Source organism: Sphingomonas sp. PWP1-2 (assembly GCF_049898305.1).
Classification (GTDB): domain Bacteria; phylum Pseudomonadota; class Alphaproteobacteria; order Sphingomonadales; family Sphingomonadaceae; genus Sphingomonas; species Sphingomonas glacialis.
Genome location: NZ_JAFCXM010000001.1, coordinates 221,302 through 335,234, shown reverse-complemented (window position 1 = coordinate 335,234; position 113,933 = coordinate 221,302). Strand labels below are relative to the sequence as shown.

Annotated in this window: 105 protein-coding genes and 1 tRNA gene (2 of these 106 only partly in view); 68 read left to right on the top strand and 38 right to left on the bottom strand. The window is 66.9% G+C overall.

Going from position 1 to position 113,933, the window contains the following annotated elements:
- Nucleotides 1-445, bottom strand: partial view of a crotonase/enoyl-CoA hydratase family protein gene (locus ACP7C5_RS01650; protein WP_426262961.1) — the 5' portion only. 344 nt of this gene lie to the left of the window's left edge; the window shows 445 of its 789 coding nt (coding positions 1-445); the start codon lies at nt 443-445; its stop codon lies beyond the left edge, outside the window.
- A gap of 17 nt (nt 446-462) precedes the next feature.
- Entirely contained in the window at nt 463-1,998 is a 1,536-nt protein-coding gene (locus tag ACP7C5_RS01645; RefSeq protein WP_426262960.1) for an acyl-CoA synthetase, read from the bottom strand.
- Nucleotides 1,999-2,150: 152 nt separating this feature from the next.
- Here ACP7C5_RS01645 and ACP7C5_RS01640 point away from each other — a divergent pair, with 152 nt between their 5' ends.
- Together ACP7C5_RS01640 and ACP7C5_RS01635 are read left to right on the top strand one after the other, a co-directional pair.
- On the top strand, nt 2,151-2,588 hold the full coding sequence (locus tag ACP7C5_RS01640) for a PaaI family thioesterase (RefSeq protein WP_426262959.1): 438 nt from the start codon (nt 2,151-2,153) through the stop codon (nt 2,586-2,588).
- On the top strand, nt 2,588-2,965 hold the full coding sequence (locus ACP7C5_RS01635) for a PaaI family thioesterase (RefSeq protein ID WP_426262958.1): 378 nt from the start codon (nt 2,588-2,590) through the stop codon (nt 2,963-2,965). The genes ACP7C5_RS01640 and ACP7C5_RS01635 overlap by 1 nt, the downstream gene beginning before the upstream one ends.
- A gap of 116 nt (nt 2,966-3,081) precedes the next feature.
- On the opposite strand, the gene ACP7C5_RS01630 is transcribed toward ACP7C5_RS01635, so the two are convergent.
- Nucleotides 3,082-4,314, bottom strand: coding sequence for a PQQ-dependent sugar dehydrogenase (locus tag ACP7C5_RS01630; protein WP_426262957.1), 1,233 nt, complete (start codon nt 4,312-4,314; stop codon nt 3,082-3,084).
- Nucleotides 4,315-4,577: 263 nt separating this feature from the next.
- On the opposite strand from ACP7C5_RS01630, the gene rimP reads away from it, so the two are divergent.
- The 13 genes from rimP to ACP7C5_RS01565 all read left to right on the top strand — a co-directional run bounded on the left by rimP (nt 4,578) and on the right by ACP7C5_RS01565 (nt 19,962).
- A complete protein-coding gene (gene rimP / locus ACP7C5_RS01625) occupies nt 4,578-5,156 on the top strand; it encodes a ribosome maturation protein RimP (protein ID WP_426262956.1) in 579 nt (192 codons plus the stop codon).
- Entirely contained in the window at nt 5,156-6,787 is a 1,632-nt protein-coding gene (nusA, locus tag ACP7C5_RS01620) for a transcription termination factor NusA (protein ID WP_189675528.1), read from the top strand. The genes rimP and nusA overlap by 1 nt, the downstream gene beginning before the upstream one ends.
- Entirely contained in the window at nt 6,787-7,023 is a 237-nt protein-coding gene (locus tag ACP7C5_RS01615) for a tautomerase family protein (RefSeq protein ID WP_426262955.1), read from the top strand. Before nusA ends, ACP7C5_RS01615 begins: the two co-directional genes overlap by 1 nt.
- Nucleotides 7,024-7,210: 187 nt before the next feature.
- Nucleotides 7,211-7,924, top strand: a complete 714-nt coding sequence (locus ACP7C5_RS01610; RefSeq protein ID WP_426262954.1) for a DUF448 domain-containing protein — start codon at nt 7,211-7,213, stop codon at nt 7,922-7,924.
- Nucleotides 7,921-10,725 (top strand): translation initiation factor IF-2, encoded by a 2,805-nt coding sequence (gene infB, locus ACP7C5_RS01605; protein ID WP_426262953.1) that lies wholly within the window; start codon nt 7,921-7,923, stop codon nt 10,723-10,725. Before ACP7C5_RS01610 ends, infB begins: the two co-directional genes overlap by 4 nt.
- Before the next feature lie 155 nt (nt 10,726-10,880).
- Nucleotides 10,881-11,282: a 30S ribosome-binding factor RbfA gene (gene rbfA, locus ACP7C5_RS01600; RefSeq protein ID WP_426262952.1), complete on the top strand. Its 402-nt coding sequence runs from the start codon at nt 10,881-10,883 to the stop codon at nt 11,280-11,282.
- Nucleotides 11,283-11,662: 380 nt separating this feature from the next.
- Entirely contained in the window at nt 11,663-12,241 is a 579-nt protein-coding gene (locus ACP7C5_RS01595; RefSeq protein WP_426262951.1) for a thymidine kinase, read from the top strand.
- A gap of 15 nt (nt 12,242-12,256) precedes the next feature.
- Nucleotides 12,257-12,958 (top strand): site-2 protease family protein, encoded by a 702-nt coding sequence (locus ACP7C5_RS01590; protein WP_426262950.1) that lies wholly within the window; start codon nt 12,257-12,259, stop codon nt 12,956-12,958.
- A 5-nt stretch (nt 12,959-12,963) separates the two neighbouring features.
- Nucleotides 12,964-13,956: a tRNA pseudouridine(55) synthase TruB gene (gene truB, locus ACP7C5_RS01585; RefSeq protein ID WP_426262949.1), complete on the top strand. Its 993-nt coding sequence runs from the start codon at nt 12,964-12,966 to the stop codon at nt 13,954-13,956.
- A gap of 20 nt (nt 13,957-13,976) precedes the next feature.
- On the top strand, nt 13,977-14,246 hold the full coding sequence (gene rpsO / locus ACP7C5_RS01580) for a 30S ribosomal protein S15 (RefSeq protein WP_010183700.1): 270 nt from the start codon (nt 13,977-13,979) through the stop codon (nt 14,244-14,246).
- A gap of 173 nt (nt 14,247-14,419) precedes the next feature.
- A complete protein-coding gene (pnp, locus tag ACP7C5_RS01575) occupies nt 14,420-16,798 on the top strand; it encodes a polyribonucleotide nucleotidyltransferase (RefSeq protein WP_426262948.1) in 2,379 nt (792 codons plus the stop codon).
- Between the two features lie 142 nt (nt 16,799-16,940).
- Nucleotides 16,941-18,692: a DUF885 domain-containing protein gene (locus ACP7C5_RS01570; protein WP_426262947.1), complete on the top strand. Its 1,752-nt coding sequence runs from the start codon at nt 16,941-16,943 to the stop codon at nt 18,690-18,692.
- Nucleotides 18,693-18,744: 52 nt separating this feature from the next.
- The gene (locus ACP7C5_RS01565) at nt 18,745-19,962 is read left to right on the top strand and encodes a histidine-type phosphatase (RefSeq protein ID WP_426262946.1); all 1,218 of its coding nucleotides are present in this window, start codon (nt 18,745-18,747) and stop codon (nt 19,960-19,962) included.
- A 147-nt stretch (nt 19,963-20,109) separates the two neighbouring features.
- On the opposite strand, the gene ACP7C5_RS01560 is transcribed toward ACP7C5_RS01565, so the two are convergent.
- Complete coding sequence (locus tag ACP7C5_RS01560) at nt 20,110-20,889, bottom strand: MerR family transcriptional regulator (protein ID WP_426262945.1); 780 nt, start codon at nt 20,887-20,889, stop codon at nt 20,110-20,112.
- A gap of 71 nt (nt 20,890-20,960) precedes the next feature.
- A complete protein-coding gene (locus ACP7C5_RS01555; protein WP_426262944.1) occupies nt 20,961-21,803 on the bottom strand; it encodes an oxidoreductase in 843 nt (280 codons plus the stop codon).
- A gap of 190 nt (nt 21,804-21,993) precedes the next feature.
- Here ACP7C5_RS01555 and ACP7C5_RS01550 point away from each other — a divergent pair, with 190 nt between their 5' ends.
- From ACP7C5_RS01550 to ACP7C5_RS01535, 4 genes are all read left to right on the top strand, one after another.
- Nucleotides 21,994-22,674, top strand: a complete 681-nt coding sequence (locus tag ACP7C5_RS01550; protein ID WP_133190154.1) for a response regulator transcription factor — start codon at nt 21,994-21,996, stop codon at nt 22,672-22,674.
- Nucleotides 22,655-23,998 carry a sensor histidine kinase gene (locus ACP7C5_RS01545; RefSeq protein ID WP_426262943.1) on the top strand — a complete coding sequence of 448 codons (1,344 nt, stop codon included), beginning with the start codon at nt 22,655-22,657 and terminating at the stop codon, nt 23,996-23,998. Before ACP7C5_RS01550 ends, ACP7C5_RS01545 begins: the two co-directional genes overlap by 20 nt.
- Nucleotides 23,999-24,191: 193 nt before the next feature.
- The gene (locus ACP7C5_RS01540) at nt 24,192-26,657 is read left to right on the top strand and encodes a TonB-dependent receptor (protein ID WP_426262942.1); all 2,466 of its coding nucleotides are present in this window, start codon (nt 24,192-24,194) and stop codon (nt 26,655-26,657) included.
- A gap of 23 nt (nt 26,658-26,680) precedes the next feature.
- Complete coding sequence (locus ACP7C5_RS01535; RefSeq protein WP_426262941.1) at nt 26,681-27,394, top strand: phosphatase PAP2 family protein; 714 nt, start codon at nt 26,681-26,683, stop codon at nt 27,392-27,394.
- A gap of 37 nt (nt 27,395-27,431) precedes the next feature.
- Here the strand turns inward: ACP7C5_RS01535 and ACP7C5_RS01530 are convergent, their stop codons facing one another.
- Complete coding sequence (locus tag ACP7C5_RS01530; RefSeq protein ID WP_133190162.1) at nt 27,432-28,163, bottom strand: VIT1/CCC1 transporter family protein; 732 nt, start codon at nt 28,161-28,163, stop codon at nt 27,432-27,434.
- Nucleotides 28,164-28,369: 206 nt separating this feature from the next.
- On the opposite strand from ACP7C5_RS01530, the gene ACP7C5_RS01525 reads away from it, so the two are divergent.
- The 3 genes from ACP7C5_RS01525 to ACP7C5_RS01515 all read left to right on the top strand — a co-directional run bounded on the left by ACP7C5_RS01525 (nt 28,370) and on the right by ACP7C5_RS01515 (nt 31,025).
- Nucleotides 28,370-29,047, top strand: coding sequence for a response regulator transcription factor (locus ACP7C5_RS01525; protein ID WP_133190164.1), 678 nt, complete (start codon nt 28,370-28,372; stop codon nt 29,045-29,047).
- On the top strand, nt 29,034-30,395 hold the full coding sequence (locus ACP7C5_RS01520; protein WP_426262940.1) for a sensor histidine kinase: 1,362 nt from the start codon (nt 29,034-29,036) through the stop codon (nt 30,393-30,395). Before ACP7C5_RS01525 ends, ACP7C5_RS01520 begins: the two co-directional genes overlap by 14 nt.
- A gap of 90 nt (nt 30,396-30,485) precedes the next feature.
- Entirely contained in the window at nt 30,486-31,025 is a 540-nt protein-coding gene (locus ACP7C5_RS01515; protein ID WP_426262939.1) for a DUF3833 family protein, read from the top strand.
- Nucleotides 31,026-31,124: 99 nt separating this feature from the next.
- Here ACP7C5_RS01515 and ACP7C5_RS01510 read toward each other — a convergent pair whose 3' ends face one another.
- Entirely contained in the window at nt 31,125-31,379 is a 255-nt protein-coding gene (locus ACP7C5_RS01510; RefSeq protein ID WP_426262938.1) for a hypothetical protein, read from the bottom strand.
- Between the two features lie 174 nt (nt 31,380-31,553).
- On the opposite strand from ACP7C5_RS01510, the gene ACP7C5_RS01505 reads away from it, so the two are divergent.
- The 7 genes from ACP7C5_RS01505 to ACP7C5_RS01475 all read left to right on the top strand — a co-directional run bounded on the left by ACP7C5_RS01505 (nt 31,554) and on the right by ACP7C5_RS01475 (nt 41,476).
- The gene (locus ACP7C5_RS01505) at nt 31,554-32,258 is read left to right on the top strand and encodes a response regulator transcription factor (RefSeq protein ID WP_133190172.1); all 705 of its coding nucleotides are present in this window, start codon (nt 31,554-31,556) and stop codon (nt 32,256-32,258) included.
- Nucleotides 32,255-33,589, top strand: coding sequence for an ATP-binding protein (locus ACP7C5_RS01500; protein ID WP_426262937.1), 1,335 nt, complete (start codon nt 32,255-32,257; stop codon nt 33,587-33,589). Before ACP7C5_RS01505 ends, ACP7C5_RS01500 begins: the two co-directional genes overlap by 4 nt.
- Nucleotides 33,590-33,814: 225 nt before the next feature.
- The gene (locus ACP7C5_RS01495) at nt 33,815-34,510 is read left to right on the top strand and encodes a carbonic anhydrase (protein WP_133190174.1); all 696 of its coding nucleotides are present in this window, start codon (nt 33,815-33,817) and stop codon (nt 34,508-34,510) included.
- A gap of 17 nt (nt 34,511-34,527) precedes the next feature.
- Nucleotides 34,528-36,006 carry a SulP family inorganic anion transporter gene (locus tag ACP7C5_RS01490; RefSeq protein ID WP_426263375.1) on the top strand — a complete coding sequence of 493 codons (1,479 nt, stop codon included), beginning with the start codon at nt 34,528-34,530 and terminating at the stop codon, nt 36,004-36,006.
- A gap of 303 nt (nt 36,007-36,309) precedes the next feature.
- On the top strand, nt 36,310-37,128 hold the full coding sequence (locus ACP7C5_RS01485) for a TorF family putative porin (RefSeq protein WP_426262936.1): 819 nt from the start codon (nt 36,310-36,312) through the stop codon (nt 37,126-37,128).
- A gap of 67 nt (nt 37,129-37,195) precedes the next feature.
- Nucleotides 37,196-38,791, top strand: coding sequence for a sulfotransferase (locus ACP7C5_RS01480; protein ID WP_426262935.1), 1,596 nt, complete (start codon nt 37,196-37,198; stop codon nt 38,789-38,791).
- A 102-nt stretch (nt 38,792-38,893) separates the two neighbouring features.
- Nucleotides 38,894-41,476 carry a TonB-dependent receptor gene (locus ACP7C5_RS01475; RefSeq protein ID WP_426262934.1) on the top strand — a complete coding sequence of 861 codons (2,583 nt, stop codon included), beginning with the start codon at nt 38,894-38,896 and terminating at the stop codon, nt 41,474-41,476.
- An 81-nt stretch (nt 41,477-41,557) separates the two neighbouring features.
- Here ACP7C5_RS01475 and ACP7C5_RS01470 read toward each other — a convergent pair whose 3' ends face one another.
- The 4 genes from ACP7C5_RS01470 to cpdR form a co-directional block, all read right to left on the bottom strand.
- Nucleotides 41,558-42,205 (bottom strand): outer membrane protein, encoded by a 648-nt coding sequence (locus ACP7C5_RS01470; RefSeq protein ID WP_133190182.1) that lies wholly within the window; start codon nt 42,203-42,205, stop codon nt 41,558-41,560.
- 555 nt (nt 42,206-42,760) lie between these two features.
- Nucleotides 42,761-43,612 (bottom strand): archaetidylserine decarboxylase, encoded by an 852-nt coding sequence (gene asd / locus ACP7C5_RS01465; RefSeq protein ID WP_426262933.1) that lies wholly within the window; start codon nt 43,610-43,612, stop codon nt 42,761-42,763.
- 832 nt (nt 43,613-44,444) lie between these two features.
- Nucleotides 44,445-44,519: transfer RNA gene (locus ACP7C5_RS01460), tRNA-Val, on the bottom strand.
- Between the two features lie 81 nt (nt 44,520-44,600).
- Nucleotides 44,601-44,978: a cell cycle two-component system response regulator CpdR gene (gene cpdR / locus ACP7C5_RS01455; RefSeq protein WP_133190186.1), complete on the bottom strand. Its 378-nt coding sequence runs from the start codon at nt 44,976-44,978 to the stop codon at nt 44,601-44,603.
- Nucleotides 44,979-45,089: 111 nt separating this feature from the next.
- On the opposite strand from cpdR, the gene ACP7C5_RS01450 reads away from it, so the two are divergent.
- Nucleotides 45,090-45,938: an N-formylglutamate amidohydrolase gene (locus ACP7C5_RS01450; protein WP_426262932.1), complete on the top strand. Its 849-nt coding sequence runs from the start codon at nt 45,090-45,092 to the stop codon at nt 45,936-45,938.
- Between the two features lie 169 nt (nt 45,939-46,107).
- On the opposite strand, the gene ACP7C5_RS01445 is transcribed toward ACP7C5_RS01450, so the two are convergent.
- The 3 genes from ACP7C5_RS01445 to ACP7C5_RS01435 are packed head-to-tail and all read right to left on the bottom strand — an operon-like array spanning nt 46,108 to nt 48,970.
- Nucleotides 46,108-46,683 (bottom strand): cytochrome b, encoded by a 576-nt coding sequence (locus ACP7C5_RS01445; protein ID WP_426262931.1) that lies wholly within the window; start codon nt 46,681-46,683, stop codon nt 46,108-46,110.
- Nucleotides 46,683-47,453, bottom strand: a complete 771-nt coding sequence (locus ACP7C5_RS01440) for a SapC family protein (protein WP_133190192.1) — start codon at nt 47,451-47,453, stop codon at nt 46,683-46,685. Before ACP7C5_RS01440 ends, ACP7C5_RS01445 begins: the two co-directional genes overlap by 1 nt.
- A gap of 59 nt (nt 47,454-47,512) precedes the next feature.
- Nucleotides 47,513-48,970: an FAD-binding oxidoreductase gene (locus ACP7C5_RS01435; protein ID WP_426263374.1), complete on the bottom strand. Its 1,458-nt coding sequence runs from the start codon at nt 48,968-48,970 to the stop codon at nt 47,513-47,515.
- An 85-nt stretch (nt 48,971-49,055) separates the two neighbouring features.
- On the opposite strand from ACP7C5_RS01435, the gene ACP7C5_RS01430 reads away from it, so the two are divergent.
- Nucleotides 49,056-49,511 (top strand): hypothetical protein, encoded by a 456-nt coding sequence (locus ACP7C5_RS01430; protein ID WP_426262930.1) that lies wholly within the window; start codon nt 49,056-49,058, stop codon nt 49,509-49,511.
- A gap of 99 nt (nt 49,512-49,610) precedes the next feature.
- Nucleotides 49,611-51,245: a DEAD/DEAH box helicase gene (locus tag ACP7C5_RS01425; RefSeq protein WP_426262929.1), complete on the top strand. Its 1,635-nt coding sequence runs from the start codon at nt 49,611-49,613 to the stop codon at nt 51,243-51,245.
- 247 nt (nt 51,246-51,492) lie between these two features.
- On the opposite strand, the gene ACP7C5_RS01420 is transcribed toward ACP7C5_RS01425, so the two are convergent.
- The 10 genes from ACP7C5_RS01420 to ACP7C5_RS01375 form a co-directional block, all read right to left on the bottom strand.
- Nucleotides 51,493-52,116, bottom strand: a complete 624-nt coding sequence (locus ACP7C5_RS01420; RefSeq protein ID WP_133190198.1) for a glutathione S-transferase family protein — start codon at nt 52,114-52,116, stop codon at nt 51,493-51,495.
- 64 nt (nt 52,117-52,180) lie between these two features.
- Nucleotides 52,181-53,053, bottom strand: coding sequence for a dienelactone hydrolase family protein (locus ACP7C5_RS01415; RefSeq protein WP_426262928.1), 873 nt, complete (start codon nt 53,051-53,053; stop codon nt 52,181-52,183).
- Between the two features lie 99 nt (nt 53,054-53,152).
- Nucleotides 53,153-54,220, bottom strand: a complete 1,068-nt coding sequence (locus ACP7C5_RS01410; protein WP_426262927.1) for an MBL fold metallo-hydrolase — start codon at nt 54,218-54,220, stop codon at nt 53,153-53,155.
- Between the two features lie 44 nt (nt 54,221-54,264).
- Nucleotides 54,265-54,921, bottom strand: coding sequence for an HAD hydrolase-like protein (locus ACP7C5_RS01405; protein WP_426262926.1), 657 nt, complete (start codon nt 54,919-54,921; stop codon nt 54,265-54,267).
- Nucleotides 54,922-54,930: 9 nt separating this feature from the next.
- Nucleotides 54,931-55,401: an EF-hand domain-containing protein gene (locus ACP7C5_RS01400; RefSeq protein WP_426262925.1), complete on the bottom strand. Its 471-nt coding sequence runs from the start codon at nt 55,399-55,401 to the stop codon at nt 54,931-54,933.
- Entirely contained in the window at nt 55,398-56,441 is a 1,044-nt protein-coding gene (gene queA / locus ACP7C5_RS01395) for a tRNA preQ1(34) S-adenosylmethionine ribosyltransferase-isomerase QueA (protein WP_426263373.1), read from the bottom strand. Before queA ends, ACP7C5_RS01400 begins: the two co-directional genes overlap by 4 nt.
- Before the next feature lie 32 nt (nt 56,442-56,473).
- On the bottom strand, nt 56,474-57,238 hold the full coding sequence (locus ACP7C5_RS01390) for a peptidylprolyl isomerase (protein WP_133190235.1): 765 nt from the start codon (nt 57,236-57,238) through the stop codon (nt 56,474-56,476).
- A 92-nt stretch (nt 57,239-57,330) separates the two neighbouring features.
- Entirely contained in the window at nt 57,331-57,840 is a 510-nt protein-coding gene (gene coaD / locus ACP7C5_RS01385) for a pantetheine-phosphate adenylyltransferase (protein WP_426262924.1), read from the bottom strand.
- Nucleotides 57,837-58,736: a polyprenyl synthetase family protein gene (locus ACP7C5_RS01380; protein ID WP_133190245.1), complete on the bottom strand. Its 900-nt coding sequence runs from the start codon at nt 58,734-58,736 to the stop codon at nt 57,837-57,839. Before ACP7C5_RS01380 ends, coaD begins: the two co-directional genes overlap by 4 nt.
- Nucleotides 58,737-58,740: 4 nt before the next feature.
- Nucleotides 58,741-58,980, bottom strand: a complete 240-nt coding sequence (locus ACP7C5_RS01375) for an exodeoxyribonuclease VII small subunit (protein ID WP_010185119.1) — start codon at nt 58,978-58,980, stop codon at nt 58,741-58,743.
- 9 nt (nt 58,981-58,989) lie between these two features.
- On the opposite strand from ACP7C5_RS01375, the gene ACP7C5_RS01370 reads away from it, so the two are divergent.
- The gene (locus tag ACP7C5_RS01370) at nt 58,990-60,417 is read left to right on the top strand and encodes an NAD-dependent succinate-semialdehyde dehydrogenase (protein ID WP_426262923.1); all 1,428 of its coding nucleotides are present in this window, start codon (nt 58,990-58,992) and stop codon (nt 60,415-60,417) included.
- Between the two features lie 183 nt (nt 60,418-60,600).
- Here ACP7C5_RS01370 and ACP7C5_RS01365 read toward each other — a convergent pair whose 3' ends face one another.
- Nucleotides 60,601-61,581 (bottom strand): NAD(P)H-quinone oxidoreductase, encoded by a 981-nt coding sequence (locus ACP7C5_RS01365; RefSeq protein ID WP_322160638.1) that lies wholly within the window; start codon nt 61,579-61,581, stop codon nt 60,601-60,603.
- A gap of 89 nt (nt 61,582-61,670) precedes the next feature.
- On the opposite strand from ACP7C5_RS01365, the gene ACP7C5_RS01360 reads away from it, so the two are divergent.
- From ACP7C5_RS01360 to ACP7C5_RS01295, 14 genes are all read left to right on the top strand, one after another.
- The gene (locus tag ACP7C5_RS01360; protein ID WP_133190251.1) at nt 61,671-61,868 is read left to right on the top strand and encodes a DUF1192 domain-containing protein; all 198 of its coding nucleotides are present in this window, start codon (nt 61,671-61,673) and stop codon (nt 61,866-61,868) included.
- Nucleotides 61,869-62,009: 141 nt separating this feature from the next.
- Nucleotides 62,010-64,337, top strand: coding sequence for an ATP-dependent Clp protease ATP-binding subunit ClpA (gene clpA / locus ACP7C5_RS01355; protein ID WP_133190253.1), 2,328 nt, complete (start codon nt 62,010-62,012; stop codon nt 64,335-64,337).
- A 182-nt stretch (nt 64,338-64,519) separates the two neighbouring features.
- A complete protein-coding gene (locus ACP7C5_RS01350) occupies nt 64,520-66,205 on the top strand; it encodes a diguanylate cyclase domain-containing protein (protein ID WP_426262922.1) in 1,686 nt (561 codons plus the stop codon).
- Between the two features lie 56 nt (nt 66,206-66,261).
- Nucleotides 66,262-66,456 (top strand): hypothetical protein, encoded by a 195-nt coding sequence (locus tag ACP7C5_RS01345; protein ID WP_133190257.1) that lies wholly within the window; start codon nt 66,262-66,264, stop codon nt 66,454-66,456.
- 68 nt (nt 66,457-66,524) lie between these two features.
- On the top strand, nt 66,525-68,219 hold the full coding sequence (locus ACP7C5_RS01340; protein WP_426262921.1) for an AMP-binding protein: 1,695 nt from the start codon (nt 66,525-66,527) through the stop codon (nt 68,217-68,219).
- Nucleotides 68,220-68,381: 162 nt separating this feature from the next.
- Nucleotides 68,382-69,281, top strand: a complete 900-nt coding sequence (locus ACP7C5_RS01335; protein WP_426262920.1) for a UDP-2,3-diacylglucosamine diphosphatase — start codon at nt 68,382-68,384, stop codon at nt 69,279-69,281.
- A 5-nt stretch (nt 69,282-69,286) separates the two neighbouring features.
- Nucleotides 69,287-70,324 carry a glycosyltransferase family 4 protein gene (locus ACP7C5_RS01330; RefSeq protein ID WP_426262919.1) on the top strand — a complete coding sequence of 346 codons (1,038 nt, stop codon included), beginning with the start codon at nt 69,287-69,289 and terminating at the stop codon, nt 70,322-70,324.
- Between the two features lie 51 nt (nt 70,325-70,375).
- Nucleotides 70,376-70,621 carry a type II toxin-antitoxin system ParD family antitoxin gene (locus tag ACP7C5_RS01325; RefSeq protein ID WP_189677149.1) on the top strand — a complete coding sequence of 82 codons (246 nt, stop codon included), beginning with the start codon at nt 70,376-70,378 and terminating at the stop codon, nt 70,619-70,621.
- A 95-nt stretch (nt 70,622-70,716) separates the two neighbouring features.
- Nucleotides 70,717-70,935 (top strand): type II toxin-antitoxin system RelE/ParE family toxin, encoded by a 219-nt coding sequence (locus ACP7C5_RS01320; protein WP_426262918.1) that lies wholly within the window; start codon nt 70,717-70,719, stop codon nt 70,933-70,935.
- Nucleotides 70,936-71,042: 107 nt separating this feature from the next.
- The gene (locus ACP7C5_RS01315) at nt 71,043-71,726 is read left to right on the top strand and encodes a DUF1013 domain-containing protein (protein WP_133190267.1); all 684 of its coding nucleotides are present in this window, start codon (nt 71,043-71,045) and stop codon (nt 71,724-71,726) included.
- A 112-nt stretch (nt 71,727-71,838) separates the two neighbouring features.
- Nucleotides 71,839-72,996, top strand: a complete 1,158-nt coding sequence (gene tgt, locus ACP7C5_RS01310; protein WP_426262917.1) for a tRNA guanosine(34) transglycosylase Tgt — start codon at nt 71,839-71,841, stop codon at nt 72,994-72,996.
- Nucleotides 72,996-73,178 (top strand): hypothetical protein, encoded by a 183-nt coding sequence (locus ACP7C5_RS01305; protein ID WP_133190271.1) that lies wholly within the window; start codon nt 72,996-72,998, stop codon nt 73,176-73,178. Before tgt ends, ACP7C5_RS01305 begins: the two co-directional genes overlap by 1 nt.
- Nucleotides 73,179-73,380: 202 nt before the next feature.
- Nucleotides 73,381-76,212, top strand: coding sequence for a M16 family metallopeptidase (locus tag ACP7C5_RS01300; protein WP_426262916.1), 2,832 nt, complete (start codon nt 73,381-73,383; stop codon nt 76,210-76,212).
- A 131-nt stretch (nt 76,213-76,343) separates the two neighbouring features.
- Nucleotides 76,344-77,375 carry a cell wall hydrolase gene (locus ACP7C5_RS01295; RefSeq protein WP_426262915.1) on the top strand — a complete coding sequence of 344 codons (1,032 nt, stop codon included), beginning with the start codon at nt 76,344-76,346 and terminating at the stop codon, nt 77,373-77,375.
- Between the two features lie 155 nt (nt 77,376-77,530).
- On the opposite strand, the gene ACP7C5_RS01290 is transcribed toward ACP7C5_RS01295, so the two are convergent.
- Both ACP7C5_RS01290 and ACP7C5_RS01285 read right to left on the bottom strand, forming a co-directional pair.
- Nucleotides 77,531-79,429, bottom strand: a complete 1,899-nt coding sequence (locus ACP7C5_RS01290; RefSeq protein ID WP_426262914.1) for a prolyl oligopeptidase family serine peptidase — start codon at nt 79,427-79,429, stop codon at nt 77,531-77,533.
- Between the two features lie 78 nt (nt 79,430-79,507).
- Complete coding sequence (locus ACP7C5_RS01285; RefSeq protein WP_426262913.1) at nt 79,508-82,753, bottom strand: S41 family peptidase; 3,246 nt, start codon at nt 82,751-82,753, stop codon at nt 79,508-79,510.
- Between the two features lie 131 nt (nt 82,754-82,884).
- On the opposite strand from ACP7C5_RS01285, the gene ACP7C5_RS01280 reads away from it, so the two are divergent.
- Both ACP7C5_RS01280 and ACP7C5_RS01275 read left to right on the top strand, forming a co-directional pair.
- Nucleotides 82,885-84,264, top strand: a complete 1,380-nt coding sequence (locus ACP7C5_RS01280) for a hypothetical protein (protein WP_426262912.1) — start codon at nt 82,885-82,887, stop codon at nt 84,262-84,264.
- Between the two features lie 49 nt (nt 84,265-84,313).
- A complete protein-coding gene (locus tag ACP7C5_RS01275) occupies nt 84,314-84,997 on the top strand; it encodes an ATP12 family chaperone protein (RefSeq protein ID WP_426262911.1) in 684 nt (227 codons plus the stop codon).
- Between the two features lie 135 nt (nt 84,998-85,132).
- Here ACP7C5_RS01275 and gmk read toward each other — a convergent pair whose 3' ends face one another.
- The 4 genes from gmk to ACP7C5_RS01255 all read right to left on the bottom strand — a co-directional run bounded on the left by gmk (nt 85,133) and on the right by ACP7C5_RS01255 (nt 88,222).
- Nucleotides 85,133-85,789, bottom strand: coding sequence for a guanylate kinase (gene gmk, locus ACP7C5_RS01270; protein WP_322160664.1), 657 nt, complete (start codon nt 85,787-85,789; stop codon nt 85,133-85,135).
- 48 nt (nt 85,790-85,837) lie between these two features.
- On the bottom strand, nt 85,838-86,059 hold the full coding sequence (locus ACP7C5_RS01265) for a hypothetical protein (RefSeq protein WP_426262910.1): 222 nt from the start codon (nt 86,057-86,059) through the stop codon (nt 85,838-85,840).
- Between the two features lie 57 nt (nt 86,060-86,116).
- Nucleotides 86,117-87,505, bottom strand: coding sequence for a class II fumarate hydratase (fumC, locus tag ACP7C5_RS01260; protein WP_426262909.1), 1,389 nt, complete (start codon nt 87,503-87,505; stop codon nt 86,117-86,119).
- 234 nt (nt 87,506-87,739) lie between these two features.
- Nucleotides 87,740-88,222 carry an SspB family protein gene (locus ACP7C5_RS01255; RefSeq protein ID WP_133190285.1) on the bottom strand — a complete coding sequence of 161 codons (483 nt, stop codon included), beginning with the start codon at nt 88,220-88,222 and terminating at the stop codon, nt 87,740-87,742.
- 71 nt (nt 88,223-88,293) lie between these two features.
- Between ACP7C5_RS01255 and hisB the strand changes: the two genes are divergently transcribed.
- From hisB to ACP7C5_RS01215, 8 genes are all read left to right on the top strand, one after another.
- Nucleotides 88,294-88,881 (top strand): imidazoleglycerol-phosphate dehydratase HisB, encoded by a 588-nt coding sequence (gene hisB / locus ACP7C5_RS01250; protein ID WP_426262908.1) that lies wholly within the window; start codon nt 88,294-88,296, stop codon nt 88,879-88,881.
- A gap of 109 nt (nt 88,882-88,990) precedes the next feature.
- Entirely contained in the window at nt 88,991-89,596 is a 606-nt protein-coding gene (gene hisH, locus ACP7C5_RS01245) for an imidazole glycerol phosphate synthase subunit HisH (protein ID WP_354288291.1), read from the top strand.
- The gene (gene hisA / locus ACP7C5_RS01240) at nt 89,584-90,321 is read left to right on the top strand and encodes a 1-(5-phosphoribosyl)-5-[(5-phosphoribosylamino)methylideneamino]imidazole-4-carboxamide isomerase (RefSeq protein WP_133190291.1); all 738 of its coding nucleotides are present in this window, start codon (nt 89,584-89,586) and stop codon (nt 90,319-90,321) included. The genes hisH and hisA overlap by 13 nt, the downstream gene beginning before the upstream one ends.
- Before the next feature lie 190 nt (nt 90,322-90,511).
- Nucleotides 90,512-91,279, top strand: a complete 768-nt coding sequence (hisF, locus tag ACP7C5_RS01235; protein ID WP_426262907.1) for an imidazole glycerol phosphate synthase subunit HisF — start codon at nt 90,512-90,514, stop codon at nt 91,277-91,279.
- Nucleotides 91,280-91,418: 139 nt separating this feature from the next.
- Nucleotides 91,419-91,607 carry a hypothetical protein gene (locus ACP7C5_RS01230; RefSeq protein WP_426262906.1) on the top strand — a complete coding sequence of 63 codons (189 nt, stop codon included), beginning with the start codon at nt 91,419-91,421 and terminating at the stop codon, nt 91,605-91,607.
- 31 nt (nt 91,608-91,638) lie between these two features.
- On the top strand, nt 91,639-91,962 hold the full coding sequence (locus tag ACP7C5_RS01225) for a phosphoribosyl-ATP diphosphatase (protein ID WP_426262905.1): 324 nt from the start codon (nt 91,639-91,641) through the stop codon (nt 91,960-91,962).
- 124 nt (nt 91,963-92,086) lie between these two features.
- Nucleotides 92,087-92,464 carry an HIT domain-containing protein gene (locus ACP7C5_RS01220; RefSeq protein ID WP_426262904.1) on the top strand — a complete coding sequence of 126 codons (378 nt, stop codon included), beginning with the start codon at nt 92,087-92,089 and terminating at the stop codon, nt 92,462-92,464.
- A 124-nt stretch (nt 92,465-92,588) separates the two neighbouring features.
- A complete protein-coding gene (locus ACP7C5_RS01215) occupies nt 92,589-94,127 on the top strand; it encodes an amino acid permease (RefSeq protein ID WP_133190301.1) in 1,539 nt (512 codons plus the stop codon).
- Nucleotides 94,128-94,309: 182 nt separating this feature from the next.
- Here ACP7C5_RS01215 and ACP7C5_RS01210 read toward each other — a convergent pair whose 3' ends face one another.
- Nucleotides 94,310-95,308 carry an adenosine kinase gene (locus ACP7C5_RS01210; RefSeq protein ID WP_426262903.1) on the bottom strand — a complete coding sequence of 333 codons (999 nt, stop codon included), beginning with the start codon at nt 95,306-95,308 and terminating at the stop codon, nt 94,310-94,312.
- A 127-nt stretch (nt 95,309-95,435) separates the two neighbouring features.
- Between ACP7C5_RS01210 and ACP7C5_RS01205 the strand changes: the two genes are divergently transcribed.
- Both ACP7C5_RS01205 and ACP7C5_RS01200 read left to right on the top strand, forming a co-directional pair.
- The gene (locus tag ACP7C5_RS01205) at nt 95,436-96,116 is read left to right on the top strand and encodes an EI24 domain-containing protein (RefSeq protein ID WP_133190305.1); all 681 of its coding nucleotides are present in this window, start codon (nt 95,436-95,438) and stop codon (nt 96,114-96,116) included.
- Nucleotides 96,113-96,478: a hypothetical protein gene (locus ACP7C5_RS01200; RefSeq protein ID WP_322160683.1), complete on the top strand. Its 366-nt coding sequence runs from the start codon at nt 96,113-96,115 to the stop codon at nt 96,476-96,478. Before ACP7C5_RS01205 ends, ACP7C5_RS01200 begins: the two co-directional genes overlap by 4 nt.
- Before the next feature lie 203 nt (nt 96,479-96,681).
- On the opposite strand, the gene queG is transcribed toward ACP7C5_RS01200, so the two are convergent.
- A complete protein-coding gene (gene queG / locus ACP7C5_RS01195; RefSeq protein WP_426262902.1) occupies nt 96,682-97,746 on the bottom strand; it encodes a tRNA epoxyqueuosine(34) reductase QueG in 1,065 nt (354 codons plus the stop codon).
- A gap of 104 nt (nt 97,747-97,850) precedes the next feature.
- On the opposite strand from queG, the gene ACP7C5_RS01190 reads away from it, so the two are divergent.
- From ACP7C5_RS01190 to ACP7C5_RS01180, 3 genes are read left to right on the top strand one after another with little or no spacing between them, the layout of a single operon-like run.
- Nucleotides 97,851-98,786, top strand: a complete 936-nt coding sequence (locus ACP7C5_RS01190) for an ABC transporter ATP-binding protein (protein ID WP_133190311.1) — start codon at nt 97,851-97,853, stop codon at nt 98,784-98,786.
- Complete coding sequence (locus ACP7C5_RS01185; RefSeq protein WP_426262901.1) at nt 98,783-100,039, top strand: ABC transporter permease; 1,257 nt, start codon at nt 98,783-98,785, stop codon at nt 100,037-100,039. Before ACP7C5_RS01190 ends, ACP7C5_RS01185 begins: the two co-directional genes overlap by 4 nt.
- A 29-nt stretch (nt 100,040-100,068) precedes the next feature.
- Nucleotides 100,069-101,298, top strand: coding sequence for a cytochrome P450 (locus ACP7C5_RS01180; RefSeq protein ID WP_426262900.1), 1,230 nt, complete (start codon nt 100,069-100,071; stop codon nt 101,296-101,298).
- 65 nt (nt 101,299-101,363) lie between these two features.
- Here ACP7C5_RS01180 and ACP7C5_RS01175 read toward each other — a convergent pair whose 3' ends face one another.
- On the bottom strand, nt 101,364-101,648 hold the full coding sequence (locus ACP7C5_RS01175) for a hypothetical protein (RefSeq protein WP_133190315.1): 285 nt from the start codon (nt 101,646-101,648) through the stop codon (nt 101,364-101,366).
- A 134-nt stretch (nt 101,649-101,782) separates the two neighbouring features.
- Here ACP7C5_RS01175 and msrB point away from each other — a divergent pair, with 134 nt between their 5' ends.
- Entirely contained in the window at nt 101,783-102,274 is a 492-nt protein-coding gene (msrB, locus tag ACP7C5_RS01170; protein WP_426262899.1) for a peptide-methionine (R)-S-oxide reductase MsrB, read from the top strand.
- A 33-nt stretch (nt 102,275-102,307) separates the two neighbouring features.
- Here msrB and ACP7C5_RS01165 read toward each other — a convergent pair whose 3' ends face one another.
- Nucleotides 102,308-102,835: a CHAP domain-containing protein gene (locus ACP7C5_RS01165; RefSeq protein WP_322160692.1), complete on the bottom strand. Its 528-nt coding sequence runs from the start codon at nt 102,833-102,835 to the stop codon at nt 102,308-102,310.
- Between the two features lie 204 nt (nt 102,836-103,039).
- On the opposite strand from ACP7C5_RS01165, the gene ACP7C5_RS01160 reads away from it, so the two are divergent.
- From ACP7C5_RS01160 to ACP7C5_RS01150, 3 genes are all read left to right on the top strand, one after another.
- The gene (locus ACP7C5_RS01160; protein ID WP_426262898.1) at nt 103,040-103,519 is read left to right on the top strand and encodes a hypothetical protein; all 480 of its coding nucleotides are present in this window, start codon (nt 103,040-103,042) and stop codon (nt 103,517-103,519) included.
- Nucleotides 103,520-103,661: 142 nt separating this feature from the next.
- Nucleotides 103,662-104,807, top strand: coding sequence for an acyl-CoA dehydrogenase family protein (locus tag ACP7C5_RS01155; RefSeq protein ID WP_133190323.1), 1,146 nt, complete (start codon nt 103,662-103,664; stop codon nt 104,805-104,807).
- Nucleotides 104,808-104,974: 167 nt separating this feature from the next.
- Complete coding sequence (locus ACP7C5_RS01150; protein WP_354288275.1) at nt 104,975-105,763, top strand: SDR family NAD(P)-dependent oxidoreductase; 789 nt, start codon at nt 104,975-104,977, stop codon at nt 105,761-105,763.
- A 117-nt stretch (nt 105,764-105,880) separates the two neighbouring features.
- Here the strand turns inward: ACP7C5_RS01150 and ACP7C5_RS01145 are convergent, their stop codons facing one another.
- A complete protein-coding gene (locus ACP7C5_RS01145; RefSeq protein ID WP_133190327.1) occupies nt 105,881-106,504 on the bottom strand; it encodes a retropepsin-like aspartic protease family protein in 624 nt (207 codons plus the stop codon).
- 63 nt (nt 106,505-106,567) lie between these two features.
- Nucleotides 106,568-107,863, bottom strand: a complete 1,296-nt coding sequence (locus tag ACP7C5_RS01140; RefSeq protein ID WP_426262897.1) for a glycoside hydrolase family 130 protein — start codon at nt 107,861-107,863, stop codon at nt 106,568-106,570.
- Nucleotides 107,864-108,064: 201 nt separating this feature from the next.
- Here ACP7C5_RS01140 and ACP7C5_RS01135 point away from each other — a divergent pair, with 201 nt between their 5' ends.
- Nucleotides 108,065-109,624: a hypothetical protein gene (locus tag ACP7C5_RS01135; RefSeq protein ID WP_426262896.1), complete on the top strand. Its 1,560-nt coding sequence runs from the start codon at nt 108,065-108,067 to the stop codon at nt 109,622-109,624.
- A 9-nt stretch (nt 109,625-109,633) separates the two neighbouring features.
- Here the strand turns inward: ACP7C5_RS01135 and ACP7C5_RS01130 are convergent, their stop codons facing one another.
- Nucleotides 109,634-111,901 carry an NADP-dependent malic enzyme gene (locus tag ACP7C5_RS01130; RefSeq protein ID WP_133190331.1) on the bottom strand — a complete coding sequence of 756 codons (2,268 nt, stop codon included), beginning with the start codon at nt 111,899-111,901 and terminating at the stop codon, nt 109,634-109,636.
- Nucleotides 111,902-112,056: 155 nt separating this feature from the next.
- Between ACP7C5_RS01130 and mutS the strand changes: the two genes are divergently transcribed.
- Nucleotides 112,057-113,933, top strand: the 5' portion of a protein-coding gene (gene mutS, locus ACP7C5_RS01125; RefSeq protein ID WP_426263372.1) for a DNA mismatch repair protein MutS. 697 nt of this gene lie beyond the right edge of the window; only the first 1,877 of its 2,574 coding nucleotides appear in the window; the start codon lies at nt 112,057-112,059; its stop codon lies off the right edge, out of view.

The window sequence follows — 113,933 nt, the reverse complement described above, 5'->3', positions numbered from 1 at the left end:
AGCCCGCCATGTCGGGCACCAGCCCCCAATAGCTTTCGCGGATCGCAAAGCGCGTGTCGGGCGCGGCGATGCGAATGTCGGCGCCCGACATGATCTGGAAGCCGCCGCCGAACGCCACGCCGTGGACCGCGGCGATCACCGGCATCGGCAGATTGCGCCAGCCCCAGGTGACGTGCTGCGGCAGGATCGCGCCCTGGTCGTTACGCTCGTTGCGCGACAGCCCCGAGCCGCCGCCCGCCATGCTCGTCATGTCGAGCCCGGCGCAGAACGCGCGCCCCTCGCCCGACAGCACGACGCAGCGCACGTCCTTGCGCGGATGCAGCGCATCGATCGCCGCGCCGATACCTTCGAACATCGCCGGGTCGATCGCGTTCATCTTGTCGGCGCGCGCGAGGCGGACGTCGGCGATATGATCGGTGATCGTGGTCGATACGCGGTCGTTCATCTGTCTCTCCATCGGCGTCACACGCTCTGCGCGCCGGTCTCTGCCCAATATTGGTCGCGCAGCAAGCGCTTGTACAATTTGCCCGTCGCGTGGCGCGGCAGTTCCGCCGCAAAATCGATCTGGCGCGGTGTCTTCACCCCCGACAGCTCGGCGCGGCACCACGCGGTGAGCTCGGAGGCGAACGCCGGCCCCGCTTCCGCCATATCGACCGGCTGGACCACCGCGACGACCCGCTCGCCCATTTCGGGGCACGGCGCGCCGATCACCGCGACATCGGCGACGCGCGGGTGGGTGATCAGGCGGTTCTCGATTTCCTGCGGATAGATGTTCACCCCGCCCGAGATGATCATGAAGCTCTTGCGATCGGTGAGGTAGAGGTAGCCGTCCTCGTCGATCCGCCCGATATCGCCGAGCGTCGTCCAGCCATGCGCGTTGCGCGCCTCCGCGGTCTTGGCCGGGTCGTTGTGATATTCGAACGGCGTACCGCCCTCGAAATAGACCAGCCCCTGCTCGCCCGGCGGCAGTTCGGCGCCATCCTCGCCGCAAATGTGGAGCACGCCGTACGCCGCCTTGCCGACCGAGCCCTTGTGCGCCAGCCATTCGGGTGAGGCGATCGTCGTTAGGCCGTTGCCCTCCGACCCGGCATAATATTCGTAGAGCACCGGCCCCCACCAGTCGATCATCGCCTCTTTTACAGGGATGGGACACGGCGCGGCGGCGTGGATCGCGACCTTGAGGCTCGACAGATCGTGGCGCGCACGCGTCGCTTCGTCGAGCTTGAGCATCCGCACGAAATGCGTCGGCACCCATTGGCTCGCATTAACGTGATAGCGTTCGATCGCGGCGAGCGCGGCTTCGGGGTCGAAATGCTCCATCATCACGACGGTGCCGCCGAGCCTTTGCACCGTCATCGACCAGCGCAGCGGCGCGGCGTGATAGAGCGGCGCCGGGCTGAGATAGATACTGTCGGGCCCGAGCCCGTACAGCCCGCGCGCGAGCATCTCGAGCACGGTGCCAGCAGCGATATCGGGATCCTCTGGCAGCGCGACGCGCACGCCCTTGGGGCGTCCTGTCGTTCCCGACGAATAGAGCATGTCGACGCCCGCACGTTCGTCGGCGATGGGCGTATCCGGCATCGCGGCGACCGCGTCTTCCCACGCGGCCCATCCCGCCACCGGTCCGCCGACCGAAAAGCGCGCGAGCTCGGTGCCCAGCGCGGCGGTCACTCCGGCGAGGCTGGCCGAGACGATGACGAGTCGCGCGCCCGAATCCTTGAAGATGTAATCGACTTCGGGGGCGGTCAGCTTGGTCGATATGCAGACGAAGAACAGCCCCGCACGCTGCGCGCCCCAAGCGATGTCGTAGAAGGCCGGGCTGTTCTCGAGGCACAGCGCGATCGTGTCGCCGGCCTTCAGCCCCTTCGCGCGGAACAGATGCGCCGCCCGGTTCGAACGTGCGTCGAGCTCCGCGAAGCTGACGCGCTCGCCGGTTTCGGCGACGATCAGCGCGGGTTTGCCGGGATCGGTGCGCGCGTGCACGCTCGGATGCGACATTTCAGACCCTCCTGAACGGCCGCTTGCGGGCCGTTTCGTTTTCTTTTGCAACGCGATGCTATACCGGCCTGCCGAACGCCGCAAGCGGCTCGCCAATGCCACGGCGCTCGCCCCTTGCACGCACGCGGCTTTGCGATACAGCGCCCGGCATCATGGCCGCCGACACCCCCTCCGCCTTCGACCCGCAACGCTTCAGCCGGCTTGGCGTCGGCGGGCATGGCGGCCTGCTCAAGCTGAGCTATCACAGCCATGGGCCCGACTGGGTCGAGCTGCAACTGCCCTATCAGACCGACCTGATCGGCGACCCGTCGAGCGGCGTGCTCGCCTCGGGGCCGATCCTGACGATGATGGACATGGCGACGAGCCTTGCGGTGTGGACCAAGCTCGGCACCTTCCGACCGCACGCGACGCTCGATCTGCGGATCGACTACCTCCGCCCAGCGACGCCGGGCAAGACGGTGTACGGGCGCGGCGAATGCTACCGTATCACGCGCTCGATCTCGTTCGTGCGCGGTCAGGCGCATGACGGCGACCCGGCCGATCCGCTCGCGCATGTCGCGGGCACCTTCATGTTCACGGATGCCGCCTGATGTTGCCGCCTTATGCCGACTTGCTGGGGATCGCCGTTGCCGGGGGCGACGATCCGACGCTGTTGACGATGCCGAGCGCGACCAGCTTGCTCGGGCGGCCGGGCTATCTGCACGGCGGCGCGATCGGCGGGATGCTCGAAATGGCCGCGATCGTCGCGCTACGATATGCCCTCGCCGAGGATGGCGGCGGGCAGATCAAGCCGATCAACGTCACGGTCGATTACATGCGCGGCGGGCGCGAGAAACCGACCTTCGCGCGCGGGGTCGTGACGCGGCTCGGCGGGCGCGTCGCCAATGTCGAGGCGACGGCGTGGCAGGATGATCCGGCCAAGCCCATTGCCGCCGCGCGGATGAACTATCTGATCGTGCGGGGGTAATCACCCGCTACCCGTCACCCCGGCCTTGTGCCGGGGGCCACCGGGACGCGAGAGCATCGGCCGGGGCGGGTGCGGCACGGTGGGCCCCGGCACAAGGCCGGGGTGACGGAAAGGGGTTATGGTTTTGGCGACAACCGAACCAATTTCCCGTCATCCTGCAGCAACCAGATCGCCCCATCGGGCGCCTGCGCGACGTCGCGGATTCGCGCGCCCATGTCCCACTGGTCGGCGACCGTCGCACTGTCCCCGTTGAGCGCAACGCGGATCAGCGACTCGCCCGACAGCGCGCCGATCAGCAGAGAACCGCGATACGCCGGGAACATCTCGCCCGAATAATAGGCCATCCCGCCCGGCGAGATCGACGGGTTCCACCACAGTTTGGGCGCTTCGAGATCGGGGCGGCTGGGATGATCGGGGATCGGCTTGCCCGAATAATTGTCGCCGTTGGAAACGATCGGCCACCCGTAATTCTTGCCCGGCAGGATCAGGTTGAGCTCGTCGCCACCCTTGGGCCCCATCTCCTCTTCCCACAGCCGGCCATCGGGCGTGAACACCAGGCCGTATGGGTTGCGATGCCCGCTGCTCCACGTCTCCGCGCGCACCCCGCCCGCTGCCGCCATCGGATTGCCCGGCGCCGCCTCGCCGTCGAGCGTCAGGTGCAGGATCTTGCCAAGCGCCTGCTCTGGGTCCTGCGCCGGCGTGAAACGCTGCCGCTCGCCCGAGGAGAGGAAGAGCGACTTGCCGTCGGGCGCGAAGGCGATGTTCGCACCGAACTGCCCACCGACACCATCCGACCCCGCGCGCCACAGCACTTGCAGATTGACCAGAGCCGTTCCGGTGAACTGCCCGCGCGCCAGCGCCAGACTGCTGCCGCCCGGGCGCGGTTCGGAATAGCTGATATAGACGAGCTTGCTCTTGGCGAAATCGGGCGCTGGCGCGATGTCGAGCAGGCCGCCCTGATTGTCGTTGAGCACCTTGGGCGCGCCGGTGATATCGGCGATCGACCCGTCGGCGCGGCGCAGCTTGATCTTGCCCGCCTTCTCGGTGACGAGCGCGCTGCCGTCGGGCAGCACCGCGATCGCGAACGGCTCGCTGAAGGTCGCGAGCGTCGCTTGCGCAAACGGCGGCTTGGTCGCGGCGCGGTTTGCGCGGCCCGTCGTCGCGGGGACGTTTCGGATCGTCGCGGCGGGCGCGTCGTCGGGCAAGCTGGTGACAGGCGCGCGGTTCGGCCGAGCCGTCGGGGTCGGTGCCGCAGCGGCCGCGGCGGCGTTCGATTGCTGCGGCTGCGCGGAGCAGGCCGTCGCGGCCAGCACCAGAGCAACGAAAGGCGTGCGGGACGACGACAACATGGAGTTCTCCTGTAAGTGTTTCGAAAACCGCCATCACCCCGGACTTGTTCCGGGGTCCACCGTGCGACACAGACAGCGGGCGTGGGCGTACGCTGCACCGTGGACCCCGGAACAGGTCCGGGGTGACGCGCTCGCGAGAACGGCTTGCCAGCCCCCGCGCTTGCGCCTATATCGCGATCACTCTCTACATCGTCAGGTGAAGAGGCTGGAGCCCCCCGGTTCCGGCGCCGAGCCCCTTTGCCTAACCGACTCGAGGATTTCCATTGGCCGAAACGCCCGATCTGACCGCCCTGATTGCTCCCGAAGCTGCGGCTTTGGGTTTCGATCTGGTGCGCGTGAAGCTGTTCGGCGGCAAGGGCGACCTCACGCTGCAGGTGATGGCCGAGCGCCCCGATACGCGCCAGCTGACGATCGAGGATTGCGCCGAACTGTCGCGCCGCATCTCCGACGTGCTCGACACGCTCGAGGCCGAGGGCCGCGACCCGATCACCGACGAATATCGCCTCGAAGTGTCGTCACCCGGGATCGACCGGCCGCTGACGCGCCTCAAGGACTTCGCCGATTGGACGGGGCATGAGGCGCGCATCGTGCTTGCGGCGCCGATCGAGGGCCGCAAGGTGCTCACCGGGTTGCTCAAGGGCGTCGAGGATGATCGCATCACCATCTATCTCCCCAAGCATGGCGAGATGGAAATCGGGTACGACCAGGTCGGCACCGCCAAGCTGGTGCTGACCGACGCGCTGATCGCGGCCACCCGGCCGCTTTCGATCGAGGGCGTCGAAGAAGAAGAAATCGAAGACGAAGCGCTGCCCGAGGGCATTGAAGACGAAGGACACAAGTGATGGCCACCGCAGGAACTTCAGGCGTTACCGCCAACCGCGCCGAGCTGATCGCCATTGCGAACGCCGTCGCCACTGAGAAGATGATCGACAAGGGCATCGTCATCGAGGCAATGGAAGACGCGATCCAGCGCGCCGCCAAGGCGCGCTACGGCGCCGAGAACGACATTCGCGCCAAGCTCGATCCCAACACCGGTGACCTCCGCTTGTGGCGCGTCGTCGAAGTGGTCGAGGCGGTCGACGATTACTTCAAGCAGGTGAACCTCAAGGAAGCGCAGAAGCTCCAGAAGGACTCGGTCGTCGGCGATTACATCGTCGATCCGCTGCCCCCGATCGAATTCGGCCGCATCGCCGCGCAGGCCGCCAAGCAGGTCATCTTCCAGAAGGTCCGCGACGCCGAGCGCGAGCGCCAGCATGAAGAGTTCAAGGACCGGATGGGTGAGATCATCACCGGCGTCGTCAAGCGCGTCGAGTTCGGCCATGTCGTCGTCGATCTCGGCCGCGCCGAGGGCGTGATCCGTCGCGACCAGCAGATCCCGCGCGAAGTCGTCCGCGTCAACGACCGCATCCGCTCGCTGATCCTCAACGTCCGCCGCGAAAACCGCGGGCCCCAGATCTTCCTCAGCCGCGCGCACCCCGACTTCATGAAGAAGCTGTTCGCGCAGGAAGTGCCCGAAATCTACGACGGCATCATCGAGATCAAGGCCGCTGCCCGCGACCCGGGTTCGCGCGCGAAGATCGGCGTGATCAGCCATGATTCGTCGATCGATCCGGTCGGCGCGTGCGTCGGTATGAAGGGCAGCCGCGTTCAGGCGGTCGTCCAGGAAATGCAGGGCGAGAAGATCGACATCATTCCGTGGTCGCCCGACACCGCGACCTTCGTCGTCAACGCGCTGCAGCCGGCCTCGGTCAGCCGCGTCGTGATCGACGAGGAAGAGGATCGCATCGAAGTCGTCGTTCCGGACGACCAGCTGTCGCTCGCGATCGGCCGTCGTGGCCAGAACGTGCGTTTGGCGTCGCAGCTCACCGGCAAGGCGATCGACATCCTGACCGAGCAGGATGCGTCCGAGAAGCGCCAGAAGGAATTCGCCGAGCGCACCGAGATGTTCCAGACCGAATTGGACGTCGACGAGACGCTCGCGCAGCTGCTCGTCGCCGAGGGCTTCGGCGCGCTCGAGGAAGTCGCCTATGTCGAGGTCGAGGAAATCGCCTCGATCGAAGGCTTCGACGACGATCTCGCCGCCGAGCTGCAGAGCCGCGCGGCCGAGGCGCTCGAGCGTCGCGAAGGTGCGAACCGCGAGGAACGCCGCGCGATGGGCGTCGAGGACGCGCTTGCCGAGCTGCCGCATCTCAACGAGGCGATGCTCGTCACGCTCGGCAAGGCCGGGATCAAGACGCTCGACGACCTCGCAGATCTCGCGACCGACGAGCTGATCCAGAAGAAGCGCCAGGAACAGCGCCGCCGCGCCGAGGGCGCCGACGCCAACAAGCGCCCCGAGGACAAGGGCGGTGTGCTCGGTGAGTATGGCCTGAGCGAAGCGCAGGGCAACGAGATCATCATGGCCGCGCGTGCGCACTGGTTCGACGAAGAGCCGGCAGCGGCAGCGACTGCCTCGGAGGAGAGCGAAGCCTGATGCCGTTCGTCAGCATCCGCATTTCGGGCAGCGCGACCAAGGACCAGAAGTCCGCAATCGTCGCCGATGTCACCCGGTCGCTCGTCGAGCGGCTGGGCAAGGACCCGGCTGCGGTGCAGATCGTGATCGAAGAAGTGCGCCTCGAGAATTACGGCGCGGGCGGGATTCTGCTTGCTGACCGTGATGCGCCCACCCCCAAGCCGCAGGAGGACGCTCATGCGGAATCCTCGCAATGACACGCTAGGCGCTACCGAAACTCCCCTCCCGCTTGCGGGAGGGGCTGGGGGAGGGCCTGACGAGGGCGCGTCCCCTGCTGACAGCCCCTCCCCTAACCCAGTTTCAGGTCGGTCAGGCTTCCAGCCTGACCTGAACGATGCGGGGCATCGTTCACCTGAAACTCGCAAGCGGGAGGGGGAGGAAGCGGTGCGACGTTGCATCCTGCTCGGCGAACGCGCGCCGCGCGAAGCGCTGGTGCGACTCGCGCTGTCGCCGGACGGCCACGTCCTCCCCGACGTGCGCGCCAAGGCCCCCGGCCGCGGTGCCTGGATCGGCGTGACGCGCGCAGAGCTCGAAACCGCGATCGCCAAGGGCAAGCTCAAGGGCGCGTTTGCCCGCGCGTTCAAGACCGGCCCGGTGATGATCCCCGACGACCTGCCGCAGATGATCGCGACCGCGCTCGAACGCGCCGTGCTCGACCGACTCGGCCTCGAGGCCCGCACTGGCCATCTGCTCACCGGCTCGGACAAGATCGAGACCGCGGCACGCTCGGGCAAGCTCACCATGCTGCTCCACGCGTCCGACGCAGGCACCGACGGCAACCGCAAGCTCGACCAGGCGTGGCGAATCGGCAACGATGAAGAAGGCAGCGCTTTGCGGGGGTTGGCACTGCCGGTGTCACGCACCATATTGGCCGTGGCGCTAGGTCGGCAGAATGTGGTACATATCGGCCTGACAGAACGCGATGCTGCAAAGCGGGTGGGCGAAACGCTCAACCGCTGGCTGCATTTCATCGGCCCCGAATCCGCCCTCGTGGCTTGCGAAACACCGTCGCAAGGCGCATCGGCGCACATATCCAACCCGGCGGGAAGTGGCATCCCTGCTGCGGCTGACGACGACACATGCGAGGAATTTGAGTGAGCGATACCGACAACGAAAAGCCGAAACTCGGAATGCGTCAGCCGCTCGGGCTGAAGCGCACGATCGAGACCGGCCAGGTCAAGCAGAGCTTCAGCCATGGACGGCAGAACACCGTCCAGGTCGAAGTGAAGCGCCGTCGCGTGCTCGGGCCCGGCGGCGCGCCGGTCGCGGCACCCGTCGAGCAGGCCGCTCCGGCACCGGCGCCCGTCGCCGCGCCGCGTCCGGTCGCGCCGACCCCGCCGCCGCCGCCGCCCGTCTCGCCCGGCAATTCGCTGCTCTCGCGCCAGGAGCTCCAGGCCAAGCTGCTGCGCGAAGCCGACGAAGCGCGGATGAACGCGCTCGAGGAAACGCGTCGCCGCGAGGAACGTCTGCGGATCGAGGCGCAAGCCGAAGAGCGCCGCCGCGCCGAGGAAAATCGCCGTGCCGGTGATGCCCCCGACAGCGCCGCCGCGCCCGACCCCGTGCCGCAGCCGGCGCCCGAGCCTGTCGCGGCCCCGGTTGCCGAAGCTGCTGAGCCCGTCGCCGCATCAGCCCCGGCCGTCGAAGCCGCACCCGCGCCCGCCCCTGCGGCGGCTGCCCCGGTCGCTGCTCCGGCTGCGCCTGCGCCCGTCGCTGCTGCGCCGGCCCCTGCTCCCGCGCCAGCCGCACCGCCCGCCCCGGCGCTGCGTCCGCTGAGCCTCGAGCGCGATCCGTCGATGCCGGCACCGCGCCTGTTCACGCCAGTGCCGCGTCCCGAGCGTCCGCGTCCGGCACCGCCTGCCCCGGCGCCCGAGCCAGCGCCTGCTGCCGCCACGCCGGCTGCAGGTGCTGCCGGTGCCGCCAAGCGTCCCGCCATCGGCGTTGCCGCGCCGGTTGCGCCGAACGAACCCGCGCGTCCCGGCCAGCGTGACCGCAAGGGCGACGAGCGTCGCGGCGGCAAGCTGACCGTCAACCGTGCGCTCGACGGCGGCGACGGCGCCCGCGCCCGTTCGCTCGCCGCGCTCAAGCGTGCGCGCGAAAAGGAACATCGCCGCATGGGTGGCCCGCGCGAAGTGCAGGCCAAGCAAGTCCGCGACGTCGTCGTGCCCGAAGCGATCACCGTCCAGGAACTCGCCAACCGCATGGCCGAGAAGGGCGCCGACCTCGTCAAGATGCTGTTCAAGATGGGCTCGCCCGTCACGATGACGCAGACGATCGACCAGGATACGGCCGAGCTGCTGGTGACCGAATTCGGCCACAACATCGTCCGCGTCAGCGATTCGGACATCGACATCGCGATCGAGACCGATGCCGATCCCGAGGACACGCTGCTGCCGCGTCCGCCGGTGGTCACGATCATGGGCCATGTCGATCACGGCAAGACCTCGCTGCTCGACGCTTTGCGCGGCACCGACGTCGTGCGCGGTGAGGCCGGTGGCATCACCCAGCATATCGGCGCCTATCAGGTCACGCTGAAGGACAAGTCGAAGGTCACCTTCCTCGACACGCCGGGCCACGAAGCCTTCACCGAAATGCGCCAGCGCGGCGCCAACGTGACCGACATCGTCGTGCTCGTTGTCGCAGCCGACGACGCGATCAAGCCGCAGACGGTCGAGGCGATCAACCACACCAAGGCCGCTGGCGTCCCGATGATCGTCGCGATCAACAAGGTCGACAAGCACGACGCCAATCCGCAGAAGGTCCGCGAGGCGCTGCTGCAGTATGAAGTCGTGGTCGAGGAAATGTCGGGCGACGTCCAGGACGTCGAAGTCTCGGCGCTCAAGAAGACCGGGCTCGACGAGCTGATCGAGAAGATCCAGCTCCAGGCCGAACTGCTCGAACTGAAGGCCAACCCGAACCGCGCGGCCGAAGGCACCGTGATCGAAGCCAAGCTCGACAAGGGCCGTGGTCCCGTCGCGACGGTGCTCGTCAACCGCGGCACGCTCAAGGTCGGCGACATCTTCGTCGTCGGCGCCGAGAGCGGCAAGGTCCGCGCGATGACCAACGACAAGGGCCAGCACATCAAGGAAGCCGGCCCGTCGATGCCGGTCGAGGTCCTCGGTCTCTCGGGTGTCCCGCGTGCGGGCGATCCGCTGTCGGTGGTCGAGAACGAAGCGCGTGCGAGGGAGGTTGCAGAGTACCGTCAGAGCGTCATTACTTCGAAGCGCACTGGCGGTGGTCCGGCGAGCCTCGAGTCGATGTTCTCGGCTCTCAAGGAAAAGCAGGCGATCGAATATCCGCTGGTGGTCAAGGCCGACACGCAAGGGTCGGTCGAGGCGATCGTCGGGGCGATCAACAAGATCTCGACCGATCTCATCAAGGCGCGCGTGCTGCATTCGGGCGTCGGTGGTATCACCGAGAGCGACGTTACGCTGGCGGGTGCATCGGGCGCGCCGATCATCGGCTTCAACGTTCGTCCGAACGCCAAGGCGCGTGAGATCGCCGAGCGTCACAAGGTTGCGTTCAAGTACTACGACGTGATCTACGACCTCACCGACGAGATCCGCGCCGGCATGGCGGGCGAGCTCGGGCCGGAAGCGTTCGAAACGGTCGTCGGCCGCGCCGAAATCCGCGAGGTCTTCTCGGCGGGCAAGCACGGCAAGGCAGCGGGTCTGCTCGTTACCGAGGGCAACATCCGCAAGGCGCTCAAGGCGCGTATCACCCGGGCGGATGTCATCATCTACCAGGGCGAGATCGCCTCGCTGCGCCGCTTCAAGGACGATGTGGCCGAAGTGCGGGCGGGTCTGGAGTGCGGCGTGACCTTCACGTCGAACTTCGTCGACATCAAGCCGGGCGACTTCCTCGAAACGTTCGAAGTCGAACTGCGCGAACGCACACTGTAATCGTGTTCCCCTCTCCCGCTTTCGCGGGAGAGGTAGGGGCCTGCGCAGCGGGAGGGTGAGGGTTTTCTTCTTCCTCCTGCTCGTCACGCCTCGACGAAGAAGACCCTCACCCAACCCTCTCCCGCCAAGGCGGGCGAGGGCTTTAGGCTTTAGCCATGCGCCCCAACGAAACCGCCGAATCCCGCAACGTCCGCCTGCTCCGCGTCGGCGAGCAGATGCGCCACACGTTGAGCGACATCCTCGCGCGCGGCGACGTGCATGACGAGACGCTCGCCAAGCATTCCGTGACGATCACCGAAGTCCGCATGTCGCCCGACCTGCGCCATGCGACCGTGTTCATGAAGCCGCTGCTCGGCCGCGACGAGGAAGCCGTGTTGAAGGCGTTGCGCACCAACACCGCCTACCTCCAGCGCGAGGTCGCGGCGCGCGTCCACATGAAATATGCCGCCAAGCTCAAGTTCCTCGCGGACGACAGCTTCGACGAAGGCAGCCACATCGACACATTGCTCCGCGATCCCAAGGTGGCTCGGGATTTAGAGAACCCTACAGAAAGCTAATAGCGATGGCGCGCTCAGCCGCCGCATAGGTGGTTCCTATTGTAGGGATCGCCTTCAAATGGCGGCGGGCTCCACGGTTTGTCGATATCCGCCGCTTGACCGAGCAGCTTTGTAACAGCCAGATCCGGTGTCGCACCCGATGCGATCCAAGCTGGCGGATGCGTCCAAAACAAACTGGCGGTCACGTCATCGCGCCCCGGGCCCTTCTCTATGACCCAAGCCGCGCGCATCACGCCGTCAACTAACCGATCGGCGCACGCGACAGCGAACCAAGCGCCGCAACTATAGACACCCTGGTACCGGTCTCCAACGACCCCGACAGGGTAAAAACTGGCAGGAATGACACTGGACATCCGTCGATCTTCCCGCTTCTTGTCCTGATGGCCAAGCTCTATTTCTACTATGCGTCGATGAACGCGGGCAAATCGACCAACCTGCTGCAGGCCGATTTCAACTATCGCGAGCGCGGGATGCGCACGGTGCTGCTCACCGCAGGCGTCGACGATCGTTTTGCCGCGGGGACGATCACCTCGCGGATCGGCTTGGCCGCCGATGCGATCGCGTTCGATCGCGACACCGATCTCATCGCGGTCGTGACGCGCGAGGGCGAGGCTCCGCCCGCCTGCGTGCTGGTCGACGAAGCGCAATTCCTCACCGCCACCCAGGTCGATCACCTTGCTACCCTTGCGGACTTCCACGGCATTCCCGTGCTCGCCTACGGGCTGCGCACCGACTTCCTCGGCGCCTTGTTCGAGGGTTCGGCACGACTGCTGGCGATCGCCGACTCGCTGATCGAGATCAAATCGGTCTGCGCGTGCGGGCGTAAGGCAACGATGAACCTGCGCGTCGATCCCACCGGCCGCGCGGTCGCGGCGGGGGCGCAGACTGAGATTGGCGGCAACGATCTGTACATTGCGCTGTGTCGTCGCCATTTCAGCGAAGCGCTTTCCGCCGCCTGACCCGAACGGACCCCGATGACCAACCCCGACCTGCCCTACACCATCGCGGTGTGGCTCATCCCGCTTGTGATCGCGATCGTGTTCCACGAGGTGGCGCACGGCTATGTCGCGCGGATCTTCGGCGATCATACCGCCGAGCGGATGGGGCGCCTGACGCTCAACCCGATCAAACATGTCGATCCGATCGGGACGGTCGTGCTGCCGATGATCCTGGCGATCGCGCATGCGCCGATCTTCGGCTGGGCCAAACCCGTGCCGGTGGTTGCGTCGCAGATGCGCAACCCGCGACGCGACATGGTGCTGGTCGCGCTGGCAGGCCCTGCGACCAACTTCGTGCTGGCGACGCTGACCGCGCTGGGGCTGGCGGCGTTCGTTGGTTTCGCGCGCGTTCCCCCCGAGGGCGCGCCGCATACGGCGATCGGCTTCGTTTTCGATTCGCTCTACAGCTTCCTGCAAATCAACGTTTTCCTGGGTGTGTTCAATTTGATCCCGCTGCCGCCGTTCGATGGCGGGCACGTCGTGCAGGGCCTTCTGCCCCGCCCCGCCGCGATCCAATATGCCAAGCTCGCACGGTTCGGTCTGCCACTACTGCTGATCCTGCTGTTCGTGCTGCCGATGATCAGCCCGCAGTTCGACATCATCCGCCGTGTCATCGGGCCGATCGCCAACGCCGTCTTCGACTTCTTCGCCGGTATCGCACAGCTCGACGGGTTGTGAGCGGCATGCACGGCTGGCTGATCCTCGACAAGCCGATCGGGCTTGGTTCCACGCAGGCCGTCGCGGCGGTAAAGCGCGCTCTGCGCGCCTCGGGCCATGATGTGAGCAAGCGCGGCATCAAGGTCGGGCATGGCGGGACGCTCGATCCGCTTGCCACCGGCGTGCTGCCGATCGCGCTCGGCGAGGCGACCAAGCTCGCCGGGCGGATGCTCGACAGCGACAAGGTGTACGACTTTACCGTGACTTTCGGAGCGGAGACCGACACGCTCGATCTCGAGGGCAAGGTGATCGCCGAGAGCGCGGTGCGGCCGACGCTGGCGAAGGTCGAGGCTGTTTTGCCGCGCTTCACCGGGCCGATCGAACAGGTGCCGCCGATCTATTCCGCGCTGAAGGTGGATGGCGAGCGCGCCTATGATCTTGCGCGCGCTGGCGAGGCGGTGGTGCTGGCGAGCCGGTCTGTGACGATCCATTCGCTCGTCTGCGTTCGAGAAGAAGGCCCTCACCCAACCCTCTCCCGCGAAGGCGGGAGATCGCTTTCCGCTCCCTCTCCTTCTCCCGCCTTCGCGGGAGAAGGTCGGGATGAGGGCCTTCTTCTTGACCACATCACCCTCACTGCCCACGTCTCGAAGGGCACCTATATCCGCAGCCTCGCGCGCGACATCGCGATCGCGCTCGGAACCGTCGGCCACGTCACCATGCTGCGCCGCACCAAGGCCGGCCCCTTCACCCTCGAAAACGCGATATCGCTGGACAAACTGGCCGAACTCGGGCAGGCGCGCGCCCTTGAAGACAAACTCCTGCCATTGAGGGCGGGGCTGGACGACATCCCGGCTCTCTCCCTCTCCCCCGATCAGGCAGGGCTGCTCCGTCAGGGGCGGGTGTTGATCGGGATCGCCGCCGACGACGGCTCCTACTTCGCGACATCGGAAGAAATTCCCGTCGCTCTGGTGGAAGTCGAGAACCGCGAGGTTCGCGTCGTTCGCGGTTTCAATCTCTGAATGATGTCGAAGGAAGAAGCATGACGATCACTGCAGAGCGCAAGGACGCGCTCGTCAAGGAACATGGCCGCGTCGAAGGCGACACCGGCAGCCCCGAAGTACAGGTCGCGATCCTCACCGAGCGCATCCGCAACCTGACCGAACACTTCAAGGGCCACAAGAAGGACAACCATTCGCGCCGCGGGCTGCTGATGATGGTCAACAAGCGGCGCACGCTGCTCGACTATCTCCGCCACAAGGACGGGGCGCGGTATACCGCCCTCATCGCGAAGCTCGGGTTGCGCAAGTAACTCAGGACCTCACGGAACGGCGCCCTCGGGCGCCGTTTCTACATCCAACCCCTTTCGCCATTCCGCAATTCGGCGGTTTGGCCGGGAGCCACGAAAGGCTCCGAACCGCGCGGACCGGCTAGTCCGCACATAGGCCCCACTGGCATCCGGCCAGTGGTGTTGAAGGAAACGATATGTTCGATACCAAGACCGTGACCACCCAATGGGGTGGCAAGACGCTGACGCTCGAAACCGGCCGCGTCGCGCGCCAGGCAGACGGCGCCGTGATGGCGACGCTCGGCGAGACCGTGGTGCTTTGCGCCGTGACCGCCGCCAAGTCGGTGAAGGAAGGCCAGGACTTCTTTCCGCTGACCGTCCACTATCAGGAAAAGTATTCGGCTGCCGGCCGCATCCCCGGTGGCTTCTTCAAGCGTGAGCGCGGCGCGACCGAAAAGGAAACGCTGACCAGCCGCCTGATCGACCGCCCGATCCGCCCGTTGTTCCCCGAAGGGTTCTACAACGAGATCAACGTGATCTGCCAGGTCCTGTCGTATGACGGCGAGAACGAGCCCGACGTGCTTGCGATGGTCGCCGCATCGGCTGCCCTCACCATCTCGGGCGTGCCCTTCATGGGTCCGATCGGCGCAGCGCGCGTCGGCTATATCGATGGCGAATACATCCTCAACCCGACCGTCGAGCAGACCAAGTCGGGCGAGCTCGACCTCGTCGTCGCCGCAACCGGCGCCGCCGTGATGATGGTCGAATCCGAAGCCAAGGAGCTTTCGGAAGAGGTCATGCTCGGCGCCGTCCAGTTCGCGCACAAGGCGTGCCGCGAAGCGGCGAACCTGATCATCGATCTTGCCGAGCAGGCTGCCAAGGATCCGTGGGAAATGGCCGCCCAGGCCGATCTCACCGCCGCCAAGGACAAGCTGCGCAAGCTCGTCGGCAAGGACATTGCCGCTGCCTACAAGGTGACCGACAAGGGCCAGCGTTCGCACCTGCTGTACGAAGTCCGCGCCAAGGCTCGCGAAGCCTTTGCCGACGCCGCGCCGCAGGACCAGATGGCTGCCGGCAAGCTCGTCAAGAAGCTCGAGGGCGAGATCGTCCGCGGGGCGATCCTCAAGGACGGCACGCGCATCGACGGTCGTACCACCACGCAGATCCGTCCGATCGAGGCGATGGTGCACTTCCTGCCGCGCGCGCATGGGTCTGCCCTGTTCACGCGTGGCGAGACGCAGTCGATCTGCACCACCACGCTCGGCACCAAGGACGCCGAGCAGATGATCGACGGCCTGACCGGCCTGTCGTACGAGAACTTCATGCTGCACTACAACTTCCCGCCCTACTCGGTCGGTGAAGTCGGTCGCTTCGGTGCGCCGGGCCGTCGTGAAGTCGGCCACGGCAAGCTCGCCTGGCGCGCGCTGCACCCGGTGCTGCCGTCGAAGGAAGAGTTCCCGTACACGATCCGCGTCCTGTCGGACATCACCGAGTCGAACGGCTCGTCTTCGATGGCGACGGTCTGCGGCGGTTCGCTGTCGATGATGGACGCCGGCGTGCCGCTCAAGCGCCCGGTCTCGGGCATCGCGATGGGCCTGATCCTCGAGGGCAAGGACTTTGCGGTTCTCTCGGACATCCTCGGCGACGAGGATCACCTCGGCGACATGGACTTCAAGGTCGCAGGGACCGAGGCCGGCATCACCACGATGCAGATGGACATCAAGATCGCGGGCATCACCGAAGAGATCATGCGTGTCGCTTTGGCCCAGGCAAAGGAAGGCCGCGCGCACATCCTCGGCGAAATGGCCAAGGCGCTCGACCACACCCGTGAGGAACTCTCGGCGCACGCACCGCGCATCGAGACCTTCACGATCGACAAGACCAAGATCCGTGACGTCATCGGCACGGGCGGCAAGGTCATTCGCGAGATCGTCGCGACGACCGGCGCCAAGGTCGACATCGACGACGAGGGCGTGATCAAGGTGTCGTCGTCCGACACCGCGCAGATCGACGCCGCGATCAAGTGGATCAAGGGCATCGTCGAGGAAGCGGAAGTCGGCAAGGTCTATGACGGCAAGGTCGTCAACCTGGTGGACTTCGGTGCGTTCGTGAACTTCATGGGTGGCAAGGACGGTCTCGTCCATGTCTCAGAAATCAAGAACGAGCGCGTCGAGAAGGTCTCGGATGTTCTTTCCGAGGGTCAAGAAGTGAAGGTCAAGGTCCTCGAGATCGACCCGCGCGGCAAGGTTCGCCTGTCGATGCGCGTCGTCGACCAGGAGACCGGTGCCGAGCTCGAAGACACGCGCCCAGCGCGCGAGCCGCGCGAAGGCGGCGACCGCGGTCCGCGTCCGCCGCGTCGTGATGGCGACGGTGGCCGTGGCCCGGGCGGCGGCGATCGTGGTCCGCGCGGCGGCGGTGGCGGCGGCGAAGGCCGTGGCCCGCGTCGTGACGGCGACGGTGGCCGTGGTCCGCGCCGCGATGGCGGCGGTGCACGCCCCGAGCGCGCCGCTGGCGGCAACGAGGACGGCCCTGCGCCCGAGTTCGCCCCGGCGTTCCTGACCGGCGATCGCGACTAACCCCCTGGCCGCAAGGCTAGGGTGAGAGAGGGGCTCGGAGCGATCCGGGCCCCTTTTTCGTGCGCGCTCGAACTGCGTAGAAACCGGCTCTTATCGGTTGCCGAAACTTCGCCTAGGCTTGCCCCATCATAAGGGGGATTCCATGCGTCGTTTCGTTCTCGCAGCCTTGCTCGCCACCGTCGCCGCGCCCGCGGTTGCCGCACCCGCCGACGATCTCCACCGCGTCATCGCCGATCACTGGGCGTGGTTCCTCAAATCGAACCCGGTCTATGCGACCTCGCTCGGCGTCCACGCCTATGACGATCGGCTCGGCGATTTCAGCCTGGCCGAGCTCGACCGCCAGGCGGCGCAGGCGGCGCTGTTCATCAAGCGGCTCGATGCGATCCCGGCGGCCAAGCTGACCGACGAGGACCGCACCAACAAGGCGATCCTGCGCCGCATCCTGTCCGAGCAGATCGAGGCGAACGGTTTCGGCGAGCGGATGATCACCTTCACCACGCTCGGCAGCTGGTATCAGAGCTTTGCCGGGCTCGCCGACACGGTGCCGGTTCGCACGCGCGCCGATTTCAAGAGCTACCTCATCCGGCTTGCGCAATTCCCCGGTGCCAATGCGCAGCAACTCGAGATCACGCGGCAAGCCGTCGCCGGCGGCTATGTCCAACCGTGCGCCGCGCTCGTCGGGTTCGAGACGACGATCTCCGGCGTGATCACCGCCAAGCCCGAGGACTCGCGCTTCTACGCGCCGTTCAAGGGCAACCGCCCGGCGGGGATGAGCGACACCGAATGGGCCGACTGGCAGAGCCGCGCGCGCGTGCTGATCACCGACACGATCAATCCCGAATATCGCAAGATCGCCGACTATTATCGCACCGCCTATCTCCCCAAATGCCGCGTCAGCGTCGGCGCCGCGGCGCTCCCCGAGGGCGCGAAATACTACGCTTTCCAGGTACGCCAGCAGACCACCACCGATCTGACGCCGGCGCAGATCCACGATATCGGGCTGTCGGAGGTCAAGCGGATCAAGACCGCGATGGAAGCGCTCGCCAAGAAGGCCGGTTTTGCCAGCCGCGAGGCGTTCATCCAGGAACTGCGCACCAACCCGAAATATTACGCCAAGAGCGAGACCGAGCTGATGAGCGCCGCCGCGCTGCAGGCCAAGGCGAACGACGGCAACATGCCCAAGCTGTTCGGCACGCTGCCGCGCCTGCCCTACGGCGTGCGCGCGATCCCGGCCGAAACCGCGCCGAGCAGCCCGACCGCCTACTACATGCCGGGGTCGCCCAAGGTCGGGATTTCGGGAACGTTCTACGTCAACACATCGAAGCTCGACCAGCGCCCACTCTATGAGCTGCCCGCACTGGTGAGCCATGAGGCGGTGCCGGGGCATCACAACCAGATCGCGCTGCAGCAGGAAATGAGCCTGCCCGACTTCCGCAAATACGACACCAATTTCACCGCCTTCGTCGAAGGCTGGGGGCTCTATTCGGAGCATCTCGGGATCGAGCTCGGTATTTACGACACGCCCGAAAAGGACATGGGGCGGCTGTCGTACGAAATGTGGCGCGCGTGCCGGCTGGTGGTCGATACCGGGCTGCACGCGCAAGGGTGGACCAAGGACCAGGCCCTCGCCTTCATGAAGGCCAACACCGCGCTGACCGACGCCAATATCGAGGCCGAGGTCAATCGCTACATTACCAATCCGGGCCAGGCGCTGGCGTACAAGCTCGGTGAATTGAAGATCCTCGCGCTGCGCAAGCGCGCCGAGACCAAGCTCGGCGCGAAGTTCGACGTGCGCCGCTTCCACGACGCCGTGCTCGAACATGGCGCGGTGCCGCTCGACTTGCTCGACACGCAGATCGACGCCTGGATCGCGCGCGAGCAACGCGCCGCCTGACGCCGCACGGCTGTCACACAAAGCGGGCAAGGCGGGGCGAAGGAGACAGACCATGAAGACCCCGCTGCGCCTTGCCGCGCTCGCGCTTGCCGTGGCGGCGCTCGGTGGCGCTGCGCCCGCGCCGAACGCCCCGGCCGGCCTCAAGGTCGATCGCGTCGTGCTGCTGATGCGCCACGGCATCCGCCCGCCGACCAAGGCGCAGCCGATGCCGCACGGTGTCGCCGCCGAGGCGTGGCCGAGCTGGCCGGTCGCGCCCGGCTGGTTGACCCCGCACGGTGCCGCCGCGGTGGTGGCGGTCGCGGGCGCGGACAGGGCAAGCTTTGCCGCGAGCGGACTGATGCCCGCGACGGCGTGCCCGACGCGCGTCGCATTGCTCGCCGACAGCGACCAACGCACGATCGCGACTGCGCAGAGCTATGCCACCGGGCTCGCGCCCGGCTGCGCGATCGCGATCGAGCATCGCGCGCAGGACGAAGCCGATCCGCTGTTCAACCAGATTGCCGACGGCCACGCACCGCTCGATCCGACACGCGCCGCCGCTGCGGTCGATGCAGCGGTCGGGCCCGGCGGGATCCCCGCAGTCGAGCGGAGCGTGGCGCCTTTGCTCGCGCGGCTCGATCGCATCCTGTGCGGGGCGGCGAAGACGGAGTGCGGAGTGGCGCGCGAGCCCTCGACGCTGACCCCCGCCACCGCGACGACGCGCCCCAAGCTCGGCGGCGCGCTCGACCGCGCCTCGACCGCGGCGCAGATCCTGCTGCTCGAATATGCCGAGGGGAAGCCCGTGGCAGAGATCGGCTGGGGCCGCGCGACAGCTGAGGACGTTACCGCGCTCGGTGCGTTCCATGCGCTCGAATTCCTTTTACTCGCGCGTCCGCCCTATATCGCGGCGCGCAACATGGCGGGGCTGAGCCCGCGGATCGTCGGCTGGCTGTCGGACGATGCGCCAACCGCGCCGACGATCGCGATGATCGCGGGGCACGACACGCAAGTCGCCAACCTCGCCGGGCTGCTCGATTTGCATTGGCGCGTGCCGGGCATCGCCGTCGACGATCCGGTGCCGGGCGGCGCGATCGTGCTCGAGCGGCTGAGCGACGCGAGCGGACAGCATTACGTCCGCGCGGTGTATCGCGCACAGTCGCTCGCCGAACTGCGCGCCGGCACCGCGCGGGCGCCGTACCGCGCGGTGTTGCCGATTGCAGGCTGCACCGCGCGGGGGGTGGTCGGCCTGTGCACGCTGGCGGCGTTCAGCGCGAAGCTCGCGGGACGCTAAGCGGCTCGCGCGCCGCGCCGCCCCCCCACTCGTCACCCCGGGCTTGTCCCGGGGTCCACCGGGACGCGGATCCTGCACGTGCAGGACGCGCGGCACGGTGGACCCCGGCACGAGGCCGGGGTGACGGTTAGGAGTGGCGTTTGGGACTCAGACGGCTTGCGCCTTGCGCGCCAGCATCGCTTGCTGGATGAAACCGAACACGACGGCGTCGAAGCCGGGATCGGCCTCGTGCTGCCATTCGTCCATCCGCTGGTACATCGCATTTACCCCCGACCGCATCGCGGGCGTCGCGACCGCTTCGAACGGCGCGAGCAACGCCTGCCACTCGTCGAGAAAGCGCTGCGCCGCATCGCTCTCGGGCGCGAGCGGCAGCGCCGCCTTGATCCGCCCGCCGAGATCGGCCCATTGCGCGGCATAGGCGGTCGGATCGTATTCGCGCGGCATTGCGCGCGCCGTCTCGGCAAACGCGGCTTTCTCCTCGGGCGTGAAGAAGCGGTCGGTCACCAAATCCCATTGATCGTGCGTCATCACTCGGTCTCCGTGCTGGATCAGCGAGCAGAAGGTCGCGACATCGATGGGCTCGCTACGCTCGATGCGGGACTGGACGGTGAGCAGCAGCGCGCGCGCCGCGGCAATGTCGTCGGCTTGCGCCGAGAGCGCGGCGAGTTGCGCCGCGACGATCCGCGCGAGCGACACCGGCCCATCGCGAGTGAATCGCTCGATCTGCGCGAGCGTCAGTCCAGCGCGCTTGAGCGTCACGATCTGATGGACGCGCTCGAGCTCGGCCGCGCCGTAGAAGCGCCGCCCCGACGCCGAGCGCAGCGGCCGCACCAGTCCGCGCGCTTCGTAGAAACGCAGCGCGCGCGTCGTCAGGCCGGTGCGGCGGGCGACATCGCTGATGTCGAGCGAGGGCGGTAGATCGGGCATGACGACGCTATGCCGCTTGACGCTGCGTCAACCGCAAGCGTTTTTTTACGGAGCGCCCAAAGTCGGGGCGATCAGCTCGGAAAATCGGTCCCGATGCTGGTCGCTTCCCCCGCCTCGATTTCGGCGAGCGTTTCGCGCAGCTTCTTGGTCACCGCGTCATAGCCCCATTTGCCGAGCACGAGATGGCGCGGCGGATCGGCCTGTTCGGTGAGCGCGATCATCGCGGTCGCCGCGCGTGCGGGATCGCCGGCCTGGCTGCCGCTGCCCTCGGACGTCCCGGCCAGGCGCTTGCCTGCGGTTTCGGCATAGGCCGCGATCGCCACCGGCGTCTGCTTGAGCGAGCGCCCGGCCCAGTCGGTGCGGAACGGCCCGGGCTCGACGCACGTCACCTTGATGCCGATCGGCGCGCCCTCGGCGCGCAAAGCGTCGGAGAAGCCTTCGACCGCGTGCTTGCTCGCGGCGTAATAGCCCGAGCCCGGGAAGCCGGCGAACCCGGCGACCGAGCTCAGATTGATGACATGGCCAGACTTCCGCTCGCGCATTCCAGGAAGGACGGCGCGGGTCAGCGCGAACAGGCCGAAGACGTTGGCCTCGAACTGCGCGCGGATTTCGGCATCCTCGCCTTCCTCGATCGACGCCTGATAGCCATAGCCGGCATTGTTCACGAGCACGTCGATCGCACCGAAGCGCTCGGTCGCGGCCGTGACCGCCGCCGCGATCTGCCCGGCATCGGCCATGTCGAGCGCCAGCGCGAGCACGCGGTCTTCGACGCCGTCCGCCAGATCGGCCACGCGCGCGGCGTCGCGCGCGGTCGCGACGAGCCGCCAGCCGCGCGCGAGCACTTGCTGCGCAAGCTCGCGACCGAAGCCGGTCGAGCAGCCGGTGACGAACCAGACGGGGGTATCGGAGGCCATGCGCAATTCCTTGGTCGGGGTCGGCGGGATCTGCGCGCGCGTGTCACGCGCTCCGCGCTCGGTCTGGTCAAGACGCCTGACGCGGCGAAGCGATCCCTGCGCGTCACCTGCGGGTCGGGCGGACCGACCGTCACGAAGGTTTCACACTTGCGGCGGATGGCGGTGCTTTCCTCTGTCCAAGGTAACAACGGTGGCGACGGTCCTGGTGGTCGAGGACGATCCCAAATCGGCGGACGCGATCTGCGCGATCCTCGCCGACGAGGGCTTGCGCGTGACGACGGTGCAAGATGGCGCCGCGGCGTTCCTTCAGGCGAAGGACAAGGATTTTGATGCGATCGTGCTCGACCGGATGCTGCCCGGCGGGATCGACGGAGTCGGCGTGCTCGACATGTTGCGCAAGGCCGGCATTCGCACCCCGGTGCTGATCCTCAGCGCACTTTCGGCCTTGGAGGAGCGCGTGCGGGGCTTGCGCGCCGGGGGCGACGATTATCTCGCCAAGCCGTTCGAGCCGCTCGAGCTCGCCGCGCGCGTGATGGCGCTGATCCGCCGGCGCGTGGCGGAGACCTCGTCGATCAGCCTCGAGCAGGGGCGCGTGCGGATCGACTTGATCGCGCGCGAGGCGTGGGTCGACGGCCAGAAGATCGAACTGCAGGCGCGCGAGCTGCAATTGCTCGAATATCTCGTGCGGCATCACGATCGGCCCGTCAGCCGCGCGATGATCTTCGAGGACGTGTGGGGCTATCGCTACGATCAGCGCACCAACGTCATCGACGTCCATGTCACGCGGCTGCGGCGCAAGATCGAGCGCGGCGACCTGCCGCCGCTGATCGAGACCGTGAGGGGGACCGGCTATGTCTTTCGCAGCGCTTGAACGCTGGCGCCGCAGTTCGAGCGTCCGCGTCGCGATCCTCTTCCTGCTGCTGTTCGGTGCGGCGGCGACCAGCCTGCTCGGCTTCGTGCATGATCGCGCGATCGCGCATTTCAATGCGCAGACCGACGAATGGCTCGCGCGCGAAATCGTGCGGATGAAGACGCAGACCGATCGCGCCGGGGCGATCGAACGCGTCGCGCGGCACAACCGCTCGGACGTTCATCATCTGCGCCCCTTCGGCCTGTTCGATCCGAGCGGACGCTGGCTCGCCGGCGCGCCACGCGCGCTCCCCGTCGGGCATCCCGACGAGCTGCCGTTCGACCTGACCAGCGTGACGCCGCGCGGCGAAGTCGATCTTCGCGCGATGACGCTCCGGCTGGCCACCGGCGATCGCTTCCTCGTCGCGCAGGACCTGCAGGAATCGCGCGCCTTCGCCGCAGAAATGGTGTCGGCGATCGTGTGGGGCGGCCTCACATTGCTCGTGCTCGGGCTGTCGGGCTCGGTGCTGCTCGCCGTCTCGCAGGAACGGCGGATCCGCCAGCTGACGCAGTCGCTGCACGCGATCATGGCGGGGCGACTCGACGCGCGCCTCGCGCCCTCGAAACGCCGCGACGAGCTCGACGCGCTCGCGTGCGAGGTCAATCGCATGCTCGACGAGGTCCAGCGGCTGATGCTCGAAGTGAAGGCGGCGGGCGACAATATCGCGCACGACATGCGCACCCCGCTGACGCGGCTGCTCGCGCGGTTGCGCCAGGCCGATGCCGACAACGCCAGCCCCGTGGTCATGGCCGCGGCGATCGGCGACGCGGTCGAGGAAGTCACCGGGATGATCGCGATGTTCAACGCGTTGCTGCGCATCTCGGAAATGAACGAGGGCGCGCGCCGCGAGGGCTTCCGCATGCTCGATCTCGCGCAAGTGGTGACCGATGCGACCGACTTCCACGAAGTCGCCGCGATCGAGCGCGGAGTCCGCATCCGGCGTGAGATGCCCGCCACGGTGGCGTTCGAGGGCGATGCCGATCTGCTGTTCGAGGCGGTCGGCAATCTGGTCGACAATGCGATAAAGTATACGCCGGCGGGCGGCGAGATCGTCATCGGGCTTGCGGCGGGGCCGGTGCTGACCGTCGCCGACAACGGCCCCGGCATCCCGCCGGGCGAGCGCGACAAGGTCTGCGCGCGCTTCCACCGCGTCGAGGCGAGCCGCAGCCAGCCGGGGAACGGCCTCGGCCTCGCGCTGGTTTCGGCGATCGCGCAGGTCCATCGGCTCGAACTGCGGATCGGCGATGGCGCGCCCGGCTGCGTCGCCACGCTCGCCGCGGCGTGAGCGGCGCTGCATTAACTCGAATTTAGCATAGCGACTTGGGCGGGCCATCGAACCGCCACACGACCGTAACCGCGTCGGCCTAGAGGCGGGGTCAGCCAGCGGGGAAGCAACCGGGGTTCGCCACGCGATGGCGGCCCGGCAGAAGCGCAACAATCGCCTGCAGCGTCTGGCCGATCTTATTGGGGAATTTTCGATGCGCGCGACTTTCCGACAGACCCTGCTCGCCGGGGTGGCCTTGTCCGTAACCTTGCCTGGCACCGCGATGGCGAACGATACGACCGCACCCGTCGTCGCGCCTGCGCCTGCCGCGCAAGCGACGCCGGGTAGCGAGCAGACCTCGACAAGCGCGAACAGCGCGGGGCAAGCGAACGACAAGCAGTCGCTGACCTCGGCCGACATCATCGTCACCGGGTCGAAGACCGCGCAGAGCGCGCCGATCACCGTCTCGCTGACGACCACGCAGCCGCAAGCCGCAGTCAGCCGCGATTACATCGCCAACACCACCGCCACAGCCGATTTCAACGAGCTGATCGCGCTGACCCCGAGCGTGTCGATCTCGGGCGCGGGCAACGGCTATGGCCTCGGCGAGACCAAGGCGACGATCCGCGGTTTCCAGGACGGCGAATATAACGTCACCTACGATTCGATCCCCTTTGCCGACACCAACAACCCGACGCACCATTCGACCGCGTTCTTCCCGTCGAACACGATCGAGACGATCGTCGTCGATCGCGGCCCCGGCAACGCCAGCCAGCTCGGCCAGGCGACCTATGGCGGCAACATCAACATGTATTCGCGCGCCGCGAGCGAGCAGCAGAGCGCGCAGGTCGAGGGCATTGTCGGCAACTGGAACACCTTTATCGGCCGCGCCGAATTGCAGTCGGGGAGCATCGCCAAGCTCGGCGGGGCGCGGATCGTGCTGACGGGGCAGTATCTGCAGTCGGACGGCGCGCTGACCTATTCGCCGGTCGGCTCGAAGAACCTCTACGGCAAGATCGTCGCGCCGATCGGCAGCCACAACACGCTGACGATCATGAGCACGTGGAACCGCAACCATTATTACCAGTCGGACGTCCTCAAGGGCGCGACCTGCGGCAGCGCGAATGTCGGCAAGGACGGCACGACCGCGCTCGGCAACGACGGCCAGCCGTTGACGCAGCTGACCGGCAATAATTGTGCGATAGGTTCGAACGTTGGATTCTACGGTCGGAATTACGGGCTGGGCAACGATCCGACCAAGCCGGATTATTGGAAATACAACCGCACCGACAAGACCACCGATTTCTCGTACGTTCGCCTGCAGAGCGATCTCGGGTCGGGCTTCTCGCTCGACAATCGCGGGTACATGTACGGCTACACCAACAACACGCTGTCGGGGAACACCGGCTCGGTCATCAGCGGCTTCAGCGGCGCAGGCACCGCGGCCTCGCCCTACAAGACGGTGGCGGGCCAGCCGACCGACATCCTCGGCTATGACAAGCTCAACAAATATCGTGTCTTCGGCTATATCGGCCAGATCAATTACGACTTCGCGCTCGGCAAGATCCGTGTCGGCGGCTGGTACGAACACGCCGTCACCGATCGCCACCTGATCGACCTCGACCGCACCACCGGCGGCTTCAGCTTCAACGAGAAGTTCAACAACGGCAACGGCACCGCAGCGCAGCTCGCGCTGCCGCCAATCGCGCAGGCCAATCTCGCTTACGTCCAGCATTCGAACTGGAACCAGTATCAGCTGTTCGGCGAGTTCGAATTCCACCCGGTCGAAGGCCTGTCGATCACGCCCGGCGTGAAATACGTCCATTTCGAGCGCGGCATCGCCGCCCCGGTCAACCAGAAGACGCGCCTGCCGCTCTACACCAGCCAGATCTGGACCAAGACGCTGCCGTTCGCGACGATCAACTATATGCCGACGAGCAACTGGTCGTTCTACGGCCAATATGCGCAAGGGATGTACGTCCCCGACCTGTCGAGCTTCTACTCGGCCTCGGGCACGCTCTCGACCGCCCTCGATGCGCTCAAGCCGCAGACCTCGACCAACTATCAGCTCGGCACCGTGTGGCACGGCAACAAGGTCTCGGTCGACGTCGACGGATACATCATCAACATCGACAACAAGATCGGCACCTGCACCACGACCGGCTGCGACCAGACGCTGCTCGTCAATATCGGCAAGGTCCGCTACAAGGGCGTCGAGGGCTCGCTCAGCTACATGCCGGTCCGTGGTCTGACGCTGTTCGGCAACGGCTCGTACAACAAGGCGCTCAGCGTGACGAGCGGCGCACAGATCGCCAAGGCGCCCTTCTCGACCGCGGCGGGCGGCTTCATCTATCGCAATGCGGGCTTCCGCCTGTCGTTCGACCAGAAGTTCACCGGTCCCCAATATGCCAGCGAATATAACGGCAGCCCCGGCTACCGCCTGTATCGCATCCGCCCGTACAGCATCGGCGAATTCGCGATCAGCCAGGAATTCAAGGGCGGGCTGCGGCTCGGCGTCACGGTCAACAACGTGTTCAACAGCCGCGCGGTGACCGCGATCTCGACCAGCGCGAGCGGCGCGCCGATCACGGGCGGCTTCCAGAGCGGTTACGGTCAGCTCGACCAGTTCAGCTATTTGCCGCCGCGCTCGTTCCTGGCTTCGGCCCGGATCAAGTTCTGATCGCTTCGAGCAAGGACAAGACGATGCAGAAGCTTCTGGGTTCGGCGCTGGCGGTGCTGGCGCTGGGGATGATCGGGTCGGCCGGGATGGCTGCCCCGCACGCCTTCCACTATCTCGCCGCGCCCGATTTCGCGCCGAGTGCGGTACTCCCCGCCCCGCCCGCGCCAGGATCGGTGCAGGAGCAGAGCGAACTCGCGCAGCTGCGCACGCTGATCGCGGCGGCACCGGCCGAACGGCTCGCGCGCGCGCGGTTCGACGACGGCAACGAGACCCCGGCGCTGTTCGATCGCACGCTCGGCGTCGAGCTCGAAAAATACCCGCTGACTTGGGCGCTGCTGCGCGACGTGCAGGCGGAAGCCGAGGCGGCGGTCAGCTTGAGCAAGGCCTATTTCCATCGCACGCGGCCTTATGGGATCGACCCGACGCTGCCCAATTGCGCCAAGAAGACGATCGGCAAGCCCGCCACTTCCTATCCGAGCGGCCACGCCATCCTCGGCTATTCGACGGGCTTCGTGCTCGCGCGGCTGATCAAGGGCCGCTCGTCAGAGATCTTCGATCGCGCCGCCGATTATGCGATGAGCCGCGAATTGTGCGGCGTCCATTTCGCAAGCGACCTCGATGCGAGCCACGCGCTCGGCACGCTCGTCGCGAGCGCGCTGTTGGCCAATCCCGCCTTCCGCGCCAAGTTCGAGGCCGCGCACGCCGAACTGCTCGCGGCGCACGTCGCCGGGGCCTGAGCGAAGCAGGCAGCGCGACTGCCCGCAGCCTATACGCTCAGCCGACCGTCGTGTGGAACACGTGCCCGACGCCCGCGGTAACCGCCATCGCGATCGATCCCCATACCATCACGCGGACCACGCCGGGCAGGATCGGCGCCCCGCCGGTCCGCGCCCCCGCTGCGCCGAGCACCCCGAGCGTCAACACCGCGACGATCGCGATCGCCCACAGGATCATGCTCGCGGGCACGAGCAACGCGGTCAGCACCGGCGGCAAGCCACCGGCGAGGAAGCATGCGGCCGAGGCGACCGCCGCCTGGAGCGGATTGGCGGTCGAGGTGTCGGTAATACCGAGCTCGTCGCGGGTATGGGCCTCGAGCGCGTCATGCTCGCTCAGCGCCGCGACCACCTCGACCGCGAGCGCCTTGGGCAGGCCGCGCTTCATGTAGATCGCCGCGAGTTCACGCTGTTCGTGCTCGGGATTGGCCTCGAGCTCGAGCCGTTCGCGCTCGATATCGGCCTTTTCCGAATCCGCCTGCGAGCTGACCGAGACATATTCGCCCGCCGCCATCGACATCGCCCCCGCGACGATCCCCGCGACGCCCGTCAGGATGATCTGCGACGTTCCCGCAGCGGCGGCGGCAACGCCGACCATCAGGCTCGACGTCGACAACAGCCCGTCATTGGCGCCGAGCACCGCCGCGCGCAGCCAGCCGATCCGCGTGACATAATGCGATTCGCCATGCGCCTTATCGGCGCGCTCCTGTGCGGTTGCTTCGAGCAAACTCATCGAACGCCTTTCCAATAGCCGATCCCCGTCCGAATCGCCCGATCCGGCCGTACCGCGCCGATCGCGTACCCGTAAGCCCCTTTGCACGTCGGTACGTTCCACAATCCGCAGGGGACGCCCCGCCGGCAGCGCGTCCGGCATCACAGCGCGGAGTCTGAACCGCAATTCAGTTGACGCCCGCCACCCCCCGCGCCGAACACGCGTGCGTGACTCGCATCCTCCTCCTCGAAGACGATATCGGCACCGCGACCGAGATAACGCTCGAGCTCGTGGCGAACGGCTATGCGGTGACGCACCGGCTCCTCGTATCCGAAGGGTTGGCTGCGGCGCACGAAGAGGCGATCGACTTGCTGATCGTCGACCGCCAGTTGCCCGATGGCGACGGGCTCGAACTCATTGCCGCGCTTCGCCGGAGCGGTCGCCGGACGCCGGCACTCGTGCTCAGCGCACTCGGCAGCCTCGATGATCGCGTGCGCGGGTTACGCGCGGGCGGCGACGACTATCTGCCCAAGCCCTTCGCGCTGGTCGAGCTGATCGCCCGCGTCGAGGCGCTGCTGCGCCGCCCCAACGAGACGCGCGATACGCGGCTGATTGCCGGGCCGCTCGACCTCGACTTGCTCGCCGGCGTCGCCACGCGCGCCGGTCGCGCGCTAGAGCTGCTGCCGCGCGAATTGAAGCTGCTCGACTATCTGGTGCGGCGCCCGGGCCGCATCGTGACGCGCTCGATGTTGTTGCAGGATGTATGGGGCTATACGTTCGAGCCCAACAGCAACGTGGTCGATGTCCATATCGGCCGGCTGCGGCGCAAGGTCGATGCCGAGGGCGAGCCGCAGCTCATCCGCAACGTTCGCGGACAAGGATATATCTTCGATGTTCCTGGCTGACCCGCGCGTGCGTGCGACGTGGCGCTGGGGCGGTGCGATCGCGGTGTTGCTGATCGTCCAGTCGGTAGTGCTGTCGGGTCTGTTCTGGCTGCTCGCCTCGAACAGCCACCGCCATTCGGCCGAGGCCGCGTTCCAGGCCGATTGCCGGACGGTCGGCGCGCTGCACGATCCCGAACGCCATGCCGCCTTGCGCCGGATGATCGCCGAGGACATCCACCGCGATCGCTTCCTCGCTCTGTTCGACGCGGACCGGCGGCTGCTCGACGGCAATGTCGCCGCGATCCCGCCGGGGGTCATCGTCGGTCGCGGCTCGACGATCGCGACGGTGGTGCCGACGCAACTGCCCGGCAAGACCAGCGACGTCGCGCGGCTCGCGCTGTGCGCAATGCCCGATGGTGATCTGCTGCTCACCGGGATCGACCTCGACGAAGCCGAAGAGGCGCTCCGCGTCGTCGAGCGATCGCTGATCATCGGGCTCGCACTCGGGCTGGTGCTCGCAGTCGGCGTCGGATTGATCGCGGGCCGCCGCGCCGCGCGTCAAGTGGACAGCGTACGGGAATTGACCGAGGCGATCGTTGCAGGCGATCTCGACGTGCGGCTTGCGGTCGGCGCGCGGCCCGACAGTTTCGAGCTGCTGTGCGCGCACATCAACACGATGCTCGACCGATTGCAGGTGCTCGTCTCCGATGTGCGCGTCATCGGCGACGACATCGCGCACCAGCTTCGCACGCCGCTCACGCGACTGCGCGCGCGGATCGAGCGCGGTTTGCGCGAGGCGGGCGACCGCGCGGCGTTCGAACAGGTCGCCGAAGCCGCGCTCGCCGAGATCGACACGCTGCTCGGCATCGTCGCGGCGCTGCTGCGCGTCCGCGAGCTCGAGAACACCGCACGGCGCAGCCGCTTCGCGACGATCGACCTCGCGCACCTCGTCGGCGACGCGTGCGAACTCCACACGCCGACCGCCGAGGATCGCGGTATCACGCTCGAGTGCGCGATCGAGCCCGCGCCCGCAGTCGAGGGCGATGCAAGCTTGCTGATCGAAGCGGTGTCCAATCTGATCGACAATGCGATGAAGTTCGGCCCTGCCGGCGGCACCGTCCGCGTCACGCTCCGTCGTGAGGGCGAGGCCGCGGTGATTACCGTCGCCGATGACGGCGCGGGCGTCGCGCCGGCCGAGCGCGCGCTCGTCACGCAGCGTTTCTATCGCGGGCGGCATGAGTGCGAGGGGGCTGGACTCGGCCTCAGCCTCGTCAAGGCGATCGTCGATTTGCACGGCTTCACGCTGCAATTCGCCGACCAGGAGAGCGCGGTGTCGCTCGTTTGCCGCCCAACCGCGCGACTGAACTAGAATTTAGAGAGCCAATGCGCGTTTCGTCCGTTGTCGCCGGCGTAGCGCCATGGACGCCTTGTCCTGTGCCGCGTTGAAAGGGCGACACGCATGACCATTTTCGATCGAGCCCGGCGAAATGGCATCGCACCGCTTGGTGCGCTGATCGCCGGCCTCGCCCTCGCCGGCTGCGTGTCGACGACGCATGTCGCAAGCGCACCGGCGCCGCGCTTCGATGCGGTGGCGTTCTTTGCGGGGCGCAGCGAAGGCAACGGCGTGCTCAAGATCGCGCTGCACCGGCCTGCCACCACGCTGGTCGAGGGCAATGGCCGCGTCACCGACGATGGCAGCATCGTGCTCGATCAGACGGTGCGGCGGCAAGGCAAGCCCGCGACGCAGCGCCAATGGGTGCTGCATCCGATCGGCACTGATCGCTATACGGGGACGCTCAGCGACGCGGTCGGCCCGGTCGACGGGCGTGTCGACGGCTCTGTGCTGCACTTGCGCTTCGCGATGAAAGGCGGGTTGCAGGCGGAGCAGTTTCTCGCGCTTCAGCCGGGTGGAACGGTCGCGCAAAACGTGATGATCGTCCGCAAAATGGGCGTGGCCGTAGCGCGCCTCGACGAAACGATCACGCGGCTCGGGCGCTGAACGCGCCCGAGCGGTTTGCATCCTCTGCCAGTGGCACTCGTCTGCGCGAGGCCTTGGTGGCTTGCATGACCGGCCCTCCTGGCGGCGGGCCCAGTCGCATCAATTGGCCGCGGCGAGCACGGTCTTGGCGGCCGGTGCCGCCTTGGCGGCAGCAACCGCGCTGCGATCGTCGCAACGGACCAGCGCGGGCGACTGGACGGTCTTGCCAGCCGGGGTATGGACGTGATGGACGGTGCAACCCTGCTTAAGCGCGTCGCTGACTTGCTGCGGGCTGTGCGCCAGGCGATCGGCGAGCGCGGGCGTTGCAATGAGAGCGGGGGTGATGAGCGCGGCGGCGAGAATGGTGCGGAACATGGGAGATCTCCTCGAAGGGACAATGACACCCAGATACGCGCGCAACCTTGCTCGCGCCGTTCGCCGCGATGACAAAGTGTTTCTGGCACAATCGGCTGACACGCCGGATTTGACCCCCCTCCAGCCCTCGCCTACCTCACTGCAGCAATGTCTGTAACCGACCCCACCCCGCTCATGCCGACCATCGTCCTGGTCGAGGACGACCCGCATCTGCGCATGCTGACGACGCGCGCGCTGCAGGAAAACGGCTACACCGTCCGCCCTGCCTCGACCGCGCCCGAAATGTGGCTGGCGATCGACCAGGGGCCGGTCGATCTGGTGCTGCTCGACATCATGCTGCCGGGGACCAGCGGGATCGATCTGTGCCGCGCGATCCGCCAGAAGAGCGACGTGCCGATCATCTTTGTCTCGGCCAAGGGATCGGAAACTGACCGCGTCATCGGGCTCGAGCTCGGCGCCGACGATTACATCGCCAAGCCGTTCGGCACGCGCGAATTGCTCGCGCGCGTCCGCGCGGTGCTCCGCCGCGGTGGTGTCGAGCGACAAGCGACGCCGCGCGACAATGGGATGCTGCGGTTCGACGGTTGGTCGGTCAATTTACCGCGCCGCGAATTGCTGTCGCCGACGGGTGCGCTGGTCGATCTGACCGGCGCCGAGTTCGACCTGCTCGTCACGCTGTGCGACCATAGCGGCCGCGTGATCGCGCGCGAGCGGCTGATCGAGCTGTCGCGCACCCGGCTCGGCGACAGTTCGGATCGCAGCATCGACGTGCTCGTCAGCCGGCTGCGGCGCAAGCTGTCGAGCACCGGGGTCGATGCGCCGATCGCGACGGTGCGTGGCATCGGCTATATGTTCAGCGCCCCCGTGACGCGCGATTGAGCGCGGCGCTGCGCCGGCACCTCCACACCCCGGCCGGCCTGATCGGCCAGATCTTCGCGATCCTCCTGCTCGCGATGATCCTCGAATTCGGCGTGTCGACGGTGCTCTACGAACGCGCGAGCCAATTCTCGGTGCGTGACGACGAGGCGCGGCGGCTCGCCGAGCATCTCGTCATCGCGCGCAAATTGCTCGACGAGCAGGTACCCGCCGCACGCCCGCTGCTCGCGCGCGAGCTGACCACCAGCCGCTACGAAATCGAGTGGGCGCCAGCGCTCGCCCCGCCACCGCCGCTCGCGCCGTCGCTCGACCGGATGTACCGTCAGGTGATCGGCTGGGAGCCCGATCTCGCGCATGCCGATCTGCGGCTCAACCTCGCCTCGCCCGGCCGCAATGCGGTGACCGCGGGCGGCGTGACGCTCGCCGACCGCAGCTGGATGCGCTTCCACACGCGCCAGCCGATCCACCAGGCCAATCTGTCGAGCGAACGCATCATCCTCGCGATGATCCCGGCGGGCGCCTTGCTGCTGATGGGCGGTCTGTTCATCCGCCGCACGCTGCTCCCCTTGCGCCGTCTCGCGCTCGCCGCCGACGCGGTCGGCAGCGGGAGCGACCGCGACGAAGCGGTGCCCGAGGCCGGCCCGAGCGAAGTGCGCCGCGTGATCGGCGCGTTCAACCGGATGCACGCGCGAATCTATCAATTGATCGCCGACCGGACGCAGGCGCTCGCCGCGGTCGGGCACGATCTGCGCACCCCGCTCGCGCGGCTGCGGATGCGTGCCGATGCGATCTCGGACGAGGCGTTGCGCGACGCGGTCGAGGCCGACGTGCTCGAAATGGACGCGATGGTCGCCTCGCTGCTCGCCTATCTCGGTGGCGAGGGCGAGAGCGAGCCGCGCGTCGCGATCGACCTCGCGGTGCTGTGCGAAACGGTGTGCGACGACGTCAGCGATCGCGGGCGCGAGGCGGTGTACACCGGCCCCGACCATCTCGAACTGTCGGTGCGCCCCGTCACGCTCAAGCGCGCGATCGTCAATCTCGTCGAGAATGCGCTGCATTACGGCGAGCGCGTCTTCCTGACGCTGCTGCGCGACGGCAGCAGCGTGGTGATCCGGATCGAGGATGACGGACCCGGCATTCCGGCGGCATCGCTGGCGCGCGTGCTCGAGCCTTTCGTGCGGCTCGACACGGCGCGCGCGCGCGACACGATCGGGCTCGGGCTCGGCCTGTCGATCGTCGCGCGCGCGGTGGCCGAGCATGGCGGGACGTTGGCCTTGTCGAACCGGCCCGAGGGCGGGTTGCGCGCGGAGATCGCGCTGCCGGCGGTTTCTTAGACCCAACCGTCACCCCGGCCTTGTGCCGGGGCCCACCGTGCCGCGCACCTTGCGGCTGACAGCGCGCGTGTCCCGGTGGACCCCGGCACAAGGCCGGGGTGACGGAGAATGGGTCGCCTGCGCCAGAGCAATCATTCGTAACGGACCCGCCGCGTCGCAGCAAAACACGCCGGCTAAATGCTGTCCTGACCCCGTTCCCCCACGGGTACCTCAAGGAGCAGAGTCATGAACGACCTCATCGGACGCGTCCTCAGTTTCGAGAAAGCCGTCTTTCCCGACCAGAGCGCTCTTTATGCAAAGCTCGCGCAGCACGGCCAGAGCCCCAAGGCCCTGATGATCTCGTGCGCCGACTCGCGCGTCGTCCCCGAACATATCATGCAGGCCGAGCCGGGCGATCTGTTCGTCTGCCGCAACGCCGGCAACATCGTCCCGCCGTCGTCGTCGCAAATGGGCGGCGTGTCGTCGACCGTCGAATATGCCGTGTCGGCGCTCGGCGTGCGCGACATCATCATTTGCGGCCATTCGGACTGCGGCGCGATGAAGGCGCTGATGAACCCCGAGATGCTGAACGGCATGCCCAATGTCGCCGCCTGGCTTCGCCACAGCCACGCCGCCGAATGCGTCGTGCGCCAGGGCTATCCCGAGCTGACCAACGAGGAAGGCGTCCGCGCCGCAGCGCTCGAGAACGTCGTCGTCCAGCTCCAGCATCTGCGCACGCATCCCTCGGTCGCCGCGGGTATCGCGCGCGGCGAGATTTCGCTGCACGGCTGGTTCTTCGACATCGGCGCCGGCGCGATGTACGCGCTCGACGGCGCAACGGGTCGCTTCGCGCAGATCCAGGCGGACGAGCCGCTCCCGGTCGCCCACGCCGCGCAGCGCCACCGCGCTTCGGACGTCGAGTATCTGGAAGCCGCAGAGTGAAACTCCCGTCGCTGAGCATGATGGGGCGCGATTTCACCGCCTCGATCGTCGTGTTCCTGGTCGCGATGCCCCTGTGTATGGGCATCGCGATCGCGTCGGGCGTGCCGCCTGAAAAGGGCCTGATCACCGGCATCATCGGTGGTCTCGTCGTCGGCATGTTCGCGGGTTCGCCACTCCAGGTCAGCGGCCCCGCCGCCGGCCTCGCGGTGATCGTGTTCGAACTCGTCCGCGATCAGGGCCTGTCCGCGCTCGGGCCGATCCTGATCCTGGCCGGAGCGATCCAGGTCGTGGCCGGCATCTTCCGGCTTGGCGGCTGGTTCCGCGCGATCTCGCCGGCGGTGGTGCACGGCATGCTCGCGGGCATCGGTGTGCTGATCGTGGTCGGTCAGTTCCACGTGATGTTCGATGAAAAGCCGCTGCCGAGTGGCCTCAAGAACCTCGCGGCGGTCCCCGGCCGCCTGTTCGGCCTGTCGAGCGATATCGGCACGACCGAAGTCGCGATCGCGCTCGCGATCTTCACCCTGCTCGTGATGCTCGGCTGGGAGAAGTTCCGGCCAAAGGCGCTGCGGCTCGTGCCGGGCGCGTTGCTCGGCGTCGTCGCGGCAACGCTCGTCGCTTGGCTCTCGGGTATCGATGTCGCGCGCGTCGCGGTGCCGCAGAACATCGCCGGCGCGATCAGCCTGCCAGGCGCCGACTTCCTCACGCGTTTCCTTGACCCTGCGGTGATCGGCGCGGCGCTTGCCATCGCCTTCATCGCGAGTGCCGAGACGCTGCTTTCGGCAGCAGCGGTCGACCGCATGCATGACGGCGTGCGCACCGACTATAACAAGGAACTGCGCGCGCAGGGCATCGGCAACCTCCTGTGCGGTTTCGCCGGGTCGCTGCCGATGACGGGCGTGATCGTGCGCAGCTCGGCCAACGTCCAGGCGGGCGCGACGTCGCGGCTGTCGACGATCCTCCACGGCGCGTGGATCCTCGGCTTCGTCGCGCTGCTGCCGTGGCTGCTGCGCGAGATTCCGATGGCGGCGCTCGGTGCGGTGCTCGTGCTGACCGGCTGGCGGCTCGTCAATTTCAGCCATGCCAAGCATCTGTTCAAGGATCACGGGCTGCTGCCGGTGGTGATCTGGGCAGTGACGCTGCTGCTCGTCGTGACGCAGGATCTGCTGACCGGCGTGCTGGTCGGGATCGGGCTGTCGTTGCTCGAACTGATCCCGGTGCTGCGCAACCTCCGCCTCAAGGTGGTGCGTGTCGAGAATGACGGACACGAGACCGTCCATCTCGCGGGTGCCGCGACCTTCCTGACGCTGCCCAAGCTGTCGGGTGCGCTCGATGCCGTGCCCGAGGGTGCCCCGATGCGGCTCGACATGAGCCAGCTCTCGTCGGCGGACCACACGACGGCAGAGTTGCTCAAGGAATGGCTCGCACGCCGCCGTGCGGCGGGTGGCCATGTCGAAGTCTATGGCGCTTCCGAACGGCTGACCAAACAGACCGCGTAACGCCAGCGGATCCTCCCTTCGGGGAGGGACATAGGGGTGGGGCATCTCTCCCCCGAGACCGACCCCCCAGGTACGCCTCACCCCAACCCCTCCCCTCACCGGGAGGGGTTTTTTGTGCGCTGCCGCATCGAGCAACAGTTCGTTACGATCCGGCAAGGAAGCAGCAGCACAGCGCGCATAAAAAAATGAGGTCCCGGCCGATCGCCGCCCCATCGCTTCCCGTTTGGAGAAGCGCTAGCGGTGAGATGCGGCGGCGGTCGGGGCAGCAGGCGGGACCCGATCGACCGTTTTCAGGGGGTTCCAGTGAAGATCTATTCCACCATCGCGGCAGCCATGCTGACCGCTATCGCCACGCCAGCGTTCGCCGACGAGACCGATCCGCCACCGCCGATCGTGCTGTCGGGTTCGGTCGCGATCGTGTCGGACTATCGTTTCCGCGGCGTCTCGCAGAGCGACAAGGAAGCCGCGATCCAGGGCGGCATTTCCGCCACGCACGCGAGCGGCCTGTATGTCGGCACTTGGGCGTCCAACCTGGCCGGTTGGGGCACCTTTGGCGGCGCCAATATGGAGCTCGATTTGTACGGCGGCTACAAGCGTAGCCTTGGCGGCGGTACCGCGGTCGATGTCGGGCTGACGTGGTATATGTATCCGGGCGGCGCCGATCTCACCGATTTCGGCGAAGGCTATGCCAAGCTGTCGACGACGCTCGGGCCGGTCAGCGCGCTCGCCGGCGTCGCTTATGCGCCCAAGCAGCGCGCGCTCGGCAACTTCTCGAACACGCCGCAGAGCCGCGGGCAGAGCCAGGACAATACCTATCTGTGGGGCGATGTCAGCGCCGGGATCCCGACCACGCCGGTCACCGCCAAAGCGCATCTCGGCTATTCGTGGGGCAATCCGGGGCTCGGGCCGAACGGCACCAGCGTAGCACCGACGGGCAAGTATCTCGACTATCTCGTCGGGCTCGACGTGACCTTCAAGCCCGTCACGCTGGGGCTCGCTTATGTCGGCACCGACATTTCGCGCCGCCGCGCCGCCTATCTGCTGCCCAATTTCTCCTCGACCAAGAACGGGTCGTCGATCTCGTCGGGCAAGCTCGTCGTCTCGCTGTCCGCCGCCTTCTGATCGCGGCTGGATGAAATGCGTCCCCCGCTAGCCGGGGGGCGCATCGCGGCGCTACACAGGGGATCGCATGGCATCCCCTCCCCTCCCGCAATCGCGTTACGCGCCGGCCTTGGTCGAGGCCGCGCTCGCGCTCCACGACAATCGGCTGTCCGATGCCGAACCTTTGCTCAAGCAGCAGCTCAAGCACGATCCGTTCGACGTCGCCGCGATGCGAATGCTCGCCGAGCTTGCCGGGCGGATCGGGCGCTACCGCGATGCCGAGGTGTTGCTGCGCCGCGCGATCGAGCTGTCGCCCGCCTTCACCGCGGCGCGCGCCAATCTCGCGCTGGTGCTCTACCGCCTCAACCGCCCGTCCGAGGCGATCGCCGAGCTCGCCACCGTGGTGGTCGAAGACCCCGACAATCCCGGCCACGCCAATCTCCAGGCCGCCGCGTTCGGCCGGATCGGCGATTTCGACGCGGCGATCGCGCTGTACGGGCGCGTGCTCGCCGATGCGCCGGCACAGCCGCGCGTGTGGATGAGCTTTGGCCATATGCTCAAGACCGTCGGGCGCCAGGCCGACGGCATCGCCGCATACCGCCGCGCGATCGATCTGTTGCCGAGTCTTGGCGAAGCGTGGTGGAGCCTCGCCAATCTCAAGACGGTGCGCTTCGACGAGGCCGACATCGCGCGGATGGAGGCGGCGCTCGCTGCTTCGGGGATTTCGGACGAAGACCGCTTCCACCTCGATTTCGCGCTCGGCAAGGCGTTCGAGGATCGCCGCCAGGCCGAGGCGGCGTTCGCGCATTACGCCGCTGGCAATGCGCGGCGGCGCGCGCAGCTGGCGTATGACGCCGACGAGACGACGCGCTTCGTCGATCGCAGCATCGCGACCTTCAATGCCGCCTTCTTCGCCGAGCGCGCCGATGCCGGCTGTCCTGCCCCCGACCCGATCTTCATCCTCGGCATGCCGCGCGCCGGATCGACGCTGATCGAACAGATCCTGTCGAGCCACAGCCAGGTCGAGGGCACGAGCGAGCTCCCCGACATCCCCGCGCTCGCCCGCGGCGAACCCGCGTATCCCGAGGGCCTTGCCGACTGGTCGCCCGGGCGGCTGCGCGAGGCCGGCGAGGCGTATCTTGCGCGCACCCGCATCCAGCGCCGCACCGACCGCCCGTTCTTCATCGACAAGCTCCCCAACAATTGGGCGCACGTTCCCTTCATCCAGCTGATCCTGCCGAATGCGCGGATCATCGATGCGCGGCGGCATCCGCTCGGCTGCTGCTTTTCCAACTTCAAACAGCATTTCGCGCGCGGTCAGGGCTTCAGCTACGGGCTCGACGATATGGGGCGTTACTATCGCGATTACGTACGGCTGATGGCGCATGTCGATGCCGTGCTCCCCGGTCGCGTCCACCGGGTACTGTACGAGCAGATGGTCGACGATACCGAGGCCACCGTGCGCGCACTGCTCGCCGCGTGTGGGCTCGCGTTCGAACCCGCGTGCCTCGCCTTTCATGAAACTGAGCGCGCGGTGCGGACGGCGAGTTCGGAGCAAGTGCGCCGCCCGATCTTCCGCGAGGGCACCGACGCGTGGAAGCCGTTCGAGCCGTGGCTCGATCCTCTCAAGGCAGCACTCGGCACGACGCTCGACGCCTATCCCGCAGCACCGAACGCGTTGTAATTCCGCCACGCTTGCGCAGCATTGTTGCTGTCGTGTTGCTGCACGCTTGACGAATACCGCAGTCGCGAACAGCTTCCCCGCAACATCGTAAGGGGGAATTTGATGTCGCTGTTCGGGCACCGCGCCGTCGTCGCTGCATTACTGTCATCGGTCGCCTGCGTCAGCCCAGCGCTGGCGCAGACCGCACCAGCCGAGCGCACGCCGCCCTCCGAGCCTGTCGTCGATGGCGGCGACATCGTCGTCACAGCGACAAAGCGCTCGGAAACGTTGCAGAGCGTGCCGATCGCGGTCCAGGCGCTGCCGACCAAGGCGCTCGACCAGCTCAACATCACCAACTTCGCGCAATATGCGAAGCAATTACCGTCGGTGTCGTTCCAGCCCGCCGCCAATGCCGGCGGCAATCCCGGCCAGATCGTGATCTACCAGCGCGGCATCGCGGCGGGCGGCGAAGGCAACCATTCGGGCTCGCTCCCCGCGGTCGGCGTCTATCTCGACGAGCAGCCGGTCACGACGGTCGGCGGCAATCTCGACGTCCATATCTATGACGTCGCGCGGATCGAGAGCCTGTCGGGGCCGCAGGGCACGCTGTTCGGCGCGTCGTCGGAGGCGGGCACCGTCCGCATCATCACCAACAAGCCCGACCTCTCGCATTTCTACGGCCGTGCCGATGTCGAGGGTAATCACGTCAGCAAGGGCGGCTTCGGCGGCAAGGCCGAGGGGATGCTCAACATCCCGCTTGCGGACAGTGTCGCGCTCCGCGTCGTCGGCTTCTACCAGCGCGACGCCGGCTATATCGACAATGTCGCGGGGACACGCCGCTTCTGCGGTGGCACCAACTTCGACGCCGCAGGCAATTGCGTGAAGGACGGCATCACCGTCAATAATGCCAGCTTCGTCAAGAAAGACTATAACGACACCGAGATCGCCGGCGGGCGCGCCGCGCTGAAGATCGATCTCGACAGCAATTGGACCGTGACGCCGACCGTCATGTACCAGGATACCCGCAGCCACGGTGCCTATGGTTATGACCCCAAGGTCGGCGACCTCAAGCTCCAGCATTTCCTGCCCGAATATCGCCGCGACCGCTACGTCCAGGCGGCACTGACGATCGAGGGCAAGGTCGGCAATTGGGACCTGACCTATGCCGGCGCGTATCTCGACCGCAAGGCGGCGCAGTCGAGCGACTATACCGATTATGCCGAGGCGTATGACAATCTCTATTCGTCGGTCGGCGGCCTCGCTGGCTATTTCTATTACAAGGACAATGCCGGCCGGCAGATCGCCCCGCTGCAGAATGTGGTGGCGACCGACCATTTCAAGAAACTGAGCCAGGAACTGCGCGTCGCGAGCCCCGCAAGCGACCGCTTCCGGATCGTCGCGGGCGCATTCTACCAGCGCCAGAGCAACGACATCAACCAGGACTACCGCGTCGCCGGGCTCGCCACCGCGCTGTCGGTCAACGGATCGCCGGGCACTTTGTGGCTGACGCAGCAGCACCGCGTCGACAAGGATTATGCGATGTTCGGCGAGGCGAGCTTCGACATCACCCCGACGCTCACCGCGACAGCGGGCGCGCGCGCCTTCATCTACGACAATTCGCTGATCGGGTTCTTCGGCTTCGGTCGCAATCCGTCGGGCAATTATTCGGACACGCCGTATAATGGCGCGGGCAGCTCGCGCACGGGTGTCGCAGGGTGCTTCACCACCAACGGCACGCGGTTGCGCGAAGCCGTCGCCGCGGGCGCATCGACCACGCTCGCCCCCGCCGCAGTCGCCGGGAGCCCGTGTACCAATCTCGGCAATTTTGTCGCAGGGCTTGGGGTCCAACCGGTCAAGGCCTCGGGCCAGGGCGTCACCTATCGCGCCAATCTCAGCTGGAAGCCGGTGCGCGGCGTGCTGCTCTACGGGACCGTCTCGCGCGGCTTCCGGCCAGGTGGGATCAACCGGCGCGCCGACGTCGCGCCCTATGCCGCCGATTATCTGACCAATTACGAATTCGGCGCGAAGACCACGCTGCTCGGTGGAAGAGCGCATATCAACGGCGCAATCTATCAGGAGGATTGGGCCAAGTTCCAATTCTCCTATCTCGGCGCAAACAGCTTCACCGAGATCCACAACGGCCCGAATGCGCGCGTCCGCGGGATCGAGCTCAACGGCAACCTCAACCTCGGCGGGCTGACGCTCAGCGCGTCGGGGGCGTATAACGACGCCAAGACGCGGCAGAATCTGTGCCTGATCGACGATCCGACGTATCGCTGCACCGACACCGGCAATGGCAACATCGTCTCGGCGCCGGCAGGCACGCGGCTGCCGATCACGCCGCGCTTCAAGGGGAGCGCGTCGGCGCGCTATTCGGTGCCGGTCGGCAGCTTCAAGCTATACGGCCAGGGCGTCGTCTCGCACCAAAGCTCGGCCGCGTCGGACATCCGCACCGCGACGAAATACCCGACCGGGAACGTCTACAACCCCGCCGCAGTGCTTGGCCGGCTCGCCGCCTTTACCAGCGCCGATTTTGCGCTCGGCGCGGAGTTCAACCGTTTCAGCATCGAGCTGTTCCTCCAGAACGCATTCGACACGCGCGGGCAGATCGCGCGTTTCCAGGAATGCGGCAGCTGCGGGCAGCGGCCCTACATCATCCCGATCGTCCCGCAGACGGTCGGCGTGCGGCTCCACAGCGAGTTCTAGGCCTAGGTCTGCGCCGGACACGAAAAGGGCGGGGAGTGTCGCCACTCCCCGCCCCCTCGCGCTGTCCGAAAAAAGTTTGGCTTAGAAGTGCGTGATCACGCCCAGCATCGGCCGCAGGCTCTTGAAGTTGCTGTAGGTGTTGACCTCGGCACGGATGCGGAAGCCCGCATTGCCCGTGATGCCCTTGAGACCGATGTCCTTGGGGCCGAACTCGGTGCCGATGCCGTAGGTGATCGAGTCATACTTCTTGTCGTTGCGGTTGCCCGTCGTATAGGCGGGGAACTTGTCGAACTCGACCCACTGGTAGCCGACCTTGCCGTAGAACATGCCGCTGTCGCCAGCGCGGACGCCGAAGCGGCCTGCTGCGCCATATTCCCAGTTGATGTTGCCCGACACGCCCTTGATGACGTTGCCTTCAACACCGACGAACACCGGACCGAGCGGAACGTTGACGCCGACGACGCCCTGCACCAGCGCACCGGCGAGGCGATAGTTGTTGCGCAGCGAGCCATTGGCGTTGAGCGCGCGCGGGATGCCGTGGTTGGGCTGGTTGTCGAACTGTTCCCAGCCGCCCATCACGCCGACATAGGGCTCGATGCCGAATGCGCGGCTGCCGTCGGGTGCGGTCGGAGCGGTTTCGACTGGCGCAGCGGCGGGCGCGTCCTGGGCGAAAGCGGGCGCAGCGACGACCACGGCCAACGCGGCAGCGGCGATTTTAAGAGTACGCATGTGGAATGACCTTAATTTACGGACGTTTTTAGGGGGTGTGCCGGGTATGTGTCCGGAAGCCCGGTGCGCCCTTAACAAGCTTTTGCAGCCAATGTTGCACCGCAGCGTAATAATCTTGCCAGCCCGAGATTTTGTCACATTTCTGCAACGGTTTCTTTCCACAGGATGAACGAAACCCGGAAAATGCCTCCAGTGGCGTAGTTCGCGCTCCGGGTTGGGGACGTCGTGCCTTCCACCAGATCGAGACTCAGGTAACCAGAGCAACGCGATTCCGACACATCGCACGGCCGAGTCGGCACCGAGGTCGGGAACGGTAGACAGCCGTGCAGACGACACCCAAGGCAGGGCGATCGCACCGCAAAAATGCGCTGGGCGGACGATATCAGCGCGCCGACAAAAAAGTCGCGGCGGCGCTAGGATCAAAGTCGCAACCCGCGCGACGGCGGCGCGCCCCCTTTGCGAACGTCCAGGGCCGGGTGAGCCCCAAGCCATTCCATGTGGGCATCTGGGGTGTAGCGGAATTACAGGACAAATCTGCTGGTTGAGCCTCTGGTGTCACATCGGGCGATCGCCCATGTGCTCACCAAGCCGCACCGGCCGCGCTGGCATCCAGCTTTGATCAAACGCAATCGTTCCCTGCCGAAATAGCATCACAATCGTAGAGCCAAGCAGGAAGCGCCCCATTTCCTCGCCCTGCTCGAGCGCAATCTCTTGATCGGCATAGCGCCATTCCGTCGGCTTGCCAGTCCGCTTCGCATTGACGGTGCCGTGCCATGCCGTCGCGATGCTCCCGACGATCGTGGCTCCGACGAGCACCATCACGAACGTGCCGTGCTCCGAGCTCTCGAACACGCACACGAGACGTTCATTTCGCGCAAACAGATTGGGCACGCCGCGTACCGTGACGGGGTTCACGGAAAACAGCGTGCCCGGAATGTGGCGCATCCGGATCAAGCTGCCGGCACACGGCATATGCAGCCGGTGATAGTCGCGTGGCGACAGATACAGATTTGCAAAACTGCCATGACGGAACTCAGCAGCCAGTGTGCCGTCGCCGCCGACCAGTTCGGTGGTGGTGAACCGGTGTCCCTTGGCTTGCACGATGTGATGGTCGTCGATCGCCCCGACTTGGCTGATCGCGCCATCGACTGGGCAGATGAAATCAGCCTGCGCCAAGGGGCGAATGCCCGCCCGCAAGGGCCGCGAGAAAAAGTCGTTGAAGCTGGCATAGCTGGCGACATCCGAATTTTCGGCTTCGCTCATGTCGACCCCGTATCGGGCGACGAACCATCGGATCAGTCGAGTGGTCATCGCACCACCGCGCGCGCTGGCGATGCGACCCGCCAGAAGGGTCAGGCGCTGTTTCGGCAGGGCGTATTGAAGCAGGACAGCAAATCGATCGGACATCTTGGACCCTCGCGCATCGGCCAGCGACTATAACGATCGATTGAGCGGCTATGCGAGCGTCTCATCAAAGAGATCCCTGGACGCACCCTCGAAAGTGCGCGCCGAACCACCATATGCCGGGCATGGGCGGTCGCTTGAAACGGATAGCTGGGCTCGCGGAGGTTGCCGCAAGAACGGCGACACAGCCCGAAGATGCGCGCTGCGCGTTATGCGGCCGGCCTCTCGGACACCAGGTGGAGCGACATCACGGTGTTCCCAAGAGCGAGGGAGGCACGACGACTGTGCCAGTGCATCCGATCTGCCACCGTACCATCCATGCCTTCGTGACGAACCGTGAACTGGCTTCGGCCTATGGTTCGATGGAGCTGTTGCGCGAACGTGATGATATACGGCACTATCTTCGCTGGATCGCTGGAAAACCCGCCGATTTCCGCGCCCCTACACGGCGACGCAGCGCATAACGACGACTACGGACACCGGCCGAGCCTGGCGTTTGCCTCCAGCGCGCGCGCCAAGGCGCCGAGCGCCGGAAGCGTCGTGGCGTCGATGTCGCCCTCATGCGGTGCCCGCCACAGCGCATCTGGAACGAACGATGCATCGTCGGACAGCCGCCTGTCTGCGCGGCTCGATCCCGGTCCGACCCAGGCACCGCTGAGCGACCGCCGGAGCCGGCAACGTCGCAACCGGCGCGCCGTGCTGCGCTCCGCTAAAGCTCGGTTGGGGCGACGACGTTTGCAGTCGAGATGCGTTTGCTGCACCGCAAGCGGCCCCGCTTCTCAAGCGACCAGCAACAAAAAAGCCCGCCAACTCATTGAGTTTGGCGGGCTTTTAATGGTGGGCGTGGCAAGGATTGAACTTGCGACCCCTGCGATGTCAACACAGTGCTCTACCACTGAGCTACACGCCCACTTCGCTGCGGCAGTGCCTAGCGAGGGGCGGGCTGTAGCGAAGCCTTTGCCCGGGCGCAAGCACTTGCAGTGCGGAAAAATCAGATATTGTCGCTCATTCGTTCGAGCTCGAACATCCGGTCGACCTCGAGCACCAGATCGCGCAGGTGGAACGGCTTCGACAGCACGCGCGCCTGCGGCATCGTCTTGCCGGCCTTGAGCGTCACTGCGGCGAATCCGGTAATGAACATCACGCGCAAGTCGGGCGCGAGATCGGCGGCCTTCTGCGCGAGTTCGATGCCGTCCATCTCGGGCATCACGATGTCGGTGAGCAACAGGTCGAAATGCTGGCTTTCGAGCAGCGGGATCGCTGCGGTCCCGCGGTCGACCGCAGCGACGGCATAGCCCGAGCGTTCGAGCGCACGCGTCAGATACTCGCGCATCACGCGATCATCCTCGGCGAGCAAAATGCGTATCATGTCCAAAATCCCGCTTCGCGGCCGCGCCGCTTCCGTACCGCGCGATCCTATGCGCACAGGCCTTAACATTTTCCAGCCGGATCGGCGCGGGCTTATGGTAGGTATTGTCCCATGGCTTCCCTCCCGCCCTCGTTCGAGCGCTATGGCGACGATCCGCCCGCCAGTCCGGTCGTGCTGTCGGTGCCGCATGCCGGCCGCGACTATCCGGTGGCGCTGCAGGCCGCGCTGCGCGTGCCGCTAAATGCGGTGACGGTGCTCGAGGACCGCTACATCGATGCCGTCGCGCTCGCCGCGCATGCGCGCGAGACGATGTTCATCCAGCGCCGCGCACGCGCCTGGATCGACCTCAACCGCTCCGAGCAGGAACGCGATCCGATGATCGACGAGGGCGCGACCTGGACGTCGCAGCCGCTCGCCACCGCCAAGCTGCGCGGCGGGCTCGGGCTGATCCCGCGGCGCGTCGCAGGGGCGGGCGAACTGTGGCGGCGGCGGCTCGATGGCTATGACGTGGCGGCGCGAATCCGCGACGATCATCGCCCGTATCACGCAGCACTCGCAGCGGCACTGGCGGCGGCACGCGCCCGCTTCGGGGTCGCCATGCTGCTCGACATCCATTCGATGCCGACGCTGGGCGCTGGTGCGCCGCGAATCGTGCTGGGCGACCGCTTCGGGCGCAGTGCTGCGTCGCGCTTCGTCGCGGTGGCAGAGGAGACGGCGAAAGCGTCGGGCCATGCCGTCGCGCGCAATGCGCCGTATGCCGGCGGGCATATCCTCGACACGCAGGCCCGCCCCGGCGCGGGGGTGCATGCTTTGCAGATCGAATTCGACCGGACGCTGTATCTCGATGCGGCAGGAGATCAGCCCGGCGACGGCATTCCCGCGATCGCACGGCTGCTCCGCGCGATCATCGACGCGCTGGCGGACGAAGCGACCGCCGGGCTGGCGCTCGCTGCGGAATAAAAAAACCACCGCGTGCAATGCAGCACGCGGTGGCCAAGGTTCAGGGAGGAGGCGCCCTGAAAGGGCGCCGCGCGGTCCCGCGAAAGGGGGGAACACGGGTCCGCGTACGAGGGATATAGGTTGACGCTTTTCGGCCTTCAAGGGCAAAAGTTTTGCCGGCAACAGTTCGTCAGAATTCGGCGCGATCGCGCTTTCGCACGCCCGGCAGCATCCGCGCGAGCACGCCGTTACGCAGCAGGAAATGATGCCGCAGCGCGGCAGCGACATGCACGATAACGAGCGCGGCCATCGCATATCCAAAGACCGAATGCGCCGCGTCGCCGACCGCAGCGGTCTGCGCCGAGACGGGCAGACGAGGCACGTCGAACAGCGCGAACCAGCGCAGCGGATAGCGCGCTTCGCGCCCCGCCGAGCCCATCGCCCAGCCCGACAGCGGGAGCACGAGGAGCAGCGCGTAGAAGGCGACGTGGCTCGCCCGCGCCGCCGCGCGTTCCCATGTCGACAAGGTCGCGGGCAGCCGCGGCGGACGGTGCGTCAGGCGCCAGGCGATCCGTGCCAGCGTCAGCGCCAGCACGGTGAGCCCGATCGACTTGTGCAGCGGGATCGCGCCCGCGACCCCGTCGAGCAGCGATTCGTGCAGCAGCCCGATCGCCAGATTGACCCCGATCAGCGCGGCGATGATCCAGTGAAACCAGATCGCGCCGCGCGAATAGCGATCGATCCGAACGATCGCGCTGCGTGCCATCAGTTGACGAGCTGCGGCACCGGTGCCTTGCCGAGCTTGACCTGGCGATCGAAGATCTGCGGCAACGTCGAGAGCGAGAAGAGGTGAGCGTAGATCAGCGGGAGCAGGCCCGACTTCTGGATCTTGCGCAGCTGATCGCCGCGCAGCTCGTTGAGCTTCTCTTCATTGACCATCTGGAAGCCGCGATAGATGAACGGCTGCTCGTTGCCCTCGACCTGCAGCGTGACTTCGCCTTCCATCAGCAAGCCCATCTCGCGCAGTTCGGACATGAAGTTGGCGGTGCGCGCGCCGGCCTGCTCGAACTGCTCGTTGAAGCCCAGGATGTTCTGGACGACTTCGGTCGGCTTGCCGTCGGCGAACAGCGCCTCGCCATCGTCGAATGCGCCGATCGCCTCGCCGGTCGGATCGAAGCAGAGCGACAGTTCCTCGGCGTCGGGGCGCAGCCGCGCGAGCATGAAGGGATAGCGGCGGACATAGGCCGGGACATAGACCGTGTCTTCGGTCAGCTTGCCATCGTCGCCGATGAAGACGTTGACGCCTTCGTTGAGGCCCATCAGCGCGATCGGGATCGCATCGTCGCCGCTGGTGAAGACGATCGGCAACGTGCGCTGCGCCATCACGAATTCGTCGACAGTAATCGGAATGGCGTGCTGGCCGACGAGGAAGGTCGCGCGGTCGAGCATGCGCATCTTGAAGGCGGCATGCGTCTCGCTCGAAAGCGGCTCGAGCGCGTTGTAGAAGAGCGGAAGCGATTGCGGCGCGCTGGCCATCGGGATTCTCCATCGAACGTCAAAGCGCTGCGGTTTGCTACGCCGGATGGCCGCTGGCTCTATGGTGCAGGAGGGCTTTCCGCAAGGCCGAGCAGTTTATCGGGGTTCATCAACCCATAAGGATCGAGTCCCGCCTTGATCGCACGAAGCGCGGCCATCCGCGCGGGCGAGGACAGGCGCGCGAGTTCGGCGCGCTTCATCTGGCCGATGCCGTGTTCGGCCGAGATCGATCCGCCCGCCGCGACGACAAGATCGTGGACGAAGCGCGTGACCCCCGGCGCCTCCTCGGCATACCAGCGCGCCGGGTCGACCCCGGCGGGCGCGCGGACGTGGAAATGGACGTTGCCGTCGCCGAGATGGCCGAAGGCGGTGGCGTGGCTCCCGGGAAAGCGCGCCTCGGCGGCGGCGGCGGCCTCGACCATGAAGCGCGGCATGCTTGCGACGGGGACCGAGATATCGTGCTGCATCGCAGGTCCACTGGCGCGCTCGGCCTCGGACAGCGAATCGCGAATCCGCCAGAACGCCTCGGCCTGCGCCTCCGATGCGGCGATCGTCGCATCGGCGGCTTGCCCGTCGGCGAGCGCCGGGGCGAGCAAGCGCTCGAGCAGCGCCGCGGGCGACTCGGCGGCAGGATCGGTCGCGACCGATTCGATCAGCACGTGCCAGCGATGCGTGCTCGCGAGCGGCGCGCGCGTACCCGGGATATGCGCGAGCACTTGCGCGAGCGAATCGCCCGAGACGATTTCGAAGCTCTCGATCGTATCGGTCTGCCGCTCAAGCCGGCGCAGCAAGGCAAGCGCGGTTTCGGGGTCGGCGAGCCCGACCCAGGCGACGGCACGCTGCGCGATCGCCGGATACAGGCGGAGCGTGACCGCGGTGAGGATGCCGAGCGTGCCCTCGGCGCCGATCAGCAGATGATCGAGATCATAGCCGCGATTGTCCTTTTTCAGCGCGGCAAGACCGTCATGGATCTCGCCATTCGGCAACACCGCCTCGACGCCTGCGACGAGCCCGCGCATCGTCCCGAAGCGCAGCACTTGCGTGCCGCCGGCATTGGTCGAGGCAAGCCCGCCGATCGTCGCGCTCCCGCGTGCGCCGAGCGTCAGCGGGAAGCGCATCCCCTCCGCCTCGGCCGCGGCATGGAGATTGGCGAGGATCACGCCCGCCTCGGCAACCGCGAGCCCGGCGGCAGGGTCGATCGAGCGAATCCGGTTCATCCGCCGCAGCGAGACGATCACCGCCGAACCGTCGGCGGGCGGCGTCGCGCCACCGACCATCGAGGTGTTCCCGCCTTGCGGGACGAGCGGGACGCCGTGTTCGGCGGCGAGCCGCATCACCGTCGCGACCGCCGCGGTGCCATCGGGCGAAAGGATCGCCGGGCTGCGGCCGTGATAGCGTCCGCGCCAGTCGTCGAGCCACGGCGCGATGTCGCCCGGATTGGTCGTCACCGCAGCATCGCCAAGCGCGGCACGCACGGCGTCGATGAGGCTGGTCTGGCGCGGGCTGGGCTGTATCATGGTCATATCGCTGCCTCTATCACCGCCCTTCGCACGCCGCCAATTCATCCGCTGTTCAAGCCTATAGGGTAACCCCGCGTCCCCGATGCCGAACCTCGTCCTTCCCCTCATTGTATTGCTTGCGCTCGCCCCGGCTGCTTCGGCCGAGATGGGGCCGTTCGACCGTGTCGAACTGGCGCAATTGTCGATCCACCAGCGCATCGTGATCCGCATCCCGCGCGTTTTCGGGCGGCGCGCCGAGGAGCGTTCGGAGTTTGCCGAGCAGCGCTGGGTCACCAAGAAGGGCCCGAAATGCGTGCCGATGGGAGCGATCGAAGGCGCGGTCATCACTGGCAGCGACAGTGTCGATCTGCTCGTCGCCGATGGTACGCGGTTGCGCGCGGAGTTCGACGACGATTGCCCGGCGCTCGATTTCTATTCGGGATTGTACGTCAAAGGCACGTCGGATGGGATGGTCTGCGCCGACCGCGACTCGATTCGCTCGCGCTCGGGCAGCGCGTGCAAAATCGAGCGTTTCCGGCGGCTCGTTGCCAAGCGATGAGGCTTGCGATGCCCTTTTTCTTGACATTCGCGGCTTAATCCGCAAGCGCTTTGCCCTGTTCGTGGGCGCTTTCGCCCCGGCGCTTTTTCCGGACACCGCATGACTTTTGCCGATCTCGGCCTTTCCGACGAACTCCAGCGCGCCGTCAACGAGTCGGGCTATACCGAGCCGACTCCGATCCAGGCGAGCGCGATCCCCTCGATCCTGATGGGCAAGGACCTCGTTGCCGTCGCGCAGACGGGTACTGGCAAGACCGCCGCCTTCGTGCTGCCGATGATCGACATCCTCGGCGAAGGCCGCAGCCGCGCCCGCATGCCGCGCACGCTGATCCTCGAGCCGACACGCGAACTCGCCGCGCAAGTCGCCGAGAATTTCGAGAAATACGGCAAGTATCACAAGCTCTCGATGGCGCTGCTGATCGGCGGCGTGTCGATGGGCGACCAGACCGCCGCGCTCGAAAAGGGCGTCGATGTCCTGATCGCGACGCCGGGCCGGCTGATGGACCTGTTCGGGCGCGGCAAGATTCTGCTGACCGGCTGTTCGATGCTGGTGATCGACGAGGCCGACCGGATGCTCGACATGGGGTTCATCCCCGACATCGAGGAAATCTGCACCAAGCTGCCAAAGACGCGGCAGACGCTGCTCTTCTCGGCGACGATGCCGCCGCCGATCAAGAAGCTCGCCGACAAGTTTCTCGACAATCCCAAGACGATCGAAGTCGCGCGCCCCGCGACCGCCAACGTCAACATCAAGCAGTGGCTGGTGCACGTCACCGCCGCCAAGAAGCGCGACAAATTGATCGAGCTGCTGCGCCAGGAAGACGTCAAGACCGGGATCATCTTCTCGAACCGCAAGACGACAGTGCGCGAGCTCAACAAGGCGCTCCAGCGCGCCGGCTTCGCGTCGAGCGAAATCCATGGCGACATGGAGCAATCGCAGCGGATCGCCGAGCTCGACCGCTTCAAGAAGGGCGAGGTCAGCATCCTCGTCGCCTCCGACGTGGCGGCGCGCGGGATCGACGTGAAGGGCGTGAGCCACGTCTTCAACTTCGACGCGCCATGGCATCCCGACGATTATGTCCACCGCATCGGCCGCACCGGCCGCGCCGGCGCGACGGGGATCGCGTTTACCTTCGCGACGCCCGATGACGTCGAGAACATCCAGAATATCGAGAAGCTGACCGGCTTGAAGATCGAGCGCTATGAAGCGGGCGAAGCACCGGTCGTCGCGTCCGACGACGCCGAAGCGCCGCGCGCGGCGACCAAGGCGCGGCGTCGCCCCAAGGCGGCTGCGAAGCCCGAGGCCGCACCCGCCGAGGTCGAGACGGCGGTCGAGTCCGAGCGCCCTGCCCGCGCTCCGCGCGAAGAACGCACGCCGCGGGCGGAACGTCCTGCGCGTGAGGAGCGGCCTGCTCGCGAGGAACGGCCTGCACGCGAGGAGCGACCTGCCCGTGAAGAGCGTCCGGCTCGTGAAGAACGGCCTGCTCGCGCGGAACGCCCGGCTCGTGACGAGCGTCCGGCTCGTGACGAACGCCCTGCGCGTGAGGAGCGCGCCCCGCGCGACGACCGTTCGGCCCGCGACACGCGACAGCAGCGCGATACGCGCCCGATCCGCGAGAGCGACGCGCGCGCCGAGGTTCCCAACCAGATCGCGCCGATCGATGCCGTCGACGACGGCGGTTGGAACGGCCCTATGCCGGCATTCCTGCTCGCCAAGCTGACACTGACCGAGTGAGCCTGCGGATCGCTGGGTAAGCGGCGGCAGCTGCCGCTCCTGGCTGGCTATCTGGGCTGCTCCACGCGACGGCGTGGAAATCAGTCTACACTGCCGCCCGGTTCAACCCTCCCCCGCGAACCGGCGGGGGGCGCACTCAGCGAAAGGCGGAGCTCTTCGCGAGCGTGGCGCTTGTGGCTACGCCGCCTCCACCACCAGCCTGAAGGCTGGTGGTCCCCCTCCCCCGCCTCGCAAGGGAGGATTAAAGTTACCCTGCCGCCCCCGCCTGCGCGATCAGCGCATCGTCGATCTCGCCAGCGCGCTTGTACGCCGGGCGGCTGAGGATCCGGCCGAGATAGTCCTCGAACGCCGCGCGCTTCGGCAGTGAACCGAACATCACGCCCCACGCGACTTGCGATCCGGCATAGACATCGGCCGCGCTGAAGCTTTCCCCAGCAATGTACGGATTGGCCGACACCGCTTTCTCCAGCACATCGACCGTCAGATCGAAATGACCATAGCCCGCCATCCGTTGCTGATCATCGGTCGGCGTCACGCCGAGCGATTTGTTGGTCACGGCATGCTCGACCGGCCCCGCCGCAAAAAACAGCCAGCGATAATAATCGGCGCGCTCGCTGAGCGGCGGCGCGAGCCCGGCTTCGGGAAAGGCGTCGGCGAGATAGGCGCAGATCGCCGCCCCCTCGGTCAACACATGTCCGTCGTGGACGATCGCGGGCACCTTCCCCATCGGATTGATCGACCGATACGCCTCGCCCTTCATCGTCGTCGCATAATCGAGCACGACCGTTTCATACGGCGCGCCGACCTCCTCGAGCATCCAGCGCGCGATCCGCCCGCGCGACATCGGGTTGGTATAGAAGGTCAGCGCCATGATCGGTCTCCGAATCGGTCAGCAAGAACAATAGAAGAACATTACCGAGCCGAAGCGTCAATCCTCATAGGGACTTGGCGAAGAGCGCCAGCATCCGCGCCCACGCCTTGTCGGCCTGCGCTGCATTGTAGACCTTGCTGTCGGGCGAGGTCCAACCGTGCATCGTGCCGGTATAGACCTCGATCTCGGCGGGCAGCTTGGATGCGGCAAACGCGGTGCGCAGCGTTTCCTTGGCAGCGGGATCACGTGCGTCATCATTCGCAGCGATCGCGATAAGGTAGCTCGCCTTCATCTTGGGGATCAGCAGATGCGGGCTGTCGGGCTTGTCGGTGGCGAGCCCACCGCCGTGAAAACTCGCGCCCGCGCGGACTCGTGTCGGGTTGGCGGCCGCGGTGCGCATCACCATCGGGCCGCCCATGCAATAGCCCGTGGTCGCGAGACCCTTGGCGCGGTCGACCTGCTTCTGCGCGTCGAGCCAGGCGGTGAAGGCGAGCGCGTCGCGCGTCGTGCCGTCGGTGCTGAGCGCCTGGACATAGGGCATGATTTTCGCGCGCACTTCGGGCTGCCCGAAATCCTCGCCCGGCGCGATGATCGGCGATTTCACCGAACGGTAGAATTGATTGACGACCAGAACTGCATAGCCCGATTGCGCGAGCCGATCGGCCATCTGCCGGAACGCCGGGCGCAATCCCATGATGTCGGGCCAAACGAGCACGCCGGGCGCCTTGCCCGTGGCGGGTGCGACGAAATAGGCGTCGGCCTTGCCGTCGGGCGTATCGATCACGACGTCGCGGCCGAGGATCTTGGCGGCGTTGGCCGGCGCCGGAAGCAGCATCGCGAGCCCGGCCGCACCGGCGATCGTGGCAAAGCCGCGGCGGGTGAGCGACGGATCGGCGAGATGCGCGTCATTCTCGGCCACGGTGAAATCGTCACACATCGGTCTCTCTCCTCGCGAATCGCCATTGAGGCGTTTGCCGCACCATAGGGAAATTTTTCGCGACGGATATCCTGCCGATCCTCGACGATCCCGGGGACGCTAAACGGTACGCCACCACCACACGCCGTCCTCGACCGCGCGCACCGCCCGCCCCTCGACCTCGAGCCGCCGCACGTGCGCGAGCGCCTCGCCCGTTGCCATGCCGAGCATGTCGGGTCCGATCGCACGCCGGAACAGTCGCCCGAAACAATCGATCGCGCGCTTCGGCTCGGCGAGGAACACCTCGAGCTCGTCGAGCCGTTCGCGATGTTCGCGGTCCATCGCATCGAGCCGCGCGTGCAGCCCGGTGAACGGGTCGCCATGCCCCGGCAGGACAAGCAGATCGTCGGGCAATTGCTTGAGCCGCGCGATCGATTCGAACCATTCGCCGAGCGGATCGGCAGCGGGCTCGGTCACGCCGAGCGAGATGTTCGGGCTGATCCGCGGCAACACCTGGTCGCCCGCGATCAGCACCTTGGCTGCAGGATCGTAGAGGCAGGCATGTTCGGGGCTGTGTCCCGATCCGACGACGATCTGCCACTCGGTTTGCCCGATCCGCAGCGTGTCGCCATGCTGGATCCGCGTGTAGCCGAGCGGCAGCGGCGTGACGATCCGGCGAAACCCTGCCCAGCCGCGTTCGCACGCATGCGCGATCTGCGCATCGTCCCATCCAGCGCCGCGCCAGAAGGCGAGCATCTCGTCCGGCACCGCGTCGCGCGCGTCGGCCACCAGCATCCGCGCGGTGAGCCACTCGCCGCGCGTCATCACGAGCGGGCAGCCATGTTTGTCGCACATCCAGCCGGCGAGCCCGATATGGTCGGGGTGGAAATGCGTGCCGATCATTTGCGTCACGCGCACGCCGGCGAGTGGCCCTTTCGACAGCGCCTTCCAGGCATCGCGCGCCTCGGTCGTGTTCATCCCCGTATCGACCAGCGCAACGCCGCCATCGTCATCGAGCAGCCAGCAATTGACGTGCTTGAGCGGCCCGGGAACGTGCAGTCGGACCCAGCCAATGCCGGGTGCCACTGGCATCACGTCGTGCGCGTCAGGCTCGGCGCCGCCGAACGGATAGGTCAGCCCCTTGTGGCTGGTCGGGGCGAACGCGGGGGTGATGGGTGCGGTGGACATGGCACGGGGTAGCGCGATGGCGCCGCCGAAGTCACGCGTTTCCGCTATGCGGCGAGCGCCGCGTCCTCGCCCAGCACATGGCGCAGCACGTGGTCGGGTGTTTCGAACAGCACATCGGGCTCAAGCCGCGTCAGTACGTCGCGATTGGCATAGCCCCACAGCACGGCGCCCGAGCAGATCCCGACCTTCTTCGCCGCAACGACATCGCGCGTCTCGTCGCCGATCGAAATCGCCTCGCTCTGCGCGATGTCGCATTTGCGCAATACGCGACGATAGCGCCGCGCTTTGCCGAAGAGCGACGCGCCACATTCGAACCGCTCGATCAACGCGGCATTGGCAGGGCCCAGAATGGCGCGGGCATTGTCCTCGGCATTCGACGTGACGAGTGCAATCCGCACGCCGCTCGCCGCCAATTGCTGGAGCAACGCCGGGATCCCGTCGAACAGCGCGATACGATCGGTCTGTTGGGCGAGCAGGTCGTGTGTATAGCGGCCGATCGCAGGCAGCTTCCAGCGCGGGATGCCGAGATGGCGGATCACTTCGCTCGACGTCTTGCCGCGCAGCAATTCGACCTCGTCCGCGGCGACCTTACGAAACTTGAAGCGATCGGCGAGGTGGTCGGCGATCGACAGGAACCAGTCCGCGCTATCGGCCAGCGTCCCGTCGAAATCGAAGATCACGAGACGATAGCGCGGCGACATCAGGCGATCTCAGCGCCGGCCGCGACGTTTGCCGCCATCGCCGTCCTGCGGGACGGCGGCGCTGCGGATCGTCACCAGTTCAGCGCGGGTGACGACGCCATCCTTGTCGAGATCGAACCGGTCGAACAGCACGCCGAATTGCGCCTGGAGTTCGGCGAGCGTGATGCGGTTGTCGGTGTCGGCATCGACTTGATAGGGGCTTGGCAGCGCGTTGCGGTCGCCGAGCCATTTCTGCGCCCAATCGCTATAGCCGATATAGCCAACCGATCCGGCGGGGTTCGGCCCGGCATCGACGAAACTGCGCGCGACGCAGGCGGTCAACTCGGCGCGCGTCGTGCGCGCATCACCATTGGCGTCGCAGGCGGCGATGAACAGCGCGGCGGGTTCGGCGACGATCGTCGCGCCCGGCTGACGCGGCGGAACCGGCGCGGCCGGCGGCGGCACCTGCGCAGCGAGCGCGAGCAGCAGAATGAGACTCATGCACGCACCCCCCTGTCTGGCAGCAGCAGACTGGCGTCACCGTAGCTGTAGAATCGGTATCCGTCTGCAATGGCATGCGCATAGGCGGCCTGCATCGTATCGGTGCCCATCAACGCACTGACCAGCATGAACAGGGTCGAGCGTGGCAGATGGAAGTTGGTCACCAGCCCGTCGATCCCGCGGAAACGATAGCCCGGCGTGATGAAGATCGCGGTATCGCCCTCGAACGGCCGGATCACCCCGTCCTCGCCCGTCGCGCTCTCGATCAGCCGCAGGCTCGTCGTGCCGACCGCGATCACCCTGCCCCCGGCCGCGCGGACCGCGTTGAGGCGGTCGGCGGTCGCGGCGTCGATCCGGCCCCATTCGGCGTGCATCTTGTGGTCGGCAGTGTCGGTCGCCTTGACCGGCAGGAAGGTGCCCGCGCCGACATGCAGCGTCAGCGTGGCATGCGCGATCCCGGCGGCAGCGAAGCGCGCCATCAGCTCGGGCGTGAAGTGCAGCGCTGCGGTGGGCGCTGCGACCGCGCCCTTTTCGGCGGCGAACATCGTCTGGTAATCGTCGGCGTCCTGCGCATCGGCGGCGCGGCGCGCGGCGATATAGGGCGGGAGCGGCATCCGCCCGGCGCGCTCGAGCAGCAGTTCGACCGGCTCCTCACCCTGGAATTCGAGCGCGAAGCTGCCGTCTTCGCCGCGATCGTGCGCGGTCGCGATGACGCCGCTGCCGAAATCGATCGCGTCGCCGTCGCGCAGCCGCCGCGCGTTGCGGATGAACGCGCGCCAGCGACGCGGCCCCTCGCGCTTGTGCAGCGTCGCGCCGATCCGCGAATCGCCGCGCGTTCCCTCGAGCTGCGCCGGGATGACGCGCGTGTCGTTGAACACGAGCAGATCGCCCGCGCGTAACGCCCCCGGCAGATCGCCGACGCTGCGGTCGTGCAGCGCAGTACCCGCGACCACGAGCAGCCGCGCCGAATCGCGCGGCGACGCCGGGCGCAGCGCGATCCGCTCGGGCGGCAGGACAAAGTCGAACAGGTCGACGTTCATTGACCGCATGCTCCCCGCCGCGAAGACCTGGCTTACGCGGCCTTCTTCTTCGGTGCAGCGGCCGGCTTGCCCTTGAGCATCGGCTTCACCGCCGGCTTGCTCGGGGCAAGCGTAGCAGGTGCGATCGTCGGCTCGGGCGCCGGCGGCGCAGGCACATAGGCCGGCGGGCTGTCGGCGGCGATATAGGCGTGAAGGATGCGCGACGGACGCGTCGGCGGCTCGCCGCGTGCGATCGTGTCGACATATTCCATGCCCGAAATCACGCGACCGAAGATCGTGTACTTCTTGTCGAGCTTCATGTTCGGGTTGAACACGATGAAGAACTGGCTGTTCGCGCTGTTCTCCGCCTTGGTCACCTGCTCGACGGTCGCGCCCTCGGCGGAACCTTCGCGCGCCGCCGACACTGCGCCGCGGACGTGCGGCAGCCAGTTGAACTCGGCGGGAACGTCCGGGAGCGTCGAACCGCCCGTGCCGTCGCCCTTGGGGTCGCCGGTCTGCGCCATGAAGCCTTCGATCACGCGGTGGAACAGCAGGCCGTCATAGAAATGCTGGCGCGTCAGCGTCTTGACACGCTCGACCATTTTCGGCGCGGCGTCGGGGCGCAGCCAGATGATCACGCGGCCGCCGGTCGACAGGTCGAGGTACAGCAAATTCTCGGGGTCGGTCGCCGACGGGATCGGCGGGCGGCCGGCAGTCGTCACGACCGCGGACTTGGCGTCGTCCTTCTTCTTGTTGGCAAGAGCGGGTCCGGCGAGAAACGCCAGGAGAAGGACAAACAGGCTGGCAACGAAACGCATTATTTCCCCGCGAAATATCTCGGAATGGAGTCGCGCTTAGACCATGTGCCGCTTTGCGCCAAACTGAACGTTGCCGGGCAAAGGCGACCGAATTAGGGCCGCATGCCCTTTCGGCCGATCTGCTCGACGCGGTCGACGACGTCTTGTGCCACGCTCGGCGTCACGAACCGCGTAACCGGCCCGCCATAGAAAGCGATTTCCTTGACCAGGCGGCTCGCGATCGGCTGGAGCGCGACGTCGGCCATCAGGAACACCGTCTCGACGCGGTCGTTGAGCGCGCGGTTCATGCCCGTCAACTGATACTCATATTCGAAATCGGTGACGCCGCGCACGCCGCGCAAGATGATGTTTGCCCCCTGGGCCTCGGCGAAATCCATCAGCAGCGAATCGAATGCTACGACGCTGACGCCCTCGATCTCAGCGGTTTCGCGCTCGATCATCGCGAGCCGCTCGGCAAGGCTGAACATCGGCGACTTGGACGCATTGGTCGTGACGCCGATGACGAGCCGGTCGACCAAGGTCGCGCCGCGCCGAATGATGTCCATATGCCCCAGCGTCACCGGGTCGAACGTCCCCGGATAGACGCCGATGCGATCGGTCAACGATCGCGCTCCAGCGTGAAGCGGGCGATATCGCGGAGCAGATCGGCTTCGGGGCCGAAATGCTGGAGATGCTGGATCGCCTGATCGACCAGCATCCGCGCCTGCGCGCGCGCGCGGTCGAGACCGAGCAGCGAGAGGAAGGTTTCCTTCCCCGCGCCTTCGTCCTTGCCGAGCTTCTTGCCGACTGCGGCCTCATCCCCCTCGACGTCGAGAATATCGTCGGCGATCTGGAAGGCGAGCCCCATGTCGCGCGCATAGCCGCGCAGGCCCACGCGCCCCTCGGGCGGCACCTTGCCGAGGATCGCGCCCGCCTCGACCGAGCAGGCGATCAGCGCGCCGGTCTTCATCGCCTGGAGGCGCGTGACGGTCGGCAGGTCGAACGTCGACTTCTCGGCCTCCAGATCCATCGCCTGCCCGCCCGCCATGCCCGACGGGCCGGCCGAGCGCGCGAGATCGAGCACCAGCTCGCTGCGCACGAACGGATCGGGATGCGTCGCGGGATCGGCGAGAATCTCGAACGCCAGCGCATGGAGGCAATCCCCCGCGAGAATCGCGGTCGCTTCGTCGAACGCCTTGTGCACCGTCGGCTTGCCGCGCCGCATGTCGTCATCGTCCATCGCGGGGAGATCGTCATGGATCAGCGAATAGACGTGGATGCATTCGATCGCGGTGGCAACGCGCCCGGCGCAATCGCGATCGACCGCGAACAGCCGCGCCGTCGCGAAGACGAGCAGCGGTCGCAACCGCTTGCCCCCGCCGATCGCGGCATGGCGCATCGCGCGATACAGATCGGCGCGCGGGTCATTGGGGATGGTGAGGAAGGTGTCGAGCCGGCGATCGACGTCGGCGCCGACCTGGGACAAGGCCGCCTTGAGCGACAGGGACGCTGCGGTCATGCCATCAACCTGCGGCAAAGGGCTGCGTGCCGACGGCACGCCCCTCGCTGTCGGTACGGATCGCTTCGATCCGCGCCTGTGCCGCCGTCAGACGGTCGTCGCAACGACGCCGCAATTTATCGCCGCGCTCATAGAGCGCGATCGCCTGGTCGAGCGGCGCATCGCCGCTCTCGAGCCTCGACACGATCCCCTCCAGTTCCTTGAGCGCCGCTTCGAACGTCAACTCTTCGATCGGTGTATCCATTTGGCAGCTATGCGGCACGCGAGCGTTTGGGGTCAAGGATACGCGAGGCCTCGGTTGCGTTTGTTGTTCGTCCCCAATGAGGAATACCCCATGTTTACCAGCATCGACCCCGCCACTGGCGCGCCGGGCCAATCCTATGCCGAGCTGACCGGCGCAGAAATCGAGATCAAGCTCCAGCGCGCGCACGACACCTTCCGCGAATGGCGGCTGACCGATCTCGCGACCCGCACCGCCCTACTCGAGCGAATCGCCGAGCAATTCGACGCCAATACCCAGCGCCTCGCCGAAACCGCGACGCGCGAAATGGGCAAGACGCTCAAGTCCGCCATCGCCGAGGTGCAGAAATGTGCGCAGGCGTTCCGCCATTATGCGCAGGAAGGCGCGGCCATGCTCGAACCGCGCAGCTTCCCCGGCGCGACCGCGACGTGGCATCCGATGGGTCCGGTGCTCGCGGTGATGCCGTGGAATTTCCCGTATTGGCAGGTCGTGCGCTTCATGGCGCCGACGATTCTGGCGGGCAATGTCGGGCTGCTGAAGCACGCGTCGAGCGTGCAGGGTTGTGGAGCGGCGCTCGAGGAGATGGTGATCGCCGCGGGCGGTCCAGCGGGGTTGTTCCAGAATCTGGCGATCAAGTCGGACAAGGTCGATGCGCTGATTGCCGATGATCGGATCGTCGCGGTAACGCTGACGGGCAGCGAAGGCGCCGGGATGAAGGTTGCCGAAGCGGCGGGCCGTGCGCTGAAGAAGGTCGTGCTCGAACTTGGCGGTTCGGATCCCTTCATCGTGATGCCCTCGGCGGATCTCGATGCGGCGGCCAAGGCCGCGGTGACCGCGCGCGTGCAGAATACGGGCCAGTCGTGCATCTGCGCCAAGCGGATGATCGTCCATGCTGACATCTACGACGCCTTCCTCGAGAAATTTTCGGCGGGGATGCAGGGGGTCGTCGCCGGCGACCCGATGGATGCGGCGAGCGACATAGGCCCGCTATCGAGCGAGGAGCAGCGCGCGACGGTACTCGGCCAGCTTAGGTTGTTCGAGCAGGCGGGCGCGAAGCTGCTGTTCGGCGGCGAGGCGCTTCCCGGCAAGGGCGCGTATATGTCGGCCGGCATTCTGGTCGACGTGCCGACTGATCACGAAGTGGCGAACGAGGAACTGTTCGGGCCGATCGCGATGCTGTTCAAGGCGGCGGATATCGACGAGGCAATCGATATCGCCAATGCCGTGCCGTTCGGACTGGGCTCGTCGGTGTGGACGCAGGATGCCGACGAGCGCGCGCGTTTCGAGCGCGATATCGAGGCGGGGATGATCGCGGTCAACAAGATGCTGGCAAGCGCGCCCGAGGCGCCGTTCGGCGGGGTGAAGCGCTCGGGACACGGGCGCGAGTTGGGGCCATACGGGCTGCACGAGTTCATGAACCTGAAGACCGTGCTGGGGTAAGGTGCCTCCCGCCCTCTCCCGCGAGCGGGAGAGGCTACGGAGACTTGGGTCGCGCTTCTTCAGCGCGGCCCTGGTCGTCGTCGGTGAGGGTCTTCCTTTTTTACGAGCGTCGAGAATCAGAAGAAAAAGACCCTCACCCAACCCTCTCCCGCAAAAGCGGGAGAGGGCTTTGAAGGCTTGCATTCAGTCCATCGTCAGCACGATCTTCCCGATATGATCCCCCGCCTCCATCCGCGCATGCGCAGCGGGGGCTTCGGCGAGCGGGAAGCTGCGGTCGAGGATCGGCTTTAGCCGGCCCGCTTCGACATGCGGCCACACCGTGCGGTGGAGTTCGTCGGCGACGAGGCTCTTGAACGCCGAATCGCGCGGACGCAGCGTCGATCCGGTCAGCGTCAGGCGGCGGCGCATGATGTCGAAGATCGGGATGGTGGCGGTCGCCCCGCCCTGCACCGCGATCGACACGTGCCGACCGTCTTCGGCCAGGCATTGGAGGTTGCGCGGCAAATAGTCGCCGCCGACCATGTCGAGCACGACCGCGCAGCCCTGGCCGTCGGTGATTTTGGCGACCCGTTCGACGAAATCCTCGGTCTTGTAATTGATCGCATGCGCCGCGCCGAGTTTCAGCGCCGAGGCGCATTTGTCGTCGGAGCCCGCGGTGATGATCACGCTCAGCCCGAAGATCGCGCCGAGGCTGATCGCCATCGTCCCGATCCCGCTCGTCCCGCCATGCACCAGCACGGTGTCGCCTTCGGTCGCATAGCCACGCTCGAACAAATTGGTCCACACGGTGAAGAGCGTTTCGGGCAAAGCCGCTGCCTCGATCATCGACAAGGCATGCGGCACGGGCAGCACTTGCCCCGCCGCAACCGCGACATATTCGGCATAGCCGCCACCCGCGAGCAAGGCGCAGACGGGCTGCCCCATCAGCTCGAAATCGACGTCAGCGCCTTGCGCGACGACGATTCCCGACACCTCGAGCCCCGGGATCGACGGCGCGCCCGGCGGCGGCGCGTAGCCGCCCTTGCGCTGGAGCACGTCGGGCCGGTTGACCCCGGCCGCGGCCACACGGATCAGCACCTCATCGGGACGCAGCGTCGGAACGGGCCGTTCGACCACGCGCAGGACTTCGGGTCCGCCCGGACCATCGGGGTCGATTGCGCGCATGGTATCCGGAATTCCGTCCATCGATCTTATGCCCCGTTTTGCCTGCGCGCCTTATTGACATGGCCGCTCGCCGGGTCAACGATCCCGCAATGGACTTGGACGAGATTCTCCCGAAACGCGCGGGCGATCCGCTCGCGGCGCTGCTCGCGCAGGACCTCGACCCGTTGTCGGTCGCGGAACTTGAGGCGCGGGTTGCCGCGCTGCAAACCGAGATCGCGCGCACAACCGCGAAGATGGAACACGCCGCCAGCCATCGCGTTGAAGCCGATAATCTGTTCAAGTCTTGATGCCAGACTGCCCTCCCATCCGCTATAAGATGGCAGTAAGGGCGGCGAACGATTTTCAAGTGCTTGCAGTGGCGGATACGCCTTCCAACATAGGCGCAAAGGGCTGCGCTTTCGCCGCAGCCCGCAAGGAGTGAAGACCTGATGCCATCCTTTGCCTCCGCGCTTGAAACCACGCTTCACAAGGCGTTGGAAGCCGCGTCGTCACGTCGCCACGAATATGCGACGCTCGAACACTTGCTGCTGGCGCTGATCGATGACGAGCATGCCTCGAAGGTGATGCAGTCGTGCAACGTCGATACCGCCGAGCTGACCGCGACCGTCAAACATTATCTCGATACCGAGCTCGAAGCCTTGAAGGTCGATGCGGCGACCGATCCCTCGCCGACCAGCGGCTTCCAGCGCGTCGTCCAGCGCGCGATCCTGCACGTCCAGTCGTCGGGCCGCGACGAAGTGACCGGCGCGAACGTGCTCGTCGCTCTGTTCAGCGAGCGCGAGAGCTATGCCGTCTATTTCCTGCAGCAGCAGGACATGAGCCGGCTCGATGCGGTGAGCTTCATCAGCCACGGCGTCGGCAAGGGCGGCGCGGCACCCGAAGCGTCAACTCCCAAGGGCGTCGAGGAAGAGAAGCCGCAAAAGCCCGGCGAGAAGGGCAAGAGCGAGTCTGCGCTCAAGCAGTTCTGCGTCGATCTCAACGAGAAGGCCAAGAAGGGCAAGGTCGATCCGCTGATCGGTCGCGGCCCCGAGGTCGATCGCACCGTGCAGATCCTGTGCCGTCGTTCGAAGAACAACCCGCTTTATGTCGGCGATCCCGGTGTCGGGAAAACCGCGATCGCGGAAGGCCTCGCGCGGAAAATCGTCGAGGGGAATGTTCCCGAGGTGCTGCTGCCGGCGGTGATTTACTCGCTCGACATGGGCGCGCTGCTGGCCGGCACGCGCTATCGCGGTGACTTCGAGGAACGCCTCAAGGCGGTCGTCACCGAGCTCGAGAAGATGCCCGATGCGATCCTGTTCATCGACGAGATCCACACCGTGATCGGTGCCGGCGCGACCAGCGGCGGGGCGATGGACGCGTCGAACCTGTTGAAGCCGGCGCTGTCGGGCGGGACGATCCGCTGCATCGGCTCGACGACGTACAAGGAGTTCCGCAACCACTTCGAGAAGGACCGCGCGCTGCTGCGGCGCTTCCAGAAGATCGACGTCAACGAGCCGACGATCGAGGACACGATCAAGATCCTCGCGGGCCTGCGCTCGGCGTTCGAGGACCATCACAAGGTCAAGTACACCCCCGACGCGATCAAGTCGGCGGTGGAGCTCAGCGCGCGCTACATCAACGACCGCAAGCTGCCCGACAAGGCGATCGACGTGATCGACGAAGTCGGCGCGATGCAGATGCTGGTGCCGCTCGCCAAGCGCAAGAAGACGATCACGTCGCGCGAGATCGAACAGGTCATCGCGACGATGGCGCGCATCCCGCCAAAGTCGGTCTCGACCGACGACACCAAGGCGCTCGAATCGCTCGAGACCGATCTCAAGCGCGTGGTGTTCGGGCAGAATGCGGCGATCGAGAAGCTAGCGTCGGCGATCAAACTGTCGCGCGCTGGCTTGCGCGATCCCGAGAAGCCGATCGGCAACTATCTGTTCACCGGCCCCACCGGCGTCGGCAAGACCGAAGTCGCCAAGCAGCTCGCGACGATCATGGGGATTCCGCTCCAGCGGTTCGACATGTCCGAATATATGGAACGCCACTCGGTCTCGCGGCTGATCGGTGCGCCGCCGGGCTATGTCGGGTTCGACCAGGGCGGTTTGCTCACCGATGCGATCGACCAGCAGCCGCATTCGGTGCTGTTGCTCGACGAGATCGAGAAGGCGCATCCCGATTTGTTCAACATCCTGTTGCAGGTGATGGACAACGGTCGCCTGACCGACCAGCACGGCAAGACGGTCGACTTCCGCAACGTCATCCTGATTATGACGACCAATGCGGGTGCCAGCGACATGGCGCGCGAAACGCTCGGCTTCGGCAACCTCACCCGTGAGGGCGAGGACGAGCAGGCGGTGCAGAAGATGTTCACGCCCGAGTTCCGCAACCGCCTCGATGCGATCGTGCCGTTCGGCTATCTGCCGACCGAAGTGGTCGCGCGCGTGGTCGACAAGTTCATCCTGCAGCTCGAGCTGCAGCTGGCCGACCGCAACGTGCACATCAAGCTCGACGACGAATCGAAGACGTGGCTCACCACCAAGGGCTATGACAAGCTCTACGGTGCCCGCCCGATGGGCCGTTTGATCCAGGAAAAGATCAAGCAGCCGCTCGCCGAGGAATTGCTGTTCGGCAAGCTGGTCCATGGCGGCGAGGTGACGGTCAAGCTGAAGGACAACGCGCTTGCGTTCGAGATCACTTCGGCCCCACCCAAGAAGCCCAAGAAGAAGCCAGTGAGCCGCACCGACAAGGACACGACCACGGTAAAGTGACCGATATGACCGCTGGGTGCGAACACCGCGTTCGCGCCCGGCGGTCCTGTTTGCCGTAGAGACCGCTGGCCCGGCAATCGAGATTGCGCCCAACCGCAATCCCTCCAGCCGCAATCCCTTCCGCCGCAATCCCTCCCGTCGCATTAACGGTCTTTTCGTCAAAGGCGCTCTATGGCGCCGCTATGCAAAGTGCGCCGCACTACCGTCTTTTGAGCCTTGTCGCCGCTTTTCTGCTGGCACTTGGCTGGTCGTGCCCCGTCACTGCGCAGACCGACCGATCCGGCCAGCCGGTCTCTGTCTGTGTCGTCCGCGCCCACCCTGGGATGACGCCGCAGTCGCTGTTCGTCGGCACGACACGCTTCGACTGCAATCCGCAACAGACGACGCTTGGCGGCGGCGATTATTGGGTCCGCTCGGTTCCGGTGCAGCGATCGGGTCCGGTCGAAATCCGCGTCGCCAGCCTGTGGCAGCGCGCCGTGACGCTCTACGCGCTCTACGCCGATGGCACGATCGTATCGCAACGGCTCGATCAACAAGGCACGATGCGGCATATCCAGCTCGGCGCGATCGTCGGCCAGCCGCTGCCCGCGCGCGGTGCACCGCTGGTTCGATTGCTCTGGCATGTCGAAGGTGCTGCCAATCTGCGCGGCATCCTGCGCGATGCGCGGATCGCGACGCCTGAACAAGCCGTGCGATCGAACCTGCTGCTGGCCGCGCTGTATGGCGGGTTCGCCGGCCTGTGCATCGCGCTGTTCACCTATAATCTGGCGCTGTGGGCGACGCTGCGACATCGATTCCAGCTTGCGTATTGCGCGATGGTGCTAGGCTTGTTGTGCTACGCCATTTCCTCGTCGGGCGCGCTCGCCTGGGCTTGGCCCGAGCTTGCCAATAACGACCGGATGCGCATCAACTACCTTACGCTCGGCGTATCGGCGGTGGCGGCCCTGCTGTTTGCGCGGACCTTTTTCGAGCCGCGCGTCTTTGCAGGCGGGCTGGGGCGACTGTTCACCGTTGCCGCCGCGACGATGCTCGCGGCGACGCTCGGCTATGCGCTGTTCGGGCCGAGCAATGTCTGGCTGCTCGACCGCTGCTTCACCTTGGCGTTTGCCGGCCAATTGCTTGTCGTCGGGCCGATGCTGTGGCGCGCGTGGCGGACACGGAGCAACTATCTGTGGCTGTTCGCACTCGCCTGGGGCGCGCCCGTATTCGTCGCCTGCTTCCGCGTGGCGAGCGGGCTCAGCCTGATCCAGTGGAACTTCTGGATCGACAATTCGACGATCGTGATGATGACGCTCGAAGCCTTGCTGTCGAGCTTTGCGATTGCCTATCGCGTGCGCGTGCTCAGTCTCGAGCGCGATGCCGCGCGCGAGGGCGAGCTCGCCGCGCTGTTGCTCGCCGAGATCGATCCGCTGACCGGCCTGCTCAACCGCCGTGCCTTTCTGGCGGCCGCGATCGGGCGCACGGGCGAGCAAATGCTGCTCATCCTCGATCTCGACCATTTCAAGCTGATCAACGAAACGATCGGCCATGACGGCGGCGACGACGTGCTCCGCGCGGTCGCGCGCACGCTGCAACTGTCGGTTCCCGAGGCGGCGCTCGTCGCGCGGATCGGCGGCGAGGAATTTGCGATCGTGCTTCCCGCCGACACCCCGATCGAACCCCGCGACATTCTCGACCGATTGCGCGCGACGCGGATGCCGTACGACGTCGCGGTGACCGCGAGCATCGGCAAATGCATTGGCCCATTGCAGCGTGAAGTCGATTGGAAGGCGCTCTACGGCGCCGCCGACCGGGCCTTGTACGACGCCAAGAGCGCCGGGCGCGATCGCGCGCGGATCCGCGCGCTGCCCGACCGCATCGCCGCGTGAGACGCCTTGCCGCGAATCGGCACTGAGCGTACAAGCGCAGCCCAAGGGGATATGCTGTGCGCAACCGTCGCATCATGGTCGGGTTCGTCGCAGTCGTCGCGCTGATCGCGGTGGCGCGCCATCCGAGCGCCGATATCCAGATCCTCACCCATGATTCAACCGACCCCGCGCCGCATCGGATGAAGGCCGCGATCGATCTCGGTCTCGTCGGCATCTCGGTGCTGGTGACCTGGACGGGAAACCATTTGTAATCCGCTGACTATCCGAGGACGGCGCCGGTGGGTTGCCGGGAACGGAAGGCTTGCTTACACACGTGTCAATGAGCGATCCTGAAGCCGTTTGGCACGAATCCTATCGTCACCCCACTGCCTGGGACAGCGTCTATCCGCCGCTTTCGGTGGTGGATATGTTCGATCAATCGGCCGCCAGCGCGGGCAAGGCGCCGCTGATCGATTTTCTCGGGCGGCATTACAGCTATGCCGAGACGCTCGACGGCGCCAATCGCGTCGCGGCGGGGTTGCAGGCGCTGGGCTATGGTCCGGGCGACCGGATCGGGCTGTTCCTGCCCAATGCGCCGCATTACCTCGCGGCCTATTACGGCATCCTCAAGCTCGGCGCGACGGTGGTCAATTTCTCGCCGCTCTACACCGTTGCCGAGCTCGCACATCAAGTCGAGGATTCGGGGACGCGCGTGCTGTTCACGCTGTCGGCCAGCGCGCTGCTCCCGACCGCGCTGAAAGTGCTCGAGACCAGCCAGCTCGAGCGGCTGATCGTCGGGTCGATCGCGGGTGCGCTGCCCGCCTCGAAATCGATCCTCTACCGGCTGTTCAAGCGCAAGGAAGTCACGCCGCGCCCGAACGATCCGCGCATCCTGAGCTTTTCGGGGCTGATCGCCAATGACGGCAAGCACGCACCCGCGACGATCGATCCGATGACCGACGTCGCGTTGATCCAATATACCGGTGGTACCACCGGCACCCCCAAGGGCGCGATGCTGACGCACCAAAATCTGTCGGCCAATGCGCGGCAGGTAATGGGGATCGACCCGCACCCGAACGAACCCGACCGTATTCTCGGCGTGCTGCCGCTGTTCCACGTCTTCGCCAATACCTGCGTGCTCAACCGTACCGTGCTCAACCGCGGATGCATCGTGATGCTGCCGCGCTTCGAGGCTGGCGCGGTGCTCGGCGCGATCACGCGGACCAAGGCGACCGCGCTTCCGGGCGTGCCGACGATGTACCAGGCGCTGCTCGACCATCCCGACATCACCAAGACCGATTTCTCGTCGTTGCGCGTCTGCATCTCGGGCGGCGCACCGCTCGCCGCCGAGTTGAAGGCGAAGTTCGAGGCGGCGACCGGGGCGACCGTGGTCGAGGGCTATGGCCTGTCGGAAAGCTCGGGCGTGCTTTCGGCCAATCCGTACGAGCGGCCCGGCAAGACCGGCAGCATCGGCCAGCCGATCCCGTCGACGCATCTGCGGCTCGTCGACAAGGCCGATCCGACCCAGCCCCCGCCCCCCGGCGAGCCGGGCGAGATCGTCGCGATGGGGCCGCAGATCATGAAGGGCTATTGGAACCGGCCCGACGCCGATGGCGAAGTGTTCGTCACCAATGCCGCAGGGCGCTGGCTGCGCACCGGCGATGTCGGCACGATCGACGAAGACGGCTTCGTGCGGATCGTCGACCGGTTGAAGGACATGCTGTCGGTATCGGGCTTCAAGGTCTTCCCGAGCCAGATCGAGGCGATCCTGCACCATCATCCCGCGGTCAAGGAGGCGATGGTGATCGGCCTCCCCGATCCGTATCGCGGCGAGCAACCGCGTGCCTATGTCACGGTCAACGAGGAGGTCGCGGCGACCGGCGCGGAGTTGCGCGACTGGCTCAACCCGCAGCTCGGGCGGCACGAGCGCGTCGACGACGTGGTGATCCGCCTGACGATGCCCAAGACGATGATCGGCAAGCTCAGTCGCAAGGATCTGATCGCAGAAGTGATGGCGGAGGCGCCGGCCGTATGACCGCTTCCCCGCCCGTCATTCCCAAGAAACCGGGTGTCTGGCTTTCTTGGGAATAGCGGAGTGGCTGCGCACCGTATGACAGTTGCGTGAAGGTCAACGATTCCGATTGTAACAATCTGTCTGCATAGACCCAAGACCAGTATGGCTTCGGGGTTGTCGACGATGGACGCTGTGACCAAGATCGCAATGAATGGTCTGTCGGGCGGCACGATCGCCGATCTGGCAGACTTCGCGCACTCGCAACCGTCGATCCCCGAGCGGACGATCAGCGAGCGTCGGCGCTATCGCACGATCTGGATCTCCGACATCCATCTCGGCACGCGCGGCTGCAATGCCGATCTGCTGATCGACTTTCTCGACCATGTCGACAGTGAGACGCTCTATCTCGTCGGCGACATCATCGACGGCTGGCGGCTCAAGAAGAAATTCTACTGGCCCGCCGCACATAACGACGTCGTGTGGCGCCTGCTCAAGCGCGCCAAGCGGGGCGCGCATGTCGTGTACATTCCCGGCAATCACGACGAAGTCGTCCGCCAGTTCTGCGGGCTCGATTTCGGCGGCATCGCGATCCGCCGCAACGCGGTGCATGAAACCGCCGACGGGCGTCGGTTGTTGGTGCTGCATGGCGACGAATTCGATGCAATCACCCTCGCGCACCGCTGGCTGGCGCATGTCGGCGATGTGGCGTACGAATTCATGATGGCGCTCAATCGCTGGGTGAACGCCTATCGCCGCGCCTTCAGCCTGCCCTATTGGTCGCTGTCGAAGCATGCCAAGGCCAAGGTCAAGAACGCGGTGCAGTTCATTTCGAATTACGAAGAAATCGTCGCGCAGGCGGCTGGCGCGCGTGGTGTCGACGGGGTCGTTTGCGGCCATATCCACACCGCCGAGTTCCGTGATATCAACGGCATTGCCTATTATAACGACGGCGACTGGGTGGAAGGCTGCACGGCCTTGGTCGAGCATTTCGACGGGAGAATGGAATTGCTGCACTGGGCCGACGAGATTGCCGCGCGGGAAACGTCCCGGCCGACGGCGCAGATCGAGATGTTGGCGGCCTGACCCGCGTGCGGATCGCCATCGCCACCGATGCATGGAGCCCCCAGGTCAACGGGGTCGTGCGCACCTTGCAAGCGGTGCGTGCCGAACTCGAGCGCCAGGGCCATGAGGTGCTGATCGTCTCGCCCGATCTGTTCTATTCGATGCCCTGCCCGACCTATCCCGAGATCCGCCTGGCCTTTGCCAGCACCGCGAGCGTCGGCAAGATGCTCGCCGATTTCGCACCCAACGCGATCCATCTCGCGACCGAGGGACCGGTCTGCCTTGCCGCGCGGCGCTGGTGCCTGACGCGCGGGTTTCCCTTCACCACCGCGTATCACACGCAGTTCCCCGATTACGTCTCGGCGCGGACCGGCGTGGATCCCGAATGGGTGTGGCGCTACATTCGCTGGTTCCACTGGCCCGCCCAGTCGATCCTCGCCTCGACGCCGTCGATCGCGGCGACGCTCAAGTCGCATGACCTCACCAAGATCCGCCATTGGGGCCGCGGCGTCGATCTCGGGACGTTTGGTCCGCAAGTCGCCCCGCTTGCAGCGATCGAAGCGCTCAAGGCGACGAGCGGCGGGCCGATCCAGCTCTATGTCGGGCGCGTCGCGGTCGAGAAGAATATCGAGGCGTTCCTCACCGCCAAGCATCCCGGCACTAAGGTGATCGTCGGCGACGGCCCGGCACGCGCCACGCTCGTCGCGCGCTACCCCGACGCGCATTTCCTCGGGCCATTGTTCGGCGCCGATCTCGCCGGCGCCTATGCCGCCGCCGACGTCTTCGTTTTCCCAAGCCGCACCGACACGTTCGGCCTGGTGATGATCGAAGCGCTCGCCAGCGGCACGCCCGTCGCGGCCTACCCAGTGACCGGGCCGGTCGATGTGCTCACCCCGCATGTCGGCGCGATGGACGAGGATCTCGACACCGCGATCGCCACCGCGCTCACCCGCGACCGCGGGGCGTGTGCCGCTTATGGCCAGACCTTTACCTGGGAAGCGAGCGCACGCCAGTTCCTCGGCGCGCTCGTTCCCGTGGAGCATCCCGAGGCGATCGCGGCTTGAGCGACTAGCGACGATGCGGTAAATTGTGGCGCTGCTGTTGGAGGTCGCACGATGGACGTACCTGTTGGGCCGCATTGGGAAAGCTTCGTCGAGACAAGTGTCGCCGAGGGCCGCTATGCGTCCGCGGTCGATGTCGTGAACGAAGGTCTGCGGTTGGTCGAAGAGCGCGATGCGAAGATCAAGGCGCTGCGCGAGACGCTGCAGGCGTCGATCGCCGAGAATGTCTGGCACTCTGCCGACGACGTATTTCGCAGGCTCCATGAAGATCTCGATGCTTGGGAGCGCGAGCGCGGCTGATGCGCCGCCTCAAAATGAGTCAGGCGGCGCAGCGCGACCTTAAGGCCATCGCGCGCTACATCGCAGATTAGAGCGGCAGCGACATCGCGCGCGGCTTGATAGACGGGGTGCGCGAGCATTGCGACCGCATCGCCGCGCTTCCCGGTTCGCTCGGGACTGCGCGGCCGGAGTTGGGCACAGACCTGCGCAGTACGCCGCATAGTCGCTACATCATCTATTTTCGCTACACCGAGGACGCGCTGGAAGTCATCAACGTGCGAGACGCGCGTCGGGATGCCGTCGCATATCTCGCCGAGCTCGAAGCCGATCTCTAACCGACCGCAACCGCGCTTGCCCTCCCCTGCCATTCGCTCTACATTGCATGTCAGCATAAGTGGCCGCTCCGAAAGGGGCGGCCCTTTCCGTTTTTGAGGAGTATCCCGTGGCCCAGCCGCTCATGCCGCACGCGACCGCCGCCTGGCTCGTCGACAATACCGCGCTCAGCTTCGAGCAGATCGCCGAATTTTGCGGCCTGCACATCCTCGAGGTCCAGGCGATCGCCGATGACACCGCCGCGACCAAGCTGACCGGCCGCGACCCGATCCGCGCGCACGAGCTGACGCAGGACGAGATCGACAAAGGGCAGGCCGATCCGGAGTACACGCTCAAGATCCTCAAGGGGCCCGAGCAGGTCCGCCGCACCAAGGGGCCGCGCTACACGCCGGTGTCGAAGCGGTCGGACAAGCCCGACGGCATTTCGTGGATCATCCGCAACCATCCCGAGATCAGCGACGGCGCGATCGGCCTGCTGATCGGCACGACGCGCACGACGATCGCGGCGATCCGCGACCGCAGCCACTGGAATATCGCCAACATCACCCCGAAGGATCCGGTGACGCTCGGCCTGACGACGCAACGCGAGCTCGATGCGGCGGTCGCCAAGGCCGCCAAGGCGGCTGGCCTCGAAGCTCCGGTCGACACGCGGCTCGAGGGTGACCGCGAAGCGCTGATCACCGAGCTGCGCGCGCAGCGCGACCAGCTCGCGCGCGACGCCGAAGCCGCCGAGAATGGCGAAGTCGTCGCCCCGCGCGCCGAGCCGACCGCCGAGACGCTGTTCAAGCGCTGATGTAATCTGTCACCCCCGCGAAAGCGGGGGTCCCGCTTCTACCGCCGGCCCGGAGAAGAAGCGGGATTCCCGCTTTTGCGGGAATGGCGGCAGAAGGGGTCCGGGAAGTAAGATGACCCAGCCTCCTCGCTTCGATTTCACCATCCACGCCACCGACGGCAAGGCGCGGACCGGCGAAATCGCGATGCGCCGCGGCACGATCCGCACGCCGGCGTTCATGCCCGTCGGCACCGCCGCGACGGTCAAGGGCGTCAAGCCCGCCGACGTCCGCGCAACCGGCGCCGACATCCTGCTCGGCAACACCTATCACTTGATGCTCCGCCCCGGCGCCGAACGCGTCGCGCGATTGGGGGGCTTGCACGATTTCATGGGCTGGGACCGCCCGATCCTCACCGATAGCGGCGGCTATCAGGTGATGAGCCTGTCCGACCTGACCAAGCGCGACGAGAATGGCGTGACCTTCAAGTCGCATCTCGACGGCTCGCGCCACACGCTCAGCCCGGAGCGCTCGATCGAAATCCAGCGGCTGCTCGGCTCGGACATCGTGATGGCGTTCGACGAGTTGGTGCCGACGACCTCGACGCCCGAAGTGCAGGCAGCCGCAATGGCGCGCTCGATGCGCTGGGCCAAGCGCTCGCGCGATGCGTTCGACGGCGGCGGCGCGCATGCCGAGGGCGCGGCGATCTTCGGCATCCAGCAAGGTGCGCTCGACCAGACGCTGCGCGGCGACAGCGCGGCGGCACTGATCGACATCGGGTTCGACGGCTATGCGGTCGGCGGGCTCGCGGTCGGCGAAGGGCAGGAGGCGATGTTCGCGTGTCTCGACTTCGCGCCGGGCCAGCTCCCCGTCGACAAGCCGCGCTACCTGATGGGCGTCGGCAAGCCGACCGACATCGTCGGCGCGGTCGAGCGCGGGATCGACATGTTCGATTGCGTGCTGCCGACGCGGTCGGGGCGGACGGGCCAGGCGTTCACGCGGCACGGCCCGATCAACATCCGCAACGCGAAATTCGCCGAGGACCAGGGGCCGCTCGATCCCGCGTGCGGCTGCCCGACCTGCCAGCATCCCGAGCACGGTGGGAGCCGCGCCTATCTGCACCATTTGGTCCGATCCGGGGAAATCCTCGGCGCGATGTTGATGACCGAGCACAATCTGTGGTTCTATCAGGCGATGATGGCCGACCTGAGGGCAGCAATCGCGGCGGGGCGGCTCAAAGCCTTCGCCGATGCGTTCCGACAGGCGTATGAGAGCCACGCAGAGAGGGTGTAATGTCCAAGATCAACGAAATCGAAGCCGCCGCGCTCGAACACAAGCGCGTCCGTGATGCCGCCGAAGCGAAGGGTGAGAAGCACGGCAACTGGCCGGTCGCGCCGATCGCGATCGGGGTGGGTGTCGGATCGGCCGCACTGGCGGCGGCGCTGCTCTACGTGAACCGCTCGAAGAAGCCGTAAGCCCTGTCACCCCGGCCTTGTGCCGGGGTGCACCGTGCCGCGTGGTCACCGTGCGATCATCGAACGCTGCGCAAGCATCGGAGTGGCCCCCGGCACACGGCCGGGGTGACGATGTATCGGGTGGTGTGCCATCTGATTGACACAGCCCCTGCTGCCGCGCGACACAGTGGCGCAACGCCGCCCCCATCCGGAGCCTCCCTTTATGCTGTCCCGTGCCGCCCTCCTGCTGGGCGCCGCCCTGCTCCCGCTCACCGCCGCCACCGCGCAACCCGCTCCGACCACACCCGCCCCCGCGATCAAGCCGATCGCCTTCACCGAGCGCACGCTCGCCAATGGCCTGCGCGTCTACGCGATCCGCGACACGAGCACGCCCAACGTCTCGGTCCAGGTCTGGTACGATGTCGGATCGAAGGACGATCCCGCCGGGCGCTCGGGCTTCGCGCACATGTTCGAGCATTTGATGTTCAAGGCGACGCGCAACCTCGTCTCCGAACAGTTCGATCGGCTGACCGAGGATGTCGGCGGCAACAACAATGCCTCGACCAACGACGACTACACCGAATATCACGAGACGATCCCGGCGAACCACCTCCAGCGGCTGCTGTTCGCCGAGGCCGACCGGATGGCCGCGCTCGTCGTCGAGCCCAAGAGCTTCGCCTCCGAACGCGACGTGGTGAAGGAGGAGTTGCGCCAGAACACCAACGCGCGGCCCTACGGCAAGCTGTTCTCGCTCTATTTCCCCGCCGTGTCCTACACGCGCCATCCGTACGCACGCGGGACGATCGGCAGCCTCGACAATCTCGAGAGCGCACAGATCGACGATGTCCGCGCGTTCCACGCGACCTATTATCGGCCCGACAATGCCGTGCTCGTCGTCTCGGGCAATTTCGATGCGGCGCAGCTCGATGGCTGGGTCGACCAGTATTTCGCGAAGATCAAACGCCCGACATCGCCGATCCCGCGCGTCACCGTGCCCGAACCCGCGCGCACCAAGGCAACGCATTACGTCGTCCACGAAGCCAACACGCCGCTGCCTGCGGTGATGATCAGCTATCCGATCCCCGCCGACAACCATCCCGACGGCCCCGCACTGAGCGTGCTCAATGCGGTACTGTCGCAAGGCGAGAGCTCGCGGTTGTACGAATCGCTCGTCTATCGCGATCAGCTCGCGCAGAGCGCCGAGAGCGTGCTCGATTCGAAGCAGGGCCCGGGCAACCTCGCGGTGTTCGCGATCCTCGCGGGCGGCAAGACCGCAGCAGCCGGCGAGACGGCGCTGCGCCGCGAAGTCGCGCGGCTGCGCGATACGCCGGTGAGCGCCACCGAACTCGCCGAGGCGAAGAACGAGATCCTGACGGGCGCACTGCAGGCGCGCGAGACCCCCGAAGGCAAGGGCCGCACGATCGCCTCGTCGGTGATCATCGACGGCGACGCGCGCGCCGCCGACCGGCAGCTCGCCGCGATCGGCCGCGTTACCGCCGCCGACGTCCAGCGCGTCGCAGCGAAGTATCTGCGCGACCAGCGTTCGGCGACGATCCAGTATCTCCCCGAGGATGCGACCGCCAAGGCACCGCAGAACGACCGGATCGAAGTCGCCGATACCGTGGTGGTCTCGCCATTGGTCGCGCCCGGCAAGATCGAGGTGGTGACGCCCGCCAGCGCTGCCGACCGCATCGCCCCGCCACCACCCGCCGCCGCGATCGCCGCAGCCGCACCGGTGACCCACGAATTCGCGCTCGCCAACGGGATGCGCGTCGTCGTGGTCGAGAAGCACGATCTGCCGCTGCTCACCGCCTTGCTCGTCGCGCAGGGTGGGGCGGCCGACGACCGGCCCGATCGTGCCGGGGTCAACAGCCTCGCTGCGGACTTGCTGACCAAGGGCACCACGACCCGCTCGGCAACCCAGATCGCGCGGCAGATCGAGGCGCTTGGCGGATCGATCTCAAGCGATGCGAGCTGGGACGGCAGTTCGATCGAGGTGACGGTCAAGTCCGACCAGGCGACGCCCGCGCTGGCGATCCTCGCCGATGTCGCGCGCAATCCGGTCTTCGCGCCCGCCGAGATCGAGCGCGCGCGCGCGCAGACGATCGACGGCGTCCAGGTCGCGATCAAGGATCCGAGCCAACTCGCCGGGCTCGTCGCCGCGCGCGCGGCGCTCGGTGCTTCGCCGTACGGGCATCCGCGCTCGGGCACGCCGATGTCGCTCAAGGCGATCACGGCGAGCGACATCCGCGCCGCCTATGCCAAGGCCTGGGCGCCCGCACAGGCGACGCTGGTGATCGTCGGCGACGTGACTCCGGCACACGCCAAGGCGCTTGCCGAAGCCAATTTCGCCAGCTGGAAGGCGAGCGTGCCGGTCGGTCCCGATGGCCCGCGGCAGATCTACCCCGCGCCGCGCGTCGTCGTGGTCGACATGCCGGGCGCGGGCCAGGCCGGCGTCGTCGTGGCGCGCCCCGGAATCGCACGCAGCGATCCGGCCTATTATCCCGCGGCGGTCGCCAACACGGTGCTCGGCGGCGGTTTCTCCTCGCGGCTCAACCAGGAGATCCGCATCAAGCGCGGGCTTGCTTATGGCGCCGGAAGCAGCGTGCAAGCCGGTCGCCTGCCGGGCGTCGTCGCCGCGCGCACCTCGACCAAAAATCCGAGCGCGCCCGAGACGGTGTCGATCATCCTCGCCGAAATGAAGCGGCTTGGTGCCGAACCCGTCAGCGCGGCCGAGCTCGATACGCGCAAAGCGGTGTTGGTCGGCAATTTCGGCCGTGCGACCGAGACGACGGGCGGGATCGCCGGGACGGTCGGCGGCTATGTCGTCCAGGGCCTGCCGCTCAGCGAGCTCGGGCAGTACACGCAGCGCGTGTCGGCGGTCGATCCGGCGGCGGTGCAGGCGGCAGCGGCAAAGCTGCTCGATCCAGCGGCGGCGAGCGTCGTCGTGGTCGGCGATGCGAAGCTCTTCCTGCCCGAACTGCGCAAGGCCTATCCGAACGTCGAGGTGATCGGCGCGGACGTGCTCAAGCTCGACAGCGCGGCGCTGCGCTGATCGATCCCTGCAACCGTCACCCCGGCCGCGCCGGGGTGACCGAACCCCTGCATTAACCACCAATCGTATCGTCGCGAGACACCCCTAAATCAGCAGCATCGCAGCGCGCCAAAATCGGCTAAAGCGCGCGCGTGTATTTGCAGGCGGTCCTTGGCTGGGTGAAGATGCGGCGGCTGAGCAAGCTCGGTGCCGTCGGCCTGTGCGCGCTCGTGCTGGCGGGCGTATCGGCGCATGCGGCGCTGCGTGCGATCATCCTCCAGCACGCCAAGGCGGCGCAGCACGCCCCTGCGCCGAGCGGTTATGAGATCGAGGATCATTTCCCCGGCGCCGCGTATTTCAACGCGGCCGACGATGCGGTGCAGAGCGACAGCGCCCCGGCGCGCGGCGCGACCGGGACGATCGCACTCCCCGACCTGCCGCTCCCGGTCGGCGCGGCGGCGCTCGCGGGGGACACCTCGGTCCGTCCCGCCCTCCCCTTTTCGATGGCGCGCGCGAGCGCGATCGACCGTGGCCGCGCGCTCCAATGCCTGACCACCGCGATCTATTACGAAGCCGCGAGCGAGCCCGATGCCGGGCAGCAAGCCGTCGCGCAGGTGATCCTCAACCGCGTGCGGCACCCGGCCTTCCCGGCCACGGTATGCGGCGTGGTGTTCCAGGGTTCGGAACATACCGGCTGTCAGTTCAGCTTCGCGTGCGATGGCGCGCTCCAGCGTGGGAGCCCGTCGCAGGCCTATTGGCTACGCGCGTTGAAGGTCGCCGCCGCGGCGCTCAACGGGCATGTGATGCCGCAAGTCGGGCTCGCGACGCATTACCATACCTATGCCGTCACCCCGGCGTGGAACCGCAGCCTCGTGATGACGGCCGCGATCGGCGCGCATTTCTTCCACCGTTGGCAGGGTGGCTGGGGCACGCCGGCGGCGTTCCGCCAGCCGTATCTGGGCGGCGAGCCGATCCCGGGCCCGCACCCGCGGCTCGATCCGCCGGCTCTTATGACGGCAGCCGTCGTGACGCCTGCGCTGCCCGCCGCCAAGCCGGTCACGATTCAGCCGACCTATACGCAAAGCGGCACCCCGATCGCCCCTGCAACCCCGGCTGCGGATACGCTGCCGGGTGACTCACAGATCCTCGATCGCTGGAAAGACTCGGGCAAGCCGCTGCGCTGAACTCGTCTTTCGGTAGCGCCGCGACCTCCCCAAGCTCGCCCTGAGCTCGTCGAAGGTCCGCTCTCCGCTTGCGCACGGCGCGCGAGCGGAGCGTTGGGCTTCGACAGGCTCAGCCCGAACGGAGTGCGGTATCTACCGTTCGCGACGAACCTCCCTTACTTTTTCACCGCCAGATACGTGTCGAACCACGCCCGCGTGCGCGCAACGACGTCGGCCGAATTGGCCGGCGCGCGGATGCCGTGGCCTTCTTCCGGATAGATCACCAGGCTGGTCGGTACGCCCATGTCCTTCAGCCCATGCCAATATTCGATCGACTGCGTCGGCGGCACTTCGATGTCGCGCTCGCCGACATAGATGAAGGTCGGCGTCTTGGCGTTCTTGATGAAATTGACCGCCGAGACATCCTCATAGGCCTTGCGATCCTCGTACAGCGTCTTGCCGAAGAACGGCAGCATCCACTGGTCGATGCCGTTGGTGCCGTAATAGCTCACCCAGTTCGACAGCCCCGCCCCCGCGACGATCGCCTTGAATCGGTTGGTCTGCGTGTTTGCCCACATCGCCATGAAGCCGCCATAGCTGCCGCCGGTCAGGCCGAGCCGCGCGTCGTCGACCGGGGCGACCTTTTCGACCGCGTCGATCCCGGTGAGGATGTCGCGCAGATCGCCGCCGCCGAAATCGCGCTTGTTGGCGGCGGTGAAGGCCTCACCCTGGCCGTAGCTGCCACGCGGATTGGGCAGGAAGATGTAATAGCCGGCATCGAGCATCGCGCCGTAGCCACCGCCGAAATACGGCACGTTCGCCGCCGACGGACCGCCATGGACGATCGTGATCATGGGCGCCTTCGCCTTGGGATCGGCGCCCAGCGGGGCGAGCAGCCAGCCCTGGACGTCGAAGCCGTCATTCTTCCAGCTGATGCTGCGCGCGGTCATCTTGGCCGGGATCGCGTCATTGTCGTGCGTGATCTGGACGGGCGCATCGACCGGGCCGGCGAAGATCGCTGGGGCATGCGTGAAGTCCTGCACCACCGTGGCGACGGTCTTGCCATCGGCGCTCCACGCGGCCTTGGCATCGCCCGCGGCGAGGTTCGACGGGCGGCTCCAACCGAGGCCGTCGGTGCTTGCGCGCTCGGCATAGAGCCCCATCCGGTCGCCGCGCAGCGCGGTGCCGCGGATGGCGGCGTCGCGCCACACAAGCGACGTCACCGTCAGCTTGCTGTTGGGCTGCGTGTTGCGTGGTTCGCCGCCGGCGAAGGGCACGGTCCAGACATCGCCGCCGACCGAGCCGAAATCGCTCATCAACCCGCCGATATAGGCGACGGTCTTGCCGTCGGGCGATACGCGCGGGAAGTTGAGCTGCGTCTTGGGGCGGGCGATCGTGCGCACCGCGCCGGTCTTGGCGTCGACCGCGTCGAGCGTCGCGACCCACCAATTGTTGTCGCCATTGCCGAGCGCCGAGGTGACGACGAAGCCGCTGCCATCGGGCGTCCAGTCATATTCGTAAATGTAGCGATCGGCGGGTGAAAGCGGCTGGACCTTGTCCGCCGTCACGCTGCCGCTCACGTCGAACACGGCAAGCCGCTGTTCGTCGCTCTTCTCGCCGATCTCGCCGATCTGGCGCACCCCGGCCTGCGCCGCGCCCGCTTCCTTCGCCGCGCCGATCGTGACGAGCAAGGCGATGCGCGACCCGTCGGGCGAGAAACGCGGCGTCTGTGCGATGCCGCTGATCGTCGCGACCGTATGCGGCTTGCCGTCATGGTCGACGAACAGCGTGACGAGCCCGGCCTTCTTGTCGCGCGTGAGATAGGCGAGGCTGCCGTCGGGCGCGAAGGTCAGACCCGACACCGAACACAGGGCGCCGCACGGATCGAAGCTGCGCAGCACCTTGCCGCTCGTCGCGCGAATCGTGATGCTAGTCTTGCTGCCCTCGCCGTCAATCGTCGCGATCCGGTCGCCCTGCGCCGAGAGCGCGAGCCCGCCATAGGAATGCACCGTGGGTGCGGCGAGCGCCGGGCTGGCGGAGGCGGCGAGCAGAAAAGCGAACAGGCTGAGGCGCATGGCAGGGAAGCTCCGTCGAGTGATGGAGCGGGATAGCACAGTGCGGCGGCGGAGCAATCGCGTCGCTGCGCCGATCGATTACGGCTTCCCGACCTGCGCGAGCAGCACGTCGACCGCCGCGCTCAACTGCGCATCGGTGCCGGTGCCTTCGCCGAGCGGCCGCGTCACCGTGACGTCGACCGGGCGCGGGTGCATTTCCATGTCCTGGCCGCGGCCGTCCTGGATTCGCGTGCCAGGCGTGCGCACCGACGACCCGTCGATCAGCGGCTCGCCGCCGGTGAAGATGATCCACCCTGCGGTCGGCTGCCCGACCACCTTGCCGAGCCCGAGCGCGCGATAGCCTTCGGTGAAATCCTCGGCGTCCGACAGCGACGATTCGTTGGTGACGAGCACGGTCGGCTTGCCGAGCGCACGCTGGCCTAGCGCCTGGCGGCCGGGCAGCGGGAACAGGTCGCGCGGCGTCATCGTCAGATAATTGGCGCGCGCGAAGACGTCGATCGCATAGCCGTTGATGAAGCCGCCATTGTTGTTGCGGATGTCGACGACGACGCCTTGCCGCCGCTGATTCTCGGCATCGAGATCGAGATAGAGCTGGTCGAGCGATTCGGACGACATGTCGGCGATGTGGACATAGCCGAGCTTGCCGCCCGACAGCCGATCGACCAGCGCGCGGCGGTCATCGACCCATTGGCGGTAGGCGAGCCCCGCTGCCGCGCCGACCGAGATCGGCCGGACGACGACGCTGCGCTGACCAGTCGCGCCAACGACGCCGAGCGCGACGCGGCGGCCGACGCTGTTCTCGAGCAGCGCATCGATATTGCCATGCGCGCCGATCGCGACGCCGCCGACGCTGACGATCCGGTCACCGGGAGCGATCTTCTCGATCGCCGCGGGCCCGAGCCGCACCACGTCGCGCACGATCAGACCGCGTCCCGCATCATAGGCGGCGCGATCGAAGCGCAGCCCGAGATCGCCGACGCGATTGGGCCGCGCGCTACCCGGTGCGCCGGGGCTAAGCGAAATGCCCGAATGCGAGGCGTTGAGCTCGCCGATCATCAGATTGATGATCCGCCGCTCCTCGTCGGGCGTGCGGGCCCCGGCGATATAGGGCTGGAAGCGCGCGCGCAGCGCCTTCCAGTCCTGGCCGTTGAATTTCGCATCGAAGAATTTGCGGTCGAGGATGCTCCACGCCTCGTCGAACACGATCTGTTTCTCGGTCGCGAAGTCGACGTCCATTTCGGCGCCGACCGGGATCGGCTTGGGTTTGGGGCTGTCGAGCGGCGTCGAAATGACGCGGCCGCCGTCGAGATAGAAGAGCGTCTTGCCGTCGCCCGCGAGCGCGAAATCGCCCTTCGGCCGATCGCTCTGCGTGAGTTGCTGCGCGACCGGAGGCTCGTCGGCAAGTTCGTCGAGGTTGTAGCTGTAGAGGTTGGCACGGCCCTTCTCGCGTGCGCGGAAGACGAGCGTCTTGCCGTCGGGGCTGATCACCGGCGTGTCGGCATTGAGCCCGAGCGGCAGGATCGTCGCGCGCGCGCGCAGGCCCTCCCACACGATCGACACCGGCTTCACCTTCGGCGCGGGGGTCGGCGGCGCGGCCCCCTTCTTCGCTGCGACGGGCAGCGGCTTGGGCGTCGGCGGCGTGGGCGTGTCAGACGGCGTGTCGGGCGTGCCGGGCTGTTTGCCGGGCTTGAACAGGTCGCTGAACTTGTCTTCCTTGAACTTCGGCACGTGCGGCAGCAGATCGATCCGCACGATCCGCGAATCCTCGCTGCGCTGCGCGGTGTCGAAGAGGATGTAGGTGCCGTCGGGCGACCAGGCGATCCCGCCCATCTGGCCGTTGGCGAGGAAACTGATCGGCCGCGCCGCGCCACCTGCGGCGGCGGCGACATGGACGTTCACGAACGAGCGCGAATCGAGCAACGGGAAGGCGATATACTGGCCATCGGGCGACCAGGTCGGGCGCGGGCCATCGCGCTCGTCGGTCGCGATCGCGCCGGTGAACAGCGTACGATCGGCGCCGCCTGCGAGTGTCACGACGTGGAGCTCGCGATCGTCGAGCACATACGCGGCCGACTTGCCGTCGGGCGCGTAAGTGGGCGCGGACGCGATCCCCTGGCGCGTCAGCACGGTCTCGCGCCCGCTTGCGACGTCATATTCGACGAGGCAATGCGCGAGCCCGCGCTCCGAAATGACGAGCGCGCGGCGGCTGTCGGGCGACCAGATCACTTCGCGCTCGGCACCCGGCGTATTGGTCACGCGCTGCGCCGTCCCGCCGTCCTTGGCCGACGTCGCGAACACTTCGCCGTGCCCGATCACCGCGATCTTCTGCCCGTCGCTCGAAAGTGCCAGGCGCGAGAAGCTCTGCAGCTGTTCGTGGCGGCGCGGCGTCGTGCTCGCAGCCCCGCGGAGCGTAATCGGCACCGCAGCGGCCTGCCCCGTCGCGGGATCGTAGCGCCACACACCGAAATCGCGCTCGAACACGACCGCCGACCCGTTTGCCGCCATCGACGGGTACAGAACGCGGCCGCTCGTGAAGTGCGTCAGCTGCTCGGGCGCCGCCTCTGCGCCGACGCCGACGCGCCAGAGATTCTCGGGCCCGCCCTTCGCGCTCATATAGACGAGGCTGGCACCGTCGCGGCTCCACATCGGCCAGGCGTGCTTCTCGCCATCGGCGAGGAGACGGCGATAAGCCCCGCCCTCGGCGACGGGCTTGAGCCACAGCTCGGTCTGGTCGATGTGCGAGGTGCCGTTGCGCCACCACTGTCCCGCGCTGATCCCACGCGTATTGATCGCCAGCGTGCTGCCATCGGGCGAGGGCGCGGCCTGGAACTCGGCGAGATAGGTCTCGCGGCTGACCTGCATCGGCGTGCCGCCATCGACCGCGATGCGGAAGATATCGGCCTGGCGGCCGACATCGGCGACGCCCGAGGCGAAGTACAGATATTTGCCGTCGGGCGACCAGGCGTCGAGCTCCTCGCCCGCCTCGGCATAGGTCAGCCGAGTCACCGCGCCGCTCGCCAGATCGAGCACATAGATGTTGGCGTTGCCGCCGCGCGTCGAGGTGAAGGCGAGCTTGGTCCCGTCGGGCGAATAGAGCGGGCGCGCCTCGGTCGCCGCATCGGTGACGAGCGGGCGCGCGACGCCGCCGTTCGCCGCGACCTCCCAGATGTCGCCGCCCGAGGCGAAGGCGATCAGCGCGCCGTCGGGGGAGAGCGTCGGCTCGGCGAAGGCGGGCCTGGCCTCCTGCGCCTGCGTGCGCGGTGCGGCCAGAGTGGTCGAGGCGAGCAGGCCCGTAGCCGCCAGCGCAAGGCGTTGAAATGTCATGAAGGAGCCCCGTTTCGTCGTTATCCCCGGCAATGAAGCGCAAAAGCCGGACGATCACAAGCCACACGCGTTTGCGCGGCTGGGGCGCAATCGCGGATGGTTTTGCAGGATCAGCATGCTAGCGCGGCTTCGTGGAAAATTCGACCGACAGACGCGCGATCCTGATGGGCGGCAGCGCGATCATGCTGCTGGCGCTGCTGCATGGCGCGCTGTTCTGGCCGGGGATCATGACGTGGGACGCGATCCGGCAATTTGGCCAGGCGCTGAGCGGTCAGTATGACGATTGGCACCCACCGGCGATGAACTGGCTGTGGCGGCAGCTCGGGCTGTTCGGCGCGGGGCCGGCGCCGATGCTGGTGCTGCAGCTTGCGCTCTATTGGGGTGGCACCGCTTTGTGGATGCAGGCGGCATGGGCGCGCGGACAGCGGGCGGCGGCGGGGGCGATCGGCTTGCTCGCGCTGTCGCCGATCGTGCTGGTGCTGGTGGGCACGATCCTTAAGGACAGCCTGTTCGCAGGCACGTTGCTGCTCGCGAGCGGCCTGCTCGCCGCGCGACCGGGCGACCGCGCCGCGCGGATCGTCGCCGCGCTGCTGCTCGTCGCGGCGGCGACGCTGCGCTTCAATGCGGTTCCGGCGTGCCTGCCGCTGCTGTTGCTTGCCCTGCCGACCGCATGGCGGCGAACGTGGCCGCGGCTCGGCGCGACTGCGGTGCTTGCGGCGATCCCGCTGGTGCTCGCTTTGCCGCTCGCCAACACAGCGCTTCACGCCAAGCGCAGCGGCGTCGAACTGTCGCTGGTGATCTACGATCTCGGCGGGATCGGCGCGTTCGCCCGGACCGATGTCTTCCCGCGTACGGGGGTCTCGAAGCCGATCGCGGTCAATGCCGACTGCTATTCGCCGATCTCGTGGGATCGCTACGCCTGGTGGGGGGCGGCACCGTGCGCGATCGGCTTCACCACGCTCGCCGCGCCGCTCAAGACCGGGCACGGCCCCTATGGCTGGTGGGCCGCCGCCGTCGCCGCGCATCCGCTCGCCTATGCGGGGCACCGCCTCGCGCATTTCGACCGCAATACCCGCTTTCTGGTCCACGATGCCGATCTGCCGGGCCTGTCACCGCAGTCCGATCCCAACCGCTGGGGCTTCACCGTCGCGCCGAACGGCTGGCGCAGCGCGCTCCAGCACGCCGCCGACGCGGTGCTGACGACGCCGCCGGGCTGGCCGGTCTGCTGGCTGGCGCTCGGCCTCGGCTTGCTCGTGCTGCGCCCACGGCTCGGCGATGGCGATCCGGCGGTCGCGCTGGCGTGGTCGGCGGTGCTCTACGGCTTCAGCTATCTGCCGCTGAGCGTCGCGTCCGAGGTGCGCTACCACTTCTGGACGATGACCGCGGTCGGGATCGCCGCCGCGCTGGTGCTCTCGCAGCGCGCGACGTGGCGACTGCCGCGCTGGCAGCTCGCACTCGCGGCGGCACCGCTGCTCATCGTCGTCGCGGCGGGGGTCATCGCGCGCGCGTGACGTCTCGAAGCGGTTTGAAGCGGCGCGTTCCTGCTCTAGGGCTGCGGGCATGAAGCGTTTCTGGACCCACGTCACCCTCGACGACACCCGCGCCGTCTTTCTCGACGGCAAGCCCGTGCGCACCCCCGGCCGCGTGCCGCTCGCCTTGCCGAGCGATGCGCTAGCCAAGGCCGTCGCCGATGAATGGCGCGCGGTCGAGGGCGAGATCGACCCGCGCGCGATGCCTTTGACGGGGCTCGCCAACGCCGCGATCGACCGGATCTCGCCCGACCCGACGCTGTTCGCGCGCGGGCTAGCCGCTTACGCCGAGAGTGACTTGCTCTGTTACCGCGCCGATTCGCCCGAGGATCTGGTCGCGCGGCAGGCCGAGGCGTGGGATCCGCTGATCGATTGGGCGCGGCTGCGCTACGATGTGCATGTCGAAACCGTGACCGGCATCCTCCACCGCGCGCAGCCAGCGGCAACGCTGCAACGACTCGGCGATGCGATCGCCGTTCGCGGGCCCTACGAGCTGGCGGCGCTGTCGCCGATCGTGACGATCGGCGGCTCGCTGATCGCAGCGCTGGCGCTCGCCGAACAGGCCGCGACGCCCGAACAGGTGTGGGACGCGGTGACGCTCGACGAGGACTATCAGGCCGAACGCTGGGGCCGCGATCCGCTCGCCGAGGCGGGGATTGCGACGCGCCGCCGCGATTTCGGCGCCGGCGTGCGGATGCTGGAATTGCTGCGGTAGGCGCTCGGCACAGACACCGCCCTCTTCGTCACCCCGGCCCTGTGCCGGGGTCCACCGGGATACGCGTCCTGCCCGCGAATACCGCGTGGAACGGTGGACCCCGGCACAAGGCCGGGGTGACGTCTCAGGGTTCGCTTACTTCTCAGGCAGCCGCCGGATGAAGCCAATCATCCCGCGCTGGCGCGAGCGCTTGAGCCGCTCCGCCGTCAGGATCGTCTGGACGCACTCGTAGCAATCGTCGAGATCGTCGTTGACCAGCACATAGTCATAGCCATCCCAATGGCTCACCTCGGCCTGCGCGCGGTCCATGCGGCGGTCGATCACTTCCTGCGTATCGGTCGCGCGATCCTCGAGTCGCTGGCGCAGCGTCTTGAGGCCTGGCGGCAGGATGAACACGCGGACGACGTCGCCGCCAGCCAGCTGGAACAGCTGCTGCGCACCCTGCCAGTCGATATCGAACAAGATGTCCTGGCCGTGCTCGAGATCCTTGAACACGGTGTCGCGCGGCGTGCCGTAGCGCTCGTCGAACACGCGCGCCCATTCGAGGAACTGGTCGTCCTCCGCCATCGCGCGGAAGGTTTCCTTGTCGACGAAGTGATAGTCCTTGCCGTCGACCTCGCCCTTGCGCGGTGCGCGCGTCGTATACGACACCGACATCTTGATGCGGTTGCGCTCTTCCTTGAGCAGGCGGTTGGCAATCGTGGACTTGCCCGCGCCCGATGGCGAGGACAGCACGAACATCAGCCCGCGACGCTTGAAGTTCTTGGGCTGGGAGGAGCGATGATCGACCATGCGCGCTAGTGGCGCGCACCTGCCCCTCCCGTCAAGGTTTGGCGTGACTCAGCTGCGCGGCGCATCCTCGCCGAACACGCGCGTCTTGATCTGGCCAAGCCCGCGCAGGACAAGCCACCCAGTCGCGAAGGTCAGCGCGAGCGGGATCACCGCCTTGACGACATTGGCGACGATCATACCCTCGATCGCGCCGTCGATCGTGCTGTCGTCACCGTCGGAACCATCGATCGCAGCACCGATTGCAGCGCCGATCATCGTCGTGAAACTCATCGTCTTTCTCCAATTCGTTACGCTTAGCGCACGAAACGGACGATGGTTCCGGTCGGGTCAGACCATCGTCTCGGGACGGACCAAGCGATCGAAGGTCGCTGCATCGACGAGGCCGAGCGCGAGCCCCGCCTCCTTGAGCGTCAGGCCTTCATGGTGTGCGTGCTTGGCGATCCTGGCGGCATTGTCATAGCCGATCTCGGGCGCGAGCGCGGTGACGAGCATCAGCGAGCGATCGACCAGCTCGGCGATTCGCGCGCGATCCGGCTCGATCCCCGCGACGCAGCGCTCGGCGAAGCTCGCCATGCCGACGGCGAGCAGGTCGATCGAGCGCAGCAGCGCCGCGCCGAGCACAGGCTTGAACACGTTGAGCTCGAGGTGCCCCTGCAAGCCCCCGATCGTGATCGCCTGGTGGTTGCCGATCACTTGGGCGGCGACCATCGTCAGCATCTCGCACTGCGTCGGGTTGACCTTGCCCGGCATGATCGAGCTGCCCGGCTCGTTCTCGGGCAAATGCAGCTCGCCGAGCCCCGAGCGCGGGCCCGAGCCGAGCAAACGGATATCGTTGGCGATCTTGGTCAGCGCGACGGCGAGCGTGTTGAGCGTCCCCGAGACGTGGACGATCGGGTCGTTCGACGCGAGCGCCTCGAACTTGTTGGGCATCGTCTCGAAGGCGAGGCCGGTGAGCCGCGCGATCTCGGCGGCGATCGCGACGTCGAAACCGGCGGGCGCGTTGAGTCCGGTGCCGACCGCGGTGCCCCCTTGCGCGAGCAGCAGCATGTTGTGCGTGATCGCGGGTTCGATGCGGTGGTAGCAGCGATAGAGTTGCCCCGCGTACCCTGAGAATTCCTGGCCGAGCGTGATCGGCGTCGCGTCCTGCAAATGCGTGCGGCCGATCTTGACGATATCGTGCCACGCGTCCGACTTCGCTTTCACCGCGCGGTTGAGCCGGTCGAGCGCGGGGAGCAGCCGCTGGGTCGCGCCGATCGCGGCCGCGATGTGGAGCGCTGTCGGGAAGCTGTCGTTCGACGACTGGCTCATATTGACGTGGTCGTTGGGGTGGACCGGGGTCTTGCCGCCGCGCTTCCCCGTCAGCATTTCGTTCGCGCGGCCGGCGATGACTTCGTTGACGTTCATGTTCGACTGCGTGCCGCTGCCGGTCTGCCAGATGACGAGCGGGAACTGGTCGTCGAGCGTGCCCGCAGCGACTTCGGCGGCGGCCGATTCGATCGCGTCGGCGATTTCGGGCGCTAAGCCGTGCGCGCGGTTTACGCGGGCAGCGGCCTGCTTGACGATCGCGAGCGCGTGGATGATCGCGATCGGCATCCGCTCGGTCGCGGGGAAGGGAAAATTCTCGATCGAGCGCTGCGTCTGCGCCCCCCAATAGGCGGCGGCAGGGACTTCGACGGCCCCGAGCGAATCGGTTTCGGTGCGGGTGTTTTCAGCCATGCCAGACTCCGTCATGCCGGGCCCGTCCCGGCATCCACCGGGCCGCAAGACCGGACGGGTGGCATGTGCGGCACGGTAGACCCCGGGACAAGCCCGTGGTGACGGAAATGGCTCGCAATTTTGGCGATACAGCCGTCACGGGAGTAAATCCCGTGACGTCGGAGGCGGCGGGCTGCGCCGGCCGGCGGTTCGCGTCGCTTGCGCGACCGCCGGGCAGTTCGCGCGGCTCGCTCCCTACTTCTTCCGCTTGAAATCCACTGCGACGACGTTCGAACCATCCTCGACCGGCTTGTGCACCGGCTCGTCGTTTTCCGCGGTGTCGTGCGGCTCGGGGCCGTCGGGAATATCCTGCGCCTGGAAGCGCAGTTCGAAATTAACCGCAGGATCATGGAAACCGGTGATCGCCGAATAGGGAATGACCAGCTTCGAGGCGACTTGATTGAAGCTCAGGCCGACCGAGAAGCGCTCGTCATCGACGACCAGATCCCAATAGCGGTTCTGCATCACGATCGTCATCTCGTCGGGAAAGCGCTCGAGCAGCCGCTGCGGGATGTCGACGCCGGGCGCCTGCGTCTTGAAGGTGATGTAGAAATGGTGCTCGCCGGGCAGGCCACCATTGGTCGCCACCGACCCAAGGACGCGGCCGACCACGGCACGCAGGGCTTCCTGTACGATATCATCGTAGGGAATCAGGCTATCGGGCATGCCATCGCTCATGCGTCCTTGGGTAGCGCGGTTTGATGGCGGGTCAAGATTGCATGCGTCCCTAACGGCGCTATGGGAAGCAAATGCGCACCGCCACGATCAGCCGCCGGACCAGCGAGACCTCCATCGACGTCTCGGTCAACCTCGATGGAACGGGGGCGTTCCAGATTTCGACCGGGATCGGCTTCTTCGATCACATGCTCGAACAACTGAGCCGCCACTCGCTGATCGACTTGGACGTAAGGACCGTCGGCGATCTGCATATCGACCAGCACCACACCGTCGAGGACACCGGCCTCGCGATCGGCGCGGCGATCCTCGAGGCGCTCGGCGAAAAGCGCGGAATCCGGCGCTACGCCGACGCGCATTCGCCGATGGACGAGACGCTCACCCGCGTCGCGATCGACATTTCGGGGCGGCCGTATCTCGTGTGGAAGACCGAATTCTCGCAGAAGAAACTGGGCGAGATGGACACCGAGATGTTCGAGCATTTCTTCCACTCGTTCGCGCAGACCGCCGGCATCACTTTGCACATCGAGACGCTGTACGGATCGAACAACCACCACATCGCCGAGGCGGCGTTCAAGGGCGTCGCGCGGGCGTTGCGCGAAGCGGTCGAGCTCGACCCGCGGAAAGCGGGCGTGATCCCCAGCACCAAGGGGACGTTGTGATGCTCCCCTCCCGCTTGCGGGAGGGGCCGGGGGAGGGAACGACCTGGATCCCCGCGCTGCGCTTGCGGCACGCCCCTCCCCTAACACCTCCCGCAAGCGGGAGGGGGATTTGACGCTTGCCCTCATCGATTACGGCGCAGGAAATCTGCATTCGGTCGCCAATGCGCTGAAAGCGGCGGGCGGCACCGACGTGCTCGTCACCGCCGATGCGGATGCAGTGCTCAAGGCCGACCGCATCGTCCTTCCCGGCGTCGGTGCGTTTGGTGCCTGCGCCGCGGCGTTGCGCGGCGTCCCCGGCATGGTCGAGGCGCTCGAGCAGCGCGTTCGGCGCGACGGCGTGCCGTTCCTCGGCATCTGCGTCGGGATGCAATTGATGGCCGACACCGGCGAGGAGCATGGCGTCCATGCCGGGCTCGGCTGGATCCGCGGCAGCGTCCGGCACCTCACGCCGACCGATGCAACCGCCAAGGTCCCGCACATGGGTTGGAACGACGTCGTCCCCACCACCCCGCACGCGCTGATCGTGCCGGGCGAAGCGTATTTCCTGCACAGCTACGCCTTTGACGGGGCCGACACGCTGGCAACGACCGAGCATGCCGGCCCGGTCACCGCGGCGATCGGCCGCGACAATCTGCTCGGCGTGCAATTCCATCCCGAAAAGAGCCAGCGCTACGGTCTTGCGCTGTTGGAGAGGTTCCTGACGTGGCGTCCTTGATCATCTTCCCCGCGATCGACCTCAAGGGCGGCCAGGTCGTCCGCCTCGCCGAGGGCGATATGGACCGCGCGACCGTCTATGGCGACGACCCCGCCGCGCAGGCGATGCTGTTCGCAGAGCAGGGTGCCGAATATCTCCACGTCGTCGATCTCGATGGCGCGTTCGCCGGCAAATCGGTCAATGGCGAAGCGGTGTCCGAGATCGTCAAGCGCTTCCCCGGCCATGTGCAGCTCGGCGGCGGGATCCGTGACCGCGCCGGGATCGAGCGCTGGTTCGACATGGGCGTGTCGCGTGTGGTGATCGGCACGGCGGCGCTTGAGAACCCGGAGTTGGTGCGCGAAGCGGCGCGCGATTTCCCCGGCGGGATCGTCGTTGCGGTCGATGCCAAGGACGGTTTCGTCGCGACCAAGGGTTGGGCCGATGTCTCGACGGTCGAGGTCGCCGATATGGCGCGGCAGTTCGAGGATGCCGGTGTCGCGGCGCTGTTGTTCACTGACGTTGGCCGCGACGGGATGCTGAAGGGCGCCAACGTCCAGGCGACCGTCGACCTCGCGCGCGCGGTGAAGATTCCGGTGATCGCCAGCGGTGGCGTGAAGGGGATCGCCGAGATCCATGTGCTCGCGCTGCATGCGCGTGACGGGATCGAGGGCGTGATTACCGGGCGCGCGCTGTATGACGGCCGGCTCGATCTGGCGGCGGCGCTCGCCGTGGCGGCGGCGGCGTGAAAAGCATGTTCGCGCGGAGACGCGGAGGCGCGGAGATGGTGCGCGCGTCGCGACCGTCCCGAGTGATCCGCGAATGCAGAATGCGCTTCGCCCGACGCGGATGCCAGAGACTTGGCGACCCGTCTTCTTTCCTCCGCGTCTCCGCGCCTCCGCGCGAACCCATCTTCTTTTTCTTCAAAGCCGCTCGCCCATGACCGTCCGCGCCCGCGTCATCCCGTGCCTCGACGTCGCCAACGGTCGCGTCGTCAAGGGCGTCAATTTCGTCGACCTCAAGGACGCCGGCGATCCGGTCGAGCAAGCGCGTGCCTATGACGCCGCCGGGGCCGACGAACTCTGCTTCCTCGATATCGGCGCAAGCCATGAGGCGCGCGGCACGATCCTCGACGTCGTGCGGCGCACCGCCGAAGTGTGCTTCATGCCGCTAACCGTCGGCGGCGGAGTGCGCTCCGTCGAGGATGCGCGCGCGCTGCTGCTCGCGGGCGCCGACAAGGTCGCGGTCAATTCCGCCGCGGTCGCGCGGCCCGAGCTCGTCGCCGAGCTCGCCGACAAGTTCGGCAGCCAGTGCGTCGTCGCCTCGGTCGATGCGCGGCAGGTCGATGGCGGCTGGGAAGTGTTCACGCATGGCGGCCGTCGCGCGACGGGAATCGACGCGGTCGCGCATGCGCTGCGGCTGGCCGAGCTCGGCGCGGGCGAACTGCTCGTCACCTCGATGGACCGCGACGGGACCAAGAGCGGGTTCGACCTGGCGCTGACGCGGACGATCGCCGACCAGGTGCGCGTGCCGGTGGTCGCGTCGGGCGGCGTGGGCGGGCTGGCCGATCTCGTCGCGGGGATCAGCGAGGGACATGCGAGCGCAGTGCTGGCGGCGTCGATCTTCCACTTCGGCGAGGTCAGCATCGCCGAGGCGCATGCCGCGCTCGCGGCGGCGGGGATCCCGGTGCGACGGCCCGTGGCATGATCCCCGTCACCCCGGACTTGATCCGGGTTCCATGCGGGTAGCTCGCACTTAGTGATCGGCGAGGTATCGACGTCTCGCCTGGATGCCGGATCAAGTTCGGCATGACGGAACGTTAAGAGCCCGAAGGTATCCTTCCATCATGCGCTTCCTATTCGCCCTCCTGCTCGCCAGCCCGGCGCTCGCCGCGCCGCATAGCGGTGTCGTCAAGGTTCGCACCGGCCCCGAGCTCTCCGACATCGTCCTCTTCGTCGTCGCGGCGCTCGGCATCTGGCTCATCAGGCGGGCGATGCGCGCCCGTTTTGCCAAGCGCGACACGCCCAAGGATTGACGCAAGCCCGCGCTTGGGCCAGCCCCGGCGCATGGCCGAAGATACGCTCGACGCTCTCGAAACGACAATCCGCGCACGCCGCGGCGCCGACCCGGCGACCTCCTACACCGCCAAGCTGTTTGCGCGCGGCCGCGGCAAGATCGCGCAGAAGGTCGGCGAGGAAGCCGTCGAGACCGTCATCGCCGCGCTGACCGAGGACAAGGCCGCGCTCGTCGGCGAGGCGACCGACCTGATGTTCCACCTGCTCGTGCTGCTCGCCGAGTGCGACGTGTCGCTCGACGACATCCGCGCCGAGATCCGCCAGCGCGAAGGCGTGTCGGGAATCGACGAGAAGGCCGCCCGGACGAAGGACTGACGCGCTCTTTCTTGCTCCCCTCCCGCTTGCGGGAGGGGCTGGGGGAGGGCATGTCGCACGCACTGGCGGGAGGCATGGGAGGACAGCCCCTCCCCTAACCCCTCCCGCAAGCGGGAGGGGAACTATGCCGATCGACGCGACGCAAGCCTATGACGACCAGAACATCTTCGCCAAGATCCTGCGCGGCGAGATTCCCGCGACGCGGCTCTACGAAGACGATTATGCGATCGCCTTCCCCGACATCGCCCCGCAGGCGCCGACGCACATCCTGGTGATCCCCAAGGGCGCCTATGTGTCGTGGGATGATTTCAGCGCGAGAGCGTCGGACGCCGAGATCGCCGGGTTCGTTCGCGCGGTCGGCACGGTCGCGCGCCATGCCGGGCTAGTCGCGCCGGGCTATCGCTTGCTGGCCAATACCGGACACCATTCGCACCAGGAGGTGCCGCACCTCCACGTCCATATCTTCGCCGGCCGCGCGCTCGGGCCGATGCTGGCGCGCTAAGGGGATTGCGCGCCCACGTTTTGCGGTTAGGTTTCCCGCCAACCAAAACTTTCGCGCCGGCAACGATCCGGCCCAGGGGACTTATCGAATGGCGACACAGCCCACTACGGGTATTCTGAACCGCATGCTGCTCCGAAAAACCGTGGAGCAAGTTCAACGCGAGACACAGACCAGCCAACTCAAACGCACGCTCGGCCCCTGGAACCTCGTGTTCCTCGGTATCGGCTGCATCATCGGCGCCGGCATCTTCGTGCGGACCGGCAACGCCGCCGCGCTCCATGCCGGCCCCGCCGTCCTCATCTCGTTCCTGATCGCGGGCTTCGTCTGCGCGCTCGCCGGCCTTTGCTACGCCGAGCTGTCCTCCACCCTGCCCGTATCGGGCTCGGCCTATACCTATAGCTACACCACGATCGGCGAGTTCGCCGCGTGGATCATGGGCGCGCTGCTGCTGCTCGAATACGGTCTCGCCGCATCGGTCGTCGCGGTCGGCTGGGCGGGCTATGTCGTCAGCCTGCTCGGCGACTTCGGCCTCGTCATCCCGGTCGAACTGACCGGTCCGACCGGCCATGTCATCAAGCATGCCGTCGGCGGCGAGCTCGTCCCCGTGATCGTCAACGGTGCGCCGCTGACCTATCTCTTCAACTTGCCCGCCTTCCTGATTTGCGGCGCGATGACCGCATTGCTGATCATCGGCGTGTCGGAGAGCGCCAAGGTCAACAACGTCATCGTCGCGATCAAGCTGACCGTGATCATCGCCTTCATCGTCATCTGCGGCGCGTTCGTGATCGCGCATTTCGACACGCTCAAGTCCAACTGGCAGCCGTTCATCCCGCCGGCGAGCGGCGACAAGGGCGAGTTCGGCTGGGGTGGCATCCTGCGCGCTGCCTCGATCGTGTTCTTCGCCTATATCGGCTTCGAGGCGGTCTCGACCGCGGGCCAGGAAGCCAAGAACCCCGCCAAGGACATGCCGATCGGCCTGCTCGGCTCGCTGTTCGTGTGCACCGCGATCTACATCCTCGTCTCGATCGTGATGACGCTGATCGTCAACTACAAGACGCTCGACGTGCCGGATCCCGTCGCCGTCGCGGTCGACGCGCTCGGCCCGCAATGGGCGTGGTTCGCAAAGCTGGTGAAGGCCGGCGCGATCGTCGGGCTGACCTCGGTCGTGCTCGTGCTGATGTATGGCCAGACGCGCATCTTCTACACGATGGCGCGTGACGGCCTGCTGCCGCGCGTCTTCGCAACCGTCCACAAGAAGTTCCAGACGCCGTGGGTCAACACGCTGCTCGTCGGTCTGATCACCGCGGTCGCTGCGGCGTTCTTCGACATCAACACGCTCGGCGACATGACCTCGGTCGGCACGCTCGCGGCGTTCGCGATCGTCTGCCTGTCGGTGATCTGGCTGCGGCGCACCCACCCGGAGATCCCGCGCGGCTTCCGCGTACCGCTCTATCCGGTGGTGCCGGCGGTCGGCATCCTCACTTGCATCGCGTTGATCTTCACGGTCGAGTCGCGCGTGCTGGTGTTCTTTGCCTGGTACACGCTGGCGGCGATCATCCTCTATTTCGCCTACGGCATGCACAACAGCCGGCTGGCGAAGGGCCTCGACGAGGAAGATGGCCCCGAGCTCGGCGAATATGTCGCGCCGGTGCATCGCCCGTAAGGGCAGGCGCCACGTAGGACACGAAAAAGGCCGGGGATCGCTCCCCGGCCTTTTTTGTGTCTGAGCGCCTCCCCTTCAGGGGCGGGGTTGGGGGTGGGGACGTACCTCGCAGAGACCGAAGCGCGCGATCGCGGCACGGCCCCACCCCAACCCCTCCCCTGGAGGGGAGGGGCTATGCGGGATCAACCCAGCTTCGACGCCACCAGCGCCATCAAATCGACCTGCGCACGCGCGCCGTAATGCGAGATGATCTCGGCGGCGCAGACCGCACCCATCTTGAGCGAATCGGCGATGCTCTTGCCCTGTGCCTGGCCGCGCAGGAACCCCGCCGCGAACAAATCGCCCGCGCCGGTCGTATCGACGACACGCTCGATCGGCTCGGCAGCGACGCTGACGGTCTCCCCGCCAGAGACAGCGATCGCGCCCTTTTCGCTGCGCGTCACGACCAGCATCGGCACCTGCGTCGCCGCCTCGGCCACCGCCGCGTCGAAATCTTCGGTCGCCATCAGCGCGGTGATCTCGGCCTCGTTGGCGAACATGATGTCGATCAGGCCATCGGCCATCAGCTGGCGGAAATCGCCGCCGTGGCGCGAGATGCAGAACACGTCGCTGAGCGTGAAGGCGACCTTGCGGCCGGCTGCCCGCGCGACGTCGATCGCGGCGCGCATTGCCTGGCGTGGTTCCTCGGGATCCCACAGATAGCCCTCGAGATAGAGGATCGCAGCGTTGGCGATCAGGTCACGGTCGAGTGCTGCCTCGGGCAGGAACTGCGACGCGCCGAGGAAGGTGTTCATCGTGCGCTGGCCGTCGGGCGTGACGAAGATCAGGCAGCGCGCCGTCGTCGGGTCGCCGTCGCGCGCAGCCGTCGTAAAGTCGATCCCCACCGCGCGGATGTCGTGCGCGAAGATGTCGCCGAGCTCGTCCTTCGCTACCTGGCCGATGAAACCGCACTTGCCGCCCATCGCCGCGATGCCGGCGACGGTGTTCGCCGCCGAGCCGCCGCTCGCCTCGATCCCCGGGCCCATCTTGGCGTAGAGCGCATCGGCCTCCTCGGGCGAGAACATCAGCTGCATCGAGCCCTTGGTCATCGCGGCTTCGGCGAGGAAGGCATCGGTCGACTGCGACAGCACGTCGACGATGGCATTGCCGATCGCGACGACGTCATAAGTGGGCTCGGTCACGGGAATCTCCGATTTCTGAAAAATAGCGTTGCCGCGCCGTACCGGGGGGGTGCGGCGCGCGCAACTCTCCGTCGCCGGGAGCAAGCGCGGGGTGACGGGCAGGTGGGAGGCGGCTAGGACCAGCCCCATGTTGCGTGCGCTCCTCCTCTCGCTCGGCCAGCTCGGCGATCGCAAGATCGTCGCGGTGTTCCTCAAGTCGCTCGCGCTGACCGTAGTGCTGATCGCCGCGCTCGGCGTCGCGCTGTGGTATGGCGCGACGGAAGCGGCGGCGGAGCGGGGGTGGGATCCGGCGGCCGGCGGCGTGCTGGGCGCGGTCGCGCTGCTCGCCGCGTTCGGGATCAGCTGGCTGCTGTTCCGCGCGATCGCGATCGCGGTGATGATGGCGTTTGCCGACGACGTGGTCGTCGCGGTCGAGGCGCGGCACTACCCGCAAGCGCTCGAGACCGCGCGCAGCGTCTCGCCCCTGCGCGGTGCCGGGCTCGGCCTGCGTTCGGCGGCGCGCGCGATCCTGGTCAATCTTGCGCTCGCGCCGGTTTATATCGCCTTGCTCGTCACCGGCGTTGGCACGTGGCTGCTGTTCTTCCTGGTCAATGGCTGGCTGCTCGGGCGCGATCTCGGCGAGCTCGTCGCGGCGCGCCACGTGCCGCCTGCGCTGATGCGAGACTGGCGCAAGACGGGCGCGGTCGACCGCTTCGCGCTGGGGGTTGCGGGGACCGCCCTGTTCATGGTTCCGATTGCGAACCTCTTCGTGCCGATCCTCGGCGCGGCGATGGCGACGCATCTGTTCCATTCGGGGCGAACGACATGAAGCTTTTTGGTGCACTTCTGGTGGGGCTGGCGCTGTCGGGCTGCGCCGCGAGCACAGCGACGACACCCGCCGCGCGGCCCGCGATGGTGCCGATCCCAACGGGCACGGCGGGGCTCGGCGGCGTGATCGGCGCGACCGCGGCGCACCTCACCGGGTTGTTCGGCGCACCTGTCGCCGACGTCCGCGAGGGTACAGCGCGCAAGCTGCAGTTCAACAACGCGACCTGCGTGCTCGACGCCTATCTCTACCCGAGCGGCAAATCCGAGCCGGTCGTCACCTATCTCGACGCGCGCCAGACCGACGGCTCGCCGATCGACCGCGCGAGTTGTGTCGGGGCGCTGCAAGTCGGGCGGCGGAAGTAAGGCTCAAGCGAGCGGGAGGTACGGCCATCCCGCCTACCTCATCCGTGCGTGCCCCCACGCCCCGGTTGGCGCGCGTTACCCCACCCCGTTCGTGCTGAGCTTGTCGAAGCACTATTCTCTCTTTCGACGGTGGCAAGAAGGTCAGCCCTTCGACGAGCTCAGGGCGAACGATGGGGAGCGCGCTGAGAACGGTGGGGAGCGCGCTATGACGCGGTGGCTAGCGCCGCGAATGCCCACTCCGCCGCCTCCGCCACGACGGGGTTCGGATCGTCGCGTAGTCCAGCGACCTGCGCGCGCAATCCCGCATCGCCGCTATTGCCCGCCGCGATCAGGCAATTGCGTACCATCCGGTCGCGCCCGATGCGCTTGATCGGCGAGCCGGCGAACACCTGGCGAAACCCCGAATCGTCGAGCGCGAGCAGGTCGGCGAGTTCGGGCGCGACCAGTTCCGCGCGCGGCAGGAAGGCGCGGTTCGCGCGCGCGGCGGCGGCGAACTTGTTCCATGGGCATACCGCGAGACAATCGTCGCAGCCGTAGATGCGGTTGCCGATACCCTTGCGGAATTCGAGCGGGATCGGCCCGGCATGTTCGATCGTCAGATACGAAATGCAGCGCCGCGCATCGAGCCGGTAGGGCGCGGGAAAGGCGTCGGTCGGGCACGCGCGCTGGCAGGCGTCGCACGATCCGCAGTGATCGGCGACTGGTGGCGGAAGCGCCCCGAACGCGGCGATGTCGAGCGTCGTGTAGATCGCGCCGAGGAACAGCCAGCTGCCCTCGCTACGGCTCACCAGATTGGTATGCTTGCCCTGCCACCCCAGCCCCGCCGCCTCGGCGAGCGGCTTTTCCATGACAGGCGCGGTATCGACGAACACCTTGAGGTCGATCCCCGGTTCTTCCGACACCAGCCAGCGCGCGAGGGCCTTCAGCGCGCGCTTCACCACATCGTGATAATCGCCGCCCTGCGCATAGGTCGAGATTCGCCCCACCCCACCCTCGCCCGCCAATGCGAGCGGATCGGTCGCCGGGGCATAGCTCATCCCGAGCGCGATCACGCTCTTCACCTCGGGCCACAGCCCAGCGGGGGATTCGCGGTGGTGCGCGCGCTCCTCCATCCAGATCATGCCGCCGTGCAGCCCCTCGCGCAGCCATTGCTGCAACCGCTCGGCGGTCCGCGGCGCAGCGTCCGCCGCGGCGAGCCCGCACGCGACGAAACCGAATTCGCGCGCTTTTGCCGCAAGGCGCTGTTCGAGGGGCAAAGCGTCAACCATTGTCGCCCACATAGCGTGTTCGCGCCGCGCTTGTCGAAGCCCGGCGCGCTATACTACACAGCTAACACAGCGCTCCGTATCGGGGCCACGCGGCGGGGGTCTTCTTGGACAATCATCTGGCGGTCAGCGCCTCCGGCCTGATCAAGAATTTCGGCGGACGGCGCGTCGTCGACGGCGTCGACATCGCGGTGCCCAAGGGCGCGATCTACGGCGTGCTCGGCCCCAATGGCGCGGGCAAGACGACGACGCTGCGGATGCTGCTCGGCATCATCGAGCCCGATGGCGGCAGCCGCACGCTGCTCGGCCACGATCGCCCGCGCGATGCGAGCGACCGCGTCGGCTATCTCCCCGAAGAACGCGGGCTCTACCCGGCGATGCGCGCCAAGGAGGCGGTCGCCTTCATGGGTGCTTTACGCGGGCTCGATCTCAAGACCGGACGCAAGCGCGCGGTCGAACTGCTCGAGGCGGCGGGGCTCGGCCATGCGGTCGACACCAAGATCCGCAAACTGTCTAAGGGCATGGCGCAGCTCGTCCAGTTGCTCGGCTCGGTCGTCCACCAGCCCGATTTGCTCGTGCTCGACGAACCCTTTTCGGGGCTCGATCCGGTCAATCAGGAACGCTTGGAAGCGCTGATCCTCGCCGAGCGCGACCGTGGCGCCACGGTGCTCTTTTCGACGCACGTGATGGCGCACGCCGAGCGGCTGTGCGACCGGCTCGCGATCATTGCCGGCGGCAAACGCCGCTTCGAGGGCACCGTCGCCGACGCGCGCGGGATGCTCCCGATGCGCGCGCACTATGTCCCCGAGCGCGACGATCCGACGATCGCGCAGCATCTGCCCGCCGACGCCCGGCACGGCGAGCACGGCTGGTCGTTCGAAGTCCCCGATGGCGGGGTCGAGCAAGCGCTCAGCCGGTTGATCGGCGCAGGCCACGGGATCGCCGGCCTGTCGATCGAACGCCCCGGCTTGCACGACGCGTTCGTGCGGATCGTCGGCGCTGCAGGACACACCGCCAAGGCCGCGACGGAGCACACCGCATGAGCGCGCACCCGATAAGCAACACGCGCCGCACGATCCGCCAGGCGATGACGATCGCACGGCGCGATTTCGTCGCGACGGTGTTCACGCCGACCTTCCTGCTGTTTCTGCTCTCGCCGCTGTTCACGATCGGCTTCGGTCTCGTCGGCGGGATGGGGGCGTCGACCGTGGCGAGCGGATCGAGCGAGAAGACGCGGATCGTCGCGATCGTCGAGCCTGCGCGGCAGGACGCGATGCGATCGGCCGATGCGCGCCTGCGCGATGCCTTCGCGCGCGGCGACCGCCCGCCCCTGCTGGCAATCGAAGCGCCAGCCGCCGATCCCGAAGCGCAGGCGCGCGCCGCGTTCAAGAGCCGCAAGGGCATCGATGCGTCCGCGACGTTGTTCGGCGACCTGACCCATCCGACGATCCTGTATGACGGCCAGGGCCGCGCCGATGCGCGCTATCTCGCCTCGCTCGCCGAGGCGACGCTGCGCACCGACCCGGCGCAGACCAAGCCGCTCAGCACCGCGACGCTCAGCTCGATCGCGCGCGCCGCACCGACCGAGAGCGGGCACAAGCAAGCCGCCTTCATCGCGGTGTTCGGCATCTTCTTCCTCGCGCTGCTGCTCGCCGGTCAGGTCGTCGGTACGATGATGGAAGAGCGCAGCAACAAGGTGGTCGAAGTGCTCGCCGCAGCGGTCCCGCTCGAAGCGGTTTTCTTCGGCAAGTTGCTCGGCATGTTCGGCTCGGCGATCCTCTTCGTCGGTTTCTGGACGACGCTCGTCACGCAGATCGGCGGCATCCTGCCCGCGCGCTACGCCACCGCGATCGGCGAGATCGGCCCCGCGGTCGGCGCGCCGATGTTCTTCCTGTTGTTCTTCGCCTATTTCGCGATGGCGTATCTGCTGCTCGGCGCGGTGTTCCTCGGCGTCGGTGCGCAGGCCTCGACCGCGCGCGAACTGCAGATGATGTCGTTGCCGATCACGATCATCCAGGTCGCGATGTTCGGCCTTGCGTTGAAGGCCAGCGCCGCCCCCGATTCGGTGCTCGCCAAGGTGGTCGAAATCTTCCCGCTCAGCTCCCCCTACGCGATGGCAGCGCATGCCGCGAACCAGCCCGAGCTGTGGCCGCATGTCGCAGCCCTCGCCTGGCAAGCGCTCTGGGTCGCGATCGCGATCACCGTCGGCGCGCGGGCTTTCCGGCGCGGCGTGCTGCAATCGGGGAGCGGCCGGCTGTTCGGTCGGCGCAAGACTGTTGACATGAGTGTCAGTTAGACGTTCACTCCCCCAAAAGGAGAGGGACTATGGCGACTTTGGCGCAGGACGTGATCGATCGGCTCGACGTCAGTCGACCCGAACTCTACCGGGACGATGTCTGGCAGGCGCCGTTCCGCGAGCTGCGCGCGACCGCGCCAGTCCACCGCGTCGAGCATTCGGACTTCGGCCCCTATTGGTCGGTGTCGACCTACAAGCCGATCGTCACGGTCGAGTCGCTGCCCGATCTCTACTCGTCGCAGGCCGGCGGCATAACGCTCGCCGATTTCATCGAGAACAACCCGACCGACGTGCGCATGCCGATGTTCATCGCGATGGACCGGCCAAAGCACACCGGCCAGCGCCGCACCGTCGCGCCCGCCTTCACGCCGTCCGAGATGGTGCGGATGAGCGACAATATCCGCATGCGCACCGCCGAAGTGCTCGATTCGCTTGCGTGGAACACGCCGTTCGACTGGGTCGACACCGTCTCGGTCGAACTCACCACGCAAATGCTCGCGATCCTGTTCGATTTTCCGTGGGAGGATCGCCGCAAGCTGACCTTCTGGTCGGACTGGGCGGGCGATATCGAGCTCGTCAAGAATGAGGAGCTCCGAATCGAGCGGCTCAAGCACATGTACGAGTGCGGCGGCTACTTCCAGAACCTCTGGAACGCCAAGATCGGCAAGCCGCCGACGCCCGACCTGATCTCGATGATGATCCATTCCGACGCGATGGCGGAAATGGACCAGATGGAATTCCTGGGGAACCTGATCCTGCTGATCGTCGGCGGCAACGACACCACACGCAACACGATGAGCGCGGTCGCGTATGGGCTCGACCTGTTCCCCGACCAGCGCGCCAAGCTCGAAGCCGATCCCTCGCTCATCGCGAACACGGTGCAGGAAGTGATTCGCTGGCAGACGCCGCTCGCGCACATGCGCCGCACCGCGACGGTCGATTCCGAGCTCGAGGGGCAGCAGATCAAGGCAGGTGACAAGCTTGCGCTCTGGTATATCTCGGCCAATCGCGACGAGAGCGTGTTCGAGGATCCCGACACGATCATCGTCGACCGCCCCAACGCACGACGCCATCTGGCGTTCGGCCACGGCATCCATCGTTGCGTCGGAGCGCGGCTCGCCGAGATGCAGATCGCGATCCTGCTCGAGGAAATGGCGAAGCGGCGGATGCGGGTGAATGTGCTGGGCGAGCCCGAGCGAGTCGCGGCCTGCTTCGTCCACGGGTATCGCAAGCTCCCCGTGGAAATCAGCCGCTACTGACCCTACCCTGCCGTCACCCCAGCCTCGTCCCGGGGTGACGGCTTAGGGAGGGAGGATTGCCCACCTCAGTTCGGCTTGGCAATCGCCTCGGCACGCACCGGCTCGGCATCCCCGGAGCAATCGCCATTCTGCCGCGCAACGACTGCGGGCGGTGCCTTGCGGCCCATCGTCCAGTTCGCTTGCATGCGGACCTTGGGATTGGGCGCACACCAGATCTCGCCGGTCTCGTTGATCGCGGTGACCCAGATGAGGTTATGCTCCTGGCCGTAATCGATCACGGCAAAGGCAAAGCCTGGCCCCTTGTCGAGCACGTGAACCGGAAGCGGCGGATCGAGCTGTTGCATCGTCATACGGCTTGAAGCGCGCGAAACCGTTTGGGGTTCCCCTAGCCGCGCGTCACGCGATGCGTCCGGGGACCGCAAAATCGCGTAACTATCCCGCAGTCCGAGCGTATAAGGACTGTGACGCCAAGAGGATCCGACCGATGCACGACCGCCGCCATTTCCTCACTCTCGCCGGCACCGGTGCCGCCGCCTTCGCGCTGTTCGGCTGCAAGGGCGCGAGCGCTGGGCCGCCCGAGAAGTTCGAACTGACGCTGAGCGATGCGCAGTGGAAGGCCAAGCTCTCGCCCGCCGCGTACAACGTGCTGCGCCATGAAGGCACCGAAGCGCCGTATAGCAGCCCGCTCAACAAGGAGCATCGCGCCGGGATCTTCTCGTGCGCAGGATGCGCGCTGCCGGCTTTCTCGTCGAAGACCAAGTTCGAGAGCGGCACGGGCTGGCCGAGCTTCTGGGCACCACTCGCCAATGCGGTCAAGTCGCGCACCGACAGTTCGCTCGGCATGGCGCGGACCGAAGTGCATTGCCGCCGCTGCGGCGGGCATCTCGGCCATGTGTTCGATGATGGCCCGAAGCCGACGGGCCTGCGCTATTGCATGAATGGCGTGGCGATGACCTTCACGCCGGGCAAGGCCTGATCCCCCGCTCCCCGGCTACGGCCGGGGGGTCGATCAGCCGTGACGCTCGTTCGACAGCGACGCCATGATCATCGGCGCGGCGCGGTCCTGCGTGTCGTCGCCGGTCGACTTGGCCGAATAGATGAAGCCCTTGGTAGGATAGGCCGAAGTGCCGAGGCCACCCTGCGGGCCGTACCACACCTTGACTTCGCTCCAGTCGCCATTGGCCGAGACGTCGATCGCGCGGACGTCATGCTCGACGCCGCCGCGGCGCGACCAATTGGCGTGGGTCAGCAGGACTTCGCGGTCGTTCACGACTTCGCTGACCATCGCGACATGGCCCATGCGCATCCGGCTGGTCGCGGAGAAAGCGAGCACTGCGCCGACCTTGGGGGCATGGCCACGGGCGTAACGACCAGCGGCCTGGCCCCACCAGGTGTTCGCGTTGCCGTGCAGGTCGATCCCCGACACTTCGCGCGCGAACGGCGCACACTGCCAGAACTGCGCCATTGCAGGGGTCGCCGTCAGCAGGGCGCACGATACCACCAGCGCAAAACGCGCTGCCAAAGCCTTGAATGTCATGTGACCCCCCAAAGGTCGTTTGAACTCGTTGAGTGTCTCAAAGCAGGTCGCCGCGCCGCTGGAAACCCTGTCTCCCCGATGAACGGAACCTTTTCCGACGAAGCGAGTTGACCGCACGATGACTGCCCGTTTCGGCGTCCGCCGACGGTCCGGAGCAGCGGTGCGCGCTCGCCAAGTCACGCGATCCCGGCTACGAATCACGCCATGAAACCAACCACTGCCCGCCCACGCCTCGTGCTTGCCTTGCTGATGGTTGGCGCCGCGCTGACAGGATGCTCGCGCGAGGCTGCGCCCGATGATGACGCTGCGCTCTACCAGTCGAACGCTGCGACGCTCACGCCGGGCGTCCAGCCGGTGCGTGTCGGCGAAGGCGGCCCGGCGTTTCGCGCCTGTGCCAGTGTCGGGCAGGTGGTGAACCTGTCCCCTGCCGGAGAGCGCTATCTTGCGGTACGCACCGCCCCATTCGCCGAAGCCGACGAAGTCGTCCGGCTCGGCGACGGCGCAAAGATGTATCTGTGCTCGCGCTCGCTCGATCAGCGCTGGCAAGGCGTAGTGATACCGCCCGCCGACTCGCCGACCAGCGATTGCGGCGTCACCGCCTCGCTCGCGGGTCCGCGCGCTTATGCCGGGCCGTGCCAATCGGGCTGGGTGTTGAGCGGCTTCGTCCAGCCATCGGCGGGCTGACGCCCAACGATCGTTTGGTAGCCTAGTATGGCGCTTCACAGCTACGAAACGCGCGACACGCCGCGCTTTTGAATTTCGGGTTTGCGAGCCGCGCCCGGATCGGGCATCGCGTCCCTGCACAGAAACGGCAGATGGCGGACCCATGGCACTCGACCCCGAAACCTTCGACGCATTGATCGACACGGTACGCCGCTTCGTCGCCGAACGGCTCCGCCCGCTCGAAGCCGCGGTCGAGGAAGCCGATGCGATCCCCGCCGACGTCGTGCAGGACATGCGCGAGATGGGGCTGTTCGGCCTGTCGATCGACGAGGAATATGGCGGTCTCGGCCTGACGATGCTCGAAGAGGCCAAGGTCGCGATCGAGCTCGGTCGCACCACGCCGGCCTTCCGCTCGACCTTCGGCACCAATGTCGGGATCGGCTCGCAGGGGCTCGTGATGGCGGGCAATGCCGAGCAGAAAGCCGCGTGGCTGCCGCGCATCGCGAGCGGCGAGATCATCACCAGCTTCGCGCTGACCGAGCCCGACGTCGGATCGGATTCGGGCGCGGTGAAGACGCGCGCGACCTTCGACGGCCAGTCGTACCGGCTGAACGGCACCAAGCGCTACATCACCAATGCCGACAAGGCCGACCTGTTCACCGTGATGGCGCGGACCAGCGACACGCCCGGCGCGCGCGGCGTCTCGGCATTTCTCGTGCCGCGCGATCTGGCGGGCGTCTCGATCGGCCATCCTGAGAAGAAGATGGGGCAGAAGGGTGCCAAGGTCGCCGACGTGGTGTTCGACGATGTCGTCGTCCCCGCCGAGAACCGGCTCGGCGCCGAGGGCGAGGGCTTCAAGATCGCGATGCGCGTGCTCGACCGCGGGCGGTTGCACATCTCGGCGGTGTGCGTTGGCGTCGCCGAGCGGCTGATCGCCGATTGCGTTGCCTATGCCACGACGCGCACGCAGTTCGGCAAGCCGATCGCCGAGCACCAGTTGATCCAGGGGATGCTCGCCGATTCGAAGACCGAGGCGCTGGTTGCGCGCGCGATGGTGCTCGAGACTGCGGCTGCCAAGGACGCCGGCAAGGACGTCGTGATGGAATCGGCCGCCGCCAAATATTATGCGAGCGAGATGGTCGGCCGCGTCGCCGATCGCGCGGTGCAGATCTTCGGCGGGGCGGGCTACATCGCCGATTACGGGATCGAGCGGCTGTACCGCGACGTCCGGTTGTTCCGGATCTACGAGGGCACCAGCCAGATCCAGCAGATCATCATCGCGCGCGAGACGATCAAGCGCGGCGGGTGAGCTCGTCGCAAGCCGCCGCCGTGTAAGGCGCACAACCAAATCCTCCTCCCGCCTGCGGGAGGGGTTAGGGGAGGGCAGTGCCGGCAAGCGCCGCGCTTGAGGCACGCCCCTCCCCCAGCCTCTCCCGCAAGCGGGAAGGGAGCAAGAAAAAATCAGGAGAGAAGATGATGGACACCAATACCCTGTTCCGCCTCGACGGGCGCGTCGCGCTCGTCACCGGGGGCTCGCGCGGCATCGGCAAGATGATCGCGGCCGGCTTCATCGCGCAAGGCGCGACCGTCTACATCTCGGCGCGCAAGGCCGATGCCTGTTTCGAGACCGCCAAGGAGCTCGGCGAGAAGTGCATCGCGCTGCCGCAGGACGTGTCGACCGTCGCGGGCTGCAAGGCGCTCGCCGCACAACTCGCCGAACACACCGACCGGCTCGACATCCTCGTCAACAATGCCGGCGCCGCCTGGGGCGAGCCGTTCGAGGCGTTCCCGGAAAAAGGCTGGGACAAGGTGATGGACCTCAACGTCAAATCGCCCTTCTTCCTGACGCAGGCGCTGTTCGAACCGCTCAAGGCCGCCGCGAGCGCAGGGCAACCCGCCAAGGTCATCAACATCACCTCGATCGACGGCCAGCGGCTCAACCCGTGGGAGACGTACAGCTACCAGGCATCGAAGGCGGCGCTGATCTATCTCACCAAGCGGATGGCGGCGCGGCTCGTCACCGATCATATCAACGTCACCTCGATCGCGCCGGGCGCCTTTGCCAGCGAGATGAACAAGGCCGCACGCGACCACGGCTCGGCGATCGCGCAGAGCATTCCGGCCAAGCGCATCGGCGTCGACGAAGACATGGCGGGCGCGGCGATCTACCTCGCGTCGCGCGCCGGGGATTATGTGATCGGTGATACGATCACGGTCGACGGCGGGCTGGTGCATGCCGCGCTAGGGACAAGCATCGACGCATAATGCGTCGTCACCCCGGCCTTGTGCCGGGGTCCACCGTGCAGCGCAGCCAGCCTTTGACATGGATCGGCACGATCGCGGCCTGGTGGACCCCGGCACAAGGCCGGGGTGACGATTGACCTACGTCGTCTCCTGCGGATGATGCGGCGTGAGGATCAGCACGCCCTCCTCGACCCGCCACGATTTGAGCCGCGACAGGAAGTTCATCCCGACCACGTTCATGTCGCCGAACGCGGGCGACACCACCACCGGCAGGTCGCGCGCGACGACGTTGCCGATCCGCAGCACGGGGACCGTCGCGGTCTGCGCGGCGACGTTGCCGTTCGCGGTCTGCATCACCACCGGCATGAGCGAATCGTTCGGTTCGATCCCGGCGGCGGCGGCGGTATCGGCCGAGATCGCGGTCACCGTCGCGCCGCTGTCGACCAGCATCCGCCGCTCGATCGCGCCGAGCTTCACCCGCACCCAGAAATGTCCGTCGCTCGCCATCGGCACGCGCATTTCCTTGCCGACGACTTGCTGCCCGCCGATCTGGAAGCGCTGTGCCATCCGCGCGAACATCGGATCGAATTGCGCGCGCTCGGCGAACAGCAGCGCGACCACGACGACCGCGCCGACGGTCATGGCGAACGACAGCACGCGCCCGAACACCGGCACGCGCCGCGCCAGGAACAGTATCGCCACGACGCCGGCAATCAGCAAGTACAGCGGCGCGTGCGGGCCAAGACGGGAGAGATCGATCACGATCGCAATATAATATGCGGGCCTGCCTTTATGAAGGCTGACCGCTGCATATGTCCGGCCGCGTCACTCCATCGCAGACAGCAGCCGATCGACCGTCGTCGTCGCAAAGGCGGTGAAATTGTCGGCGACGCCATAGGGCAACAGAATATCACGCCCGAGCGCGAGCGCGCCGCAGCTGTACACCACATTGGGCACATAACCGTCGCGCTCGTCGGGGCTCGGGCGAAGGATCGGCTCGGGCGTGCGCGCGAGCAGCTTCGACGGATCGGCCTTGTCGAGTAGACACGCGCCGACGCAGTAATTGCGCACCGTCCCGACGCCGTGCGTGAACACCAGCCAGCCTTCGTCGACCTCGATCGGCGAGCCGCAATTGCCCATCTGGACGTATTCCCACGGATATCGCGGGCTGACGATCTTGCCGCCGCCTTCCCAATGCAGGATGTCGTCGGAGCGATGCAGCCAGATGCTCTCGCTGTCCTGTCGCCCGAGCATGATATATTGCCCGCCCACACGCCGCGGGAACAGCGCCATGCCCTTGGCTCCCGCCGCATCGCCGGTCAGCGCGCGCATGATAAAGGTTTCGGATCCATCGCCCGACAGCAATTCGGGCCGCGCGGTCGAGCCGCTGAACGCGGTGTAGGTCCCGTGATAGGTCGTCGTGCCATCGTCTTCGGTGAAGCGCACCAGCCGCAGATCCTCGATCCCCTGATGCTGGCTCGGCAGCACGGGAAACAGCACGGTTTCCGAAATGTCGCGGCTGCGATCGACGCGGAGCGTCACCACGGCGCCCGCGGCGACGCTGTCGCCCTCGATGATCGGCGGTACCGCGACCAGGCTCGGCGGGTCGATCGCGATCCGCCCGCCAGGGACCCAGCTGCCCGACCGGAACGCCACCGACGAGACATGGCCCTCGCCGATGCCGCGCAGCGACACGATGAAGCGTACGCCCCCCTCCGGCGCCGTCGACTGGTCGTGCGCGAGGACCGCACTCGGGTTGAACAAGGCGGCGGCTTCATACGAATATTCTTCGCTAAAATAGGCACCGATCAAGCGCTGCTGCGCGGTGTTCGCAGTCGGCCGCTCGGCCAGCGTCGCGGCGATTTCCTCATAACGCCGCACCAGCATCGCATCGACATCGCGGTGCCGCTCGTCGAGCGAATCGGTGGTGGTGGCAAGCTCGGCGGCGAGCCCCGCAGCGTCGAGCGTCATCACGCGGTCGACGATCGCCTGCGTGCGGCTTTGCCCCTCGACCTGGAATGCCTTGGGATATTCGAGGCTGAACGGCCGCACCACCGTTCGCGACGGATCGGGACGGAGGATGACATCGGCATGGTCGAGAATCGGGTGTGCGTCCGGCATGGCAACCCCCTTGGAGGAAACGGCAGACTATCCCACCAGAACCGCGCCAACGTGCGAGGATCACGGTTGATCCAGATCAGCGGAGAATCAAAATACTACGCCGTGCAGCGGTACTTAGCCCGGATTCGGATCTTGTGATGCATCCGCGTGCCATGCCACCATCGCGTCGCTCGTGAAATGCCGGGCGTTGGGGGCAGCCGGATGATCATCTACCGAATCGTTGCAGCGGGTATCGGTCTCGTCGCACTGTCCGCGCCATTATATGCGCAACTGGTCGAGCCGGCACCGCTCGTCGCCGAGCAGCCCGCTTTGACAGTGCTCAATCAGCTCGGCGCAGCGCCGAACGATGCCGCGCGCCTCATCCTGTTCGATCGCGCGCTGGCGCTTCTCCCACAGCCGACCCCGCTTCGCGGGCACGTGCTGTGCGGCCGCGCCGCGGTGCTCGGTCAATTGCACCGTGACGACGAAGCGCGCCTCGGTTTCGACCAGTGCCGCCAATTGCTGCCCGACGAACCCAATGTGCTGCTGCCGATCGCCTTCGACGAATCGCACCGCCAGCGCCCGGTCGAGGCCGCGCAGCTGATCATCCGCGCCGCCAAGCTCAAGGCGTCCGCGCTGGACCAGATCGATGCCGATTCAATGGCCACGGTGTTGCGCCAGTTGGCCTATGCCGGGAAGGACGATCTCGCCGACACGATGATCGATGCGTTGGTCGGCGCGGGCTATCCGCGCGACAATCCGGGCGTGTTTTCGCACTATACCCAGACCGCCATCCTGTACCGTTTGCGAACCGGCGATGCGGCGACCGCGACGCAACTCCTGCCCTCGGTGCTGAGCCCGCACGCTGGCGTCGCGATGCTCGTCGATCGCCGCTATGCGCCGATCTGGCCCGCGATCGGGCAGTGGGCGGGTAACGATCTGTCGGTCCAGCGTGGCGCGTTGCTGGCGGCGGCGCGCGCGACTTTCGAAACCAGCGAAACCCCGGAAACCCGGCTCGCCTACGCGCAAGCGCTGGTCGACACGGGTCACCGCGGCGAGGCGATCACGCTGATCGAGCAATGGCTGCAGACCGACGCCGCGAACACGGACATGTGGGTGCGCAGCATGGCGGTGCTCAAACAGGGCCGCTGGCTGGCGGAAGAGGGGGAGCGCGCCGAAGGCATCCGACGGATGCGCGCCGCGGTCGATGCCCCGGCGCAACCCGAATCGGGGATCGAGAACATCGTCCCCAATCTGGTCATGCAATTGCTGCTGGCGCAGGACTTTGGCGGCGCAATCGCGATGCTCGACCGCCATCCGCCGAGCGCAGACACGCTCGAAAGCCCGGTCGCGGCAGCCTATTTCGTCGCCCTGCGTGCGTGCGCGTTGCAGGGGCTCGGCAAGCACGAGCAGGCCGCGGCGCAGCTCGCGCGGCTCCGCAGCGTCTATCCCACCGCCAAAACCGCAGGCGACTATGCCGTCGCCTGCGTCGCGCCGATTGACGAGCAAGCCGCCCGTTGGATCGCCACCGTCCGTGATTCGGACACGCGGAACGATGCACTCGTCGCCCTCGAAACCGCGCGCTATCGTGCGAAGCAGGGGCTGCCCGCGCTGACGCTCACCGAGCAGATGCTGCGCCGGATCGAATCGCGCACCGACGTCCGTCGCAGCTTCACCGAATTCGGGCGCCCGCTGCCCGACAGCTACGCGCCCGCGCTCGACGATTTCAACGTGCGCCCCGCCGCCACGCCGCGCGGCCCATCTCCGACGCCAGTCGCCTGACGCCGCGCCTCAGCGCGCGATGCCGCCTGCGGCGAGCACCGCCAACGTCACCAGCTCGCTCGCCGTGCTCGTCATCGGTGCGATCTGCACCGACTTTTCCATGCCGACGAGCATCGGCCCGATCACCGCGTCGCCACCGAGCTCGCGCAGCAGCTTGGCCGAAATGTTGGCCGATTGCAGCCCCGGCAGGATCAGCACGTTGGCCGGCCCCGACAGCCGCGCGAACGGATAATTGGCGAGCTGCCGGGGGTTGAGCGCAACGTCGGGCGCCATTTCGCCTTCATATTCGAAGCTGACCTTGCGCGCGTCGAGCACCTTCACCGCGGCGCGGATGTCGTCGAGCCAATTGCCCTCGGGATTGCCGAAGGTCGAATAGCTGAGGAAGGCGACGCGCGGCTCGTGGCCCATCCGCTTGGCGACCAGCGCGGTCCCCTCGGCGATGTCGGCGAGCTCCTCGGCATTGGGGCGTTCGTTGACGGTGGTATCGGCCATGAACACCGTGTGGCTCTGCCCGACCATCAGGTGGATGCCGAACGGCGTGCGGCCCGCCTCGGGATCGATCACGCGGCGGACTTCGCGCATCGTGTGCGCATAGGTGCGCGTGATGCCGGTGATCATCGCGTCGGCTTCGCCGAGCTGGAGCATCACCGCGCCGAAGATGTTGCGATCCTGGTTGATCATCCGCTCGCAATCGCGACGCAGATAGCCGCGGCGCTGGAGCCGGCCATAAAGGAAGTCGACCATCCGCGGCACCAGCGGCGACTTGCGGCTGTTGTGGAGCTCATAGCTATCAGGATCGGTGACGCCCAATGCGCGCAGCCGCTCGGGAACGTCGTCGCGCCCGACGAGCACCGGCGTGCCGTAGCCGCCATCCTTGAACGCGATCGCGGCGCGCAGCACGACTTCTTCCTCGCCCTCGGCGAACAGCACGCGCTTGGGATGCGCCTTGGCGCCTTCGTAGGCGAGCGTCAGCACCGAGGTGGTCGGGTTGAGGCGCGCCTTCAGCTTCTCGCGATACGCGTCGAGGTCGAGGATCGGCTTGGTCGCCACGCCCGAATCCATCGCCGCTTTGGCGACCGCGACGGGGACGATCTCCATCAGCCGCGGATCGAACGGCGCGGGGATGATGTAATCGGGGCCGAAGGTGTGGCGCACGCCGTACGCGACCGCGACTTCCTCGGGCACTTGCTGGCGCGCGAGCGCCGCCAGCGCATGCGCCGCGGCGAGCTTCATCTCGTCGTTGATCGTCGTCGCGCGCACGTCGAGCGCGCCGCGGAAGATGAACGGGAAGCAAAGCACGTTGTTGATCTGGTTGGGATAATCCGATCGCCCGGTCGCGATGATCGCATCGGGCCGCGCCGCCTTGGCTTCCGGCGGGGTGATCTCGGGATCGGGATTGGCCATTGCGAAGATGATCGGCTTTGGCGCCATCTTCATCAGGTCGGCGGCGGGCAACGCACCCGCGGCGGACACGCCGATGAACACGTCGGCACCGTCGAGCGCCTCGGCGCGCGTGCGCTTTTCGGTGACGACGGCGTGCGCCGACTGCCACTGGTTCACGTCGTCGCGACCCTGATAGATAATGCCCCCCAGATCGACCATCGTCAGATGATCGCTCGGCAGGCCCATCGCCTTGATCAACTCGGCACAGGCGATCGCCGCCGCGCCCGCGCCGTTCATCACCACCTTGGTGGTCTTGATGTCGCGGCCCGTCAGGAACAGCGCGTTGATCAGGCCGGCGGCACAGATGATCGCGGTGCCGTGCTGGTCGTCATGGAACACCGGGATGTTCATCTTGGCGCGCAGCGTCTGCTCGATGATGAAGCATTCGGGCGACTTGATGTCCTCGAGGTTGATGCCACCAAAACTCGGCTCCATCAATTCGATCGCGTCGATCAGCCGGTCGGGATCTTCGGTCTTCAATTCGATGTCGATCGCATCGACATCGGCGAAGCGCTTGAAGAGCACGGCCTTGCCTTCCATCACCGGCTTCGACGCGAGCGCGCCGAGATTGCCGAGACCGAGGATCGCGGTGCCGTTCGAGATGACCGCGACCAGATTGCCCTTGGCGGTGTAATCGTAAGCGAGGCTCGGGTCGGCGGCGATCGCCAGCACCGGCACCGCGACGCCCGGCGAATAGGCCAGAGCGAGGTCGCGCTGCGTTGCCATCGGCTTCGACGCGATGATCTCGAGCTTGCCCGGACGCCCCTCCGAATGGAACAGCAGCGCTTCGCGCTCTGAAAACTGGACATTCTGCGGATTGGTGTCTGTGGACATGCTCGGCCTTTCGGAATCGCCTGTGTCTGTAGGCAATGCCTTCCCCCACGTCACCCCGCAGATGCATGCTTCACGATTTGACACGATCGTTCGGCATGACGCGCCGCCAATTCGTTGCTAGTTGCCGGGCGATGGCGAGCACCCCCCCTACCCCGATGATGGCGCAATATCTGGCGCTCAAGGCCGACGCGCGCGATTGCCTGCTGTTCTACCGGATGGGCGATTTCTTCGAGATGTTCTTCGACGACGCGAAGATCGCCGCCGCGGTACTCGACATCGCGCTCACCGCGCGCGGCGAGCATGACGGGGTGCCGATCCCGATGTGCGGCGTACCGGTCCATGCCGCCGACGCCTATCTCGCGCGGCTGATCAAGGCCGGCCACCGCGTCGCGATCGCCGAGCAGACCGAGAGCCCGGCTGACGCCAAGAAGCGCAGCGGCAAGACGCTCGTCGCGCGCGCGATCGTCCGCGTGGTGACGGCGGGGACGCTGACCGAGGAGGCGCTGCTCGATGCGCGCACCGCGAACTGGTGCGTCGCGATCGGCGAGGCGGCGGGCGGCGTCGCGGTCGCCGCCGCCGACATCTCGACCGGGCGTTTCGAGCTGATCGAGTGCGATGCGGCGAGCCTTGGTGCCGAACTCGCACGGCTCGCGCCGGCCGAGACGATCGCGTCCGAAGCGACGGCGTTTGGCGAAGCGGCGACGATGCTGCGCCCCCGCGCCGATTTCGACAGCGGACGGGGGGAGACGCGGCTCAAGGCGCTGTACGACGTCGCCACGCTCGACGGCTTCGGCCAGTTCGGGCGCGCGGCGCTCGCTGCGGCAGGCGGTCTCGTCGCCTATCTCGACCATACCGCCAAGGGCGCGATCCCCTTCCTGCGCCCCCCACGCCTCGCCCAGACCGCGCAGCAGATGGCGATCGACGCGGCGACGCGCGAAAGCCTCGAACTCACGCAGACCACCAACGGCGCGCGCAAGGGCAGCCTGCTCGACGCGGTCGACCGCACGGTGACGGCGGCGGGCGCGCGACTGCTGGCGGCCGATATCGGCGCGCCGCTGATGGACCGCGGCCGGATCGAGGCGCGGCTCGATCTGGTCTCGATGCTCGCCGAGGATGCGGGGTTGCGCGAGGCCTTGCGCGGGACGCTGCGCAGCATGGCCGACATTGGCCGCGCGCTCGGGCGGCTCGCGGCAGGACGCGGGAGCCCACGCGATCTCGGGCAATTGCGCGACGGGCTCGACGGCGCGTGGCGGCTCGGCGAGCGGCTCGGCAAGATCGAGCAGCCGCCCGCGCTGCTCGGCGAACTCGCGCCCGCGCTGCGCGGTCACGGCGCTCTGATCGACCTGCTGACGCGCGCGCTCGTCGCGAGCCCGCCGATCGACGCCTCGGACGGCGGCTATATCGCACCGGGGTATGACGCCGCGCTCGATGACCTGCGCGATGCGGGCGCGGGCGGCAGGCGCGCGATCGCCGCGCTCGAGGCCGAATTCCGTAACCGTACCGGCGTCACCGCGCTGAAGATCCGCCATAACGGCGTGCTCGGCTATCATATCGAAGTGCCCGCGCGCTTCGGCGATGCGCTGATGAAGCCCGACAGCGGCTTCACCCACCGCCAGACGATGGCGGGCGCGATCCGCTTCAATGCGCCCGAACTTCACGAGGTTGCGCTGAAGGTGACGCAGGCCGGCGCACACGCGCTGGCGGCCGAGGCGGCGCATCTCGAGGATCTGATCGCCGCCGCACTCGCCAAGCGCGAGGCGGTTGCCGCCACCGCAGATGCGCTCGCGCGGCTCGACGTCTCGGCCGGCCTTGCCGAGCGCGCGACCGAAGGCGGCTGGGCGCGCCCTGCCCTTGTCGATCACGCCTGTTTCGACATCGTCGGCGGGCGCCACCCGGTGGTCGAGGACGCGCTCGCCAAACGCGGCGAGCGCTTCGTCGCCAACGATTGCCGCCTGTCCGAAGACTCGCGGCTGTGGCTTGTCACAGGCCCCAACATGGGCGGCAAATCGACCTTCCTGCGCCAGAATGCGGC

Excerpts from the sequence above, each read along its gene's own strand:
- truB (WP_426262949.1), top strand. The coding sequence starts at position 12,964 with ATGCACGGCTGGCTGATCCTCGACAAGCCGATCGGGCTTGGTTCCACG.
- ACP7C5_RS01160 (WP_426262898.1), top strand. The coding sequence starts at position 103,040 with ATGAAACCAACCACTGCCCGCCCACGCCTCGTGCTTGCCTTGCTGATG.
- ACP7C5_RS01410 (WP_426262927.1), bottom strand. The coding sequence starts at position 54,220 with ATGTCCACCGCACCCATCACCCCCGCGTTCGCCCCGACCAGCCACAAG.
- queA (WP_426263373.1), bottom strand. The coding sequence starts at position 56,441 with ATGAACGTCGACCTGTTCGACTTTGTCCTGCCGCCCGAGCGGATCGCG.
- ACP7C5_RS01435 (WP_426263374.1), bottom strand. The coding sequence starts at position 48,970 with ATGATACAGCCCAGCCCGCGCCAGACCAGCCTCATCGACGCCGTGCGT.
- gmk (WP_322160664.1), bottom strand. The coding sequence starts at position 85,789 with ATGGTCGATCATCGCTCCTCCCAGCCCAAGAACTTCAAGCGTCGCGGG.
- rbfA (WP_426262952.1), top strand. The coding sequence starts at position 10,881 with ATGCGCCCCAACGAAACCGCCGAATCCCGCAACGTCCGCCTGCTCCGC.
- ACP7C5_RS01630 (WP_426262957.1), bottom strand. The coding sequence starts at position 4,314 with ATGTTGTCGTCGTCCCGCACGCCTTTCGTTGCTCTGGTGCTGGCCGCG.
- ACP7C5_RS01370 (WP_426262923.1), top strand. The coding sequence starts at position 58,990 with ATGCGGCACGCGAGCGTTTGGGGTCAAGGATACGCGAGGCCTCGGTTG.
- ACP7C5_RS01520 (WP_426262940.1), top strand. The coding sequence starts at position 29,034 with ATGTTCCTGGCTGACCCGCGCGTGCGTGCGACGTGGCGCTGGGGCGGT.
- ACP7C5_RS01155 (WP_133190323.1), top strand. The coding sequence starts at position 103,662 with ATGGCACTCGACCCCGAAACCTTCGACGCATTGATCGACACGGTACGC.
- ACP7C5_RS01130 (WP_133190331.1), bottom strand. The coding sequence starts at position 111,901 with ATGTCCACAGACACCAATCCGCAGAATGTCCAGTTTTCAGAGCGCGAA.
- ACP7C5_RS01515 (WP_426262939.1), top strand. The coding sequence starts at position 30,486 with ATGACCATTTTCGATCGAGCCCGGCGAAATGGCATCGCACCGCTTGGT.
- fumC (WP_426262909.1), bottom strand. The coding sequence starts at position 87,505 with ATGGCTGAAAACACCCGCACCGAAACCGATTCGCTCGGGGCCGTCGAA.
- ACP7C5_RS01340 (WP_426262921.1), top strand. The coding sequence starts at position 66,525 with ATGAGCGATCCTGAAGCCGTTTGGCACGAATCCTATCGTCACCCCACT.
- ACP7C5_RS01365 (WP_322160638.1), bottom strand. The coding sequence starts at position 61,581 with ATGCGCGCAATCGACCCCGATGGTCCGGGCGGACCCGAAGTCCTGCGC.
- ACP7C5_RS01570 (WP_426262947.1), top strand. The coding sequence starts at position 16,941 with ATGCGTCGTTTCGTTCTCGCAGCCTTGCTCGCCACCGTCGCCGCGCCC.
- ACP7C5_RS01535 (WP_426262941.1), top strand. The coding sequence starts at position 26,681 with ATGCAGAAGCTTCTGGGTTCGGCGCTGGCGGTGCTGGCGCTGGGGATG.
- ACP7C5_RS01440 (WP_133190192.1), bottom strand. The coding sequence starts at position 47,453 with ATGGCCAGCGCGCCGCAATCGCTTCCGCTCTTCTACAACGCGCTCGAG.
- ACP7C5_RS01380 (WP_133190245.1), bottom strand. The coding sequence starts at position 58,736 with ATGACCGCAGCGTCCCTGTCGCTCAAGGCGGCCTTGTCCCAGGTCGGC.
- ACP7C5_RS01555 (WP_426262944.1), bottom strand. The coding sequence starts at position 21,803 with ATGGCCTCCGATACCCCCGTCTGGTTCGTCACCGGCTGCTCGACCGGC.
- ACP7C5_RS01475 (WP_426262934.1), top strand. The coding sequence starts at position 38,894 with ATGTCGCTGTTCGGGCACCGCGCCGTCGTCGCTGCATTACTGTCATCG.
- ACP7C5_RS01590 (WP_426262950.1), top strand. The coding sequence starts at position 12,257 with ATGACCAACCCCGACCTGCCCTACACCATCGCGGTGTGGCTCATCCCG.
- ACP7C5_RS01470 (WP_133190182.1), bottom strand. The coding sequence starts at position 42,205 with ATGCGTACTCTTAAAATCGCCGCTGCCGCGTTGGCCGTGGTCGTCGCT.
- ACP7C5_RS01290 (WP_426262914.1), bottom strand. The coding sequence starts at position 79,429 with ATGCGCCTCAGCCTGTTCGCTTTTCTGCTCGCCGCCTCCGCCAGCCCG.
- ACP7C5_RS01275 (WP_426262911.1), top strand. The coding sequence starts at position 84,314 with ATGAAGCGTTTCTGGACCCACGTCACCCTCGACGACACCCGCGCCGTC.
- ACP7C5_RS01540 (WP_426262942.1), top strand. The coding sequence starts at position 24,192 with ATGCGCGCGACTTTCCGACAGACCCTGCTCGCCGGGGTGGCCTTGTCC.
- ACP7C5_RS01415 (WP_426262928.1), bottom strand. The coding sequence starts at position 53,053 with ATGTGTGACGATTTCACCGTGGCCGAGAATGACGCGCATCTCGCCGAT.
- clpA (WP_133190253.1), top strand. The coding sequence starts at position 62,010 with ATGCCATCCTTTGCCTCCGCGCTTGAAACCACGCTTCACAAGGCGTTG.
- ACP7C5_RS01165 (WP_322160692.1), bottom strand. The coding sequence starts at position 102,835 with ATGACATTCAAGGCTTTGGCAGCGCGTTTTGCGCTGGTGGTATCGTGC.
- ACP7C5_RS01200 (WP_322160683.1), top strand. The coding sequence starts at position 96,113 with ATGAAGCTTTTTGGTGCACTTCTGGTGGGGCTGGCGCTGTCGGGCTGC.
- ACP7C5_RS01425 (WP_426262929.1), top strand. The coding sequence starts at position 49,611 with ATGACTTTTGCCGATCTCGGCCTTTCCGACGAACTCCAGCGCGCCGTC.
- ACP7C5_RS01220 (WP_426262904.1), top strand. The coding sequence starts at position 92,087 with ATGCCGATCGACGCGACGCAAGCCTATGACGACCAGAACATCTTCGCC.
- ACP7C5_RS01135 (WP_426262896.1), top strand. The coding sequence starts at position 108,065 with ATGATCATCTACCGAATCGTTGCAGCGGGTATCGGTCTCGTCGCACTG.
- ACP7C5_RS01595 (WP_426262951.1), top strand. The coding sequence starts at position 11,663 with ATGGCCAAGCTCTATTTCTACTATGCGTCGATGAACGCGGGCAAATCG.
- ACP7C5_RS01265 (WP_426262910.1), bottom strand. The coding sequence starts at position 86,059 with ATGAGTTTCACGACGATGATCGGCGCTGCAATCGGTGCTGCGATCGAT.
- ACP7C5_RS01305 (WP_133190271.1), top strand. The coding sequence starts at position 72,996 with ATGTCCAAGATCAACGAAATCGAAGCCGCCGCGCTCGAACACAAGCGC.
- hisF (WP_426262907.1), top strand. The coding sequence starts at position 90,512 with ATGACCGTCCGCGCCCGCGTCATCCCGTGCCTCGACGTCGCCAACGGT.
- ACP7C5_RS01490 (WP_426263375.1), top strand. The coding sequence starts at position 34,528 with ATGATGGGGCGCGATTTCACCGCCTCGATCGTCGTGTTCCTGGTCGCG.
- ACP7C5_RS01560 (WP_426262945.1), bottom strand. The coding sequence starts at position 20,889 with ATGCCCGATCTACCGCCCTCGCTCGACATCAGCGATGTCGCCCGCCGC.
- ACP7C5_RS01230 (WP_426262906.1), top strand. The coding sequence starts at position 91,419 with ATGCGCTTCCTATTCGCCCTCCTGCTCGCCAGCCCGGCGCTCGCCGCG.
- ACP7C5_RS01175 (WP_133190315.1), bottom strand. The coding sequence starts at position 101,648 with ATGACGATGCAACAGCTCGATCCGCCGCTTCCGGTTCACGTGCTCGAC.
- ACP7C5_RS01565 (WP_426262946.1), top strand. The coding sequence starts at position 18,745 with ATGAAGACCCCGCTGCGCCTTGCCGCGCTCGCGCTTGCCGTGGCGGCG.
- ACP7C5_RS01400 (WP_426262925.1), bottom strand. The coding sequence starts at position 55,401 with ATGAGTCTCATTCTGCTGCTCGCGCTCGCTGCGCAGGTGCCGCCGCCG.
- msrB (WP_426262899.1), top strand. The coding sequence starts at position 101,783 with ATGCACGACCGCCGCCATTTCCTCACTCTCGCCGGCACCGGTGCCGCC.
- ACP7C5_RS01185 (WP_426262901.1), top strand. The coding sequence starts at position 98,783 with ATGAGCGCGCACCCGATAAGCAACACGCGCCGCACGATCCGCCAGGCG.
- asd (WP_426262933.1), bottom strand. The coding sequence starts at position 43,612 with ATGTCCGATCGATTTGCTGTCCTGCTTCAATACGCCCTGCCGAAACAG.
- ACP7C5_RS01495 (WP_133190174.1), top strand. The coding sequence starts at position 33,815 with ATGAACGACCTCATCGGACGCGTCCTCAGTTTCGAGAAAGCCGTCTTT.
- ACP7C5_RS01205 (WP_133190305.1), top strand. The coding sequence starts at position 95,436 with ATGTTGCGTGCGCTCCTCCTCTCGCTCGGCCAGCTCGGCGATCGCAAG.
- pnp (WP_426262948.1), top strand. The coding sequence starts at position 14,420 with ATGTTCGATACCAAGACCGTGACCACCCAATGGGGTGGCAAGACGCTG.
- ACP7C5_RS01390 (WP_133190235.1), bottom strand. The coding sequence starts at position 57,238 with ATGCGTTTCGTTGCCAGCCTGTTTGTCCTTCTCCTGGCGTTTCTCGCC.
- ACP7C5_RS01255 (WP_133190285.1), bottom strand. The coding sequence starts at position 88,222 with ATGAGCGATGGCATGCCCGATAGCCTGATTCCCTACGATGATATCGTA.
- ACP7C5_RS01350 (WP_426262922.1), top strand. The coding sequence starts at position 64,520 with ATGCAAAGTGCGCCGCACTACCGTCTTTTGAGCCTTGTCGCCGCTTTT.
- rpsO (WP_010183700.1), top strand. The coding sequence starts at position 13,977 with ATGACGATCACTGCAGAGCGCAAGGACGCGCTCGTCAAGGAACATGGC.
- ACP7C5_RS01530 (WP_133190162.1), bottom strand. The coding sequence starts at position 28,163 with ATGAGTTTGCTCGAAGCAACCGCACAGGAGCGCGCCGATAAGGCGCAT.
- ACP7C5_RS01510 (WP_426262938.1), bottom strand. The coding sequence starts at position 31,379 with ATGTTCCGCACCATTCTCGCCGCCGCGCTCATCACCCCCGCTCTCATT.
- ACP7C5_RS01150 (WP_354288275.1), top strand. The coding sequence starts at position 104,975 with ATGGACACCAATACCCTGTTCCGCCTCGACGGGCGCGTCGCGCTCGTC.
- tgt (WP_426262917.1), top strand. The coding sequence starts at position 71,839 with ATGACCCAGCCTCCTCGCTTCGATTTCACCATCCACGCCACCGACGGC.
- ACP7C5_RS01505 (WP_133190172.1), top strand. The coding sequence starts at position 31,554 with ATGCCGACCATCGTCCTGGTCGAGGACGACCCGCATCTGCGCATGCTG.
- ACP7C5_RS01450 (WP_426262932.1), top strand. The coding sequence starts at position 45,090 with ATGGCTTCCCTCCCGCCCTCGTTCGAGCGCTATGGCGACGATCCGCCC.
- ACP7C5_RS01430 (WP_426262930.1), top strand. The coding sequence starts at position 49,056 with ATGCCGAACCTCGTCCTTCCCCTCATTGTATTGCTTGCGCTCGCCCCG.
- ACP7C5_RS01215 (WP_133190301.1), top strand. The coding sequence starts at position 92,589 with ATGCTGCTCCGAAAAACCGTGGAGCAAGTTCAACGCGAGACACAGACC.
- ACP7C5_RS01480 (WP_426262935.1), top strand. The coding sequence starts at position 37,196 with ATGGCATCCCCTCCCCTCCCGCAATCGCGTTACGCGCCGGCCTTGGTC.
- ACP7C5_RS01140 (WP_426262897.1), bottom strand. The coding sequence starts at position 107,863 with ATGCCGGACGCACACCCGATTCTCGACCATGCCGATGTCATCCTCCGT.
- ACP7C5_RS01405 (WP_426262926.1), bottom strand. The coding sequence starts at position 54,921 with ATGTCGCCGCGCTATCGTCTCGTGATCTTCGATTTCGACGGGACGCTG.
- ACP7C5_RS01375 (WP_010185119.1), bottom strand. The coding sequence starts at position 58,980 with ATGGATACACCGATCGAAGAGTTGACGTTCGAAGCGGCGCTCAAGGAA.
- ACP7C5_RS01360 (WP_133190251.1), top strand. The coding sequence starts at position 61,671 with ATGGACTTGGACGAGATTCTCCCGAAACGCGCGGGCGATCCGCTCGCG.
- ACP7C5_RS01445 (WP_426262931.1), bottom strand. The coding sequence starts at position 46,683 with ATGGCACGCAGCGCGATCGTTCGGATCGATCGCTATTCGCGCGGCGCG.
- ACP7C5_RS01635 (WP_426262958.1), top strand. The coding sequence starts at position 2,588 with ATGTTGCCGCCTTATGCCGACTTGCTGGGGATCGCCGTTGCCGGGGGC.
- nusA (WP_189675528.1), top strand. The coding sequence starts at position 5,156 with ATGGCCACCGCAGGAACTTCAGGCGTTACCGCCAACCGCGCCGAGCTG.
- ACP7C5_RS01335 (WP_426262920.1), top strand. The coding sequence starts at position 68,382 with ATGGACGCTGTGACCAAGATCGCAATGAATGGTCTGTCGGGCGGCACG.
- ACP7C5_RS01300 (WP_426262916.1), top strand. The coding sequence starts at position 73,381 with ATGCTGTCCCGTGCCGCCCTCCTGCTGGGCGCCGCCCTGCTCCCGCTC.
- ACP7C5_RS01545 (WP_426262943.1), top strand. The coding sequence starts at position 22,655 with ATGTCTTTCGCAGCGCTTGAACGCTGGCGCCGCAGTTCGAGCGTCCGC.
- ACP7C5_RS01420 (WP_133190198.1), bottom strand. The coding sequence starts at position 52,116 with ATGGCGCTGACCTTCTATACCAACCCGATGTCGCGCGGGCGGATCGCG.
- ACP7C5_RS01640 (WP_426262959.1), top strand. The coding sequence starts at position 2,151 with ATGGCCGCCGACACCCCCTCCGCCTTCGACCCGCAACGCTTCAGCCGG.
- ACP7C5_RS01615 (WP_426262955.1), top strand. The coding sequence starts at position 6,787 with ATGCCGTTCGTCAGCATCCGCATTTCGGGCAGCGCGACCAAGGACCAG.
- queG (WP_426262902.1), bottom strand. The coding sequence starts at position 97,746 with ATGGTTGACGCTTTGCCCCTCGAACAGCGCCTTGCGGCAAAAGCGCGC.
- ACP7C5_RS01180 (WP_426262900.1), top strand. The coding sequence starts at position 100,069 with ATGGCGACTTTGGCGCAGGACGTGATCGATCGGCTCGACGTCAGTCGA.
- ACP7C5_RS01645 (WP_426262960.1), bottom strand. The coding sequence starts at position 1,998 with ATGTCGCATCCGAGCGTGCACGCGCGCACCGATCCCGGCAAACCCGCG.
- hisB (WP_426262908.1), top strand. The coding sequence starts at position 88,294 with ATGCGCACCGCCACGATCAGCCGCCGGACCAGCGAGACCTCCATCGAC.
- cpdR (WP_133190186.1), bottom strand. The coding sequence starts at position 44,978 with ATGATACGCATTTTGCTCGCCGAGGATGATCGCGTGATGCGCGAGTAT.
- ACP7C5_RS01225 (WP_426262905.1), top strand. The coding sequence starts at position 91,639 with ATGGCCGAAGATACGCTCGACGCTCTCGAAACGACAATCCGCGCACGC.
- ACP7C5_RS01325 (WP_189677149.1), top strand. The coding sequence starts at position 70,376 with ATGGACGTACCTGTTGGGCCGCATTGGGAAAGCTTCGTCGAGACAAGT.
- ACP7C5_RS01285 (WP_426262913.1), bottom strand. The coding sequence starts at position 82,753 with ATGACATTTCAACGCCTTGCGCTGGCGGCTACGGGCCTGCTCGCCTCG.